Source organism: Ruegeria sp. YKSD179 (genome assembly GCF_059612885.1).
Window position 1 is genome coordinate 1 of sequence record NZ_JBXWRL010000013.1, and the last position, 103,004, is coordinate 103,004.

At 54.0% G+C, this 103,004-nt stretch carries 99 protein-coding genes and 3 pseudogenes; 36 read left to right on the forward strand and 66 right to left on the reverse strand.

The window, feature by feature from the left end:
* Positions 1-19: 19 nt before the first annotated feature.
* Positions 20-187 carry a hemin uptake protein HemP gene (gene hemP / locus AC2FNE_RS09320; protein WP_170477159.1) on the reverse strand — a complete coding sequence of 56 codons (168 nt, stop codon included), beginning with the start codon at positions 185-187 and terminating at the stop codon, positions 20-22.
* A 219-nt stretch (positions 188-406) separates the two neighbouring features.
* On the opposite strand from hemP, the gene gph reads away from it, so the two are divergent.
* Entirely contained in the window at positions 407-1,081 is a 675-nt protein-coding gene (gph, locus tag AC2FNE_RS09325; protein ID WP_496805232.1) for a phosphoglycolate phosphatase, read from the forward strand.
* A 273-nt stretch (positions 1,082-1,354) separates the two neighbouring features.
* On the opposite strand, the gene AC2FNE_RS09330 is transcribed toward gph, so the two are convergent.
* From AC2FNE_RS09330 to AC2FNE_RS09345, 4 genes are read right to left on the reverse strand one after another with little or no spacing between them, the layout of a single operon-like run.
* Positions 1,355-2,113, reverse strand: a complete 759-nt coding sequence (locus AC2FNE_RS09330) for a maleate cis-trans isomerase family protein (protein WP_496805233.1) — start codon at positions 2,111-2,113, stop codon at positions 1,355-1,357.
* Entirely contained in the window at positions 2,110-3,192 is a 1,083-nt protein-coding gene (locus tag AC2FNE_RS09335) for a pyridoxal phosphate-dependent aminotransferase (protein WP_217362349.1), read from the reverse strand. The genes AC2FNE_RS09330 and AC2FNE_RS09335 overlap by 4 nt, the downstream gene beginning before the upstream one ends.
* Positions 3,189-4,838, reverse strand: a complete 1,650-nt coding sequence (locus AC2FNE_RS09340) for a hydantoinase B/oxoprolinase family protein (protein ID WP_170603477.1) — start codon at positions 4,836-4,838, stop codon at positions 3,189-3,191. The genes AC2FNE_RS09335 and AC2FNE_RS09340 overlap by 4 nt, the downstream gene beginning before the upstream one ends.
* Positions 4,835-6,934 (reverse strand): hydantoinase/oxoprolinase family protein, encoded by a 2,100-nt coding sequence (locus tag AC2FNE_RS09345; RefSeq protein WP_170603475.1) that lies wholly within the window; start codon positions 6,932-6,934, stop codon positions 4,835-4,837. Before AC2FNE_RS09345 ends, AC2FNE_RS09340 begins: the two co-directional genes overlap by 4 nt.
* A gap of 330 nt (positions 6,935-7,264) precedes the next feature.
* Between AC2FNE_RS09345 and AC2FNE_RS09350 the strand changes: the two genes are divergently transcribed.
* Genes AC2FNE_RS09350 through AC2FNE_RS09360 form a run of 3 tightly spaced genes read left to right on the forward strand, consistent with a single transcriptional unit; the run spans position 7,265 to position 9,646 of the window.
* Positions 7,265-8,080, forward strand: a complete 816-nt coding sequence (locus AC2FNE_RS09350) for an ABC transporter substrate-binding protein (protein WP_170477147.1) — start codon at positions 7,265-7,267, stop codon at positions 8,078-8,080.
* A 1-nt stretch (position 8,081) separates the two neighbouring features.
* Complete coding sequence (locus AC2FNE_RS09355; RefSeq protein ID WP_170477146.1) at positions 8,082-8,915, forward strand: amino acid ABC transporter permease; 834 nt, start codon at positions 8,082-8,084, stop codon at positions 8,913-8,915.
* Entirely contained in the window at positions 8,915-9,646 is a 732-nt protein-coding gene (locus tag AC2FNE_RS09360; RefSeq protein ID WP_170603473.1) for an amino acid ABC transporter ATP-binding protein, read from the forward strand. Before AC2FNE_RS09355 ends, AC2FNE_RS09360 begins: the two co-directional genes overlap by 1 nt.
* A 108-nt stretch (positions 9,647-9,754) precedes the next feature.
* Here AC2FNE_RS09360 and AC2FNE_RS09365 read toward each other — a convergent pair whose 3' ends face one another.
* Genes AC2FNE_RS09365 through AC2FNE_RS09380 form a run of 4 tightly spaced genes read right to left on the reverse strand, consistent with a single transcriptional unit; the run spans position 9,755 to position 13,666 of the window.
* Positions 9,755-10,489, reverse strand: a complete 735-nt coding sequence (locus tag AC2FNE_RS09365) for a proteasome-type protease (RefSeq protein ID WP_496805234.1) — start codon at positions 10,487-10,489, stop codon at positions 9,755-9,757.
* Between the two features lie 12 nt (positions 10,490-10,501).
* The gene (locus AC2FNE_RS09370; protein ID WP_496805235.1) at positions 10,502-11,299 is read right to left on the reverse strand and encodes a transglutaminase family protein; all 798 of its coding nucleotides are present in this window, start codon (positions 11,297-11,299) and stop codon (positions 10,502-10,504) included.
* A gap of 3 nt (positions 11,300-11,302) precedes the next feature.
* A complete protein-coding gene (locus AC2FNE_RS09375) occupies positions 11,303-12,244 on the reverse strand; it encodes an alpha-E domain-containing protein (RefSeq protein WP_170477142.1) in 942 nt (313 codons plus the stop codon).
* A gap of 3 nt (positions 12,245-12,247) precedes the next feature.
* Complete coding sequence (locus AC2FNE_RS09380; protein ID WP_170603469.1) at positions 12,248-13,666, reverse strand: circularly permuted type 2 ATP-grasp protein; 1,419 nt, start codon at positions 13,664-13,666, stop codon at positions 12,248-12,250.
* A gap of 171 nt (positions 13,667-13,837) precedes the next feature.
* On the opposite strand from AC2FNE_RS09380, the gene AC2FNE_RS09385 reads away from it, so the two are divergent.
* The 4 genes from AC2FNE_RS09385 to AC2FNE_RS09400 all read left to right on the forward strand — a co-directional run bounded on the left by AC2FNE_RS09385 (position 13,838) and on the right by AC2FNE_RS09400 (position 19,177).
* The gene (locus tag AC2FNE_RS09385) at positions 13,838-15,370 is read left to right on the forward strand and encodes a phospholipase D family protein (RefSeq protein WP_170603467.1); all 1,533 of its coding nucleotides are present in this window, start codon (positions 13,838-13,840) and stop codon (positions 15,368-15,370) included.
* Positions 15,371-15,441: 71 nt separating this feature from the next.
* Complete coding sequence (locus tag AC2FNE_RS09390) at positions 15,442-15,603, forward strand: hypothetical protein (RefSeq protein ID WP_496805236.1); 162 nt, start codon at positions 15,442-15,444, stop codon at positions 15,601-15,603.
* Between the two features lie 179 nt (positions 15,604-15,782).
* Positions 15,783-17,174 (forward strand): alpha/beta fold hydrolase, encoded by a 1,392-nt coding sequence (locus tag AC2FNE_RS09395; protein WP_170603462.1) that lies wholly within the window; start codon positions 15,783-15,785, stop codon positions 17,172-17,174.
* Between the two features lie 113 nt (positions 17,175-17,287).
* On the forward strand, positions 17,288-19,177 hold the full coding sequence (locus AC2FNE_RS09400) for an amidohydrolase (RefSeq protein WP_496805237.1): 1,890 nt from the start codon (positions 17,288-17,290) through the stop codon (positions 19,175-19,177).
* Between the two features lie 190 nt (positions 19,178-19,367).
* Here the strand turns inward: AC2FNE_RS09400 and urtE are convergent, their stop codons facing one another.
* From urtE to AC2FNE_RS09475, 15 genes are all read right to left on the reverse strand, one after another.
* Positions 19,368-20,063, reverse strand: coding sequence for an urea ABC transporter ATP-binding subunit UrtE (gene urtE / locus AC2FNE_RS09405; RefSeq protein WP_170603711.1), 696 nt, complete (start codon positions 20,061-20,063; stop codon positions 19,368-19,370).
* Position 20,064: 1 nt separating this feature from the next.
* The gene (gene urtD, locus AC2FNE_RS09410; protein ID WP_496805238.1) at positions 20,065-20,805 is read right to left on the reverse strand and encodes an urea ABC transporter ATP-binding protein UrtD; all 741 of its coding nucleotides are present in this window, start codon (positions 20,803-20,805) and stop codon (positions 20,065-20,067) included.
* A complete protein-coding gene (gene urtC, locus AC2FNE_RS09415) occupies positions 20,802-22,064 on the reverse strand; it encodes an urea ABC transporter permease subunit UrtC (RefSeq protein ID WP_170603456.1) in 1,263 nt (420 codons plus the stop codon). The genes urtD and urtC overlap by 4 nt, the downstream gene beginning before the upstream one ends.
* A 1-nt stretch (position 22,065) precedes the next feature.
* Positions 22,066-24,021: an urea ABC transporter permease subunit UrtB gene (gene urtB / locus AC2FNE_RS09420; RefSeq protein WP_496805239.1), complete on the reverse strand. Its 1,956-nt coding sequence runs from the start codon at positions 24,019-24,021 to the stop codon at positions 22,066-22,068.
* Positions 24,022-24,087: 66 nt separating this feature from the next.
* Entirely contained in the window at positions 24,088-25,359 is a 1,272-nt protein-coding gene (gene urtA, locus AC2FNE_RS09425) for an urea ABC transporter substrate-binding protein (RefSeq protein ID WP_170477123.1), read from the reverse strand.
* 286 nt (positions 25,360-25,645) lie between these two features.
* Positions 25,646-26,089, reverse strand: coding sequence for a hypothetical protein (locus AC2FNE_RS09430; RefSeq protein ID WP_496805240.1), 444 nt, complete (start codon positions 26,087-26,089; stop codon positions 25,646-25,648).
* Between the two features lie 85 nt (positions 26,090-26,174).
* Positions 26,175-26,930: an ABC transporter ATP-binding protein gene (locus AC2FNE_RS09435; RefSeq protein ID WP_170477117.1), complete on the reverse strand. Its 756-nt coding sequence runs from the start codon at positions 26,928-26,930 to the stop codon at positions 26,175-26,177.
* Between the two features lie 9 nt (positions 26,931-26,939).
* Positions 26,940-27,695: an ABC transporter ATP-binding protein gene (locus tag AC2FNE_RS09440; RefSeq protein WP_170477114.1), complete on the reverse strand. Its 756-nt coding sequence runs from the start codon at positions 27,693-27,695 to the stop codon at positions 26,940-26,942.
* 11 nt (positions 27,696-27,706) lie between these two features.
* A complete protein-coding gene (locus tag AC2FNE_RS09445) occupies positions 27,707-28,912 on the reverse strand; it encodes a branched-chain amino acid ABC transporter permease (RefSeq protein ID WP_170603454.1) in 1,206 nt (401 codons plus the stop codon).
* A gap of 3 nt (positions 28,913-28,915) precedes the next feature.
* A complete protein-coding gene (locus AC2FNE_RS09450; protein ID WP_496805241.1) occupies positions 28,916-29,947 on the reverse strand; it encodes a branched-chain amino acid ABC transporter permease in 1,032 nt (343 codons plus the stop codon).
* Between the two features lie 109 nt (positions 29,948-30,056).
* A complete protein-coding gene (locus AC2FNE_RS09455; RefSeq protein WP_170477107.1) occupies positions 30,057-31,403 on the reverse strand; it encodes a substrate-binding protein in 1,347 nt (448 codons plus the stop codon).
* Between the two features lie 427 nt (positions 31,404-31,830).
* A complete protein-coding gene (locus AC2FNE_RS09460) occupies positions 31,831-32,490 on the reverse strand; it encodes a nucleoside triphosphate hydrolase (protein ID WP_174823097.1) in 660 nt (219 codons plus the stop codon).
* Positions 32,487-33,293, reverse strand: coding sequence for an ATP-binding cassette domain-containing protein (locus AC2FNE_RS09465; protein ID WP_170477105.1), 807 nt, complete (start codon positions 33,291-33,293; stop codon positions 32,487-32,489). Before AC2FNE_RS09465 ends, AC2FNE_RS09460 begins: the two co-directional genes overlap by 4 nt.
* A complete protein-coding gene (locus AC2FNE_RS09470) occupies positions 33,269-34,339 on the reverse strand; it encodes an ABC transporter permease (RefSeq protein ID WP_170477103.1) in 1,071 nt (356 codons plus the stop codon). Before AC2FNE_RS09470 ends, AC2FNE_RS09465 begins: the two co-directional genes overlap by 25 nt.
* Before the next feature lie 118 nt (positions 34,340-34,457).
* On the reverse strand, positions 34,458-35,477 hold the full coding sequence (locus AC2FNE_RS09475) for a sugar ABC transporter substrate-binding protein (protein ID WP_170477101.1): 1,020 nt from the start codon (positions 35,475-35,477) through the stop codon (positions 34,458-34,460).
* 186 nt (positions 35,478-35,663) lie between these two features.
* Between AC2FNE_RS09475 and AC2FNE_RS09480 the strand changes: the two genes are divergently transcribed.
* On the forward strand, positions 35,664-36,863 hold the full coding sequence (locus tag AC2FNE_RS09480) for an ROK family transcriptional regulator (protein ID WP_496805289.1): 1,200 nt from the start codon (positions 35,664-35,666) through the stop codon (positions 36,861-36,863).
* Between the two features lie 193 nt (positions 36,864-37,056).
* Positions 37,057-38,229 (forward strand): pyridoxal phosphate-dependent aminotransferase, encoded by a 1,173-nt coding sequence (locus tag AC2FNE_RS09485; RefSeq protein WP_496805242.1) that lies wholly within the window; start codon positions 37,057-37,059, stop codon positions 38,227-38,229.
* Between the two features lie 93 nt (positions 38,230-38,322).
* Here the strand turns inward: AC2FNE_RS09485 and AC2FNE_RS09490 are convergent, their stop codons facing one another.
* On the reverse strand, positions 38,323-38,739 hold the full coding sequence (locus AC2FNE_RS09490; protein WP_496805290.1) for an NAD-binding protein: 417 nt from the start codon (positions 38,737-38,739) through the stop codon (positions 38,323-38,325).
* Positions 38,740-39,222: pseudogene (locus AC2FNE_RS09495) on the reverse strand (NAD(P)-dependent oxidoreductase); the annotation flags it as partial.
* Positions 39,223-39,548: 326 nt separating this feature from the next.
* Between AC2FNE_RS09495 and AC2FNE_RS09500 the strand changes: the two are divergent.
* The gene (locus AC2FNE_RS09500; RefSeq protein ID WP_170603449.1) at positions 39,549-41,081 is read left to right on the forward strand and encodes an arylsulfatase; all 1,533 of its coding nucleotides are present in this window, start codon (positions 39,549-39,551) and stop codon (positions 41,079-41,081) included.
* Between the two features lie 225 nt (positions 41,082-41,306).
* Here the strand turns inward: AC2FNE_RS09500 and AC2FNE_RS09505 are convergent, their stop codons facing one another.
* The 4 genes from AC2FNE_RS09505 to AC2FNE_RS09520 all read right to left on the reverse strand — a co-directional run bounded on the left by AC2FNE_RS09505 (position 41,307) and on the right by AC2FNE_RS09520 (position 45,889).
* Positions 41,307-42,764 carry a pyridoxal phosphate-dependent decarboxylase family protein gene (locus tag AC2FNE_RS09505; protein ID WP_170603447.1) on the reverse strand — a complete coding sequence of 486 codons (1,458 nt, stop codon included), beginning with the start codon at positions 42,762-42,764 and terminating at the stop codon, positions 41,307-41,309.
* Between the two features lie 154 nt (positions 42,765-42,918).
* The gene (locus tag AC2FNE_RS09510; RefSeq protein ID WP_170603445.1) at positions 42,919-43,683 is read right to left on the reverse strand and encodes a hypothetical protein; all 765 of its coding nucleotides are present in this window, start codon (positions 43,681-43,683) and stop codon (positions 42,919-42,921) included.
* Positions 43,680-44,540: a hypothetical protein gene (locus AC2FNE_RS09515; RefSeq protein ID WP_496805243.1), complete on the reverse strand. Its 861-nt coding sequence runs from the start codon at positions 44,538-44,540 to the stop codon at positions 43,680-43,682. Before AC2FNE_RS09515 ends, AC2FNE_RS09510 begins: the two co-directional genes overlap by 4 nt.
* 458 nt (positions 44,541-44,998) lie before the next feature.
* Positions 44,999-45,889, reverse strand: coding sequence for a LysR family transcriptional regulator (locus tag AC2FNE_RS09520; RefSeq protein WP_496805244.1), 891 nt, complete (start codon positions 45,887-45,889; stop codon positions 44,999-45,001).
* 84 nt (positions 45,890-45,973) lie between these two features.
* Between AC2FNE_RS09520 and glyA the strand changes: the two genes are divergently transcribed.
* On the forward strand, positions 45,974-47,281 hold the full coding sequence (gene glyA / locus AC2FNE_RS09525) for a serine hydroxymethyltransferase (RefSeq protein WP_496805245.1): 1,308 nt from the start codon (positions 45,974-45,976) through the stop codon (positions 47,279-47,281).
* Between the two features lie 225 nt (positions 47,282-47,506).
* Here glyA and AC2FNE_RS09530 read toward each other — a convergent pair whose 3' ends face one another.
* The 6 genes from AC2FNE_RS09530 to AC2FNE_RS09555 all read right to left on the reverse strand — a co-directional run bounded on the left by AC2FNE_RS09530 (position 47,507) and on the right by AC2FNE_RS09555 (position 55,817).
* Positions 47,507-49,273 (reverse strand): adenylate/guanylate cyclase domain-containing protein, encoded by a 1,767-nt coding sequence (locus AC2FNE_RS09530; RefSeq protein WP_496805246.1) that lies wholly within the window; start codon positions 49,271-49,273, stop codon positions 47,507-47,509.
* Positions 49,274-49,900: 627 nt separating this feature from the next.
* A complete protein-coding gene (locus tag AC2FNE_RS09535) occupies positions 49,901-50,848 on the reverse strand; it encodes an ABC transporter substrate-binding protein (protein WP_496805247.1) in 948 nt (315 codons plus the stop codon).
* A gap of 37 nt (positions 50,849-50,885) precedes the next feature.
* Positions 50,886-52,082, reverse strand: a complete 1,197-nt coding sequence (locus AC2FNE_RS09540) for an ABC transporter permease (protein ID WP_496805248.1) — start codon at positions 52,080-52,082, stop codon at positions 50,886-50,888.
* Between the two features lie 174 nt (positions 52,083-52,256).
* Positions 52,257-52,430 (reverse strand): hypothetical protein, encoded by a 174-nt coding sequence (locus tag AC2FNE_RS09545; protein WP_496805249.1) that lies wholly within the window; start codon positions 52,428-52,430, stop codon positions 52,257-52,259.
* Between the two features lie 4 nt (positions 52,431-52,434).
* Positions 52,435-53,487 carry a quaternary amine ABC transporter ATP-binding protein gene (locus AC2FNE_RS09550; RefSeq protein ID WP_170603703.1) on the reverse strand — a complete coding sequence of 351 codons (1,053 nt, stop codon included), beginning with the start codon at positions 53,485-53,487 and terminating at the stop codon, positions 52,435-52,437.
* 5 nt (positions 53,488-53,492) lie between these two features.
* Entirely contained in the window at positions 53,493-55,817 is a 2,325-nt protein-coding gene (locus AC2FNE_RS09555; RefSeq protein ID WP_254442552.1) for a DUF1989 domain-containing protein, read from the reverse strand.
* 188 nt (positions 55,818-56,005) lie between these two features.
* On the opposite strand from AC2FNE_RS09555, the gene AC2FNE_RS09560 reads away from it, so the two are divergent.
* Positions 56,006-57,007, forward strand: coding sequence for a LacI family DNA-binding transcriptional regulator (locus AC2FNE_RS09560; RefSeq protein WP_496805250.1), 1,002 nt, complete (start codon positions 56,006-56,008; stop codon positions 57,005-57,007).
* Between the two features lie 386 nt (positions 57,008-57,393).
* Here the strand turns inward: AC2FNE_RS09560 and AC2FNE_RS09565 are convergent, their stop codons facing one another.
* The 8 genes from AC2FNE_RS09565 to AC2FNE_RS09600 form a co-directional block, all read right to left on the reverse strand.
* On the reverse strand, positions 57,394-57,765 hold the full coding sequence (locus AC2FNE_RS09565; protein WP_170477077.1) for a cupin domain-containing protein: 372 nt from the start codon (positions 57,763-57,765) through the stop codon (positions 57,394-57,396).
* The gene (locus AC2FNE_RS09570; protein WP_217362348.1) at positions 57,758-58,252 is read right to left on the reverse strand and encodes a MaoC family dehydratase; all 495 of its coding nucleotides are present in this window, start codon (positions 58,250-58,252) and stop codon (positions 57,758-57,760) included. The genes AC2FNE_RS09565 and AC2FNE_RS09570 overlap by 8 nt, the downstream gene beginning before the upstream one ends.
* Before the next feature lie 773 nt (positions 58,253-59,025).
* Positions 59,026-60,825, reverse strand: coding sequence for a GAF domain-containing protein (locus AC2FNE_RS09575; RefSeq protein WP_170603427.1), 1,800 nt, complete (start codon positions 60,823-60,825; stop codon positions 59,026-59,028).
* A gap of 411 nt (positions 60,826-61,236) precedes the next feature.
* A complete protein-coding gene (locus AC2FNE_RS09580; RefSeq protein WP_170603413.1) occupies positions 61,237-61,503 on the reverse strand; it encodes a hypothetical protein in 267 nt (88 codons plus the stop codon).
* A 275-nt stretch (positions 61,504-61,778) separates the two neighbouring features.
* Complete coding sequence (locus AC2FNE_RS09585; RefSeq protein WP_170603415.1) at positions 61,779-62,291, reverse strand: TetR/AcrR family transcriptional regulator; 513 nt, start codon at positions 62,289-62,291, stop codon at positions 61,779-61,781.
* Positions 62,288-63,283, reverse strand: a complete 996-nt coding sequence (locus AC2FNE_RS09590) for a flavin monoamine oxidase family protein (RefSeq protein WP_170603417.1) — start codon at positions 63,281-63,283, stop codon at positions 62,288-62,290. The genes AC2FNE_RS09585 and AC2FNE_RS09590 overlap by 4 nt, the downstream gene beginning before the upstream one ends.
* Positions 63,280-63,951, reverse strand: a complete 672-nt coding sequence (locus AC2FNE_RS09595; RefSeq protein ID WP_170603419.1) for a cupin domain-containing protein — start codon at positions 63,949-63,951, stop codon at positions 63,280-63,282. The genes AC2FNE_RS09590 and AC2FNE_RS09595 overlap by 4 nt, the downstream gene beginning before the upstream one ends.
* 241 nt (positions 63,952-64,192) lie before the next feature.
* A complete protein-coding gene (locus AC2FNE_RS09600; RefSeq protein WP_496805251.1) occupies positions 64,193-65,377 on the reverse strand; it encodes an amidohydrolase in 1,185 nt (394 codons plus the stop codon).
* Positions 65,378-65,595: 218 nt separating this feature from the next.
* Between AC2FNE_RS09600 and AC2FNE_RS09605 the strand changes: the two genes are divergently transcribed.
* Positions 65,596-66,021 (forward strand): ester cyclase, encoded by a 426-nt coding sequence (locus tag AC2FNE_RS09605; protein WP_496805252.1) that lies wholly within the window; start codon positions 65,596-65,598, stop codon positions 66,019-66,021.
* A 681-nt stretch (positions 66,022-66,702) separates the two neighbouring features.
* Here AC2FNE_RS09605 and parA read toward each other — a convergent pair.
* Positions 66,703-67,341, reverse strand: coding sequence for a ParA family partition ATPase (gene parA / locus AC2FNE_RS09610; protein ID WP_170477067.1), 639 nt, complete (start codon positions 67,339-67,341; stop codon positions 66,703-66,705).
* 165 nt (positions 67,342-67,506) lie between these two features.
* Positions 67,507-68,031: a MarR family winged helix-turn-helix transcriptional regulator gene (locus AC2FNE_RS09615; protein ID WP_217362347.1), complete on the reverse strand. Its 525-nt coding sequence runs from the start codon at positions 68,029-68,031 to the stop codon at positions 67,507-67,509.
* A 74-nt stretch (positions 68,032-68,105) separates the two neighbouring features.
* On the opposite strand from AC2FNE_RS09615, the gene AC2FNE_RS09620 reads away from it, so the two are divergent.
* Positions 68,106-68,558, forward strand: coding sequence for a VOC family protein (locus AC2FNE_RS09620; RefSeq protein WP_170603423.1), 453 nt, complete (start codon positions 68,106-68,108; stop codon positions 68,556-68,558).
* Between the two features lie 35 nt (positions 68,559-68,593).
* Here AC2FNE_RS09620 and AC2FNE_RS09625 read toward each other — a convergent pair whose 3' ends face one another.
* The 10 genes from AC2FNE_RS09625 to nanR form a co-directional block, all read right to left on the reverse strand.
* Positions 68,594-68,848 (reverse strand): DUF3299 domain-containing protein, encoded by a 255-nt coding sequence (locus AC2FNE_RS09625; protein WP_496805253.1) that lies wholly within the window; start codon positions 68,846-68,848, stop codon positions 68,594-68,596.
* A gap of 114 nt (positions 68,849-68,962) precedes the next feature.
* Positions 68,963-69,670, reverse strand: a complete 708-nt coding sequence (locus AC2FNE_RS09630) for an IS6 family transposase (RefSeq protein ID WP_496805254.1) — start codon at positions 69,668-69,670, stop codon at positions 68,963-68,965.
* A 267-nt stretch (positions 69,671-69,937) separates the two neighbouring features.
* Positions 69,938-70,210, reverse strand: a complete 273-nt coding sequence (locus tag AC2FNE_RS09635; protein ID WP_496805255.1) for a hypothetical protein — start codon at positions 70,208-70,210, stop codon at positions 69,938-69,940.
* A 219-nt stretch (positions 70,211-70,429) separates the two neighbouring features.
* Positions 70,430-71,266, reverse strand: coding sequence for a phosphogluconate dehydrogenase C-terminal domain-containing protein (locus AC2FNE_RS09640; protein ID WP_496805256.1), 837 nt, complete (start codon positions 71,264-71,266; stop codon positions 70,430-70,432).
* A gap of 31 nt (positions 71,267-71,297) precedes the next feature.
* The gene (locus AC2FNE_RS09645; RefSeq protein WP_496805257.1) at positions 71,298-72,644 is read right to left on the reverse strand and encodes a four-carbon acid sugar kinase family protein; all 1,347 of its coding nucleotides are present in this window, start codon (positions 72,642-72,644) and stop codon (positions 71,298-71,300) included.
* Positions 72,641-73,903 carry a ribulose-bisphosphate carboxylase large subunit family protein gene (locus AC2FNE_RS09650; protein ID WP_496805258.1) on the reverse strand — a complete coding sequence of 421 codons (1,263 nt, stop codon included), beginning with the start codon at positions 73,901-73,903 and terminating at the stop codon, positions 72,641-72,643. The genes AC2FNE_RS09645 and AC2FNE_RS09650 overlap by 4 nt, the downstream gene beginning before the upstream one ends.
* Complete coding sequence (locus AC2FNE_RS09655; RefSeq protein WP_496805259.1) at positions 73,900-75,480, reverse strand: TRAP transporter large permease; 1,581 nt, start codon at positions 75,478-75,480, stop codon at positions 73,900-73,902. The genes AC2FNE_RS09650 and AC2FNE_RS09655 overlap by 4 nt, the downstream gene beginning before the upstream one ends.
* Positions 75,481-76,134, reverse strand: a complete 654-nt coding sequence (locus AC2FNE_RS09660) for a TRAP transporter small permease subunit (RefSeq protein ID WP_496805260.1) — start codon at positions 76,132-76,134, stop codon at positions 75,481-75,483.
* A gap of 90 nt (positions 76,135-76,224) precedes the next feature.
* Entirely contained in the window at positions 76,225-77,244 is a 1,020-nt protein-coding gene (locus tag AC2FNE_RS09665) for a TRAP transporter substrate-binding protein (RefSeq protein WP_496805261.1), read from the reverse strand.
* A gap of 326 nt (positions 77,245-77,570) precedes the next feature.
* Complete coding sequence (gene nanR / locus AC2FNE_RS09670; RefSeq protein ID WP_496805262.1) at positions 77,571-78,308, reverse strand: transcriptional regulator NanR; 738 nt, start codon at positions 78,306-78,308, stop codon at positions 77,571-77,573.
* A 214-nt stretch (positions 78,309-78,522) separates the two neighbouring features.
* On the opposite strand from nanR, the gene AC2FNE_RS09675 reads away from it, so the two are divergent.
* Positions 78,523-78,681, forward strand: coding sequence for a hypothetical protein (locus AC2FNE_RS09675; RefSeq protein WP_496805263.1), 159 nt, complete (start codon positions 78,523-78,525; stop codon positions 78,679-78,681).
* 132 nt (positions 78,682-78,813) lie between these two features.
* Positions 78,814-79,005: a DUF3489 domain-containing protein gene (locus AC2FNE_RS09680; RefSeq protein ID WP_496805264.1), complete on the forward strand. Its 192-nt coding sequence runs from the start codon at positions 78,814-78,816 to the stop codon at positions 79,003-79,005.
* A 37-nt stretch (positions 79,006-79,042) separates the two neighbouring features.
* Here the strand turns inward: AC2FNE_RS09680 and AC2FNE_RS09685 are convergent, their stop codons facing one another.
* A complete protein-coding gene (locus AC2FNE_RS09685; RefSeq protein ID WP_496805265.1) occupies positions 79,043-79,747 on the reverse strand; it encodes an IS6 family transposase in 705 nt (234 codons plus the stop codon).
* Positions 79,748-80,025: 278 nt separating this feature from the next.
* Here AC2FNE_RS09685 and AC2FNE_RS09690 point away from each other — a divergent pair, with 278 nt between their 5' ends.
* Entirely contained in the window at positions 80,026-80,367 is a 342-nt protein-coding gene (locus AC2FNE_RS09690; protein ID WP_496805266.1) for a DUF5681 domain-containing protein, read from the forward strand.
* Between the two features lie 20 nt (positions 80,368-80,387).
* Here AC2FNE_RS09690 and AC2FNE_RS09695 read toward each other — a convergent pair.
* Positions 80,388-80,507: pseudogene (locus tag AC2FNE_RS09695) on the reverse strand (protein NO VEIN domain-containing protein); the annotation flags it as partial.
* 103 nt (positions 80,508-80,610) lie between these two features.
* Here AC2FNE_RS09695 and AC2FNE_RS09700 point away from each other — a divergent pair.
* Positions 80,611-81,942 (forward strand): dicarboxylate/amino acid:cation symporter, encoded by a 1,332-nt coding sequence (locus AC2FNE_RS09700; protein ID WP_496805267.1) that lies wholly within the window; start codon positions 80,611-80,613, stop codon positions 81,940-81,942.
* A gap of 445 nt (positions 81,943-82,387) precedes the next feature.
* Here AC2FNE_RS09700 and AC2FNE_RS09705 read toward each other — a convergent pair whose 3' ends face one another.
* From AC2FNE_RS09705 to AC2FNE_RS09720, 4 genes are all read right to left on the reverse strand, one after another.
* A complete protein-coding gene (locus AC2FNE_RS09705; RefSeq protein WP_496805268.1) occupies positions 82,388-82,825 on the reverse strand; it encodes a DUF5661 family protein in 438 nt (145 codons plus the stop codon).
* 176 nt (positions 82,826-83,001) lie between these two features.
* Positions 83,002-84,405, reverse strand: coding sequence for a phenylacetate--CoA ligase family protein (locus AC2FNE_RS09710; RefSeq protein ID WP_496805269.1), 1,404 nt, complete (start codon positions 84,403-84,405; stop codon positions 83,002-83,004).
* A gap of 22 nt (positions 84,406-84,427) precedes the next feature.
* Positions 84,428-84,709: a cation:proton antiporter domain-containing protein gene (locus AC2FNE_RS09715; RefSeq protein ID WP_496805270.1), complete on the reverse strand. Its 282-nt coding sequence runs from the start codon at positions 84,707-84,709 to the stop codon at positions 84,428-84,430.
* A gap of 61 nt (positions 84,710-84,770) precedes the next feature.
* Positions 84,771-86,591 (reverse strand): PHA/PHB synthase family protein, encoded by a 1,821-nt coding sequence (locus AC2FNE_RS09720; RefSeq protein ID WP_496805271.1) that lies wholly within the window; start codon positions 86,589-86,591, stop codon positions 84,771-84,773.
* A gap of 329 nt (positions 86,592-86,920) precedes the next feature.
* Here AC2FNE_RS09720 and atpD point away from each other — a divergent pair, with 329 nt between their 5' ends.
* The 10 genes and pseudogenes from atpD to AC2FNE_RS09770 form a co-directional block, all read left to right on the forward strand.
* Positions 86,921-88,381, forward strand: coding sequence for a F0F1 ATP synthase subunit beta (gene atpD, locus AC2FNE_RS09725; protein WP_496805291.1), 1,461 nt, complete (start codon positions 86,921-86,923; stop codon positions 88,379-88,381).
* A complete protein-coding gene (locus AC2FNE_RS09730; protein WP_496805272.1) occupies positions 88,378-88,788 on the forward strand; it encodes a F0F1 ATP synthase subunit epsilon in 411 nt (136 codons plus the stop codon). The genes atpD and AC2FNE_RS09730 overlap by 4 nt, the downstream gene beginning before the upstream one ends.
* On the forward strand, positions 88,785-89,078 hold the full coding sequence (locus AC2FNE_RS09735) for an AtpZ/AtpI family protein (RefSeq protein WP_496805273.1): 294 nt from the start codon (positions 88,785-88,787) through the stop codon (positions 89,076-89,078). Before AC2FNE_RS09730 ends, AC2FNE_RS09735 begins: the two co-directional genes overlap by 4 nt.
* Complete coding sequence (locus AC2FNE_RS09740) at positions 89,075-89,365, forward strand: N-ATPase subunit AtpR (protein ID WP_496805274.1); 291 nt, start codon at positions 89,075-89,077, stop codon at positions 89,363-89,365. Before AC2FNE_RS09735 ends, AC2FNE_RS09740 begins: the two co-directional genes overlap by 4 nt.
* Complete coding sequence (locus AC2FNE_RS09745) at positions 89,362-90,075, forward strand: F0F1 ATP synthase subunit A (protein ID WP_496805275.1); 714 nt, start codon at positions 89,362-89,364, stop codon at positions 90,073-90,075. Before AC2FNE_RS09740 ends, AC2FNE_RS09745 begins: the two co-directional genes overlap by 4 nt.
* Positions 90,075-90,320 (forward strand): F0F1 ATP synthase subunit C, encoded by a 246-nt coding sequence (locus AC2FNE_RS09750; protein ID WP_213633090.1) that lies wholly within the window; start codon positions 90,075-90,077, stop codon positions 90,318-90,320. Before AC2FNE_RS09745 ends, AC2FNE_RS09750 begins: the two co-directional genes overlap by 1 nt.
* Positions 90,321-90,324: 4 nt before the next feature.
* A complete protein-coding gene (locus AC2FNE_RS09755) occupies positions 90,325-91,065 on the forward strand; it encodes a F0F1 ATP synthase subunit delta (protein ID WP_496805276.1) in 741 nt (246 codons plus the stop codon).
* On the forward strand, positions 91,055-92,578 hold the full coding sequence (locus AC2FNE_RS09760) for a F0F1 ATP synthase subunit alpha (RefSeq protein ID WP_496805277.1): 1,524 nt from the start codon (positions 91,055-91,057) through the stop codon (positions 92,576-92,578). The genes AC2FNE_RS09755 and AC2FNE_RS09760 overlap by 11 nt, the downstream gene beginning before the upstream one ends.
* Complete coding sequence (locus AC2FNE_RS09765; RefSeq protein WP_496805278.1) at positions 92,575-93,429, forward strand: F0F1 ATP synthase subunit gamma; 855 nt, start codon at positions 92,575-92,577, stop codon at positions 93,427-93,429. The genes AC2FNE_RS09760 and AC2FNE_RS09765 overlap by 4 nt, the downstream gene beginning before the upstream one ends.
* A gap of 200 nt (positions 93,430-93,629) precedes the next feature.
* Positions 93,630-94,024 (forward strand): annotated as a pseudogene (locus AC2FNE_RS09770) (transposase); the annotation flags it as partial.
* A gap of 189 nt (positions 94,025-94,213) precedes the next feature.
* Here AC2FNE_RS09770 and AC2FNE_RS09775 read toward each other — a convergent pair.
* Together AC2FNE_RS09775 and AC2FNE_RS09780 are read right to left on the reverse strand one after the other, a co-directional pair.
* On the reverse strand, positions 94,214-94,801 hold the full coding sequence (locus AC2FNE_RS09775) for a hypothetical protein (RefSeq protein ID WP_496805279.1): 588 nt from the start codon (positions 94,799-94,801) through the stop codon (positions 94,214-94,216).
* A 130-nt stretch (positions 94,802-94,931) separates the two neighbouring features.
* Positions 94,932-95,399 (reverse strand): MAPEG family protein, encoded by a 468-nt coding sequence (locus tag AC2FNE_RS09780; RefSeq protein WP_496805280.1) that lies wholly within the window; start codon positions 95,397-95,399, stop codon positions 94,932-94,934.
* Positions 95,400-95,505: 106 nt separating this feature from the next.
* Here AC2FNE_RS09780 and AC2FNE_RS09785 point away from each other — a divergent pair, with 106 nt between their 5' ends.
* Positions 95,506-96,096: a TetR/AcrR family transcriptional regulator gene (locus AC2FNE_RS09785; protein WP_496805281.1), complete on the forward strand. Its 591-nt coding sequence runs from the start codon at positions 95,506-95,508 to the stop codon at positions 96,094-96,096.
* A gap of 225 nt (positions 96,097-96,321) precedes the next feature.
* A complete protein-coding gene (locus tag AC2FNE_RS09790; protein ID WP_496805282.1) occupies positions 96,322-97,203 on the forward strand; it encodes an NAD(P)-dependent oxidoreductase in 882 nt (293 codons plus the stop codon).
* A 327-nt stretch (positions 97,204-97,530) separates the two neighbouring features.
* Here AC2FNE_RS09790 and AC2FNE_RS09795 read toward each other — a convergent pair whose 3' ends face one another.
* Complete coding sequence (locus AC2FNE_RS09795) at positions 97,531-98,223, reverse strand: IS6 family transposase (RefSeq protein ID WP_496805283.1); 693 nt, start codon at positions 98,221-98,223, stop codon at positions 97,531-97,533.
* A gap of 48 nt (positions 98,224-98,271) precedes the next feature.
* Between AC2FNE_RS09795 and AC2FNE_RS09800 the strand changes: the two genes are divergently transcribed.
* The 4 genes from AC2FNE_RS09800 (at position 98,272) to AC2FNE_RS09815 (ending at position 100,867) form a co-directional block, all read left to right on the forward strand.
* Positions 98,272-98,403 (forward strand): hypothetical protein, encoded by a 132-nt coding sequence (locus AC2FNE_RS09800; RefSeq protein ID WP_496805284.1) that lies wholly within the window; start codon positions 98,272-98,274, stop codon positions 98,401-98,403.
* A gap of 132 nt (positions 98,404-98,535) precedes the next feature.
* A complete protein-coding gene (locus AC2FNE_RS09805) occupies positions 98,536-98,781 on the forward strand; it encodes a DUF3489 domain-containing protein (protein ID WP_496805285.1) in 246 nt (81 codons plus the stop codon).
* Complete coding sequence (locus tag AC2FNE_RS09810) at positions 98,778-99,182, forward strand: DUF2924 domain-containing protein (protein ID WP_496805286.1); 405 nt, start codon at positions 98,778-98,780, stop codon at positions 99,180-99,182. Before AC2FNE_RS09805 ends, AC2FNE_RS09810 begins: the two co-directional genes overlap by 4 nt.
* 2 nt (positions 99,183-99,184) lie before the next feature.
* Positions 99,185-100,867, forward strand: a complete 1,683-nt coding sequence (locus tag AC2FNE_RS09815) for a recombinase family protein (RefSeq protein WP_496805287.1) — start codon at positions 99,185-99,187, stop codon at positions 100,865-100,867.
* 420 nt (positions 100,868-101,287) lie between these two features.
* Here AC2FNE_RS09815 and AC2FNE_RS09820 read toward each other — a convergent pair whose 3' ends face one another.
* Positions 101,288-101,932 carry an IS6 family transposase gene (locus tag AC2FNE_RS09820; protein ID WP_496805292.1) on the reverse strand — a complete coding sequence of 215 codons (645 nt, stop codon included), beginning with the start codon at positions 101,930-101,932 and terminating at the stop codon, positions 101,288-101,290.
* A 199-nt stretch (positions 101,933-102,131) separates the two neighbouring features.
* Here AC2FNE_RS09820 and AC2FNE_RS09825 point away from each other — a divergent pair.
* Positions 102,132-103,004, forward strand: an 873-nt coding sequence (locus AC2FNE_RS09825; RefSeq protein WP_496805288.1) for a 6TM ABC transporter family protein, incomplete at its 3' end; no start/stop codon positions are given.

Here is a 103,004-nt window from a genome sequence, read left to right on the forward strand (position 1 = left end):
CCGCAGGAGAATTTAGCGCTCACTTTGTAAGGATCAGTTTGCCCGCGCGCGTTATGCGCAAGGTATAAAGCTGTTCGCCTAACTCGATATGGGCCAATTTGCCGCCATTGGTCAATTCTTCGGCTTTGTGGGCTGGCAGCATTGAGACAGCGTAACTTTTTGAAGGGTTTGGGTTTTGCGCGTTCATGGGTGACATCTCCGGATGCATGGTTGGCGAAACGCCGAGTCCAATCTTTTCCCGATCTGGCTAACCCTGAACTGGGCTGGCTAATTGCTTATGATTTATTTCTGATAAAAACAGTAAGATATGTCAAGAGCCCGATTTGTTAAATGTGAATTGCATGGTTGCAACCAGCTTGGTCAGCAAATAGTCAATTTGAGGCTGGTTGTTACAAGGGGGTTTTCTATGTCCGCGCGGGTGGTTTTCGATCTTGATGGAACGCTGGTCGACAGCGTTGCTGACCTAACCGCCGCAGTGAATCAAATGTTGACCGACGAAGGTGTTGATCCCTTGCCGCTGGCAACGGTAAAGCGGTTTGTAGGAAATGGACTACCTAAACTGGTCGAGCGCGCTATGGTCCACCGGGGTTTACCCAGTCAAAAACATCCCGAACTCATCCGAGCTACGTTAACCCATTACAATGCGGCACCAACTCAAAGAACAACAGTTTATCCCGGTGTTACAAAAGCCCTAAGCAGATTGGGCAATATGGGCTGTGCCTTGGGTGTCTGCACCAACAAACCCGAAGCGCCGGCGCGTCACATACTTGAAGCGTTGGAACTGTTACCGCATTTTGACTCGGTGGTTGGCGGAGATACAGTGAACAAGTGCAAACCTGATCCGGAACATCTAAACGCCTGCTTCAAAGCGATGCCAAATATTGGCCCGAGTATCTTTGTGGGCGATAGTGAAGTGGACGCCGAAACCGCAAAACGGGCCGATGTGCCCTTTCTTCTTTTCACACAAGGATACCGTAAGTCCTCAATTGCGGAGCTACCACATCTGTTGGCCTTTGATCATTATGCGGACATGCCGGATTTGTTGTCACAGATCATAAAAGATGGGAAATTTAACCCGTAACTTCAATGTATAAGAGGGGCCGGCCAAGGGGGTTTAGAACCAGCCCCTCATCGGGGAAATCCAGTGAAAGTGGTTAAGCCCACCGGGATTCTTCGATATCTAAGTCATTACTACACCAAAGCGATTTTCGAAATTAGGGAATTCCCGTCGAGGTAGTTATTTGTTTGAACCCAGATATAAGGAAGTGCGGTCGAACGAACGTTATGAATCGACACATCCGGCTATTTTCCGAAAGTGCCCGTTTCACCGCGAGAGCAGTGCGAAAGTGATATTTCAATTATGTTGGTTGCAGGTTCCAACCTGATCCAACAATTGACCAAACCCCTGAATCGGCTCAAAGATTTCCAACATTTGCATCGCTTGAAACACCATCGCCTGGTTCGAACAGATCACCGGTTTTCCCAACTCTTGTTCAAGTTGGGATAGCACTTCGACGCTCCGCATGTCAGTGCACGACAAAACAACTGCATCGGCTTCGGGGTGATCAGCCCGTAGCCCTAACTCAAGTACGCGGCTTGTTCCAAGGGCGCCCTGCCCTTCATTGTCCAAGGTCTCGTCAACCTCGGAACGAGCGATGGTCCGGATTCCTGCATCGTCAAGGAAATTCACGGCCATATCATTGATTGCCTTTACATACGGCGATGCGAACCCGATACGCCGCGTACCTAGCGTTTTCAGGGCATTCACCAGTGCGCCAGCAGCTGTCACCGTTTTAGCCCCGCTGCTGGATCTGATCCGCTCCGCCAAGGCGCTGTCGAATTGCAACCCATGGGTCAAAGTCGCAGAGGTACAACCATAAATAACAACATCCGGTTTGACCCCCATCAAAAGCCGTAGTGGTTCATCCAGGTCAGCGGCTCCCAACCCGTGCATTTGTATTTCATCCGGGATTTTATCCTCGTCGTAGCCGCCCATCCGACCAAAGTGTAGCGATACTCCCTCAGGGCACATCATCGCCATGTCCGGTTCAAGATTGGAGTTTGTAAACGGAACTAAAACGCCAAAACGCGCGCGGCCTCGTGAGCTTTTCATCGGGCGTGTTCCTTTTTGCATTGAGCAAGAATGGAAATGGCCGCTTCGTTGTCCTGTTTGGCCCCAATGGTCATTCGCAACGCATGGGGCAATCCGACGCCGCCTTGTGGCCTGACAAGGATGCCATTGCGTCTCAACGCAGCTTCCGCATTTTGCGCAGATTCCGGATCGCCCATATCGATAAGGACAAAGTTTGTGAAACTCGGAAACAAGTCGAATCCAGCGTCCTTGAGTTTCGTGGTCGCCTCTTCGCGAAGTTGCGTTGTAATCTCGCAGGTTTCACGCATGTACTTTTCGTCTTGGACGGCTGCTATCGCCGCGGCCTGCGAGACGGCGCTTACATTGTTCGGATTCATGACCTTTCGCATTTCGGCTGCGACGGCAGGCGGAAACAGCCCCCACCCGACACGAAAACCGGCCATTCCATAAGCTTTAGAAAATGTACGTAAAATAACCGTATTTTCAGAATTCACCATATCGAAACATGATTCTCTCAGGTGATCGGCAAACTCGCCATAGGCTTCATCGACAACCAACAAAATGTCTGGGCGCAGGCCAGCGCGTAATCGTTCCAACTCCCCACGGGATATCCGGGTTCCCGTTGGATTACCCGGATTCGCGACAAAAACGATACCTGTGTCTGCTACGACCGAGTCAAGAATAGCTTGGACGTTTACCGTCAAGAACGACTCTCTCGCGATGTCAAAACGGGCATTTGCCATTTGCGTTGCAGATCGAAAGAATGGGTAAGCATATTCAGGCGCCAATATAGAACGGTCGGGTCCTGCAAACACGCGCGCGATGCAACCGATCAGGTCCAAGGACCCGTTGCCGCACAAAATATACTCTGCGTTGAGTTCATGATGCTGCGCCAATGCAAGCCGCAACTCCGTCCAATCAGGATCCGGGTAAAGCATTGACCTTGTAAAAACCGACGATGCTGCTTTGACCACTTTTGGGCTTGGTGGGCGCAGGCTTTCGTTCTGAGAAAGCGAGATCAACGTATGATCATCCCCAGCAGGGACTTTTACCAGAGTATATGGCGCCATGCGCGCGACGTGGGGCATAGGTTGGGTCATAGCGTATCACCATAGCTGGATTTGGCCGCATCTGCGCTGACAAGCCCAGCTTCGATATCCCAACCCAACGCGTTACGACACCTGTCTTGCGGCGCCCCATAACCCCCGCCCCCGGGAGTTTCGAAAACCAACGTTTCACCCGCCTTAACCCGCAATTCTCCTTTGCCTGGCAATTCTTCACCACTACGGCCTATCCGAACACGTCCTGCGGCACCATCCTGACCGCCATACCGCCCTTTAGCCGGGTTCAGAATGCGCTCTACCGACAAAAACACCAGAAAGTCCTGATCAGACGACGCGCTAATTTCTATGTGTTGCCCCAAACCGCCACGAAAGCGGCCTGCGCCACCGGAATCCGGCCGAAATTCACGACGATGAAATAACACTGGCGCTACCGCCTCGGTGGTTTCTATCTGGCTTCCCCAGACACCACTGGGAAATGCCGTCGCGGACAGTCCATCCAGTGTGGGTCTTGCCCCAGTACCGCCGTTAAAAACAAGCTCAAGCGCAAACTGCTTATCACCAAGGTCCTGGGCCTCGGGGACATTGCGCAACGGCAGATCATACATGCAGGACGCCCCCTCGGCAGGGACAAGTTCAGGCAACGCCTGTGACAAACATCCAAAAACAAGATCGGGCGTCATCTGACCCAGCGTATGCCGCATAGCAACAGGAGCAGGAGGCTGGGCATTCAGAATACAGCCCTTCGGGCCGGTCACTTGAAAGGGCGCAAGCGAACCTGCGTTGTTCGGGATATCCGGCCCGATGATGCAACGAAGCGCGAACACAGAATAAGCTGCAGCATAATTCAAAGGCACGTTGATACCCTTGTCTGAACACCCTGACGTACCGGAAAAATCAAGCAACAGGTGGTCCTTTGCAATCGTCAGAGAGGCATGCAATTCGATCTCGGCACCGTAACCGTCTACTTTGAGCACGTGTCTCCACGTGCCGCTTGGCAACTCCGAGATGGCTTCGATGGTACCACGGCGCGAAGTTTCGATGACGTAGTCAGACAACTCGTACAGATCCTTCAAACCAAACTCGACCATCATCTGGTGCAGCCGGGCTGCGCCAGCCTCGCAACAAGCTATCAGCGCGTATATATCTCCTTCGTTGGCAATCGGCTCGCGTGAGTTCGCCTTGACGATCTCAAGCAACAGGTTGTTTACCTTGCCCTCATCCACCAATTTGCACGGCGGAATCAGCAGACCTTCGTCATAAATGTCCGAACCTTCCGGCCCCATGCCTAAACCACCCAGATCCACCAGATGCGATGTGCAAGAAGTAAAACCCACAACCTTGTCATCGAAAAATACAGGCATCATGAGCAAGAAATCGTTCAGATGTCCCGACGCGATCCATGGATCGTTCGTCATGTAAATATCGCCGGGTTTCATATCCTGAATCGGGAACCGGGTTCGCAATGTTTTGACCGCTTCGGCCATCGTGTTTATATGCCCTGGCGTCCCGGTCACGGCCTGCGCAACCATTCGCCCGTGAAAGTCAAATATTCCGGCCGAAATATCACCACACTCTCGTACAATAGGGCTGAAGGCGGCACGGACCAACGCCTGTCCTTGTTCTTCCACAACGGCCAGCAACCGGTTCCACATCACCTGCAATCGCGTCTGCGAAGTTCTCATGTGCGTATCTCCTGGATTCCCGTTAGCCAAATGTTTCCGACTGTATCTATCTGCGCCGTAAAATCCGCGCTAACAAAGGTGGTGGTTTGTGGTTCGACAATCAGCGCGGGACCCGAGACAATGTCGTCTGGCTTGAGTGCTGATCGTTCGAAAACACCGGCTTTGCACCAAACCCCGGAAATGTCGCAAAGGATATCGCGCGTTTCCCAAGCGTCGACAGGTTGACCTTCGATCATGTTGGTATGTTTTAAAGGCGCTGGAACCGGAGCGGAAACGGTAAGCCCCCAGTTTAACACCTCTATCGTCATACCCGGTACGATGCGCTTGAATTGCCCAATATATTCTGACTCAAAGTCGCTACGCAGATTTTCTAGGTCGTCAAAGGTCAGCGTCCTGTTTGGCAACTCGACCTCAATTTCGTGACCCTGACCGTGATACCGCATAAACGCCACCCGCCGGGTTCGCAAAGTTGCGTCCGGCGCGCCCGCGCGCACGACCTCTTCTGCTTCGTCATAAAGGTCCGCGAAGAAACTGTTCAGCTTAAATAAATCAAGCGAATCTATAGTTGTGTAAAAAGATCTGACGATTTCAAAGGAAACTGGCGCAAACAAAAATCCCACTGCAGACCCAACCCCGGGGTCACGCGGTATCAAAATGCGCCTAACCTGCGATCGCCTTGCGACACGGGTCGCGTGCAACGGTCCGTTGCCACCAAACGCAATCATCAAACGAGCGCTCAGATCCTTGCCTGACTCTACTGCATGCATACGCCCAGCGCTTGCCATGTTCTCGTCTACAATCTCGCTGATCGCAAAAGCTGCGTCATCTGTTTCCATTGACAGCCTCGAACCTATATGGGCCGACACAGAGCGATCTGAGGCAGCGCGATCAACTTGCAGCCGTCCCTCAGCGAAACGATCCGGATCAATATAACCTTGAGATATATCTGCGTCGGTCACAGTTGGGTTAATGCCCCCTTTGCCAAAACCGGCCGGGCCCGGATCGGAGCCTGCGCTTTGCGGGCCGACGCAAAGCCGGTTCAGCCTGTCCAAACTGGCAATTGACCCACCACCTGCACCGATTTCTATCATTTCGATTGCAGGAATTCGGACTGGCATCCCTGAACCCTTGATAAATCGTTCGGCGCGCGATATTTCGAATTTCCTCGCTGTTTGGGGGCGGAAATCATCAATTAGACAAAGCTTGGCGGTTGTGCCCCCCATATCGAAGGACAGGACTTTTCTCGCGTCGACTTCTTCGGCAATTTGTGATGCAAGGATGGCCCCGCCCGCTGGCCCGGATTCAACCAAACGAATTGGCAGACGAGCCGCCGTTTCGACTGTTGTCATCCCTCCACCCGCAGTCATCATCAAAATTGGGCATTTCAAACCCTCAGCGGCAAAGCGTGCCTTAAAGTCAGCCAAATACTTGCCCATCAACGGCTGAATGTAGGCATTCGCAACAGTCGTGCAGAGCCGTTCGAATTCACGTGCCTCTGGGCTTACTTCATGACTTAGTGAAACCACAAGGTCCGGCACGTTTTCAGTCAACAGCGCGCGCAATCGCAACTCTTGCGCAGGGTTTGCGTAAGAGTGCATGAGGCAAATGGCTACAGCCTTGCAATTCAATCTTTGCAGATCAGCGACCAGCCTTAACACTGCACCTTCGTCAAGTTGCGTCAGTTCCTTTCCATGGGCATCCACGCGTCCTCCGATTGTCAGTGCCCGAGTACGCGGCACAAGCAAATCTGGTTTGACCAAATTGATTGCGTATTGAGAGTAACGTCGCTCGTATCCAATCTCGAGGATGTCCCTGAAGCCCTCGGTCGTAACTGTGGCTACCCTTGCCCCGCGTCGTTCAATTAGCGCGTTGGTTGCCAGCGTCGTGCCGTGGATCATACCGTTGATCTGGCTCCAATCACGACCTGCCTCTTTCAGAACCGAACGCGCACCTTCAATGGCACCCACGGCTGGCTGATCAGGTGTCGTCGGAGTTTTGGTTGTCGCCAAAATCTGCGAGGGTCCTTGAATTAGAACGGTGTCGGTGAACGTTCCACCGATATCGATTGCCAAACGCAATCCGGAATCATTGCTCATTAGAAAGACTGCTAGCTAAAACTGAAAAGCGGCTCAAAGACCGATTGCCCAACGGGTGTCTAAGCCGCCAGGTTAAGTAACAAGGTCGGATCCGGTATCCCGGCGCATCATTGGATGTTGAATAAAGATCATAACGGCCATGATCCTGTTACTTTTTCCGTAACAAGCATTGCACGAGATATGGTTGGATCGTCAACAAAATCCTTCACGCCACGGCGCAATCCGCGATTCGCGTGGAAAATCCGATGCTCCATCAACTTCTAACCCGCTGGACAGCACATGCAGGCAGAATTACCGTAATACAATCAGTCCAACAGGAGGTTTGCGCCCATGTCCAAGATGCTTTCGCTTACCGCGGCTTCGTTCGCATTGTTTTCCACGACCGCATTTGCAGACGGTCATTGCGCGGCGGGTAAAACGCTTACCGACGGCAAATTCACCATAGCAACAGGAAACCCCGCCTACTTCCCCTGGGTTCTGGACGATGCGCCCGAAAGTGGCGAAGGGTTCGAGGCAGCTGTAGCTTATGCCGTAGCCGAAGAAATGGGGTTTGCTGCGGAGGATGTCGTTTGGGTCAGGTCTTCTTTCGACGAGGCAATTCAACCGGGCGCTAAAGAGTTTGATGTGAACATGCAACAATACTCAATCACGCCGGAACGGGATCAAGTCGTCGATTTTTCATCTCCTTATTACACGGCGCCAATGGCCGTGCTGGTTGGTTCCAATGCGACGGACACGGAACCCACGCTGGAGGCCCTGAAAGGATTGCAATGGGGGGCAGTCGGTTCGACGACGGCGGTGCCAAAACTGGCCGCAGTCATCGAACCAGACAATGAGCCGCTGCTTTACGGCGATAACGCTGACGTCAATGCGGCCATGACGGCCAATCAGATAGACGCGGCACTGTTTGACTTGCCGACTGCGTTGTTTCTCAGCGCCGTCATGATCGAAGGCTCCAAAGTCATCGGTCAGTTCCCTGCTGACGAAGGCGACAACCCTGATCATTTCGGGATGCTGATGGAGGAAGGTAATCCGCTGAAGGCCTGTGTTGACGAAGCTATCGCCGCCATCGCCTCAAACGGAAAATTGGCAGAGATCGAGGCAAAATGGCTGCAGGACACCACTGGTGTTCCCCTAATCAAATAAGATGGCAAGATCAAAGGCGGCGGGGATAACTCGCCGTGAACTCTACGAAGCGCAGCAACGACGGCGTTCTATTTTGGTTGCTGCGACAAGCACCATAATCGTCGTCGTTGCCTTAGTCGTTCTGGTTCCGATGGCACCAGGATGGGGAAAGGTACAGCAGAGCTTTTTTAACGGCGAAGTGCTGGCAAAAACTTTTCCCAAACTGCTGGAAGCGTTTCGTATTAATGTAATGATCTTTGCGTGGTCGGCTCCTGCGATTGCTGTACTTGGTTTGTTGATAGCTTTAGCCCGCGACGCGAAATCCCCCGCACTTTTTCCTTTGCGTATATTTGGCGCTGCATTTACGGACATCTTCCGCGGTGTGCCAGTCATTTTGACTGTATATCTCATCGGCTTCGGCATACCGGGCCTTGGCCTGCCAAGGCCGTGGAATTCACCTTACATCTGGGGTTCGTTGGCTCTGATACTCACTTATTCAGCCTACGTGGCAGAGATTTTCAGATCCGGCATTGACAGCGTTCACCACAGTCAGCGCGCAGCTGCTCTGTCGCTGGGCCTTTCCGAGAGGCAGGTTATGCGGGATGTGGTTCTACCGCAGGCCATCCGCAATGTCGTTCCTTCGCAAATGAACATGCTTATCGCATTGCAAAAAGACGTGTCATTGCTTAGTTTCATTGGCCCCGTGGAAATTTTCCGTCAGGCCGGCGTGTTCAAGTCTTTGCTCGCAAACTTCACTCCTTATGTAGGTGCCGCCATCATTTTCCTAATCGTAACGATCCCCGCTACGCGTTACGCCGATCATTTAATGGCACGCCAGATGCGAGAGAGACGCTGATGGCAAAACTTGAGCTACGGGGCGTCGTGAAACGGTTTGGCGACGATACAGTTTGCGATGGGATTGATCTGGATGTGGAAGAGGGACAAATGGTTTGTCTCATCGGTGCATCCGGGGCTGGAAAGTCCACGCTTCTGCGCTGTATAAACCTGTTGGAACCTATCGAAGACGGCGCCATTTTCCTGGATGGCAAAGACATTTCCGTTCCAGGGCTTGACCCTCAGTCGGTACGAGCAAGGATCGGAATTGTTTTTCAGAGTTTCAATCTGTTCCCTCACATGACGGCGATTGAAAATGTTATGCTCGCGCCGCGTCGGGTGCATGGAAAATCACGCGCTGAATTGTTACCCGAAGCCGAGGCGCTTTTTGCCAGATTTGGCCTTGCCGACCGGATGCATAACTACCCGGATCAATTGTCAGGTGGACAACAACAAAGAGTGGCCATTGTTCGGGCCCTGGCCATGCAACCTGAAGTGATGTTGTTTGACGAAATCACCTCGGCCTTGGATCCGCAACTGGTTGGTGAAGTTCTTGACGTGTTGCTAATGCTGAAAAAGCAGGGAATGACAATGGTGATGGCCACCCATGAAATGGGATTTGCCCGCGAAGCGGCGGACAAAGTGTGTTTCTTGCAAAACGGGCGTATTGTTGAAGAGGGCCCGCCAGAAGTGCTATTTGAAGCGCCTCAACAGGAAGCTACCCGCACTTTTCTTGCCCGTGCATTGAAGTGACTACCATTGGCTGAGCCGCTTTAATCTTGCTACTGGGCCGGGGAAAAGCTCTCCGTAAAATCCAGAACAGATATCTTGTGTTCAAACCGCTGTTCAATCGCCGTTCATTTATTCTGTTTTATATGCGGGCAGTTTGGACAACGCTGATTTTAGAGCGTCACCCCACCCGTCCGAAATGGTTCGGAAATATGCGTCATCTGCCTCGAACCTAGTTCGCTTGCCAGCAGCAAAACTGTCTTCGTCGTAGAAGGACAGATCAAGCGGTGCGCCAACGGACAAGTTGGCTTTGATGGTTGAATCAAAACTAACCAGTAATAACTTTACGGTTTCGGCAAAGCTCATTTCCGGATCGAAAGCCCGGACCAAAATCGGTCGACCGTACTTGGTCTCCCCGATTTGGAAAAACGGAGTATCTTCACTTGCTTCTATAAAGTTTCCTTCGGGATAGATCAGAAACAACCGCGATGGTCCGCCTTTGATCTGACCGCCCAAAATCATGGTGGCGTGGAACGCGCTATCGGCCTGCTGGCCCGCGCAGCCGTGCTGTTCAATAACGTCTTTGAGTGTGTCTGCAACCAACTTAGCGACCTGAAACATTGTTTCCGCCTCAAGAATTGACGGCGAACGATCAGCAGGCGCCTTTGTCCTTTCTTCCAGTAGACTTACAGTTGCCTGCGTTGTGGCCAGATTGCCGGCCGTCAACAAAGTAATGAATCGCTCGCCCTCGATCGTCCAGTTGAACATCTTGTTAAAGGTGGAAATGTTATCGACACCAGCATTGGTGCGCGTGTCAGACATGAAAACCAACCCGCGGTTCAGCCGCATCCCCACAGCATAGGTCATTCTTTGTCTCCGTTACTGCTGTGCGACTTGCAGCTGTACCGTCAACTGCTCACCCGCTGCCCCAATTCTACTTCCTATTATCGGTGCAGCCTGTGAGTAGTCTAGCCCCGTTGCAACACGAACATATCTGTTGTCGGGAGATATCCCGTTGGAGACGTCAAATCCAACCCAACCTAGTCCTTCAATATGCACTTCCGCCCAAGCATGGGTCGCATCTTGTAGCTCGGTTTCATTCATCATCAGATAGCCTGACACGTAGCGCGCAGGCAAACCGAGTTGGCGTGCCCCGCTAACAAAAATATGCGCGTGGTCCTGACAAACTCCGCTGCCCTCTTCGATTGCGTCCTCAGCGCTCCAGTCCGGATGTGAACTTCCGACCTTGTATTCAACACGATCCCTGATGGCATCTGACAGTGCATGAAGCTGCTGGACAAGTTCGCCATGCGGTAGCGATCTGACCATTTCAGCGACACCTTTGCCCGGTTTTGTCTGGCGTGTGCTGCGTTTGAAAAGCCAAAGCGGTGTTGACCCTTCGTGAGGCCCAAGAATACCGTGCGTATCTTCAACCTCGACTACACCTTCCGAAATCAAAGACACACTCTTTGTGTTTGGTTCAAAACAAACCAGCTCGACAGTATTTCGATGATAGTCCTCGAAAGTCAGTTCCTTGCGCCCGCCCTTGACGCGGGTATCCCAACTTTGGATAGTTTGATTGCGGAAAGACTTAGGGGTTTTTCTAAGTTGCTGCAGACCAAACGGAACTGGCGCATCAAAGTCATATCTGGTTTCGTGTTTGATATGCAGTTTCATGCTCTACTCATAAAAGCGATAGTCGATTTCAACTTGGCGACTTAACATCGAAAGGTCGTTCAAAAATTCTTGTATGAACTCATGAAGCCCGAACTCAAAAATTTCGGAGATATCCTTGTCCATATACTTTTGGAAAAGCGCATCGGAGCCTTCGCAGGACGGACCAGAAAATCCGTAGTCCTTTTTTAGATAAAAAAGGTTTTCCTGAATTTTGCGGCAACAGAAATGAAGACTGCGTGGCATTCGCTGATCGAGGATCAGAAAAGCGGCTATGTCCGAAGGCGTCGTCTTTTGGCCATGCGTCATCCGGTATCCACCCCCTGCACCGACTGATCGCAGGATGCTTTCCCACTGGATGTTATCCAAAGAGGATCCGACTGAAAATGCTGTGGGCAAAAGGACATAATACTTGACGTCCAGGATGCGCCCTGTGTTGTCGGCGCGTTCCACGAACGTACCCAACCTTGTAAAGTCAAAGATGTCATTGCGCAGCATTGTACCAAGATTCGCTCCTCGGACCAAAGCTGCCTGATGACGAACCAGTTCCAAGACACCGGGCAAATCCCGCTCGTTTACACGGCGTTTCATGACCGCGTCGATCTTCATCCAAGTGGCATTGACCGCGCTCCAAACGTCGTGCGTTAAGGCAGTTCGCACAAGGCGCGCGTTGTCCCTTGCCTGTTTGATGACGGACCGAACCGACGAAGGGTTTTCAGCGTCCCGCAAAACCCAATCAACAGCATTGTCTTTGGTTACCTCGTCATACTTTGAATGATAGCTGTCCAGAACACCCGCGGTTTTCAGAACCGACGCCCACTCTTCGATCGAGTTTTGGGCTCGGGTCAAAGCCATACGTTGCCCGGTTTCAAGTAATCTGGCGGTGTTTTCAGCTCTTTCCAGATAGCGGGACATCCAGAACAACCCGCCTGCGGTTTTTCCCAGCATGGCTTAGTCCTCCAGAACCCAGGTATCTTTGGTGCCGCCACCCTGGGAGGAGTTCACGACCAAAGAACCTTTCTTCAGAGCCACCCTCGTCAACCCACCAGGTGTAATTTTGATGCCTTCGGGTGAAACAAGAACAAACGGGCGTAGATCAACATGTCTGGGTGCCAAACCTGATCTGGCAAAGATTGGGACGGTCGACAACGACAACGTTGGCTGTGCTATGTAGTTGGACGGCCGCGCCCTGAGCTTGTCGCGGAAAGTCGCAATCTCTTTCTTGCTGGCAGTGGGGCCAATCAACATACCATAACCACCAGAACCATGTACTTCCTTGACCACCAGATCTGACAAATTGTCCAAGACATAAGCAAGCGAGTCAGGTTCGCTGCATCTCCACGTTGGAACGTTCTTCAAAACTGGCTTTTCGCCTGTATAAAACTCCACGATTTCAGGCATGTAGGAATAGATCGCCTTATCATCAGAAATTCCGGTTCCCGGCGCATTTGCTATTGTTATTCCCCCAGCGCGATAAACGTCCAAAATACCAGGTACACCCAGAGCACTTTCTGGGTTAAAATTCAAAGGATCAAGAAACTCATCATCTACCCGACGATACAGAACATCTATTGGACGATACCCTCGCGTGGTGCGCATGCAAACGCGCCCTTTAACGACGCGCAGGTCGTGCCCCTCAACCAATTCCACTGCCATCTGGTCTGCAAGAAACGCATGCTCGAAATATGCAGAATTGTAGATACCCGGTGTAAGAACTGCTACAGTCGGCTCCCCTTCGGCGCAATCTGGTGCGCAAGCCGCAAGGGACCGTCGCAAGTTTAGCGGATAATCTGAGACGTTCCGGACATTCGTCGCGCTGAACAACTCGGGGAACATCTTGAGCATCGTTTCCCGGTTTTCGAGCATGTAACTTACGCCAGACGGGGTTCTGGCATTGTCCTCCAATACGAAAAATTCGTCGGGTCCCGTGCGGACCAGATCAATCCCTACAATATGCGTGTATATTTGCCCGGGCGGTGAAACACCCAGCATTTGCGGCAGAAATGCCTCGTTTTCAGCTATCATTGCAGCGGGAACTCGCCCTGCCCGAACAATTTCCTGACGATGGTAGATATCATAAAGAAACGCATTGATGGCTCGAACACGCTGTTCAATACCACGTTCCAACCGCTGCCATTCGCGACCGGAAATTACCCTGGGAACGATATCGAAAGGAATTAAACGCTCTTCAGCTTCTGACTTGCCGTATACGTTAAACGTAATGCCCGTCAGTCTGAAAACCTCTTCCGCTTCGCGTTGTTTTGCCCGCAACCGCGAAACATCTTCGGCATCAAACCAACGGCCTATCTCTTCATATGGTCCGCGGAGTGATCCGTCACTGTTGTACATCTCATCAAAATATTCACTCATTCGAGAAGTTTGACGAACACAACGCAGTTTTCAAGTAAAACGGACTGAAAAACAGAATTGCTTTCTCAGTTGCGTCTATTTTTGAGGCTGTCGGCCAAGGCGTAAAGCGAAGAAAAATCGAGCTGAACTGCAACGCTGTGTATAGTCCTAAAAAACGGCTGGAGGATACGAATGAACTATTGGAAATTACTGGTTCAAATAGTTTGTGCGCTTGCTCTTGTCGCATGTGCCCCAAAAGTTCGCACTTACGAAAAGACAGTGACAAGCTCTGTTCCCACAAATTCGAACAGCGCTTTAAGTCAAGCCGCCAACAGACTTGGGGACCCAAAGGACGGGCGATCCGGAGTAAAGCTGATTAATGATGGAGAACAAGCACTGGTCTCAAGACTTTTGTTGGCCGCCGCTGCAGAACGATCGATCGATGCGCAATACTACCTTTTGCACAATGACCCAACGGGGCACCTTTTTGCGGCCAGCCTTTTGCAGGCGGCTGACCGTGGTGTTCGCATTCGGCTGTTGCTGGATGATATGGATACCTCCAGCTATGACGCTATGACAGCTGCTCTGGACTATCACAAGAATATCGAGATCAGGCTGTTCAACCCCTTTTGGCGGGATCAGAGCCTTCTTGTCGCCGGGCTGACGGACTTCAAACGCATAAACCGCAGGATGCACAACAAGTCGATGACTGCCGACAATGTATTCACCATCGTGGGTGGGCGAAACATAGGTGCCGAGTATTTCCTGGCCCAGGAAGAAATGAACTATGCTGATCTCGATGTATTGGCAGCCGGGCCCGTGGTTGAAGAGGTCTCTAAAAGTTTTGACGCCTATTGGAATAGCGAGTTCGCCGTACCCGCGCGTGTGGTTGTTGGAGAGCCTGAAACATTTGGTCTTAGCGAAGCCCGTGAAAGGCTCCATGCCCTTGTAGAAGAGGCAAAGCAAACCCAATACGGAGAAGCTCTGAGAAAATCCGCAAGGGAAAACTTCGCAGATGGAGCGTTGTCTTTGGATTGGGTTCCAGCGAGGTTATATGCGGACCCGCCTTCCAAGGCTGCGGGCGTTGACAACTCTGACCCAATTCTCGCGTCTCAACTGCTCCCGTATTTTGAAGATGCGCGGGATGAGGTGAATATAGTCTCCGCATATTTCGTGCCCCGCAACAACGGCGTCAGATGGATGACCGAACTGGAAAACCGTGGGGTCGACGTAACGGTCGTAACCAATTCGTTGCGCTCTAACGATGTCGCGCCAGTCTATGCCCATTACGCCAAGAAACGCCGGGCACTGCTGCGCGGTGGGGTGGATTTATATGAATTGAGACCCGATGCTTATCAGGTTCAACGGCGCGGAATTAATTGGGCGCAATCACGCTCGGGTTTGCATTCCAAGGCCTTCGCGATTGATGACCGTTATCTATTCGTAGGATCGTTCAACTGGGACCCACGCTCGGTAAATATCAACACTGAAATGGGCATCCTGATAGACTCGCCTTCATTGACCGCTCAAACCATGGGTGCGCTGAACGAAGTACTGCCTGCTTACACATATCGGGTGACTTTGGAGAATGCCGGTCAGCTTAAGTGGCAAACTCGCGATGAAGACGGCACAATCTTGGAATACGACTCCGAACCGACAGGCTCGGCCTGGGATCACATCGTTTCCGGTTTCCTCGCTATTTTGCCCATCGGATCGCAGCTTTGATCTAGTGCGAAAAGAGAGTTGGACCTTTGTCCACAGCCGCACGTGTGACATTCGGAATTTTGGAAAGGACAATGATTTTGAAGTATTTCAGACTTTATGCCGACGTATCTGGCGAAAGCCGAGAAATACGTGTGGGCGACGTATGGCACATGGAAGACAAAGGTGGGCACGGTCACCATACCAAAGTTACAAGCGAAAGTGACTTTGAGGCCGCCATCATCCAGTGCGAATGACAATTGAAACCCAGTGCAATCTCGATCGGTGTTTTTGTGTAAATAGCCTCTAAATTCTCTCGCTATTTTGCTGTCGTTACTAGCAAGCGATTTCCGGGTATACTGTCCTCGGAATATGCGACCGAACACGATGAAGCCTGACTGAAGTTCTTGAAACAACAGGCGCGGGGGAAACGGATATGGAACAACGACTTTCGGCGATACTGGCAGCCGACATGGTTGGTTACTCGCGCTTGATGGAAGCGGACGAATTGGGTGTCTTGTCCCGACAAAAAAAGTATCGCCGCGAATTGATCGACCCAGAGATATCTCGAAGCCGTGGGAATATCGTCAAGACGACCGGAGACGGTATGCTGGCCACATTTGAATCGGTTCAAGATGCCGTTCAATGCGCGGTTAAAATTCAGCAATCCATGAACCTTAACGAGACAGATCTTGACGACGATCAAAGAATCCGTTTTCGCGTTGGTATCAATTTAGGCGATGTAATTTTCGACGAGGGCGATATTTTTGGCGACGGTGTTAACGTTGCAGCGCGCCTGGAAGGATTGGCTGAACCGGGTGGCGTTTGCGTTTCTGATGTCGTGCACCAGGCTGTTCAAGACAGAGTAGACGCCGCATTCCGCGATATGGGTGGGCAAAGGGTAAAGAATATAAGCCGCCCAATTCGAGTTTGGCATTGGTCCCCGCAAGCAAAACCATTGCGAAAGGCTCCGGATGTATCTCTTCAGCAAAGAGTAAAGTTCTGCAAATCGAGCGACGGCGTGAATCTTGCGTGGGCCTCCACCGGACAGGGCACAGCCGTTTTGAAAGCACCAAACTGGTTGAATCATATTGAATATGAGTGGACTAGTCCGGTTTGGGGGGATTTCCTTTCAGAAATGTCCAAACTTTGCAGGCTGGTTCGATTTGATCAGCGGGGCAATGGTCTTTCAGACTGGGATGTCGACGACATTTCAGAGGACCGAATGATCGACGACATGCTTGCAGTTGCCGACGCCGCAGGTCTTGAACGTTTCGGACTGCTGGGTATCAGCCAAGGTTCGGCCTTTTCCGTCAGATTTGCAGCAAGATTTCCCGAGCGTGTTAAGTTTCTTATTTTGCTGGGCGGTTATGTCCGCGGCCGAATGATGCGCGGCGATGTCGAAGCTGAACAATTCTACAACGCTTCCCGGGCGATGGTATCAGCTGGTTGGGGTTCCCCCAACCCAGTTTATCGCCATTTTTTTACCTCGAGCTATATGCCGGATGCCACGCCGGAAGAGGGTGCCAGTTTTGACGAAATGCAAAGAATCTCTGCAAGTCCGGAAACCGCCCTGCGGATCATGGAAATGAACGCTTACACCGATGCACGCGTGGACGCCCGAAGCCTGAAGGTTCCGACGCTGGTGCTACATGCAAAGGGCGATATGGCAGCACCCATCAGCGAAGGGCGTGAAACCGCGCGGGAAATACCAACCGCCGAGTTTGTTGAGCTACCCGGAGCTAACCACTGCATGATACGCGGGCATTCCGGGTTCGATGAGTTTTTTCATGAGATTGGCCCATTCCTAAAAGACCACTCTGATTAAGCAACAACGTTGCCATTCAGACAAAACAAGGCATTTCTATATTTAGACATTGAACCAGCGGTTATCAGAAAACCGGGACGTGATCAGCGGCCGCACTTTTTAAGGAGAAAACAATGTCATACTTTCCCAGAAGACACTTCTTGAAAATGGCGCTTACCGGTTCGACCGCGATGGTTCTTGCCAATCGCGCAATAGCGCAGGCTACTTCACTTTCGGATGTTGGGGCCGCGATCATCGGCATCGATACGGCTACGATTTTTGTCGCTCGAGAAATTGTCACACTCGATCCTGAACAACCAACTGCGCAGGCCGTTGCGATCGTCAATGATCGTGTTCTTGCCTCAGGTACTCTTGAAGAAGTGCAGGTCTTAATTGGAGATCGGCCGCATGACCTTGACAGAACCTTCGAGGATCATGTCATCGTTCCCGGTTTCATTGCACAGCATGATCACCCCATCTTGGCAGGCTTAACCATGTCATCGTTGATCCTCTCTATTGAAGATTGGGATCTTCCCGACGGGAATACGACCGCCCTAGAAGACAAAGATGATTTTATGACCCGGCTGGCGAAGGCGGAATCTGAACTAAGCGATCCTTCTGAGCCATTACTCACATGGGGGTACCACGCGGCGTTCTACGGTCCGCTCACACGCTCTGACCTCGATAGCATTAGCGGTGAGCGGCCGATTTTTGCTTGGGCCAGGTCTTGTCACGAGTTCGTTCTGAATTCTGCGGCATTGTCCAAGGCTGGTTTGACGAAGGAGCTGGTTGAATCCTGGTCGGAAAGCGAACAGTCGCAATCCAACTTTGAAGACGGCCATTTCTGGGAACAAGGATTGTTTGCAGTCCTTCCGAACATCGCACCTATGATCGCAAACCCGGACAAGTTTCGTTCAGGCTTGCTGACGATGCGTGACTATATGCACGCAAAGGGCGTCACATTCGGAAATGAACCCGGCGGTATATTGGCGAAACCTATTCAAGACGCGGTCAATGCTGTGATGTCCGCCCCGTCGATGCCGTTTAGATGGACGTTTATCCCTGATGGCAAAAGCTTGGTGGCAACCTACGAAAACGACGCTGACGTGATCCAACAAACCAAGGCGCTGGTTGATTGGTATGGTGGCATGACAAGCATGGTTTCAGACAGCGTCAAACTGTTTTCTGACGGAGCAATATACTCTCTCGCGATCCAGCTTCGGGATCCTCCCATCGGCGATTATCACGGAGAGTGGATGATGGACAAAGATGCCTTTGAGCGTGCTTTTCGAGTCTATTGGGACGCAGGTTATCAAATACATGTGCACGTCAACGGAGACGCCGGTCTCGACCGAGTTCTGAACACATTGGAAGACAACCTGTTGCGCAACCCGCGATTTGATCATCGTACAGTGATTGTGCACTTCGCAGTAAGCGCACCGGATCAGGTCGATCGGATTAGAAGACTTGGCGCCATCGTCAGTGCAAACCCTTACTACGTCACAGCACTGTCGGACCGCTATGGTGAAACAGGTCTGGGATCCGACCGCGCCGATCAGATGGTTCGGCTGGGGGATTTGGATAGGGCAGGAGTATCATGGTCCTTACACTCAGACATGCCTATGGCACCGGGCGATCCGCTGTTCTTGATGTGGTGTGCGGTAAACCGGGTCACCAGCTCGGGCCGGGTCGCAGGCGGGAACCAAAAGGTTTCAGCGGAAGAGGCGTTGCGTGGGGTGACAATAAATGCCGCTTATTCGCACCATCTGGAAGATGAGCTTGGCAGTATCGAACCGGGAAAGCTGGCTAACTTCACCATTCTGGAGGAAAATCCGTTGGCCGTGGATCCAATGGCAATAAAAGCTATTGTGGTTTGGGGCACAGTTATGGAAGGGCGTGTACAGAAAGTTGGTGAAGTTTCCGTCGACGAAGCACGCTTGAACAACGGTGTAATTCCCAGCGAATCGGAGTTTGCGAAACAAGCGCTAAACCACGCCCTTTCCGTGGTTCATAATCATCTTTGATGTGAAGCAGTGTTTTCGCCAGAATTGAGACTTTCAGTGGGTGGTGCTGTTTGGACGCCCCGGATAACTCAACGGACTAGACCCGCGATGGTCAAGTCAACCTCGGAAGCTAGGCGTTTTCTAAGCTGCCACAAAATCCAGAGCATTTTTGAACTCATCGGCGATATCCAAACTAGGCAAAAGCCTGAGTCTACACCGAAACGCCCAATCTAAGCTGCTTTTCACTCACTTCCGATTTTGTCCCCTGGAGAATTGGGCTTCCACGCTCTAAGACAAGAAAGCTGTCGCCTAGCGCGTACGCGAAGTCAAAATATTGCTCGACCAGAACGATTGCCATTTCCCCACGGTCGCGAAGCAGGCGGATAACCTCACCGATCTGCTTGATAATATTTGGCTGTATCCCTTCGGTCGGCTCGTCCAGCAATAAAAGCTTGGGCTTGGTAATAAGTGCTCGTGCAATTGCTAGTTGCTGTTGTTGTCCGCCAGATAAATCGCCGCCTCGACGCGCTAGAAAATCCTTTAGGATCGGAAATAGCTCGAAAACAAAATCCGGGAGTCGACGATCGCTGCGCGGCAAACACGCAAACCCGGTTTCCAGATTTTCTTGTACCGTCAGAAATGGAAATATCTCGCGCCCCTGAGGAACATAGGCCACGCCTTTCTTTGCAAGGTCATAGGCGGTCGTCTTTTCTACGGGTTCACCGTCAAGAGAATAGGTGCCGCCACTTCGCGGGTGCGTTCCAGATACGGCTTTCAGCAAGCTGGTTTTACCAACGCCATTGGTGCCCATGACACAGGTCACTTGCCCTCGGCGCGCAACTAAGTCTACGCCATTTAGGATTTGGCTACCCCCATAGTGAAGAGACAGATCCGAAACATTCAACAAATCAGCGCCCAAGGTACACCTCAATAACTTTTTCGTTGCGGGTTACATGATCCAGTGAACCTTCGGCCAGAACCGAACCCTCATGGAGCACGGTGACTTTACAATTTAGCCTGCGCACGAACTCCATGTCATGTTCAACGACTACGACCGCTCGGGATTTCGCCGCCTCGACCAAAATTTCAGTCGTGTGCTCCCTTTCCGCTGGTGTCATTCCCGCAGCTGGTTCATCCACCAAAAGCAGCCTAGGGTCTTGCGCAAGCAACATCCCGATTTCCAACCACTGCTTTTGCCCATGGCTCAGCTCGCCTGCCTTACGGCTCATTACCTTTGCCAAACCGATTTCATCGGCCAGTTTAGCAACTTGTTCGTGATCTCTTCGGCTCGGATGAAACCGCAGAACGGCAAGCGGCCCGCGATTGTTCTTGAGCGCCAGCATCAAGTTTTCCTGAACGCTCTGATCTTCAAAAACAGTTGGGCGTTGAAACTTGCGCCCAACACCGGCCCGGGCGATCTGACTTTCGCTCATCGACAATAAAGAGACGGGTTTGTCACCCCAATAAACATGCCCCTCATCCGGCTTTGTTTTGCCGGTTATGATGTCCATGAAAGTTGTCTTTCCAGCACCGTTAGGGCCAATAACGGCGCGCATTTCCGTCGAGCCAATCTGGAACGTGAGATTGTTGATGGCCTTAAAACCATCAAATGAAACGGAAACACCCGACACTTCAAGAAGGTTGCTCATTCCAACGCCTCCTTTTCCCGCAAAGCACCTGCGTCCGGACCCAAATCGGCCCCATGGCGTTCCGGCGACCGGTGTTCAGTGAATCTGTCTATCAACCCACCTATGCCCTTTGGCGCAAAAAGTGTGACTGCGACAAACGATAAGCCCAGAAGGATAGTCCACCAATCGACCCATTGGATCGTGAAGAAACCAAGGGAAACATCCGGCGCCTGGCCGCCTGTGAACCACGTCGAAAGAAGCGAGACGAATGCAGCCCCGATCACGGCGCCGTAAAGCCGCCCGCGCCCGCCTATAGCAACCCAGACAGCGAGGTATATAGATGCGATCGGCGCGACCTCGGCCGGATTAATAATCCCGGCCTGTGGGTAATACAGCGCCCCGGCAATGCCACAAATCACGGCAGTGAACGAAAAAACAAACAGCTTGTACGCTTCGACTGAATACCCAAGAAAACGCACACGGCTTTCGTCGTCTCTGATCGCGCGCATGACTGAACCGAACTTACCCGACACGACCCATGCACAAAGCAGATATCCAAGGCCAAGAGCAAGCGCAGAAGCCCAAAAGAACAGAATTGAGATTTTCGATTGGGGAACCGCCTCCAGCCCTGGTAAATTCTGTAAACCGGAAAGACCGTTATTGCCCCGCAATCCGCTGTCGTTCTGGAACAAGTACAGGGACAGCGCCAAAGTCATCGCTTGGGTCAAAATAGACAGGTACACGCCAGTCACTCGACTGCGGAAAGCCAGCCAGCCAAATACCAGCGCCAAAAGCCCGGGTACGATCACGATTGCTGCCATCTGCAAGGGTAGTGAGTGCGCAAGGGCCCAAACGGGCGGAAACTCGGACGCACCAACTACACCAAATATTTGGGTGGCTATACCATCTGAAATCTCCTGCGGCGTCGGAGGTAACGCCGCTGCTGAAAGACTTTCGCGCACAATAACTTCGGTGCGCGCATACATCAGCCACATTCCGATCGCATAGCCGCCGATGCCGAAAAACGCCATATGACCAAGAGAAAGGATACCCGTGTATCCCCAAACAAGATCCATTGCTAATGCAGCTAGACACAGGCAAAGGGTTTTGCCCAGGGTTTTTATGAAACTAGTCGAAACGACACCAATGCCAAATCCTTCACCAAGAACTGTCACGCAAATCGTGAATAAGGAAAGGATCGCCAAAAAAATCGCAACCGAGGGATATCGCATCACGAATGGTTTTCGGGTTGGGGCGCCAGCGGAGGTGATGTCTACCATGTTACACCTCCGCCGCCCGACCCTTGAGCGCGATGATACCGCGAGGTCGGAACTGTATGAACAGTATTATGAACAGGATCATGTATGTCTGAGCCGCCAAAGTGTTCGAAGGATTCAACCACTCGATCCCCTTCTGCAATGTGCCAACCATAGTCGCGCCTAATAGTGTGCCCCAAATGTTGCCTACCCCGCCTACGACCACAGTCATGAAGCTTTGCACAATGTAGTCCGACCCCATTTCCGAGGTGACTTTTGCGTAAAGTCCGATTGCCACCCCAGCGATACCTGCGATCCCGGATCCAAACCCAAAGGTAAGCATGTTGATTTTGTCAGGGTTGATACCCATCGAAGCTGCCATCCTTGGGTTTTGTGTGACCGCGCGAACTTCCAGCCCCATACGGGTGCGGTTCATCACAAACAGGAACAACGCCAGAAAGATTAGAGCCAGCACGAAAATCGCAATCCGGATATAACTGATTGAAACAATGTCATTGATGACAAATGACCCATCCAGCCACGCGGGCGCAGTAAGCGGACGGGCCTGAGTTCCAAAGATGTTTTTTGCCAATTGCTGCAGCGCTATCGATACACCAAATGTTGCCAACAAGGTTTCTAACGGGCGATGATACAGCCAGCGGATTACCAGCCGTTCCATTGCAACTCCCGCTGAAAACGTCACCAGGAATGCACAGGGAATGGCCACAAGAATAGATATCGTAAAATCCGGTATGAATAGCTGAACGACATAGCCAGTGTAAGCACCCATCATTATGAATTCGCCATGGGCCATGTTGATAACTCCCATGACGCCAAAGGTGATAGCCAGGCCGATTGCGGCAAGAAAGTAAATCGATCCGAGTGAAAGAGCGTCAAGGATCAGGTCGGCCGTTCTATTCAGGGCCACTTGTGTTTCGATATTGTCCAATGCCGCTTGCGCGGCCAACGCCACGGGAAGACTTGCACCCACATAGGTTCTAAAGAATTGGTGCTTTTCTATCTCGGCTGCCCTCTGCGCATTTGTCACCAAAGGATCGGCGAGCCCTTGCTGGGCCAGTAGCTTATAAGCGGTTTCCCTTGCTGCAACGTCATCCAAAGAGGCGACCTGAATACCTGCAACAGCAGTGCCTTCAATATTTGCAATCAGCGTTTCCTTGACAGCTTGTGGGCTGACTGTTGCAGGGGCCAGTTCGTTTTCCACCAGAAAAGAATAAGCTTGTGATTCTGTCAGTTCATCCGAACCAACTTCAACAGGAATGCTGCCTTCGGGAACAACTTCCCCAACTTGTATTTCAGTCGCGATTAAAGGGTTTAGCGCTGCGCGGACTTCGACACTTAGGTCGCCATCAAAACCTTCGATCGCTGAAATTCGCGCTGCTTCTTCCTCGTCGAAACGGATCGTCAACAAACGTTCCAGCCGCGTTTTACGCAGTCTTATTGCTGGATCTTCTTCGCCTTCCAATGACCCGCGCAATGCGATCAAGTGGCTTGGTTGAGCATCACGTTCAATCGCGGTCAAAGCAGTTTGCCGGTTTTCCGGGATTGGGTCATTCAACTGAAACTGAACCAAGGCCGCGGCGATCATACTGCGAATGCCGGAGTTCGGCTTTAGCTGCTTGAAAGTTTTCTTGTCTGCTATCCCAGTTTCTGAATTGTCAGAGACATCAAAGGTCTGCAGCCCACCGTTTGCCTTAACCGCAAAAACAAACAGACCACTCTCTTTGTTGACCCACATTTCTTTCGCTTGCCAACGTTCAAGAACCACCTGAGCTTCGGGAAGTCCGCTTTGGGCCAATGCATCAATTGCGGGGCCGATCGTTTTGCGCGAAGACTTCACGATCGCCTCGGAGTGGGACTGAAGAATAAGCTGAACCGGGGCGTCTGCGGATTGGGCCGACACCAGGGTCGGAGCCATCAAAATGATTAGCAGAAGCAAAGCCCGCTGGATCATAAACAGCATGGAAAGTGCCCTCAGAGTGGTGCCCCAAGGCGCAATGCAAACGCCTTGAGGAATAGGTTTCAGATCTTAGTAGTTGGACTTGATCTGCACGCAGCTCTCAGTTTCTGTGTTGTACATTCCGCAGCCCAATTCTTTCCAATCGGACTTTAGAACGGCGGATTCCGGCAGGTAATCGGTCCACGCGTCGCCAGGCACCTCTTCGGTCTGGCTAATGATATCGAACTGGCCGTCTTCCTGAATTTCACCGATCAACACCGGTTTGGCCAAGTGATGGTTCGGCAGCATTACGGCAGTACCTCCGGTAAGGTTCGGAAATTCCTGACCATACATCGCCTCGCGCACGGCATCGACCTCGGTCGTTCCGGCCTCGGTTGCCGCGTTCACCCACATGTTGAATCCAATGAAATGGGCCTCCATCGGGTCATTTGTCACGCGGTCCTCACCCATACGCGCTTTCCAAGCTTCGACCCACGCTTCATTTGCTTCGCTGTCCGCCGACTGAAAGTAGTTCCACGCCGCCAAGTGACCGACTAGGTTTGTTGTATCAAGTCCTGCCAGTTCTTCTTCGCCAACCGAGAATGCAACGACAGGAATGTCGTCAGCCGAGATACCTGCGGCCGCAAGCTCCTTATAAAAGCCGACGTTTGCATCGCCGTTAATTGTCGAAATAACACCAACTTTCTTTCCGTCTGCGCCCAGCGCAACCACATCAGCCACAATCTTGGACCAGTCAGAATGTCCGAACGGAGTGTAGTTCACAAAGATATCTTCAGCGGCAATACCTTTTTGCTGAAGATAACTTTCAAGAATGTTGTTTGTGGTTCGCGGGTACACGTAGTCGGTACCCAAAAGCGCAAATTTTTCAACTTCGAGCTCTTCTAAAAAGTAATCAGTCGCCGGAATGGCCTGCTGGTTCGGTGCCGCGCCGGTATAAAAGACGTTCTTCGAGCTTTCTTCACCTTCATATTGAACCGGATAGAAAAGAAGGCCGTTCAATTCTTCGATGACTGGCAACACAGATTTGCGCGAAACGGAAGTCCAGTTGCCAAAGATTACGTCCACTTCGTGAACAGTAAGCAATTCACGTGCCTTTTCAGCGAACAGTGGCCAATCCGAAGCTGGATCGACAACAACCGCTTCCAATTCGCATTCCAAAAGCCCACCCGCTTCGTTTTGCTGTTCAACCAGCATCTCCATCGTGTCTTTCAGCGTTGTTTCCGAGATCGCCATCGTACCCGACAATGAATGCAGAACGCCGACCTTGATCGGACAATCCGCCAAAGCTGGCAAAGCAGAGGCCAACAGAACGGCAGCGGTGGTTTTAAGAGTATTGTGCATCAGCATTTCCTTGTTTGCGATGCGCAGCAGGGTTGCTCGGAACGCGAAAACACCCCATATACCCCCTACGCATATTTGCGGAGTGCGAGGGTGTCATCAGGTTCCTAGGCCGGGCACCTTCGCACAATTCCAAAGCCGAATTTCGGCGCAACTCTGTCGTATTCACTTACGCGACTACGAGTAAGCCACGTAAGCGAGGATTTCCGGAAGTTTCAGGTGATCGCTTAATTTTACAGCATTGCCGCAACGCAGGCCTAATAATGCGGCATCGCAGCAACGGTTTGGTTCAGGTTCCACCAAGCAGCAACAAATTGCACTGATACAAGAGACGAGCCGCAGTTCTCCGCGCCGCTGTCGACGTTGCCGCATCCGAACCAAAGGTCCCAGTTTGTAAAAGAGCCGAATGCGCATGTTTCGCATTCACGCGTTGGCTCAAAACGTGTTGCGCATTATCGGACTCGATTGTTGCATTCAGCAGGGAAACAAATCCCTTTCTTTTCATTTCATACTGTTTTGCGTTGGGATCATCCAAAAGCCAGGCGTGCTCAATTTCCGCTGAATACCTGCCAGCGCAGCTTGCAAAGGATTTCACCAGCTCATCGTCAGCATAAAGATTTGCAGCTGACACGCAGAGGAACACCGACGACGCAATCAAAGTTTTCAAAACGCCCATGAATTCAGCATTGCGCCTGAAAATCTGATCGTCAAGAAGGCATTTGTGAAACCGCATGGCTGGATGACCGCCCATTGCAGAGCGTGATCAGTCCCCCAGTGGTGCTCAACGAAAGCCGTGAGTTTCGACGGCCCTTGTCCGTTTAAATCGCCAAGTACTCTTCTCGAAGCTGACTGTTTTCCAGAACTTCATTCGCGGTTCCATCAAACACGATGCTGCCTGTATCCAGAATTATCGCACGATCGGCCAGTTCCAGTGCACGGATGGCGTTTTGTTCGACAATAATGGTTGTCATCCCCTGCTGCTTCACGTGAATGAGCGTCTTTTCGATCTCGTCGACGATCACCGGCGCCAAACCTTCATACGGTTCATCCAAGAGCAAAACCTTAATATCTCTTGCCAATGCCCTTGCAATCGAAAGCATCTGCTGTTCACCGCCTGACAGCGTTATTCCCTCTTGCTTTCGGCGTTCGCCAAGACGGGGGAACAGTTCGTAAAGTCGCTCCAGCGACCATCCGACAGGAGGCGCTATTTGCGCAAGTTGCAAGTTTTCTTCCACGGTCAAACCGGGAATAATCCGTCTGTCTTCTGGCACCAGACCAAGACCAGCCGCCGCTGCTTCATAGCTGGTCATTTTGTGCAATGGCTGGTGATCCAGCCAGATTTCCCCGTGCTTGACCTCTGGTTCACCGACCCGCGCAATCGAGCGAAGCGTCGATGTCTTTCCAGCACCATTTCGCCCCAACAACGCAAGTATTTCGCCTTCGTGCACGTTAAAGTTCACACCCTGAACGATGTAGCTCTCACCGTAGTAAGAGTGCATGTCCCACACTGAAAGAAACGCGGGCGCGGTGCTGGCCATGTTGGCGTCTTTTGAAAAGTCAGGTTTTTCGTTCATTGCTTTTCCTCACGCTGCTTCGCCCAGGTAAGCTTCTCGAACTTTCGGGTTTCCGCGGATATTTTCAGGAGTGTCTTCGACCAGCGGCGTTCCCTGCGCTAGAACGGTGATCCGTTCAGCGAGGCTGAAAACCACGTGCATGTCGTGTTCAATAATCGCGATTGTTATGTCACGTTCATCTTTGATCTGCTTTAGCAAATCAATTGTATTGTTGGTGTCTGCCCGAGCCATACCTGCCGTGGGTTCATCCAACAAAAGCAAGCGGGGGTTTTGGCTCAGGCACATGCCGATTTCCAAACGCCTCTTGTCCCCACGCGACAGTGCAGCGGCGTGCATCTGCCGCTTGTCCGCCATATTCATTTCTTCAAGAACAGATTCAGCTTGTTCTACAATGGTTTTCTCGTTGGCGATTGTCTCATAAGCGTGCATCCGAAACGCGCCATCCCGCATCGCAAAGATTGGAATAAGCATGTTTTCCATAACAGTGAGTTCACCGAAAATCTCAGGCGTCTGAAACACGCGGCTGATGCCCATTTGGTTAATCTGATACGGCTCAAGTCCAAGGACGGAAGCATTGTCAAACAAAACTGTCCCGGTATCGGGCATCAGCTTGCCCACGAGGCAATTCAGCAAGGTGGATTTACCTGCTCCGTTCGGGCCGATAATCGCGTGAACTGAGTTTTCTTCGACGCTCAGGTTCACGTCCGTCAAGGCTTTTAACCCACCGAAACGTTTGCTGACGTCTTTGACTCTTAAGATTGCCATTGTCGTACCCCTTATTCCGCTGGTTCGGTTTTGCCCGACTTAGTGTCGTCGGTTGCAGTTTTTTTGTTTTTGAACCAGTTGAGCATGCGCTGGCCGCCTTCCACGAGACCGCCGGGTAGATAAATGACCACCAGCATGAACAGGATGCCAAGGGTCAAGTGCCACCCCTTACCGATAAACGGATGGATGAGGAAAACAACCGCATCCTCCAATCCATCAGGTAAGAACGCGAACCAGCTGTGCAGGACGTTGTCGTTGATTTTCGAGAAAATGTTCTCGAAATACTTAATAAAACCTGCACCCAAAATCGGGCCTATCAAAGTGCCGGTGCCGCCCAGAATGGTCATGAGCACAACCTCACCCGAGGCAGTCCACTGCATCCGTTCTGCACCAGCCAACGGGTCCATCGCCGCCATAAGACCACCGGCCAAACCCGCGTACATTCCCGAAATCACAAAAGCCGCAAGCGTATAGGGTTTGGAATTCAAACCGGTGTAGTTCATCCGCTGTTGGTTCGATTTCACCGCACGCAGCATCATTCCAAATGGCGACCGGAAGATACGGATGGCCAGATAAAACACCACCATCATGACAACTGCGCACAGGTAGTAACCCGCGTTAAAGTCAAAGCTCCAAGCGCCAACATCCATAGTGTAGGTGGCACGCATAGGCAGACCGAACAAATGCGGCAGGTCGGGTGAATTGGTCCCCTGCAAGATTTGCGGATCGTCCGCGTAAACCTGCAAACCGGTTTCGCCGTTTGTCAGATTAAACTTAGGGTTCGACAGGACTGAATATGCCAGAGCAAAGCTCATTTGCGCAAAGGCCAGAGTCAGGATCGAAAAGTAAATCCCCGACCGGCGAAGGCTGACAAAGCCGATCAGCAAAGAAAACAGCCCAGCGACGACAACGCTAAGCGCGATAGCCGGAATAACGTTGTAGCTGAGCAGCTTGAACATCCAAACTGCCGAATATGAGCCGACCCCCAAAAAGGCCGCGTGACCGAAGGACAAGTAGCCAGTCAGACCAAAAAGGATGTTGAAGCCAATTGCAAAGATTCCGAAGATCACAAATCTCTGCATCAGGTCCGGATAGCCCGCGTTGAACTGCGCCATCGCGCTGCCCTCTGGGAACGGGTTCAGGATGAAAGGGGCCAGCAATGTCAGGAGGCCGACTATAATCAGGAGGCTTGTGTCTTTTTTGTTTAGTCCCAACATATCTTATTCCTCCATCACGCCTTTGCGGCCCATCAGCCCGCGCGGCCGCGTGAGCAACACGATGATGGCAACAAGGTAGATGATGATCTGGTTGATGCCTGGGATTGTAGTTGTAGCCCACGTAGTCGATGCAAAACTTTCCAGGATGCCCAGCAGAAATCCGGCGAGAACCGCTCCGGGCAGCGATCCCATGCCGCCAACAACAACAACGACAAAGCTAAGAACCAGAAAATCCATACCCATGTGATAATTTGGCGGATTAAGAGGTCCGTACATGACCCCCGCCAGCCCTGCGACGGCAGCGGCAATCCCGAACATGATTGTGAAACGACGGTCGATATTGATCCCCAGCAATCCTACTGTTTCACGGTCCGCCATCCCGGCCCGCACCACCATCCCAAAGGTTGTAAATTGAAGGAAAGAGAATACCGCGCCAATAATCGCAACGGCAAAGCCAAAATAAACGAGTCGCCATATTGGGTATATTATCGCGTTCGGGTCAAAACCTACCATAACGCCAAGGTCGATCGACCCACTCAGCGCATCTGGCGGAGGTGTCTGAATTGGGTTTGCGCCAAAGAAGTACTTCACGATTTCCTGCAACACGATCGCCAAGCCGAAAGTCACAAGAATTTGGTCCGCATGAGGACGTTTGTAGAAATACTTAATCAGGCCCCTTTCCATTGCGTAGCCGACCAACAGCATGATGGGAATCGCAAAAAGGATGGCCAACGGAACGGACCAATCAATGATTGCAGCGCCGACTTCTGGTCCGAACCAAGCTTCAACATAGGGCGTTTCCACTTTCAGCGGATTACCAAGAAAATCCTGCTGAGATTCATCAACGACTTCGAAACTCAGGTTCATAAGCTTTTGCAAGGTCACTGCGCAGAACGCACCGATCATAAACAAGGCCCCGTGGGCAAAGTTCACGACCCCAAGCGTGCCGAAAATCAGTGTCAGACCCAACGCGATAAGCGCATAAGCCGAACCCTTGTCCAGCCCGTTCAGAATTTGCAATAGGATGGCGTCCATTGCCCCACCTCAAGGTTGGTCAGCGTTATTTGAGTGGTCAGCACGAGGAAAAGTCACCCGGCTGAGAGTGTCTGGCCGCCTATCAGCGACCAGACGAAGGCCAAAGACCTTATGCACCCGGGTTGCACTCGCCGAGATCGCCACCGGCGAACATCGGATGCTCCGGATCGTACTCAACCTGTGCACGCGGAGTGATCTCAACGATTTCCAGTGTGTCGTACTCGTTTGTTGGGTTCTGGTTGCCCCGCACCACAAGAACGTCCTTGAAGCACTGGTGATCCGCACCACGGTACCATGTGGGTCCGTTGCCCAGCCCGTCGAATTCAAAGTCTTCCAATGCTTCGACAACACCGCACGGGTTGAAAGTACCTGCGCGTTCAACCGCATCTGCATAAAGCAGCGTCTGTGCATAGCAGGTCTGAGCCGAGTTCGACGGAGGCTTACCATATTTCTCGCCGAAGGATTTTACAAAGGCCTTGGTACCCTCATCCTGCAGCTGCCAGTTCCAGTTCATCGAACCCAGCACACCCTTGATGTTTTCGCCTGCACCAGCAGCCATCAATTCAGAGTAAAGCGGCACAACGATTTTGAAGTCTTTTCCGTTGGCCACCTTGTCCAGCAGACCGAACTGGATCGCGTTGGTCAGCGAATTCACCATGTTGCCGCCGTAGTGGTTCAAAACCAAAACATCCGCACCCGAGTTCAGAACCGGCGCAATGTAGGACGAGAAATCCGTTGATGCGAGTGGTGTCTTAACCGTGTTGACCGTTTCCCATCCCAAAGCTTCGGTCGAAGCAACAATCGACTCTTCCTGGGTCCATCCCCAGTTGTAGTCTGCCGTTAAGTGGTAAGCGCGACGCTCATTGCCCATTTCTGCCGCCAGAACCGGCGCCAGTGCGGCACCCGACATATAAGCGTTAAAGAAATGGCGGAAGCCATTTGCCTTCTTGTCCTTGCCAGTGGTGTCGTTGGCATGGGTCAGGCCGGCCATAAAGATCACGCCCGCCTCTTGGCATAGGCCCTGCACAGCAACGGCCACACCCGAGGATGAACCACCGTTGATCATAATTGCGCCGTCTTTTTCGATCATCGACTTGGCGGATGCACGCGCGGCGTCTGATTTGGTTTGAGTGTCTCCGGTTACGAACTCAACTTTCTTTCCAAGGATTCCGTTGCCCTGAAGGACCTTGGACGAGAACGTGTTCAGGCACCCACCGTCGCCTTCACCGTTCAAGTGCTCAACGGCCAACTGCTGCGCAAGCAATTCATCGTTGCCTTCTTCGGCATATGGGCCGGTCTGCGGGACGTTGAAGCCCAGTACAACCGACGATCCGGTTGGCTCGTTCGTGAAGGCTGCCGCTGATGAGGCGGTAAAAATTGTTGGCAGGGCCAATCCGGTACTTGCGACCGCACCAGATTTCAACACGCCGCGGCGTGTGACATTTTTGTTAGTCATAAATTCCTCCCATTTCCATTCCCCACCTTCTGGCTCCTCTTCCAGCTGGTGAGAGCGCACACTTGTGCAAGCCGATTATGGAAACGGGTCAGAAAATTTCACAATAACTGATTAGTTTTGATGGAAAGTTTTGTAAACGAATAAACAAAAATTCTGATATTTTGTAAATTTTTTTGGAGTTTGCCGCTCAATGCACTGAAAAGCATTCGTTTACTTGCTAACCACTGTTGTTGAGATATGGCACCCTGGACAATCAAGTACGCGTAAGCAGTCTCGCGCGAACTCGGAGGACATACGATTTTCAATCTTCCCACCGACGAGCAGCCTGCCATCCCTCCACGGGGAACTAAAACGTTTTGAACTTTTCCTGCTATCTCAGGCAACCGCAAAGCCCAAGAGAAGGCCAGCAATCCTAAATCTGATCGGTTTATTGAACGTATTCGTCGTAGTCTTGTTTCAATAAGATATCGGCTTCTTCGCTTGCGCTAAGAACGAGCTCTGCATTAGGCAAATCGTTCTTTAATGTCTTTTTCAAAGCCGTTTCAGCGTCCAGTCCATGATTTATCCACCGTTGCACGAGTCGCTCCTGTAGAACCTCCATTGTCGGCCCAACAAAAACGCTTGCACTAAACCGGTCTTTCATGGACCTCCATGGCTCGGCCTTTAACAAAAGATAATTCCCTTCGACGACTACAATTGGAGTATCCGGCGAGATTGCAACGGCATTTGCAATTGAAAGGTCCATTTGACGATCAAATTTAGGATGGAACGTTTCTCGGTCAGCCGCCTCAAGTCTCCGAACGGTTTCGGCGAAACCGGCTGCATCAAATGTCTCGGGCGAACCTTTTCTTGCCAATAGCCCACGCGACTCAAGCAGCCGATTGTCTAAATGATATCCATCCATCTCTAACAAGGCGGCGAAAGGCGCACTCTCATTGCGCTCGCAATTGAGCGCCCGAACCACCGCTTGGGCCAAGGTCGATTTACCGGAGGCTGGAGGACCAGCGATCGCGACGACGGTTCTTGTTCCGGTTCGCAGCTTACTCTTGACTAAATCGCAGACTATTTTCGTATCACGTTCAATCAAGCTGCATCCTCGCTTGGCGGCTCTTTAGCACCTGTCATGAACGCAACTGCGTCAGACATCGTATAGTCCTTTGGATCAATGGTGCAGAGCCGCTTGCCCAGCCGATGCACATGAATACGGTCTGCAACCTCAAAAACATGTGGCATGTTGTGGCTTATAAGGATAATCGGAATTCCCCGCGCTCTTACATCTTGAATCAGTTCAAGAACTTTCCGGCTTTCCTTAACTCCGAGAGCAGCAGTCGGTTCATCCATGATTATGAACTTGGAAGCAAAAGCCGCGGCGCGTGCGACGGCAACACCTTGGCGTTGCCCGCCAGATAGGGTTTCGACCGCCTGATTGATAGACTGCACGGTCATCAACCCTAGTTCGGTCAACTTTTCCCGGGCAAACTTTTCCATCGCGGGGCGATCCAACTGCCGCAGAAATTTACCCATGAAACCGGTTTTTCGGATTTCCCGACCCATAAACATGTTGTCAGAGATTGATAACGCCGGCGACATCGCGAGCTGTTGATAGACGATTTCGATCCCCATATTTCGGGCGTCAATCGGAGAGGTGAAGTTGACTTTTTTACCCTCGATCAGGATTTCCCCCTCGTCTGGGATAGTAGCACCGCAAATCGCCTTTACGATTGACGATTTGCCAGCGCCGTTATCCCCGATGACAGCCAGAATTTCGCCTTGTCTCAATTCGAAATCAGAGTGGTCTATTGCGGTCACGTGGCCATAACGCTTGACGATTCCGCGGCCCTGTACGACAGGAGTATTGTCCGACATCAGCCCGATACCTTTCTGATCCATTGGTCCACCGCGACTGCGGAAATGATGAGAAGCCCGATTAGCAGGTAGGTCCACTGCGCGTCTGCGCCAAGAAGCCTGAGCCCCAGAGTGAACACTCCGACAATGAGTGCGCCAAACAATGAGCCGAGAATTGAACCACGCCCGCCGAATAGTGAAATACCACCAATCACAACCGCAGTGATGCTTTCGATGTTGGCTAACTGCCCGGATGTTGGAGAGACCGAACCGATCCTCCCGATCAGTGCCCAACCTGCAAACGCGCAGATCAACCCGGAAAGCATATATACAGACATCAAAGTTTTGTGGACGTTAACACCCGAAAGTTCTGCCGCCTCTGGGTCGTCGCCAACCGCGTAAACATGGCGCCCCCAAGCCGTGTGCCTTAGCGCATAGGCGAGCACAGCAATCAAAACGAGCATAAAAATCACACCGACGGTGAATGTCGCTCCGCCAATGCTGAACTTGGTTCCAAAGAATTGCAGGAATGGCGCGCTAGCCTCGATGTCCTGACTGCGGATCGTTTCGTTCGCTGAATACAGAAAATTTGTAGCCAAAACGATCTGCCACATTCCGAGTGTGACAATAAACGGGGGCAGCTTTACGCGGCTTACAAGCCAGCCATTTATTGCGCCTATTGCCGTGCCAATTGCAAGCCCGCACAGCACGGCAACCGGAACCGGAATACCGTAGCGGAAAGAAAACTGACCCATAATTACTGAAGAGAAGACCATTATCGCGCCGACGCTGAGATCAATTCCTGCGGTCAGAATAACAAGGCTTTGTGCGGCGGCAACAATGCCTACGATTTGAACCTGCTGCAGGATCAATGTCATCGCGAACGGAGAGAAGAACTTCGACCCTAGAAGCACGCCGAAAATCACAATTGCACCAACCAGGACAATCAACGGAACAAAGGATGGATTGACGTGGAGGATGTGCTGCAACTTCCCGACGAAGCCTACACGATGGCTCTCAAACTCTGCGATCGCTTCTTTACCGCTGGCAGCAGATTCAAATTCCTGGGCGCCTTGGTTTGCTTCTGACATATCTCCCCCTTTTCGCGGCGGGCTTTGCGGCCGACGAACTCATCTTACAGGAAGTTTCAATTATTGTGTGATGGGAATAGCGGGGTGCTGTTAGGCACCCCACCCAAAGACTGGGCAATTAACCCCAGCAGAGGTCCAAACCTTCGGATACAGAGATAGACTCCACACCATCAACCGGTTGATCGGTGATGAGGGCTACTCCGGTATCATAAAAGTCTTTTCCAGGAGTATTTTCCGGCTTAACGCCTTCCTCAGCCCATTTTTTGACCGCTTCAACGCCCAATGAAGCCATCAACAACGGGTATTGCTGGCTGGTGGCACCAATTACGCCTGCTTCTACGTTCTGAACGCCGGGACAACCGCCATCAACAGATACGATCAACACATCGTTTTCACGGCCAATGGATTTCAGAGCCTCATAAGCACCTGCAGCCGCAGGTTCATTAATTGTGTGAACAACGTTGATTGTCGGGTCCTTTGCAAGGAGGTTCTCCATAGCGCGGCGGCCACCTTCTTCGTTGCCATCGGTCACGTCACTGCCAACCAGTCGTGGGTCTGTTTCATCGCCAATAACATTCGGGTCAGCCAAGTCTACGCCAAAACCATCCAGGAACCCTTGGTTGCGTAAAACATCCACGGTCGGCTGGCTGACGTTCAGATCCAAGGTCGCGATTTTCGCGTCCGCTGCCGCGTCGCCCATTTTGGCCTTTGCCCACTGTCCGATCAACAAACCAGCCTTGTAGTTGTCAGTCGCGAAGGTCGCGTCAGCAGAGTCAATTGGGCTCAGAGGTGTATCAAGCGCAATAACAAGCAAACCTGCATCTCTGGCTTGTTGTACTGCAGGGACAATTGAGCTGGTGTCTGAAGCAGTCAAAAGGATACCCTTGGCCCCATCAAGAATACAGGTTTCGATGGCCTGCACCTGAGTTTCATGGTCACCGTCAATTTTTCCTGCGAACGCCTTCAGAGTCATTCCAAGCTCTTCAGCTTTGGCAGTGGCACCTTCCTTCATTTTCACAAAGAATGGGTTAGTGTCAGTTTTCGTAATCAGGCAAACAGTTTCACCCGCAGCCTGAACGGATGACGTTCCAATCGCAAGAGCAGCAGCTGACGCGGCAAAATAAAGTAGCTTTTTCATGGTTTCCTCCCGGGTAATGTCCTTGAATGCACCGAAGTCTCCGGCAATGACCCACTTTTATACGTTACGCGGGTCTGAGCATAGGAAAGGTGATTCTGACGCGCCTGTCAATAAATAAATAAACTTGATTTATTAATTAGAGGTGTCATCTTTCCAAAGGGATAGGAGCTGATTATGGTCGGTTTCATGGAGAAAGAGACGCTTGTAAAATTAACTGGTGGGGTGAACCAAAGCGGTGTTCGCGACCACAACGAGCGTCTGATTCTCACAGTTTTACAAAGGCATGGACCCACCCCGGGCGCTGACGTTGCGCGTCTGACCGGCCTGTCCCCTCAGACCGTTTCCATAATTCTACGAAAGTTGGAGAAAGACGAGATTCTCAGGCGCGGCACGCCAATCCGAGGAAAAGTAGGCAAACCATCGATACCCATGGAGCTTAATCCAGATGGTGTTTTGTCTGTTGGAATGAAGATCGGACGGCGGAGTGCTGATCTTCTTTTAATCGATTTTGCTGGCAATCCGCGTCGGCAGTTCTCGATTTCCTACGACTACCCCTTTCCCGAAACAGTGTTCGGATTTCTTAAAAGCGGGCTAACTGATTTGCTGGCGGATGAATCTGACAGGCTCCGCCGCCGCGTTTGTGGTATCGGGATAGGGACACCATTTGAACTTTGGCGGTGGCATGACTTAACAGGCATCGCGGCTGAAAAGTTCCGGTCTTGGAAAGACGTCAATTTCTTTTCAGAAGTCGCCAAGTTCAGCGATCTTCCGGTGTTCGTGGTCAATGACGCAACGGCCGCTTGTCACGCGGAACATCTTTACGGACGTGGAGGCGAATACCGTGACTACTTTTATTTCTTTATTGGATCGATGATCGGTGGAGGTGTTGCGCTGAACGGTACAGTATTCGAGGGAAATCAGGGAAACGCTGGCGCATTAGGAGCTATGCGCACGACGAGCCCGTTGGGTGAAAGCCAACAACTCATTGATGTCGCATCGCTGCACCTACTTGAAGATCGCCTGATCCAAGCGAATGTCGACCCCGCAATCCTTTGGGTCAAACCTCAAGACTGGAGCAGCATAGCACGATACGTGGACCCCTGGATCGGTAGCACTGCACAGGAGCTTGCAAAGGCTGCGCTTTCGATCTGCGCAGTCATAGATTTCGAGGCCATTTTTATAGATGGCGCCTTCCCAACGGATGTTCGCGAGGAACTGGTTGCAAGGGTTAAGCGTTATTTGGTCAACCAAGACAAACGAGGGCTGATACCTCCGCGTGTGGAGGCCGGTTCAGTCGGCGAAAACGCTCGGGGCATTGGCGCTGCAAGCAGTCCAATTTTCCGCCAATTCTTGCTGAACACAAATGCTGGCTTATCAGTGTCCTGAACCACAATACGGTCATCACTGCTGTTTGCAAATTCGCACTCATCCGCCTGAACGTGAAAAAGAATTAACCCTTCACGTCAGCGAAATACGCCTTTACGTATTAACCGTACAAAAGAATAACTACCGTTTGGGCAACGGTGGGAGTCATCCCGCCGCAGGGTTCTTTGAATTTCGGTTTTTTTAGGGAGCGACCATGCTAAAAACTGTCGACGGGTTTGACCGTATCGGAGAAGAGAATGCGTTTGCAGTACTTGCCCGAGCAGGCGCGCTTGCAGCTTCCGGAAAGGACGTTATTAACCTCGGCATCGGTCAGCCAGATTTCCCCACTCCGCCAAATATTGTCGACGCTGCCATCAAAGCGCTTCGCGATGGGCACCACGGGTATACCGACGCAACTGGTATTCTCCCGTTACGTGAGGCTGTTGCTGCTGATCTGCATCGCCGTTTTTCCGTCGGCGTAAACCCTGGAAATGTTTTGATCGTACCTGGTGGAAAAGTAACCATGTTCTCTGCCATTTTGATGTTCGGAGAGCCAGGCGTTGACATTTTGTACCCAGACCCCGGTTTTCCGATTTACCGATCGATGATTGAGTTTACTGGCGCGCGTCCTATCCCGGTGCCCATACGCGAGGAAAACGGTTTCGCATTCTCAGCAGAGGAGACGCTTTCCCTTATCACGCCCCAAACGCGGTTAATTGTCCTCAATTCGCCAGCAAACCCCTGCGGTGGTGTCACGCCCAAGGCAGAGGTGGACAACCTGGTCGCTGGGTTGATGGATCGACCGGATATCGCGATCTTGAGTGACGAAATATATGACCAAATGCTTTATGACGGCGAAGAACACGTAACCCTGCTTAGCTATCCGGAAATCCGGGACAGGGTAATTTTGCTAAACGGGTGGTCCAAGACCTATGCGATGACCGGATGGCGTTTGGGTTATTCGGTTTGGCCGGACGAGCTTTACCAAAAAGCCAGAAAACTTGCAGTGAACGCATGGTCTTGCGTCAACACTCCAGCTCAGTTTGCGGCCCTCGAAGCGTTGACGGGCCCTCAAGACGCTGTGGGCGAGATGTTGTCTGAGTTTGATGCGCGGAGAAAGCTGGTTGTCAGACTTTTGAACGATATTCCAGGTGTCAGTTGCATCACGCCGAAGGGCGCGTTTTACGCGTTTCCCAATATCTCTTCGACCGGTTTCAAAGCCAAGGAATTGGCTTCGGCACTTTTGGAGGGGCCCGGGGTTGCAACTATCGGCGGACCAGATTTTGGTATTCTTGGCGAAGGTTACATCCGCTTGAGTTACGCAAACAGCCAAGAGAATATTCGCGAGGCTCTGAACAGGATGAAAACTTTCATATCGAGCGCATAGACGCTGGTTTCCTTGCCTTTAAATGTTTGTACTTTGAGAATTCCAAGGGTTGCGTTCGATTCAAACCGTTTTCCAAACGCCCAAATTCCAAGGCTATTTATTTACCCCATTACGTTGTGCAACAAAGTCAACCAGATGCGGCACGTAATCCTCAGCTCCATCTCCGCCAGCAGAGCACGCCATCGCAAAACTGTTCTTGATTGCATTGCCGATTGGGTTTGCGATTGCAGCCTCATCCGCCATCGCCTCAAGATATCGCAAATCTTTTAGCGCGTTTTTCATCGTGAACTTGTGCGAGTCTCTGTTGCCCTCTACAGCGTAACCCATGAAAGTCTGATAAAATCCGCAATCCATACGGCTGCCGCGAATAACCGAGTCGAATTGCTCTGTCGAAATCCCAACTTTCTCTGAAAGAGCCAGCGCTTCTGAATACAATGCCGCATAGCCCAACGACAGGAAGTTGTTGAGCAGTTTCATTTTGTGACCTGAACCGATCTGACCCAAATGCACGACTGACTTGGCCCAAGTCTGAAAAACAGGCAGCAATCGTTCAAATACATCTTCGTCAGCCCCAACCATGGTTGCAAGTTCCCCGGCTTCGGCTTGCACCGGAGTGCCACCCAATGGCGCGTCTGCCATATGGCAACCCCTGGTCTTTAATTGCTTAGCTAAAGCGACCGTTGAATTTGGGTTTGATGTCGAACAATCGACCACCACCGCTTCTTCACTAAGAGTTGGGAGCAGCTCTTCCACGATCGCTTCAACCTGCGGTGAGCCGGGCGCGCAAATGTGAATTACGGTGGATTGTATTGCGAGGTCGGAGAGCGATTTTGCCTCTTGTGCGCCTTGCGCTAACAAGTCTTCCATGGGTGCGCGGTTTTTGTGCGCGATCAACGTCAACGGGTAGCCGTTTTTTAACAAGTTTTTTGCGATGCCGTGCCCCATTAAACCGACACCGACAAAACCTATCCGCTCTTTGCTCATACTATTCTCCCCCCGAGACTTGTGTTTTTTACTTTAAGCTCACGCCCCACTTTCACAATAACCGAAGAAACAGCTGTACGGATTTTCGCGACGCATTTTTTCACTGAATGGATGAAATCCACACCAAAAACACTTTGACTTCCTCGTTCGCCCAAGGAAGCTCCAAAAATCTGCTTCAGGGTTGAGACGTTAATCCGCAAATCCGGAATAGCGACCGATATTACCACGTGACGCTCTAAGCCAAATGAGGCGCTTTGACCTTATAGCTTCGGTTTTTCGCGGAATCATGCGATCCTGACCGCACTATTCAAATAATTTTTCAGGGAGTGAAAGATATGCAGTTTCTGCGTTCCATTGCAGTACTTTCCTCATTTGCTATTGGCGCCTCAGGCGCCAGTGCACAGGAGAAACCACTGAATTTTCTCATGATATGGGGCGACGACATCGGATATTGGAATGTCAGCGCCTACAACCAAGGCATGATGGGTTACGAAACACCCAACATTGACCGCATTGCCAAAGATGGAATGCTGTTCACGCATTCCTATGGCGAACAGTCATGTACTGCAGGCCGTGCGTCTTTCATCACCGGGCAGTCTGGTTTTCGGACTGGTTTATTGAAGGTTGGCCTTCCCGGGGCAGCCGAAGGCATGGATGCGCGAGATCCGACTATCGCCGAGTACCTGAAATCCAAGGGCTATATGACAGGTCAGTTCGGTAAGAACCACCTTGGTGATCGGGACGAACATCTACCAACAGCACATGGTTTCGACGAGTTTTTTGGGAACCTCTATCACCTCAATGCAGAGGAAGAACCAGAGAACCCGGATTACCCCAAAAACCCGGAATTCCGGGAACGCTTTGGTCCGCGTGGGGTTTTGAAAGCCACGGCAGACGGGCAAATCGAGGACACAGGACCTCTGACGCGTAGGCGAATGGAGACCATCGACGAAGAAGTCACCGCTGGCGCGCTAGACTTCATGGACCGGGCTGTTGAACAAGACACCCCATTCTTTCTTTGGTGGAACTCAACTCGAATGCATGTCTGGACCCATCTCAAAGAAGAAAGTGAGGGAGTTACCGGTCTTGGAATTTACCCTGACGGGATGGTTGAACACGACGGTATGGTCGGGCAATTGCTCGACAAGCTGGATGAGTTGGGCATCGCTGACAACACGGTCGTGATGTATACAACCGACAACGGCGCAGAGGTGTTTACTTGGCCCGATGGGGGCACGACGCCGTTCCGCGGTGAAAAAAACGATAACTGGGAAGGCGGTTTCCGGGTGCCATTGATTATCAAATGGCCGGGCGTGATCGAACCTGGACGCAGATCCAGTGACATCATCAGCCATCTCGACTGGTTCCCAACAATAATGGCAGCATTGGGCGATGCCGATATGAAGGATCGAATGCTGACTGAAGCGCCGTTTGGCGATGGGAACGAGCCGGTCCACCTCGATGGCTACAACTTTTTGCCTTATCTCAGCGGCGAAGTCGAAGATGGTCCGCGGAAGGAATTTTTCTACTTCTCGGACGGAGGCGATTTAATGAATCTGAGATACAACCGCTTCAAAGTTGTTTTTGCCGAACAGCGCGCGCATGGATTTGATGTTTGGCAGGACCCACTTGTTCAGCTGCGGTTTCCAAAATTGATTGATCTTTATGCGGACCCGTTTGAGAGGGCAGAGCACGAGTCAATCGGTTACGGTCGTTGGCGTGCAGAGCGAATGTTTGCGTTGGCTCCGGCACAAGCATTTGTGGCGCAATTCCTTCAGACCTTTGAGGACTACCCACCACGTCAAGAACCAGCCAGCTTCTCAATCGATCAAGTTTTGCAAAGCCTTCAGCGAAACCAAGGCGGTTAAATTGACCATGCAAAAACATAGTGGGCGGCGGCATTTTGCTGTCGCCCGTCAATTATGACAATCCTATGCGGCTAGGGGGCACTCCATGTATAGAGATCACCAAGTGTCAGCGTATGCGCGAAACAAGATGGTCGAAATTAAACCAAGGTCAGACCAACCCCGGAAATCAACCACGAGATCAAGATAAAATTGGATTGCGTGCCAATCCTGATTTTGCAGGGTAAATTAAGCGTTTTCTTCCGAAATAATTTCGTCAGCAACACGAAGTACATCGTTCAAAAAGTCGTCGATGTCCTCGCGTTTTGTGCGGTGGTTGTTGAAAGCGCAACGAAGGCCATGCTTGCCGTTTACCGTTGTGTCAGAGGGTACTGCAAGTCCGCGCTCTTGAAGGCGTAGCATGATTTCCGTGTTCAGGGTCTTTGCCGCTCCTTCGTCGGCTGCAACGTGTCTGAAACACACAATGTTTAAATTCACCGGAGCGACCAATTCCAGCTGAACATGCTGCTCAACGCGGTTGGCCATATACCGCGCATGGGAAATATCCTGCGATATGATTCTTCCGAACTTCGCGGCGCCTTGTTCCTTGAATGCCATCCAGATTTTCAGCGCACGGAAGCCGCGACTAAGTTCTAAGCCATAATCTGCAAGGAATTTTCCGGCAATCATACCCCGCTCTTGAAGTTGCAGGTAAGGACCGTGCATTTCAAATGTGGCAAAATGGGCTTTGGGCTCTTTGATCAGTACGGCCCCTGCCTCGAACGGAGTATGAAGCCACTTATGAGGGTCGATGGCAACAGAGCTCGCCCGCTCGATCCCGGCTACCAGATCGGCATACTCTGGGGCCAGTCTCAGAACGCCCCCAATGCAACCATCCACGTGAAACCAAAGGCCTTCGTGATCGCACAGATCCGCGATTGAAGTCAGATCATCTATTGCTCCGGTATTTGTAGTACCAGCCGTCCCGATCACACAAGCTGGCTGCAATCCCTTCGCCCTGTCTTCGACAATCGCGGCTTGCAGCGCGTCGATCTGCAGCCTCTGATGCGCATCTGTCGGAACTTCCACCAGCGCTTTTGACCCAAGGCCCAAAATCTCCAAGGCTTTCTGATGGCAACTGTGTACTTGATCCGAAGCATAAAAACGCAAAGGTCTACTCAATTCGGCGACGCCTTCTTTGCGGACATCGTAACCGGCAGAGAGATTCCGGATTACCGTATGCGCGACGAGGTTCGCCACCGACCCACCGCTGGTTAAAGTGCCGCTGGCGCTTTTGGGAAAACCCGCAATCTCTTTTAGCCAATCTAAGACTTGCTGCTCAACCTGGGCGGCGCCGGTATTTCCGCCTCCAAGATTGGTGCCCTCAACAGCCGCAAGAAAATCACCTAAAGCCCCTGTGAAGTTGCTGGACCCCATGTACCAACCCCAAAAACGAGGGTGAATATTGCCCATTGGGTAAGAGCGCACAGTCTCCTTATATTCCTTGTAAACAGTTTCCAAAGGGCTGGGGTTGAGCGGCAACTCATCTTGGAAAGTGGCCCTGACTTCTTCCGGCATGGCCTGCCATACAGGGCGTTCTCGGACACGCGCTAAGTGGTCGATGGCCTCGTCCACCATTTTGTGGGCAAGAGCACGGCTAAACTCCCATTCATCCGGATCGAGACTTTCTTCTTTGTTATCCCGCATATGCCGCCGCTCCCTAACTGAATTTGAACGTGCTGGAAGAACGTGCTCAGTGCAAGAAAATCGTTGTCTGACAAACATCCTGCCGAAGGCCAATTTTGGCCCTAATACTTGAAAGCAGCTTTTAGTCGGACACCCCAGCGTACATTAAAAGCCGCTAAGGTGCCGGCGGAATCAACTCCTGACGTTGAAGAACCGTAAGAATGTCCAGAATTGTTGAAGGGCTCACATCCACGGATCCTTCAAGAACAACACCAAGGCCACCATCACCGATCTCTCGCGGGCCACCTTTGTCGTAAGTCGGATCCAACGACGCAAGTTTTGGTGGAAGCTCCGGGCAAAGCGGGCTTTCATTCAAAACAAGATCAACGGCTGCCAACATCAGTTCCTTAACCGACTCAAGCGTATCCTCCTCCAGAACCTGCTCGCGATTTAACTCGGGGGCCGCGAGAGTAAGATCAAGAAGCTTGAAATAGGCGCAGTTATCCCGCAATTCGACGGTTGCGGCAGTGGACATGTTTGCTGACAATGCGTTTTTCTCTTCGCCTCGCTGAAAGTCTCGGTCACCGGTGCGGCTGCATTCGAAGATTGTTATGGTGACGTCCCCATCTAAATCAATTGCATCGCCTTCAGCCAAAAAGCTCAGACCATCCAGCCTTACCTGCAGGCCGCAATTGTCGATTATTGCGTTATCGGCCAAGCGCTCCGGTACAATCTTTTGGATTTCACGAAGATCGAGAAGAGCATCCACCCCTACCCTTGTCGGGCCTACCGCACTTAAGCCCAGATCAAGTTTATATGGCAGTTCCGTTTCCCGCACTGGAACTGAAGCATCAAAGACAAAATTCACCTGCTGCGCGCTCGATGCGCCTGCACCAAATACGAGAGTCACCAAGACCGGAACGACAAACCAAAGTCTCATTCAGCAAACTCCAATACACCAAGCTCTTTGAGCTCTCCAAGCAACTTAACTATCGTATCGGCACTGACATCGGCAGATCCAACAATAGCTGCGCCCATCCCGCCAGGAGCAATTTCGCGAGTACCGCCCGACTCGTAATTCGGATCGAGAACCGAAAATTCTTCGGGTAACGGCGGACAGACAGGGTTTTCGGCCAAAAACTCGCCACCCTTTTCCAGGACCGCGTTATTTATACGTTCAGTCAAACCGAAAAGATTGGAAATACCGCCGATCAAGCCGCGCGGATCAAGGTCAATATCTTCGATGCTGAATGTCAGGCATTGGCCTTTAACCTCTGCCTTGCCGATCGCGACTGCATCCACGGTTGCACCGAAATAGCGCCATCCCGGTTCCTCGCGACGGTTGCACGTTGAAAATTGGGCGCGGGCAGAACCTTTGACCTGCACAGTGTCACCCTTGGCGGTGACATCTTGAATTTCGAGGTAAATTTGGCGTTTACAGGTCTCTTCCAATGGGCCCGTCAGCATTTCGGGTGCCTTGTCCTGCAATCCACGCAAATCCATGAAGGCCTTCAAACGCAATCTGGTAGGACTGGATTCTTCAAGACCACCATAGACAGTGAAGGGCACTGGAATGTCACGCAGAGGTACCTCTTTGCTCAGCTTTATCTGGAAATCGCCAGCGTAGGTGGCAGGATCGATCCCAGCCAAAGCATTCGCAGAGTTCCTTGTAGTAGCGTTGGTTTGCGAACTGGTTTCAGCCAAGTTGCTCTGATCTTGGGCCTTGCTACTGCACCCCGGTAACAAGGCGAACAGAGCAACAATAAGCAACCCTCTGTTCAGTCGAGACGATGCCATCTGCGTTCCCCCTATCCCGATCATGCAGCCCCCAATTGCCTCAGGTCGTGCCGGACGCACGGCATGAATCTCTGTCGAAATTAACCGCTTGACTAACGAAGGCCAACACTGGACTTCGATTCAACTCCAATTTTCATCGGTTTAGCGTCGCATTTTATTCAAATTTCCAGTAGCGGACACAGCGCACTGAGCCGCCAAACTGTTCCCAAACGCCTCCTACTTGGTTTTTAAGTTGGCAATGCCGCCTAAGCAGAGAATCTGAAAGTCTGGTTGGGTAGCTCTCTTCTCGCAGCGGTCGGGTGGGCAAGTCTACTTGGTTTAGCGGAACTGAATTGACTTAAGTATCGATTTTCATGGGGTCGATCTTCTAAACGGCATTGGGCTGGACTGATCTTGTCATCGCACCTGAAAGAACGGAAATGCCAAGTACTGGCCGATAGGCTGTATCGTTCTCTCGCTCAACTTGATAACAGAGAAACGACCCGATCAGTTTCGGGCCTTCGTCGTGACTGCCGCGGCAACTGGATTACAAGAGAAAGACCTGTTGGGCAGGATTGCGTATTTACCGCTGTCAGTGACCCTGATGCAATGTCATCTTCGATCAAACACAAGTGCCCCATCAAAATGCCGGCGCCCGCCTTTGCCTCTTCGACCGCGAGGCTATAGAGCGAAAACTGAGGGCCGCTATTTTCGTCGCGCATATGAAAACCATTGCTTTGCAACCACTTGGGCCAATCACCTTTCCAAGTCTGATCGTGTAGCAGTGGAACATCTTGAAAACCATTTGGGCGTTGCGCGCGCAACAAAACTGTAGGCGCGCAAACTGGGGTAATCTCATCTTCACAGACGACAATTTGATTTGGTGACCCGTCAGGCAAAGCAAAGAATATCGACAGGTCGAAAAGTTCGCGCGAGAGGCCTGGTGGTGTTTCCAATGCGGTGACAGAAAAATTGATGTTCGGAAGTTGCGCTCTTATCCGGCGAAGCCGTTTGGGAAGCCAAAGTTGAGCAACTGCGGGCAGAGCTGCGATGTGAAATTCCGCCTTGGGCTGGAGGTTCCGCAAAGCTCGTGCGGCATCGGCCAAGCGATCAAACGCCTCGTTAAAGTCAGCAATAAGCAACTGCCCTTCTCGTGTGAGTTCAACTCCTTGGGCATTACGGCGGAATAGCGGCGTTCCAGCCCAACCCTCCAAGGCTTTGACATGTTGAGAGATCGCCCCTGGTGTGACGTTCAACTCTTCGGCCGCTGCAACAAAGCTGACATGACGCGCCGCTGACTCAAAGGCGCGCATTGCGTTCAGAGGAGGCCCCTTGGGGCGTTTCGGAGCAACGCTCATCTTACTAGCCATAGTTTTTCTACGCCAAGAAATAGCAAATCTGCTTTGCGATGTCACGCGACAGCCGTCAATGTTGGAAAAACAGGAGAACGTCAGATGACACTTGCACAAAGAGATTGGGTGCCTGCCGCAAGCGAAACCTTGATTCAGGACATCGCTACAAAGTCCGCGTCGACAACGTCGGGCGATCTTTTGGCCCGGCTTGAGCATCTGGCAGAAGAAAACCTCCGCATTCACGAACAAGAGTGCTTTAACCTCAACCCGGCAACGAATGTGATGAACCCCAAGGCCGAGGCGCTTTTGTCATCGGGAATTGGGTCACGGCCTTCGTTGGGCTACCCCGGTGACAAATATGAAATGGGTTTGGAAGCGATTGAAGAAATCGAAGTCATCGCAGCAGAGCTTTGCGCCGAGGTTTTTGATGCCCAGTTTGCCGAAGTTCGGGTGCCCTCAGGTGCAATTGCCAACTTGTATGGCTTTATGGCGACTTGCCAACCCGGCGACACTATTATTGCTCCGCCCGCATCAATCGGCGGGCATGTGACCCATCATTCGTCCGGCTGTGCTGGGTTATTTGGTTTGCGCACCGTCGAGGCTCCGGTCAACGCTGATGGCTACACCGTTGATCTGGACCATTTGCGTGACCTGGCCAGAGCCGAGCGACCCAAATTGATCACGATTGGCGGTAGTTTGAACCTTTTTGAACATCCCGTAGCCGAAGTACGCGCAATTGCGGATGACACCGGCGCCAAGGTCATGTTCGACGCCGCCCATCAGTGCGGCATCATTGCTGGGCGCGCGTGGTCCAACCCATTGAACGAAGGTGCCCACTTCATGACGATGAGCACCTACAAGAGCCTTGGTGGTCCGGCTGGAGGATTGATCGTATCCAATGACGCCGAAATAGCGAAAGCGCTGGATGCCATTGCCTTCCCGGGTATGACAGCCAATTTCGATGCCGCCAAAACAGCCGCGCTTGCGGTAACCATGCTGGATTGGAAAGACTTTGGGCAGGCCTACGCAAACGAGATGATCGCTATGTCTAAATCACTTGCCAAAGCACTTGATGCGCATGGCGTGCCAGTCTTCGCCGGGACAAATGGCTTTACCAACTCGCACCAATTTGCAGTTTTGGCATCACCTTTCGGCGGCGGTCAGACGGCATCCAAACAGTTGCGAAAAAGCGGATTCCTCGCATGCGGTATCGGATTGCCCACGAAACCCGTTGAGGGCGATATGAACGGTCTTCGGATCGGTACACCCGAATTGGTTCGCTGGGGTATGACTTCGGATGATGCAGAGCGTTTGGCTTATTTGATCAAGCGAGGCCTGAACGCAGAGCAAATTCTGCCTGAGGTCTCCGCCTGGCGTGGTGAGTTTAACAGGCTGCACTTCGTGAACTGATCAGAACGCAACCACATGAAGCGTGCCTCCGTATGACTGCGCTTTCTGCAAGCCGATAAGTCAAATGTATTCGGTCGGTGGTTGCTGTGACTCAGAGCGAATAAGTTAACTAGGGTAATTGGACGAACGCTGCCAATGCGTAGCGACACTGGGTATTTCGTTCGGAAACCCAGTTGCGCGGACTGCCGACCCACTGACTAGGACCCAAAACACGAGGCCATTCGCTTAGTCCGGAAGCCCGGCATCTCGAAGCACGTTCATCACACGGTCGAGCGCTGCCGGATCCTTATACGGCTGGCTCTTGGCATAGTCGGACAAACGAAACGTAGGATCAATCGTGATGACTTCATCGGCAATTCGCCGTGCTGCGTCCCGTTCCGATGCTAGCCCATAATCACTGCAGAGAATGACGCGAGCGTCATTGTTCCTAGGATTTATCCTCAATGACTCTTTTGCCGCCGGAATCGAAAGCGCAACATCCCCGCAGTCCCGGTAAGCGGCAGCGAGAATGTCAATCAGCCATGCAGGATACACTTTCTCAAGATTAAGGGCTTCTTTCACACTCTGAACCGCTGAATGCGCGTCACCGCAGTAGTTCAACACAAGCCCATGCAAAGCGTGAGCCAAAGGGCAGCTGGCCCGAAGCCTTGCTCCGGTTTTACACAGCGCCAAAGCCTCTTCATACCTGCCTTCAAGCAGCAGCAGATGTCCAAATACGGCATGGCCAATACCATTATTGTCTTCGTATTCCATTGCTTTTTGCGCCCAACTGGCCGCCAATTTCATGGATCTGGCCCCGGGGTCGGTCCAGAAAAAGAAACCGTCAATCCAGTGTGTAACCGAAACGTAGCTCGGACCGACGACCGAGTCCGGCTGAACGCGGTATAGTTCTTCAAACAAACCACGAGCAATTGCATTGTCTTCCGGGTTCAATTCATAGAAGTGGCTTGCGCCTCGGTAATAGTACTCCACCGCTTCCGGACTGTTGAGTTTCCCGAACCAAATTCGGTTCCGTTCGTTTGTCGCCAGTTCAATGTTAAGCGCAGAGATAATCTGACGGGTGATTTCATCCTGAACCTGAAAAATGTCATCAAGAACGTGATCATAGCGTTGTGCGAAAATCGTTTGCCCTATTTCGACATCAGTGAGTTGAACCGTGACCCGAATACGGTTCCCTGCCTGCTGAACAGCACCCTCTAGGATGTAGCGTGCCCCAAACTCGGCGCCCACCGTTGGCGCAGACACGTCCTTTCCACGATAAGAATTCAGGGCCGGCGCGTGAACCAGAAAGAGCCCCGAAAGCTGCGTCAATGTAGCCGAAATACCGAATCTGAGGCCATCCGCCAGATAGTCTTTGTTTGGTTCGGACCCCATGAATTTGAAAGGGATAATCGCGATGCAAGGTCGCTCTGGCGGGTCAAATTCAAGGCCGGTTGAATTTCTCTGAGACGTTTCCCCATTCGTCTCTTCGACGGACACGCGGTAGGTACGTATGTAGCCTTCGATATTCTTAAGAGTTTTCTCCCCGTCAAACTCCACTGTATTCGTAATTTTTCCGGCAACCTGGTCGTATATCGTCCCGGAGATCAAAATACCCCCGGCATCAGCTAATGCTTCGAGCCGCGACGCGATGTTTACGGCATCGCCTAAAAGGTTTTCACCTTCCACCATCACGTCACCCAGATTTATGCCAATACGAAAACGCATGACGCGTTCTTCCGGAAAGCCGGAGTTGCTCTTCTGTATGCCGCTTTGGATTTCAACAGCGCAGCGTACTGCCTCTACCGGACTTGGGAACTCAACTATCACGCTGTCGCCAGCCGATCCAAACACGCGCCCATTGTGGCTAGAAACTAAAAAATCGATAATCTCGCGGTGATCCCTAAGCGTTCGAAGGGTCGCTTCCTCGTCCGCATCCATTAGACGGCTGAAACCAACTGCGTCAGCTGCAAGTATTGTCGTGAGCCTTCGTTGAACTTGGTCGTCTGTCATCTTCCGGATTCCCCCGGACAAGATCCTGTATCGCCATTTTATGTTTCGACGGCCTGTGAGTCCATTGATGTGGGGCCGAACCGGTTTCTGCCTTCGTATGAAGCGCTCAACGAGGAAACGTCGGTGAAACCGCGTTCTGCAGACGTGATTGGGTTAACAATGCGCCGTTTGCCGCTGCGAATGTACACTGTAGTTGTTCAATAAAGCGAATTTGTCATGAAAACTGCGATAAAATTATGCAGCTTGGGTGATGGATGATAATTTTAGCCAGTTGTTATTTTTTACGAGTTGAAGATGGTAAGTCTAGGCAAATGGAAACAGTTCCCATCAGAATGGCTTCTCGCGAAGCCTTTCTCGATTGGGCTTTTATCTCCGATATCTTTCAAAGCTGTTGTTGAAATAGTGGGACCAATATGCGTCCTGGCAGTTTTGCTTGCCTATGGCCTTCAAAGAGCGTCTGCCGCTAACTACGCATCTGTTCTTATGTGAAACTGACCAGTTTCATTATTTACACGAAATCAAATAGGCCACCGAGCCGGAGATGACGCCGTCTAGCTTCAACATAGAATGTTGTTGTAAAGTAAACTCGACGCAGAAACGCAACTGCGCCGAGCCTGTTTAACACTATTAATTGATCCAGCCGTTCACGACATCCATATTTTCGGCCACCCAGTTTTCGGCGACATCCCTTGGATCTTCTTCATCACGACCGATTTGCAGGATCCACTGGTTTACGACAGCGGGATCAAGCTGCATTTGACTGAGGAACTTTGCGACCGGTGGGTTCCGGTCTTCAAGCGACTTGGAATACGCAACATAGATCATCGCGTCTGAACTCGCGCAGTCAAACTTTGACGTCTCCAGCCAGTCTTCGGCATCGAGATTGTGGTCTTCGCAGCCCTCGTAGCGCTCGGGTTCTCCGATAGGTGAAATTTCGTAAGCCGCGTGCACCCATTCTGGGTTCCAGTAGTAAAACAGGATCGGCTGTTCGCGTTGGATTGCGGTCTTTAACTGAGCCTTGAAAGTCGCATCAGGCAAGATTTCCGGCTCCCACAGCTCGTCAAGGCCATAGTCCTTAAACTTCACCTGCCACATGCGGGTGGATTTCCAACCGGCATCTCCGGCCCAGTACTCGCCCTTCCCGTTACCATCCTTATCGAACATCGCGGCAATCTCGGGCTTTTTGAGGTCATCGACCGTAGCAACCTGGTCAGCAAGGTACGACGGCACACACATCATCTGCGTTCCAAGGTAGGGTTGGTTTACACCAACTGTTTTCGCGCCGTCGACGTACTGGTCCCAGATACCCTGACGGTTTGGCATCCATAGATCAGTATAAACGTCAACCGAGCCGTCGCCCTTGTCCATACCAGCAGCGATGACCGAGCCGTCACTCAGACCTTCGACAATCTCGGCCTCGCTGCCAAGAGGCCCCTCGATTACGGCTTGGATGACATGGCCGATTGCGGTTGCACCAGTCCAGGTTAAATCGCCAATCTTGACTGTCTCTTGCGCCGAGGCTCCTCCGGCTGTGCAGAGCGCCACGGCGGCGACAAGGTTTGTCATTGGTTTCATGCTTCTCCCTTTCGATATGTCGCGCATTGGGCGCGGTTTACTGGCGAGTTGTATTCGCCTTTTGCACCACCCGGTCGATCATCATCGCGAGTAGGGCAATTCCAACGCCAGCCAGAATGCCCCGGCCGGTTTCAGTGTTCTCAAGCGCCTCGGTAACGATGTAGCCCATGCCGCCCGCACCAATCAGAGCAGCGACCACCACCATTGACAGAGACATCATCACCACTTGGTTGATGCCGGTCATGATAGAGGGCAATGCCAGCGGCAACTCGACTTTCGTTAAAAGCTGTCTGGGGTTAGCCCCAAAGGCCAGCGCGGCCTCCTTCGTGCTTTCGCCAACTTGCCGGATGCCAAGCGCAGTCAGGCGCACCATGGGTGGCATCGCGAATATGACAGTTGCTAGAATTCCAGGAGGCTTGCCAATGGAAAAGAATGCGATGGCCGGAAGCAAATAGACGAAGGATGGAATTGTTTGCATCACATCAAGTATGGGCGTCATGATCGCGTGGCCTCTTTGAGATTTGCCGACCCAAATACCAAGCGGCAGACCCACGACGACGCAGATGATCGATGCCGCAAGAACCAGTGACAGTGTATCCATCGCCGTCTGCCAGAACCCAAATAAAGCCAGATAGACAAGTGATGCAGCCACGAAAATTGTTACCCGCAGACCGGCCATCTTGTAAGCCATCCAAAGGAGCACACCCATGGTGATCGGCCAGGGCGTACCGACAGTGACCGAAGAAATCGCGCTGAGCATACCGCGCAGAAACTTGGTGATACCGTCAAAAAGGAAACCGTAAAAAACGGTCAAATATGCAATGCCGTCGTCGATTATCTGACTGACATAGGTGTTCAGGTTGATCGGTGGTGCGTCTTCGCGTGCTGGTTCGCGCAGAACGATACGATCTCCGTTTTCGTCGCGTGGAAAGGTGATCTTGTCTGGTCGTTCTATCCAAAGAAGCGTCGGGAATTCGCCAATCACAGCGCAATCGAATTTGTTCTTGAAGCTAACCTCTTCTCCCCCAGCGATGGCGCGGGTTTGCTTGATACAGGTCCGTTCATCCGGCGCGAACTGGGTTGAACGATAGAGCATTAGCGGCACGACCAGCAGCACGATCAGGCCAGCAAGGACAAGGCGGCTTTTTTCAACGCCATTGTTGACAGTGTGATCGACCCGCCAGCGCTCATACTGCCGTGCATAGAAACGGTCAGCTATCCAACCAAATAGCAACCGGCCTAGGAAAAAGACCAGAATTGCGCCGATCAGGCTGGATTGGCTCCAGCCTTCGTAACGTTCAACCAGAAAGTCCTTGTCTGCGTTGTCTGCGGCGGCTTTGGAATATTTAAAGACAAGCGCCAGGTTAACCGCGACGATCAGGTCGATTACGAAACCGATGACGAAAAGCTACCAATTGCCACGCAAAGCGGCCCAGACAAAGCTTCCAAGCGTTGCGGCTTTGTTGACGTGCCAGCGGCCCAGCACGTTTTTTTGGATTTTCAAAAAGGTGTCGGCATAGTACGCGCCGTTTGGGCCGGCAAATTCCAGGAAGGGTTTGCGAAGCTCCTGTTCGGTTGCCATAATCTCAGACCTCTCCCTTAATTCCGTGCAAAAGCGAGTCCTTCGTGACAACGCCTACTGGCTTGCTATCGTCCATGATGATGATTGGGTTTTCCTGATCGACGGCCAGCGACACCAAAATATCAAGGTTGTCTTCGGGCCCGGCTGTTGGACAATCCGATACGGGTGGCAGTTCCCGCCCATTCGTCTCGTATGCTGCGACCGGTTGCATCACTGTATGGGCGAAAACCAACTTCAATTTTGAGATTCCAGCCACGAAGTCAGCGACATAGTCATCCGCTGGTTTGGTCACGATCTCTTCAGGAGATCCGGTCTGTACAATCTCGCCATCTTTCATGATGGCAATACGGCTGCCCATGCGGATCGCTTCGTCCAGATCGTGAGTGATAAAAAGCGTGGTCTTTTTCATCGTCTTTGACAGTTCGAGGAATTCGTCCTGCAGACCGCGCCGGATCAGCGGGTCCAGCGCGCTGAACGGCTCATCCATTAAAAGGATATCCGGGTCCGCAGCCATGGCGCGGGCTAACCCTACTCGTTGCTGCATTCCGCCTGACAGCTCGCTTGGAAGGCGATCGCCGTAGCCTTCGAGATGCACAAGCTCGATGACCCGTTCAGCATGCTGTGCGCGGGTGAAGGCATCAACATTTCGCAGCTCAAGCGCAAAAGCCACGTTGTCGCGCACGGTGCGATGCGGCAGAAGCGCCATGTTCTGGAATACCATTCCGATCTTGTCGGCACGCAGGATTCGAAGCTGTTCTGCGTCAAGCTCACCGACGTTCACACCGTTTATCAGTATCTCGCCGCCGGTTGGTTCGATAAGCCGGTTTATGTGCCGGACTAGAGTCGATTTGCCCGAACCCGAAAGACCCATGATGCAGAAAATCTCTCCTTCTCCAACCGAGATTGAGACATCTTTAACCCCGACTACCGCCTGATAGCGCTCCAGCACCTCAGCTTTCGAAAGGTTTTCCCGGCGCACCGCTTCCATAGCCTCTGCTGCCCGGTCGCCAAAGATTTTCCAGACATTCCGCGTGACGACCACGCCTTCATTTTTCATGTTGTTCACGCGCGCGCCTTTTCTCGTTTGGGATCAAGAAACGGGATGTCGACGACCTGCGCCGGTAGCCGTTTCATGTGACCGTCAAGCTTCCCGACCTCCAACTCCGTTCCGATGTCGGCAGTTTCAACAGCCACCCGTGCCATCGCGATGGCATGCCCTAACTGGGGAGAGAAACAACCACTGGTTATTATGCCAACCTGCTCTCGCCCGATGAAAACTGCATCGCCATGCAAAGGTGGTTCATTACCCGTAAGGTGAAGTCCGACAAGCTTTCGCCGCACGGCGCCGGCATTCCGTTCCAGCGCAGCGCGACCTATAAATTCGGGCTTCTTGAAGTCCACCGCAAAGCCTAGCCCGGATTCCATCGCGTCAGCATCGGGCCCAAACTCGGCACCCGCGATCATCAGGCCGGCTTCTATGCGGAGCATTTCAAGGGCCTGCCCGCCCATCGGGACCAACCCGTGCGGCGAACCGGCTTCCATTAATCCGTCCCAAATCTCTACAGCGTCGTTTCGGTCGCAAAACAGCTCATAGCCAAGCTCTCCGGTGAACCCCGTCCGGCAAAGCATGAACATCGGCCCGTCACGGTCACGAAGCCGCGCTACCGTGAAACCGAACCATTTGAGATTCTCGAGCGAAGGGCGTGATGGTTGGGTAAAGACGATATCCTTTAGGATATCGCGGGATTTCGGCCCCTGAATGGCAAGATTCACCATGCGATCACCGGGTGAGAGAACGCGCGCATTCAAACCCAGGTGTTTTGCTTTCTCCCGCAGGTGCAAAGCAGAATTGTCCGACCCACAGCACCAGCGAAAGGCGGTGTCCTCAAGCCGGAAAAGTGTACCGTCATCCAATACTGATCCGCGCTCGTCGCACATCAGGGCATAGCATCCGCGATGAACCGACAGCTTTGATACATCTCGCGTCAGGCATGCTTGCAAAAGGTCAAGTGCGTCCGGCCCTACTATGTCGAACTTGCGCAAACCTGACATATCCTGAAGAGTCGCTGCGCGTTTGCAGGCCCAGTATTCTTCAACTGCGCCGGTGGCGTCGTATTGCGTTGGCATCCAAAGATCGCGAGAGACGTGAAAAGACGACGTCAGCTTCGACGTCCGTGGATGAAACGCGGAATGTGCTGTCATTTTCACTGCGTCCTCGGGGTTGGCACGCCAAGCAACAGAGTGCGTGATCGTGCTGTTTTTCTCATAAACTCGAACGTGCACGTCGGTTGGGTTCCACCCGTTGATGGGGTCGACATCGTCTGGACACGCCGTCGAAACGCAGACGAGATCAGTCAGGGCTTGCATCGCAACGTAGTCGCCGGGGCGTGACCATGCTTCGTCACTGGCGATCGCGTTATCTGCCCAGTCAATCCACGAGTTGAAGAAGAAGTTTATTGCCGGCCATGCTCGTCTGCGGCCTATACCGAAGGGCTCGAAGGCGTCGCTAATGTTGTCTGAACAATTCAGGTGTCCGGGAAAACCACGCTCTTCGTACCCGCGCGCAGTACACGCAAGCGCAAACGTGTCATGCCGCCCGACGGTGTCCTGCCTAACCGCCAGAAGTGGCTTGATATCCTGATCGAAGAATTTGTCGTGCAAACCCGGAAGCGGATAAGCGCTGCGGGCCATGGTTCGAGAGACTGTCGAGTCGATATATCGTTCTATACCGGCATCAAGCGTATCAGCTCTCATCGCCATAAAGTCGGAACATTGCTGGCCCTCAACATCGATCACCTGTATGAACTGCCCTTTATTGACAGAATACGCTCTTGCCGTACCTCGTGTGACCCGCCATTCATCGACGATTTTACCAAGTGGTTCCGGCAGAGATGCTCTTTCAATTTGGTTTTCGGGCAGTTTGACCTCGACACGAAATGCGCCACCACCACCGGTTTCAATAAAACCCGGCGTCACCGGAGCTATTATGAAGACTCTGGCAGACTGCCGCATCCTGAAGATGTAATTTTCACCTGCTTCCGTCGAAGATTCGAAGATTTGGATGCCGCGCGACGTGTCAAGGCTTCCGCCCCGTGAAGTGACGAGCTCACTCATCATTCGATTGTCATAGTTCGCGGTTTCCAATGGTTCCGACAATTCGCCCGGCACATCCAACGACGAAATGCCAAAGATCGGCTCGTCATCAGAAAGTGCGGTCAACCATGCCCGAGCGCCACCATCGACTTGAGTGATCGACACAACGGCGTCTTTTGGAACACGCAGTGTCCCGGCCTCACCAAAACCAACGTCCAGCCGCATAGTGCCTGGCTGCTTAAGCCCGGAATATCGGCGTCTTAGGACTTGCTGATCCGCTGGAACATTCAGCATGTTTCTTGCAGTGTTGGAGACATATCTCTTTGTACCTTCACTAGAGCTCCGCTTTGTAACCGGTTACATTTTTGGGTAAAACTTTAACACGAGCATCTTGAATTCTTTAGAAATTGACATGTAACCGGTTTCAATGAACATAATTTGAAAGGATTCGTCAAATTAATTTGGAGCTGGGCATTAGCAAGATGAGAAAACCGCCGGGCAGGATCAGAGACGTAGCCAAAGAAACAGGTCTTTCGATTGCCACGATCTCTCGGGTGATGAACGGTTCGAAAAGCGTAAGTCCTAAAACCCGAAAGCGTGTACTTGAAGCATGCGAGCGGCTGGATTACCTCCCGAATCCCGCAGCTCGCGCACTTTCAACAAACAAGTCCAATACGATCGCAGCCATTATCCCAACAATTGAGCATTCCGTCTTTGCGAAGTTTATAGCCGGAATCGAACAAGCGCTTGGTACACGGGGCTATTCACTGGTCCTAGCCATATCAAACGGCGAAGACGAAGAAGAGTTGAAGGCAGCCCGCAAGCTTCTCGGCATGGGTGCCGAGGCATTTATCCTAAGCGGTGCAGCTCACAGCAAAGAGTTGCTGGATATGTTCCTAAGAAGGCAGGTGCCGATCGCGTTCACCTCGATTTGGGACCCGAACCTCAAAATTCCAACTATTGGCTACGACAACAGCAAACTTGCCGCCGAGGCGGTCCGCTATCTGGCATCTCTAGGTCACCAAAGGATTGCAATTTTTCATGGCCCGCTGAAAACCAGCGACCGAACGTTGGCGCGGCGTCAAGGAGCAGAAACAGTAAATACACCTTTAGTCGAGCTGGAGTTCCACGAGACCGAACTCAGCGTATCGGGTGGCCGCGTAGCGGTACGCGAGGTGTTACATGGCAAGGTAAGGCCTACAGCCGTATTGTGTTTCTCTGATGTTTTGGCGCTCGGAGTTTATTTTGGGTTGAGAGAAGCCGGGCTAGAGGTTCCTGACGATATGTCAGTCATGGGGTTCGACAATCTGGACTGGGCAAAGGAAACACACCCCCCGTTGACCACCATCAACCTTCCCGCAGCCGAAATGGGTAAGGCAGTTGCCACGCAGATCATGGACCACCTTGAGACAGGCGTTCCGCTGCATCGAGAAAATCTGGATGCAGAAATTGTCAGACGGTCTTCGGTGAAAGAAATAAAATGACCTATTTCGACAGCGCGAATTGAGCGCCTAAAGCCTCGAATGACTGCCGTTGAGGCGTAGAAGCGTTATTTGAAGTTGAGGGATCACATCCGGTGACGCGTCCTCACAGAAATGAGGGGCACTACTAAGAGGCCTTTTTCTTCCTTTCCCGCGCAATCGAGCCGCTCGATTTTTTCAGCTCTGAAAACTACATGGGGTATCAGCGCGATGCCCACTTGATCGACGTCTGCAATCAACGCTCACATCTCGAGATTTGGTCATACCCAGTTTGCCAAAATCTCGGGGAACCGTCGGACGATGGCGACGGCAGTTTCACCACCAAAATCTTTATGACACTACGGCAACTTTAGGTGATTTCCTTTCCCAGTTTGGATAATTCAAAGAAATCAATAGCCATCCACTTTGTGACCAAAAAAAACCTTGGTCACTTCCTCGATTATATCCCATTCCAACCGCGTTCCGTCACGTACGAACAAACTTTCTCCTGCTCGCAGGACACATACTTCGCCGCTAATTTTGTTCGTCAACTGGCATCGTCCAGATAATATCGTCATAAGCTCATCGCCCTGCTCTGTGCATTCGAACACGCCCCTGGAGCAGCGCCAGATACCGGCCCGTGTCGTATCTCCGGGCCCACCAGCGTCAAGCCGACCTGACGCATATGGATTGCCAGAAACGATACGGTAGGCACTTTTAGGGTTGTCAAACGGCCAAGGTTCAAGAGCGCCAACATTATCGCCAAGTATGTATTTAATCATTTGTCTTCCGCCGAGCCATCACGTGGTGCATGACAAGATTAAGCACCTCGACGTCGTTCTGGTTGTACGTCTGATAGCGGAACCGGACAGTTCCCCGATCTGGCTTTGAGCGAGATGGAGTGAGCAACTCGACCGTGATACGCGCGCGAAGCGTGTCGCCCGGAAATACGGGTGCGAGCCACCGCACCTCGTCCATGCCGTGGCCTCCCAGGTTGGTGCCGGTTAGCACACCAGTGTCACGAAACAGTCGGAAGGTGAGAGCTATTGTTTGAAAGCCACTTGCAACGACGCCACCGAAAATCGAATCCGTCGCCGCTACTTTGTTCACGTGGAATGGTTGAGGGTCATACGTGAGTGCGAAGTCGATTATAGAGCCTTCGGTAAGCGTAATCCCACCGGTATCAAAAACATCACCAACTGATAGATCGTCAAAGTATTTGCCGCTAATCATCTCGAAATAATAGGTAAATAGCAACTTGCTCGTCAATGCGGAACCTTATGAGTCGTCCGAGGGCCAGACGATGTAACAACCGCAGCGAACGTTTGGTCCGCGCCAAAATCAGACAGTAGACGAAAATAGGGTCGATTATTCGTGGTGGGTGCTGCAAACGAAACCGGGTGTAACGATAACGCGGCTGGTATTTAGCAAAGCCCAATACCCACTTTCGACCAGGCTGCCGTCTGGAAACATTCGAAAAACTATAACGCTGCTGCCGCTTTCCCCAAAGCGCTCTGATCTGTGACACGTTGCGGAGCCTTCTTTATGCTCGTTGCACTCTAGCCTCCATGATCGTTCGACCTCGTGGCCATCCCAAGTGTAGACACCTTGGTCACCAGCAACCGAGTATGTTTGGTTAGGACGGTCAGGGTGGATGCAACTCATTTCTAAAGCTTTTGCAGGAGCATACGGCGGCACCATCAGGGTTAATGCAAAAATCCAATTTCCCGTCTTTGTCATGTCGACAGAATGTGCCGATCATTCCAAGTACTGCAAGCCCATTAGGGCGTGATAAAGTTAATATTCTTTAGTCTTTCTATTCGATTGGCCGCTTTCAAGATAACAACAGGAGATTTGGAAGTCGCTTATTCCTAAAGTTTTTGCGTACTTGGGGGTTGTTGCTTGCGTCAATCAAGATACCAGCCTTTCGCCAAGCATGCCCCGCAAGTGCGCTTCAAAGAAAAGAAGCAATATGGCTGTTCGCAATGAAGATGACATTCCTTGGCCCGAAAATTCTCGGGCATTGGTTGTCTAATTCAAATCTAGTCAGCAACAACCGCAAAAACTTCTACAGGCTCCCTGATACCCTTCATTTCCACCTCTCCCCGGCTTTCCGCTTGGATAGCGCCCTCAACTGCGGCCCAAGTGCGTGGAGAGATCAGAATCTCATCGTTCGCAGCCATGTCGCATAGCCGGGCAGCAGTATTGATAGATGTTCCGGAAGCGGTGTAGTCATAGCGCCCGGCCGAACCTACGATGCCGACCGTGGCATAGCCAAAGGAAATACCGACACCAAAGCCCAATCGATGGCCCAGTTTTCTCCATTTGGCGCAGAGCTCTCGCATTTTGGCACGCATTGCCAGCGCGAGCTGCACTGCGCAGCCCGCGGGATCATCACAAGGGATAGGGTCATTGAAAATAATCATGATGCCGTCGCCGGCCCGCTGATCGACGCCGCCGCCATACTGGTCGATCAACTCACTCATTTCCTGATGATAGGTTTGGAGGATTTCGATGGTTTCCTCGGGTTCTGCGGCCTCACAGAACGCCGTGAAGCCGCGCATATCGCAAAACAAGGTCGCGATCAGAGCACGATGAGAGGACAGCATGCTATCGTCGCCCGCGCTCACTACAGCGTCAGCGACAGCAGAAGGTAGAAAACGTTTAAGGCGTCCCAAGCGTTCAAGTTCACCGACTTGGGATTTAACGCGGTCGCCCAATTCAGCGTTCAGGTTCTCGAGTTCTTTGAACTGCCTCACATTGTCAATCGCGATCACTGCTTGGGCAGCGAAAAGCTTTAGAATCTCAATATCGTCGTTGCTGAATTCTTCGACATGAAGTCGATAAAGAGCGATTACACCAATTGCGCGGTCGCCCTTGATCAGCGGCACGTATAGCAATGTGCGCATACGCTCCAGTTTCCAAGTGTTCTTCAGTTGATTTGAAATCGCCGTGCCTTCCGCCAACGCTTCGATATCTGGATACTGGCGTACCTCCATGGAGCGAACTGCTTCTACCGAAAGCGAGGTTTCATCCTTCATCGAATGTGGATTCGCCCGAAGAAAGTCCACATACCCAGACTGCTCGACATTAGCGGCCGCTAAAATAAGGTGCCGGTCGTCAGCATCACGAAGCAGCAGTCCCGCATGCGGTGCACGACAGAGTTTGGCAGCGCGATTGATGATCGCATCGAAGACTGGTTGCTCATTGTCAGGGTTAAGGCTGATAACCTCCAATATCTCGCGGTTGGCCTTTTCCCGCATGAGCCGCTCTTGCACTTCGCGGAACTGGCGCACATTTTCAACGGCGATGACCGCCTGAGCGGCAAAGGTTACCACCAATTCAATTTCATCTTGTGTAAAGGCCTTCACCTCGCGTCGGAATAATGTGATGCACCCTATTGCTTCACCATCGAGCAGAAGTGGAACACCCAGGATGGTCCGCATGCCTTCGACTTCAACCATTGCGACCCGACCGGGATCACCTTGGCGGTAAAGGTCGGTATCCACCAAGTCTTCAACCTGTACGATTGAGGCTGTCCGCATTGAAACAGCGGGTACAAGTTTACTGTCCAAAAGACGCGTGGTCTTTCCCACGGTTAAATGACGCAATCCCTCTCCAAAATGTGCTTCCAGCGTCCAATGACTGCGCATGTCGTTCAGGATGACGAGATTGGCCAAGGGCGCTCCTGAAAGACGTGCTGCATTTTTCAGTATCGTTTCGAAAACAGGCCCGGAATCTGTTCGCGACGCGCTGATCGCTTGCAGTATTTCGCGCATTGCCGCTTCCCTTTCACGCAAGATCGCGACTTCGGCATTCACGCTTTCCAAATCTGTAGTCACCCTAACCTCTGCTCAAAACCCGACCGGTTCGTTTCCAATGGGTACCACACTAACAAACGGCAGCATTGTCAGCATCGAGCCCTAAGCAGATAATCAATCCATTGATGTTACCGCCTGTTTCGATAACCCGACAGTTGTCGTCCGGTCACGACCGACCAAGAACGAAAATACTATGGACAAAAATGCCGCGCGGGATGAAGGGAAAGTCTGTTTTTCTGAAGTTTCGAGAATTGCAGGCAAGCTTTGGTTTTAAGCAGTAAATTTTGCAAAATAGCAACAATGATGTCCGTTCGAACCCTTTGGTTCTACATCAATTGGCAAAAGCTGACCTGACCTAAACTTTTTTTGAATACGTGCCAAACTGTGTCAGCATTTGTTAATAGGTAAAGTTAAAGGTTAGGACACGTTATGTCACCAAGACTGATCGAAGATGTCGCTGGCCGTCCGTTTCTGATCAGCAAAATCGAGAAACCGGAATTTAGCCGACGTTTTGCCATCTATTGCCTCGGTAGTGCCACGCGCAACGGGGTAAACTTCGCTCGTATCTCGAGTTAATACTATGGCAGATATCTCACCGGAGGGAGCCATCGCACGCGTACGCGCAGCCAAGTCAATCGGCGCGCGCGTAACTATTCGCTGTACATCGACTTCCGAGTTCAAAGCTATACAGACAGCCATTCGCGAACTCGACAGGCCGAAAAACGTTGGCGTCCGCCTGGAGCTTGAAAGGCCGAAAGCAGGAAGCCTGCAACCACGCGTATTGTTCAGGTCTTAACGCAGTTTGTTCCAACCTGAAGTATAAGCTTCGACGAATAGTGCGAAAGTACTCAATCATAAGGTGCCAGTTGGCCACTCCAAAGGCCTTTGAGTACCGCACTGTAACTAGCGGCTGGATCGTCCACAAATCAGACCAGGACATTCCTGCGGCCAACTTCCAGTCATCGCAAAAGGTCTCATCGAAGGGTCAAAGCGGAAGTTGCTTTCTCGAAAATGTCAGGATCATCCTGCACAGTCGCGAGCAATGCGGCACCTTCCAACTTAGCGAGCACCGCTAATGCGTCAGAATGCGGATCGTCGCTTTCCGGAAATGCCCCGGTAAGTCGATCGGCCAATGCCTGAAAGAACCTTTTGGCCGCCTCCGTGACCGGCTCAGGCAGACCTCCGCTTTCGGCTGCAAGCAAACCACAAAGGCACATCTTTCCGTCCTGCCGCAGGCTTTCCGCGAATAGCGCGCGCAGGCGTCCGACCCGTGTATCCAACGGGCATTCATCCAGCGTTTCAAGGAAACGGGACGTGTAATCCCTGGCAAGTCGAGCGACCAGGTCCGCCTTGGTAGGGAAGTAATGATGTATACCTGCGCTGGTCAGCCCGGTGTCGCGTGCAACGTCTCGGAACGAAAAGCCGTTGTAGCCGCCGGTGCGGACCCGCGCCTCGGCGGCGGCAAGGATCTTCTCTTCTGATGTCATGCCATCGCCCTCGATAATTCCCTGTGCGCTGTATCCACCGCTTCAAGGGCGCCTTCGAGGAACCCTCCGTGCGACGGCGCCGTTTCAGTTCCCGCAAAGATCACCCTATGGGAAGGAGTGAGTGCACCATACTCTGGATGGGAGGTTGCCGGTTTGAGGTCGGCAGAAGTGGCGGTTGCCGTGTCGGCGCTCCAATCCTTGAAGAATACGGCGCGAGGATCGGCTGCTTCGGGGCCAAACAGGCGACCCAGTTGCGTCACCGCGAGCGCTTCGAACCCGGATTGCCGAGCCGCGCCGGGCGAGGCAAAGCCGAACAGAGCGCCCTCGGTTCCGTCCAGGGGTGAAGCGTCATGTATTTCCGCCAGCGGACCTTGATGCGAGATTGCGTCGCCATTCAGGCCCGCACCCCGCCAGAATGGGGTGTTGTAGACGGCAACGAATTTGGCATGCCCGGCCATCCAAGTTGGCACATCTGGAACGACCACCCCCATCTGCGCAGCAAGACGCGGCGGCAATGCCAAAACCACGCGGTCGGCGCGCAATGAAAACCCGTCTCCGCTCAGGGTGACGCATCCGTCTTCTTCGATCACACGCCGAACCGGGTGTTCAAGGCGCAGCTTGTCGCCAAGCCTCTGGGCGAGCGCGTCGGTTATCTGGGCGAGCCCGCCGGCAACGCGCAGCGCGCCACCCATCGTGGCCAAGTCGAGATCGCGGCGCACATTCCCCTGCGCATCTTCGAAGACCAATCGACCATCGCTATGTTGCGGAAATACCCGTAGCCCAAGCTTGTTAAGCAGGGCCAGCATTCGGTGGTTGTGTGGCCAGATCCACGAAGGGCCAAGATCATAACCGTCCTGTGAGAGAACGCGACCGCCCGCGCGGTCGCGCGTTTCCAGCAATAGCACGTCGCGTCCTTCAGGCTTCAGCATGTGCGCCAGCGCGAGGCCCGACAACCCCGCGCCGACGATGGCAATTTCTACATCTGGCTTCATGCCACGCGCTCGGCGACGTGACTTAGGTGGCCTGTCTTAACCCAAACGCGCGCCCCTTCTGCACCTGTGGTCGCCTCGAAGCTCGCCCCGACGGGCAGGCGCAACCAATCCCAGCGGGACAGGGTATCGCCACCCTCGTTCAGGCTTCCATCGATCACAAAAATCTCGAGCCCGCCAGAGGCATCAAGCGTGCGTACCGTACCAGCATCCCAGTGTTCCATTGCAACAGTTTCACGCACATCTGTGTGAAGGGGCAACTTGGAAACACCTTCTTCCGTTTCAATCCAGCCCGCATTACCGGTGTCGATCTGCACCTGAGTACGGTCGGTCGGATCGAATTGGTGGAGTTTTACCAAGATCGTCGCGCCGTCCTGTGCTGCGGGTGTATGAGACGAAGTCGGCGGGTTCCGCACGTAGGAGCCAGCCGGAAAATCTCCGTCCTCGTCCTGAAAGGTGCCGTCAAGCACCAAGTATTCTTCGCCTCCGTCATGCGTATGGGCAGAGAAGGCGCTGCCTGGCGCGAAACGGACTATGGTGGTAGCGCGAGCGACTTCCTCTCCAATCCGGTCAAGCATCTTGCGCTCAACTCCGGGCATAGGGGAAGCAACCCATTCGTTCTCGTTGAAGCGCACAAGGGTACGTTTGTTGAAGTCAGCATTCACGCGCATGGTTTGGTCTCCTTTTAGTGTCGCTGTGTACGAGCAGTTTGGTTTTGCTTACCAACTGATAGGTAAGTTGTTTGTATACGTCGCCATTGCAACAGGGATCGCGCGTTCGTGAAGCTTTGACAAAAATCCAACGACTGGCAGCTTGTTGCGCAAAGCGGTCATTGAAGAAGTTTTACGGTTGGCATCATCGAGTCCAAAGCGGATATGACCCGTTGTCTTCCTTCCTCGCAGTTTCTACGGTTTAATTTCGGGATGACGTGACGGGCAGGCGTTGTCGTACCAACTCGACAAACCATTTGACGCCCTGCGCTAACGCATCGTCGTTGAAGTCGTACTCGGGGTTGTGCAAGGGGGCGCTATCCCCGTTTCCAATATTGACAAACGCGCCTGGAGCTATCCGCAAAGCCCGGGCAAAATCCTCGGAGGCTCCCATTCGTGGGGCATCCGGGTTTGTTTTAGCGGAACCGAATACCGCTTCTGCAGCTTTCAAGGCATGCTCAGTCGCACGATCGTCGTTAACTAAGGGGATGAACACACGGTCGTACTTGATCTCAACAGAGCAGCCATGAGCATTAGCAATTCCTTCAGCGATGCGGCTCATGGTTTCTTCTATCCGCAAACTGACATTGTCATCGAAATGCCGGCAATCGCCTTCGACGATGGCTTCACTGGCGATAGCGTTCTTGATATTGTCACCCTGTATCGACGTCACTGAAACTACAGCGAGTTCAGCAGGATCAATCGCCCGAGCTACGATTGTCTGAAGCTCGCTCACAATCGAACACGCACATAAGATCGCATCCCTGCAATCGTGGGGACGCGACGCGTGCCCACCATTTCCGCGCACAACAATCCGAAAACCATCTTCCGCACCCATGAACGGTCCGGGTCGGACTTCGAACGATCCCACTGGCAAACCGGGTTTGTTGTGCAACCCGTAAATCTCGTCAAACGGTATACGCGACCCAAGTCCATCACGGATCATCGCCTTCATTCCCTGACCCCATTCCTCGGCAGGTTGAAAAACAAACTTTACCGTACCGTCGAAACCACCTTCACTTGCCAGAATTGCTGCTGTCCCCAACAATATGGTGGTATGCCCATCATGACCACATGCGTGCATCAGCCCCGGTTTTTCCGAAGAATAGCTTAGGTTAGTCGTTTCGTGGATTTTCAAGCAGTCCATGTCAGCGCGAAGTGCGACTGTACGGTCGCCGTTCCCAAAACGCAGCGTTGCTACAATGCCTGTGTTTCCAACGGCTGTCTCAATGTCCTCGATTCCAAACTCTCGTAGCCTCTGGGCCACGAAGCGCGCAGTTTCTTTTTCCTCGAAGCCAAACTCTGGGTTCCGATGCAAATGGTGCCGCCATTGGCGCATCGTCTTGTCGAGTTCAGTAAGAACCAAATTACTATCCATACGACCCATATTTTGTCACCTTGTGCGGGACATCAAGAGCTTTCGTACAAAGGCGGCTCTGTCCGAAAGGCAGAGTTGGACACCTCGCAACGTTGGGTTTGCCATCCGTCTCAAATCAGCCATCTTACGCAATCTTCTGATGAATGTGGCGAGCCCAAAGCGGACCATATAAATTGGCGGTGTTGAGGGTTAGATTTGAGGCAGTAAATCAAAAAGGGGCCTAAGCGATGCATCCTACCGAAAAGGTTGTCCGGCAGTTCCACGAGTCATGGGACATGCGTGACCCTGATCGTGGTGCGGAGGTTATCGCCGAAGATTGTGCGTTCGAAGATGTCGCCCGCGGCGAAATGCTTCCAGGAAAAGATGCATACAAAGCCGACTACTATCGCTGGCGTGAAGCTTTCCCAGATGGGCTTTGCAAAGTGGAAAACGTCATCGTCAGCGATGATGGACAATGGGCCACGGTTGAGTTTCGCAATACGGGCACCCACACAGGAATTCTTCGATCAAGCCTAGGAGATTTTCAGCCGACAGGTAAACGAGCCGAAGTTCGATACTGTTCGGTTATGCGCGTTAAAGACGGGAAAGTTGTTGAGGGTCGCGACTATTATGACAGCGCAACTATAGTCCGACAGCTTGGGTTGGTTCGTTAACTAAAAAATAAGGCTATTGGAAAGTATGCGAAATGTGGGCTGGCATGCGATGCATTGGCTCACTTCAACCGAAGGATCGACGCTTTGACTTTCACGTGCATGTAGTCGACGCTCGACCGGAATGCTCAAAAATCAGTTTCTAGCCCCAAGCAGATATCGATTGTCAGGACAACTCGGTTGCCCTGCTAACATCTAGGCTAAGGTAGAATGTGGATGACATTTTAGGGTTCACGAATTGCAATTTTTATGGTGGCCAGCATCGTAGGCTATTCGGAAATGATGTCTCGCAACCGGAGTAAAAACATAGACGCAGTTTGTCAGTTAAACTCACAAAAACATGAACCGACCTTCGAATTGCTGGATTGTCGCCTCGCTAGGTGTGTTCGCTGAATTTCTTTGGTTGTCGGCGGAGTCGAAGCCGAGCCGTGACCCGAAAATGCAAATTCATGCGCGTTTAGGCCGTTTTTACCCCGAAGCAGCAACTACTATGCAAAAGACGGGTTTGTTCGCGTAACGGGTGATCACGAAAAATCCGTGAATGGTTGCATTGAGCCAGTACCGGAAGTGTATTGTAATTGACACTCGTCAACGTTGTTCTCAATCTACCTAGGTTGTCTTCGAGTTTTCTACCAAGCGCCGAAGTGCTGACCCGCCAACAATATGTGTCATTTTAACTCAAATTTACAATTCCAGAATTTCTGACACCTCACGAGCGAGCGAACGTATTTCGTCCGAGGCAGCTCCGGTTTTCTTAACTTCGATTGCACCCAAACCGCGGCCCAGAGCTTCTGCATAGATCACTCTGTTTGCCAGTGATGACTTTAGCTGCATTGCCTCAAGCTCGGCAACTGATTTGGCGACATGTTCACCTACCCGGGTACCAACACGTGTTCGGTTCATCACGATATGCGTTGGTTTCCCAGTCCGGTCGGCCAAATCTAAGATATCATGGGTTGCCCAGACATCAGCCTGGCTGGCTGAGACGGGCACCAGCACCAAATCCGAATCTCGCAACACCCAACGAACGTCACTGTCAGCCTTGGGCGGGGTATCAATCAAAATAACATCGACTTCGCTACCAACTCCACGAATGGCGCGTGAAATCCCGTATGATGTCGCGGTTGCGAACTGGAGGTTTGTATTTTCCCCCAGCGTCTCTTCGCGAATATCCATCCATTTCCCAAGACTGCCTTGGGGATCAGTGTCCAATAGAGCCACGCTTTTGCCTTCGGACAGATACGTGATTGCCAAGTTGGTCACTAGCGTCGTCTTGCCTGCGCCCCCCTTCTGCTGTGCTACACAGATGATACGACCGTTCATATGCTAAGCCTCCAAAGAGTTTTTCTGCGGTGCAGCATATCGTTTAGTGAATGAAAAGGCGATAGGGTCGTCGCATGAAAATTTCTGGCAGAGATTCGAAAACCGGTTGGAACGAAAGTTTACGGCAAACACTAGTTTCGTAGGCAAACAACACTCTCGATCCGCCTAAATTTCATCGGTCTCATTGTCCGCGGCTGTAATGGCAGCAAGGGCGTTTTTCAATTCGATGCGCAGCTGCTTGAAGCGATCATTCCCCATTCGTTTTGATAGTTCACGATCTATCTCTGCAAAGGCATCCATCGCCACTTTGTGCGCCCTTAGTCCCTTTTGGGACCGAACGATGATCTTTGCCCGGCGATCGCTGGGGTCCGGGAATCGGGCCAAATAGCCCAAAGCGATCATTTCATCGACGATTTCGGCCATAGCCTGTTTCGTCATATTGGCCATGCGGGCCAGTTCGGTCAGTCGACACCCGTCCGCTGGCAAGTGAATGAAAACCGGGTTGAACGTGCGGCGGCCATCGGGAAAGGTCTCTTGGATCTTGGCTATGTGCCGATAGTCAATCCACTCGGCCATGTGAAACAGCAAAAATTGAAGAGGTGGATCGCCGGGTCTGCCTTGGCGGAGCATCGCGATACCATCGGCCTGCAGCTCGGTGAGCTGTTCTTCGGAACCAGAAAAATCGGACAAGTCGCTTCCCCTTGACATATCGTCAGGTTGCTTGATTATATTTAGTCAGGCAACCTGACCAAAGGAGATTCGCGATGACACTTTCAAACGGATGCAATCACGTCACAATCGTAACAAAAGACGTAGATCGATTTATCGAGTTCTACACAACCATCTTTGAAGCCGAAGTGCGTTTGGATCTGGACGAAGGCATGCTGCGACATGCTTTGATTGATATGGGTTGCGACTTTTGCCTGCACCCGTTTCAGGTGAATTGGCAAAGCGAACATGAAGAAGGGCTTTCCGAGATTTTTGCCCGTGGGCATGTCGATCATTTTGCCCTAAACATCTCAGATGAGAGTTCGTTCGACTTGCTTCGTAAACGTCTCGTTGAATGCGGCGCCAGCGAAGGGCGCGTCCGGGATTTTGGGATAGTACAAGTTTTGTCTTTCCAAGACCCTGACGGAATGGAGTGCGAGTTGGCTCTTTGGAAGGAGGGCGAACCACTGACAATGGCCGAAAGCAAATCCGAAGCTTATGCAGCTTGAATAAGCGAAATTTTACTGACGCAGACCATCCATTTTCACAATGGATCAACAGAAACGGCCTGCATCTGATACCCAATATCGAGTGACGAAACGCCATCGGAAAACCCAACAGATCGCGTTGCGTCACCCCTGGTCAGTAGTCCGGAAATAACCACAGCCTCGAACAATCCATTTATCGAAAATCCTTCCGGGTAGTTGACTACTATCATCTGGTTTCGGGGCGGAGGCGGTGTGTGAACACAAGCTCCTGCAAATGGAACCAAAACAAACTCGGTAACCGACTTGCGCAACGGCAGGCCCCTTGGTGAGATTGCCGCGGCGACGGGTCATGCAGAATCCTACATTCGCACCGGTGCTGTCAGACGAATTCGAACTCGTCTCCGTTAGGCCAGTGACACTGTCCTTTATCCCGCACAAAGTTCGCGCCACTCGGCAAGAGCAGCGGCGCGTGTCAGCTTAAAGGTGTCTCGGCTGGTGAGCGATCTTTCCTGGTTAAAATGATTGTAGACGGAAGAATGGACGGAGGCGAATTTCTGCAAACTTCGCATCCGCCTAAAGCGTTGCATGGCGCGTTCTCTTCGTCGGAACGGCAGGTGCGAATTCTCAACGCGATTGTTGAGCCACCTTCCAGTACGTTGCTTTTCCAGCGCTCCTATTTCTCGGAGCGCCGCCTTGTAGGAAGCGAAGCGGTCCGTGACTATCTCTTCAGCGCAACCATGGCGCTTCATCAATTTCTTGAGGAATTTCAGTGCTGCGGCTTTGTTTCGACGTTTAGTGACAACAGCTTCCAACACCTCGCCCTCATGATCTACGGCGCGCCAAAGGTAGTGACGCTTGCCATTCACCTTCACGAAAACCTCGTCCACATGCCACTTCCATTTCGAGAATGCACGAAGTTGTTGGACGCGTTTTCTTCGGATCTCCGCAGCAAACACCGGGCCGAACCTGTTCCACCAGTAACGGACTGTTTCGTGACTCACGTCAATGCCTCGCTCGTGCAGCAGGTCTTCGACATTCCGAAGCGAAAGCGGAAAACGGATGTAAAGCATCACCGCCAGGCGGATGATCTCGGGACTGGTTTTGAAGTATTTGAAGGAGGCAGGTTTGGTCATTCCCACACGCTATGCAACCACCCTGCCCCGCTCAAGCCAAGTTATTCTGACAAGACCAATCCGATAATCAGCGTAATTATTGTTTTTCCCATTTGAAAGTCCCTCTTTGTGCATTCAATTAGCGTCGCCGATTTCAAAAAGGCGGCCGACAGTTTGGGCATCGCGAATGTGACCGAAGTTTTTCAACCTAAATGCAGTCCTAGCGAGCTTGTTCTCCGACACCGTATCTTAAGCGGTATCGGAGTGCCGTGTGGCGATTGCAGAACGTTAGCGGTTTGCAGCCCAGCATGCTTCATAGCCCTGTCGGAAATAAGGTTCAAAGCGTGAGTCGTATCCGTCATGCCGTTCATACGCCATGCTCATGCTCGCCTTGGCATCGCCCGTACCAGCGACACAACCATCATCATAATAGGCCTGCTCATTGGAGCCCGGTGTCAGGCCGCTGGAGGGTGTTGGGTTCGTATATCCCGTGTCTTCGACGCATCCAGCGAGTGATGCAGCAGCCAACATTGCTGTTACCAGCGCAATTCGTGTCTTCATTGGTGGTTTCCTCTATTCTGGCGCACCAATCGTTCCACCATTCCTATGGCAGATCTTGATTGCGCCTGTTAAACCTAGCGACCGCGGGTCGCAACATCCTTGACCTGTATCAACTACTTGTACGGTCCGCAGGCGATCGTAAGAGTAAGTGCTGCACCTCTTTTCTTGATTATGATCTTCGACCAAAATTTCTGTTTGGCTTAGTGAGAAACATCCTCTTCAATCACAAATGGATTTTACCGAAGCCTTCACCGCCTCTGCCGAAAAGATCTTGTCCATCCACCCATGCTTGAAGATAACCGGTTCGGCCTCCTCGATGGCCTTCATACAGCCATCAGAAAGTTTGCCACCTGGCTGGACGCCAAATGCAACGGCCAAGAGGATCGTCAGGTGGCCAAGCAGGAAGTCCTCGGCTGCCTGATAGGGGATACCCCGCCGCGCGGCCTCATCCGTGGCGTCTTTCAAGACCTTGGCAAAAGTTGCCCCAACGGATTCCGACAAGGCCGGTTCCAGAAGAGCCATCTGCTCGACTGTCACACGGTGAGACCGCATGACAGGGCCGTAAAAGACCCGGGCGATTTCCTCGCATTTGGCATAATGTTCTTCCGGGCCTTGGGCCAGGGCACATACGATGTGTTGCTTGGCCGCGATGCCACCGAAGTAGTCGGTCTTGGCATCCATGTCAGTCTCGTCATTGAAAAGCGGCGGGTGACAAGGATGCGCTACGAAATAGGTGATGTCATCGCGTGTCGGCAGGGTGTCGGCGTGTGGCGCTGCGGCATCCAGCATGATCACGGCGGTGCCCGGCTTCAGATCGTCCACAAAGCCCGCGAGCACCTTACCGATGGCCCGATCCGGCACAGCGAGGATCACGGTGTCCGCAGCACTCAAGGCTTGCCCTTGTTCTACACAGGTCAAACCCGTTTCAGCCTTGAGCCGGGCCTGACCCTCAGGATTCACTTCGACGGGAAGCAGGTCATATGGCGCTTCCTTGAGGTTCGTGGCCAGACGTACGCCCATTTTGCCACCTGCGCCGAAGAGAGCGATGCTTGTCATGCTGTTGTTCCTTTTATGTATGGGGATTGCATCAAGCATCCCCTGTTTTTGCGTGAATGAAGAAGCCGGTGGCACCCATCTGGCCACCCTTCAAAGTGACTTCGAGGCCATCGATCTTTGGCGCGCGAGCGCTGTGGATACGGCAGAGAGGTGCGCCCGGTGCGAGGGGCGCTACTGCCGACAAGGCCTCGGCCTGCAACGCCGTCAGCGCGTGGCCTGACGTATCCCCACCGCCAATTGCTGCGCGTGGCAGGCCAGTCGCAAGTCGGATTTCAGCAACCAGATTGCCCAATGCTCGTCCCAAATCCTCATTGGCTTCGGCGTTGCTGGTCCGGGCGCGATTTATTGCCTCGGACATGCGCGCGAGGGAAGGATCGTTTGGCCCACGGGCAGAGGTCACCAGAACATCTCGGCCTTCGGACAGAAGCTGCAATGATGTTTGTCGCACGCGATCCGTCTCGGCTTGTAGCGCGTTCGGGTCGACCGCCTGCGCGGCGTCAAAGTCGAGTATCTCGAACCCTTTGGCCTGAGCAAAGTCAATTTGTGCTGCAGTTGTCGGCGCGCAGGACCCGGAGACGGCAAAAAGCTGACCAACCGGAGTGAGACGTGGCGTAGTGTGTTCCTGCGCAAGCTGGCCCGAGGCGCGCCAATGGGCGACAAGTGCGTATTCCACCCCTTGAGACCCGATGGCAAACGATGTGTCGCCCTCCGCGATCATCCTTCCGGCTTCCTGCAATGTCGCGTCGTCCATCGCATCCAGAGCAATGATCGCAGCGCCGCTAGAGATTGCTGTCTTTAACGCCGCGTCCGACTGGCCGGTTGTCATGGCGCGAAAGTCGACACATCCTGTTCGCAAATCGCTCTGGCGCGACAGATGTCGCCCCAAATCGGCTTCATCCATGGGCGTTACGGGATGGCGGGACATCACCGGGTGGCGGTCGAGGCGATACACTCCATCACCCGCTGCCGCGAACAAGTTCCCAAAGACCTGATAGCGCCCGATTGCAGGAGCGCCGACCACAAGAGGTACCCACACGGGGCTGAAGATCTGTTTGCCAAGTTCTGCGGCCACACCAACAGAGCCTGTTTCCGGCGCACTGTCGAAGGTAGAACAAACCTTGTAATGCACCAAAGGCGCGCCAAGCTTTTTCAAACCTTCGAATACGGCCGGAAGATTTGCCCGCATCCAATCCGGGTCTTTAGAACGTGCCACCCCTGCCACCCCGATAGCCTGCAACTCAGGAAAGCGGGCCAAAACATCCTCGTCCGGAGCCTCCAGAAACAGCATCGTTGGAATTCCCGCGAAACTTAGCACCTCCATCACCGCTGAAGAGCCAGTGAAATCGTCGCCATAGAATGTGAGCAGCGGGGCAGTCATGATTGATAGGCCCTCAACGCTGCGGCAAGGGCTGGGTGATCTTTGGCATAGTCCTGCACATCAATCCCGGACAGGGCCGCGTCATAAGCCTCTCGCATCGCCCTCACACCAGCAGCAACGCCATCCGGGTGCGCGACTACACCGCCACCTGCCGTCACGAGCAAATCGGGCGATCCGGCTGCTGCCAATGTGGCTTGTGCCTGATGCACGGTCTGGCCGGAAGAAAAGACTGGTACGGCCCGCATGGGGTTGGCCTCAAACATTGGATCAGACAAGGACCGAGCCGAAGCGATGACGCTGTCATTGTCTTCTGTGAACTTGTTGTCGATCCCGTTGACGTGCATGTGGTCTGCCCCGGCCAAACGCCAAAGCTTGGACCATGCGGGGTAGGCCCAACCAAGTACAGGGGACCGCGTGAGCGCGCCCCAACCACAACGATGTGCGTGGATCGGCAGCTCTGTATGACGGCCAAGTGCGATCATGCCGGACATACCGACCCCGGTGACGCTCGCCATGACGCAGGTGCCGCCTTCGGCCAGAACCAGATCGTGACGGCGGCGCATCTCGTCGATTTCGCCAGTCAGGTTAAAGGCCACCATGGTCTTCTTGCCTGTCCGGTCCGCAGCCGCGTTGACCGCAGCCATCACCGCACGAACCCGATCATCGAAGGGACACGCGGGGCTATCAGCCTGCAATTCGTCATCCTTGATAAAATCGATGCCCCCCTCGCAGAGTTCGGCAGCCAATGCGCCGGTCTGTTCAGCACTTAATCCAACGCTGGGCTTGATGATCGTCCCGATCAACGGTCGACCTTCGACACCGGCAAGTCTGCGTGTACCCTCCATCCCGAACTTCGGCCCCGGATAGGCCGCCGCAAAAGCCGATGGCAGACGAACATCCAGCAAGCGGAGGCCGGAGAACGGCTTCAGTTCGAAAAGGTTGCCCGCGATCGTTGCGATCAGGTTCGGCAAGGATGGTCCGAGATTATCCAAGGGCCATGACAGGGTGACGTGTGCCTGGTGGTAGACCTGACCTTCCCTCGGCAATCCAGCCCCTGGCAAAGATGGCGCTTCAACCGTGCCCAACAACGTCAACTGCTCAACCCGTGCTGCAGCGCGTTCCTTTAGTTCGGGCGTCTCCCCCGGAACCGGACGGAACGTGCCGGAAGACTGCTCGCCCGCCATGATTTCTGCGGCTTGTTCGGGGGGATATGCCGTCTCGATCAGGTAATCGGCTTCAATACGGATCTGATCGGTCATAGGAACAACGTCGTGATTTGAGGCACAAACAAGATCAGCATCAAGACGACAATCTGAATGCCAATGAAGGGCAGGAAACTTCGGAAAATCTGGGGCAGTGTGATGTGTGGCGGGGCGACGGATTTCAGGTAAAACGCAGCACCGCCAAATGGCGGCGACAGGAAACTTACCTGCATGTTCACGCAGAACAGCACGCCGAACCAAACCTGCACCGCGAGCTGGCTGTCGAGACCACCAAAGAGGCCAAGCTCATCACGCGGCAGTTTCAGAACAATCGGCAAAAAGACCGGCATGACCAACAGCACAATGCCCGTCCAGTCCATGAAGGCCCCCATGAACAGAAAAACCAGCATCATGATCAGCAGAACGCTGAGCGTCGAGATGTCCATCCCAACAATGAGATTGGCAACATATGTCGGACCGCCGGAAAGCGTGTAGGCACCTGCGAGAGCTGTGGCTCCGATGGTGACCCACATGATCGTGCCTGTGGATTTGAACGTGCGCATCGAGGCTTCTTGCAGAATACGCCAAGAAAACTCGCCGCGAATGATGATCAACAGCAAAACGGCAACCGATCCGATCCCGGCGGCTTCCGTAATGCCAGTGACGCCGCCGTAAATAGACCCGAGTACGACAAACACGACCAAAAGCGGGGCTACCATGCCCTTACCGCTATCCCACGAGGCTTTGGCGGTTTTCAGGCCGATGCCGAAGACCAGCAATCCGACCAATCCCACCGACATCGCGCCTGCTTTCATGAGATAGCTCGCGCTTACATAGCTTGTGTCTTCGTCAACAAGCCCGGCGGCATTGAAGTACAGCCCCCGTGCCACCATGATCGCTGCGGCTGCAGCGACAATAATCAGGATCAGAGACAGGCCATAAATGCGCTTTTGCGGGCCAGTCAGGTCGCCTTCGCGCGGTGCTGGCAACGGGGCGAGATGCGGCTGCAGGTTGGTGCGGATCAGGATGTAGGCGATGTAACATCCAGCCAGAATGAAACCCGGCACAAAGGCCGCCTGAAAGAGCGCGTGGATCGAGGTATCGGTGATCAGCCCGTAAAAAATCAGAACGATGGATGGCGGGATCATTGTACCAAGACTGCCCGAGGCGCAGATCGTACCAATGGCAAGGTTCTGATCATAACCCAACCGTAGCATTTGTGGCAGCGCGATCAGGCCCAGCAAAACGACTTCGCCGCCGATGATGCCTGACATCGCCGCCATGACAACAGCCATCAATGCGGTCACCACAGCGATTCCGCCACGGGTGCGGCTCATCCATTTCTCAAGCGTGTCATACATGTCCCGCGCGATGCCGGAGCGTTCGAGCAGATTGGCCATGAATATGAAAAGCGGCACGGAAACCAGCACATAGCTTGTGGTGATCCCGTAGATCCGTTGACCGAGAAGATTCAACGGGCCGGTGCCGAAGTTCCCGAACAGAAGGTCTGGCCCGAACTTCATTACCATGACCACGACGGCTAAGAAGCCAGAGGCAAAACCCAAGGGCATACCAATCGCCAGAAGGACGAGCATGCCGGTCAGGACGACCAGCGATATCGTTCCAATGTCCATTTATTCCGTCCCCTGGCGCGGTTTTGCCTGATGTTGGTTTAGGTCGGGTTTCTGGTCGGAATGACCCTCTGCGTCACCGGCTGGCCGGGCTCCCAAGTGGTCTTCTCCCAGGTCTTCAAGAAGATCCTCAATCCCTTCAACGAATTGCCGCTCACCTTGGTCCTTGTTCCAATCGAAGATCAGGTTTGAGATCGCCTGCAGCGCCAGAAGCGCCATTGTCACAAGGATCAAAGGCTTGATAGTGGCGGGAATGGGAGGGTTGAATTTGGTGCCAAAACGCTCCCAAGTCATCAGCTTTTCAAGTGCCTCATCGAAGCTGCCCCAGATGAGTGCAAAGGCAAAAACACAAATGCAGATAGTTGAAATCACATCGAAGCTGCGCCGCAGCCAACGCGGAGCCAGATCATAAAGGATGAAAATGCGAATGTGGCTACGTTGCTGCATCGAATAGAGACCAGCAAACATATAAACCGCGCCTGCTACCCAAAGTGACGACTCGTTGACCCAAAGTGTCGGGCGCTGGAATACGTAACGAAGGACGACTTCATACAGAATGATTGCTACGATGAAGGCCGGCAGCCACATGGTGACCCGGCTGATCGCCCAGATGAGCTTGTCCAGCGGACCCGTTGTTTCGTGTTCAACCACGGTCATTACCCCCAATCAGCCAGTTCAAAGCTAAGCACGCGATGGCTGCATTGGCGACAGTTTGCCGCCAATGCCAAGCTTTTTCGAAAGCTTAGATTATTCGACCAAGCCGATCCGACGCAGGAAGGCCTCGTGACTCTGAACCAGTTTGGTAGCTTCAGGCGACTTCGCGCCCCACTCCTGCCACGCAGCCTGTGCCGCAGCGCGGAAGGTCGCACGATCTTCTGCAGACCAGTCATAAGTTGTGACGCCCATCTTGGGCATCTTGGCCAGGGCTTCCCCGTTGAGAACCAGCGTCGAGATCATCAAGTCCATCGCGACGTTCTTATAGGCCACTTCGATGATACGACGCTGCTGGTCGGTCAGACCCTCCCAAACGTCAGTACGGCAGGCCAATTGGTCCGATGACATGGAGTGGAACCCAGGGAAAGTGGTGTGCTTTGCGACGTCATAAACACCAATATTCAGGTTCGTCGCCAAGGTGGAGGCGTCTGCTCCGTCAATGATGCCCGATTCAAGAGCGGTTATGACCTCGGTGAAATCCATCACAATCGGCGATGCGCCAAGCGATGCAAAGATGTCAGATTCCATGCCGGGAGGAGAGCGGAACTTGAAGTCTTTCAAATCTGCCACACCACGAAGAGGGCGGGTCGAGTTCAACGATTCCTGTCCGCCGACATGCGCACCAATAAAGGTCATGCCATGGGTTGCATAGAGCTCGTTGATTGCCTCGCGACCACCGCCTTGTTCAACCCAAGCTTGATACTGTAGCGGCGTATCGTAACCGCCCATCGTATCTGCCACGAATTGAAACGCTGCGTTCTTGCCTGTCTGGTAAGAACCATTCGTCATGTCACAATCAAGGATTCCGTTCTTCGCCGCGTCGAAAGTCTCGGCTGATGGAACAACAGACGAAGAATAGAACATCTCGATCTGAAGATCACCGCCGGACATCATCGAGACATCGTCAACAAATTTCTGGATTGCCACGCCATATGGCGAAGATTGGCTTTGGTGGTTCTGAATCCGCAGTGTGGTTTGTGCGGACGCCACCGTGGTCAACAATGCTGTTGCTGCAACCCCAGCGAATAGGGTCTTGGTCACGGTCTTGAGCATAATAGTCCTCCCTAGTGCTCTTATGTTCGGGCCCGGTCGGCCTTTGACCGATCCAAGATTTCAATGGTTCCGGTTCCCGAGTCGAAAGGAGCCTTGATGATGATCCCAAAAGCAAAGCTTCTCAACTGGTATGATCAGTATATCATCATGCGATTCTGTCAAGGCCAGGGAGTGTTTAAGTTGGAACCACACCTCGCCTTTGGCGGTTTCTATTTTATTTCATAGCCTTAACGTCAAATCGAAGCCACTTGCCAACTGATCAAGCAGCGAAATAGCCAGCATCAAAGCCAAAGGAGTTGTGCGGTTTGACTACGAATCCCTGGAAATCAGGTCTCAGAGTTCGTGTAGAGCGGATCAGATCGGTCCAGATGCTCACGCATCAAAGCTGCCGCGGCATCCGCATCACGGGCCTCAAGATGATCGACCAGCTTCTCGTGTTCCAACAGTGTCGTGTTCTCGCGGCCAGACCAGTGAAGCAGTGGCTTGTAGTACTCAAAAAGCCAAGTCAGCATCGGGCGTGTCACAGCCTGCAAAAGTGGATTCCGCGAGGCATTGGCGATTGCGGTGTGAAACGCGATGTCTGTCTCAATAAACCCTTTGGGGTTGTTCAACTGGCTTTTTTGTAGGTCAACCAGCGCCCGCAGGTGACTTATATCTTCATCGTTGCAACTTTCAGCTGCAATACGCACGGTGCCCGCCTCAAGGATCTTCCTGACTTGCTTGAGGTGCTCCAGATTGGAAGGCTCAGCCAACAAAAGCAATTTCGCAACATCATCCACCTGGTCCAGCGCAATATTGGCGCTTAGCTCATTCACGCGGCTCCGTTCGCCATGTGAAATCGTGATGACACCCTTATTCGCAAGTGCTTGCAAAGCTTCGCGGACAGCGGGGCGACCGACGGCAAATCTCTCCATCAGCTTTCGCTCCGACGGAATTGTATCGCCCGGCTTGAGTTCTCCGGATACGATCATCTCCCAAAGCCGATCAAACACTTGATCCGAGAGCTTTTGACGCGTGATGGGCTCGACATCAAATTCCGTTTGTTGTGAACCGTTGCGTGCCATGATTTCGCTGAATTCCTCTGAGTTACATCCTTGCGACCCTACATCCCCTCAACTGGTATGACAAGCTAACCTGGGAGCCGCATGAGGCTTTGCGACTTCCTGACGGCACCACCAAGCTGCAGATCATCCTCGATCTACTCGCGCACGACAGCGGCGCCGCTCTTGACGATCTCTGCGCGGCCAGCCTGACGCTAGAGACGGGTGGTGGGGGTTGGTGAAGGGGCACAAAACGTCACTGCTTTGGGCCATCCACATTAAGCTGGAGGTTGGAACTGCCATCGAAGCCCAGGAAGCATCCAGGGCGGCTGAACAGCAGGAAATGATCGAAACGTTGGAAAGGCTGGGCGTTAAAGTCCCAAAAGATAGTAAGTAAGGCGGTGCGCGCCAGTATTGACTGGACTTCCCGCCTGACACGAGCGTCACTGTTCCCAAGCCCGGTCGGACCCCGGGCACATCTCGGTACCAGGGTCGGCATCCCGCCGACCCTAAAACCCGAGGAACAAAAATGTCCAAACCCAAATCGACACCCGAGCGTGAGACCAAAACCGCGATCCTGCGCAAGCTACTGAGCCGCAAGGCCGGCGCGGATCTCGCTGCCTTGCAATCCGCCACAGGCTGGCAGCCGCATTCGGTCCGAGCGGCTCTAAGCGGGCTCAGGAAGGCCGGGTATAGCATTGATCGGGTGCTGCCAGACTAATTCGAACCAGTCTCTACAAGGACAGTGACACTGTCCATTAACTCGCGCCAAGACCACGCCACTCAGCCAGAGCGGCGGTGCGATTGAGCTTGAAATTTGGTCTCGTTGAAAGGCTGCGTTCCTGATTAAAGTGATTGTAGACGGAAGCGTGGACGGAGGCGAATTTCTGCAAACTTCGCATACGCCTGAAACGCAACATCGCCCGCTCTCGTCGTCGGAACGGCAGATGCGAGTTCTCGGCCCTGTTGTTCAACCAGCGACCGGTTTCCTGTCTGTCTGCAGCGCCGATCTCCTTCAAAGCCGCGCCATACGATGCCAGCCCGTCCGTCACGATCATGTCGGGACTGCCGTGCTTACGCATTGCTTTCTTTAAGAATTTCAACACAGCCTTCTTATCACGTGCCTTTGTGACGAAGCTTTCCAGGATTTCGCCTTCATGATCGACGGCCCGCCAGAGATAGTGCTGCTCGCCGTTGATCTTCACGAACATCTCGTCCAGGTGCCACCGCCAGCGACTGGATTTCATACCTTCGATCCGGCGCTTACGGATCTCGGAAGCAAACATCGGCCCGAACCGATGCCACCAATATCTGACGGCTTCATGGCTGACATCGATGCCCCGTTCATGGAGCAAATCTTCAACATTGCGAAGGGACAGAGGAAACCGGACGTACAGCATCACCGCCAGGCGGATAATCTCACGACTTGTTTTGAAATAGCGAAATGGGTCAGATTTTGTCATCTTCAGACGCTACGAAACCGCCCTGCCCGGCTCAAGTCAGTTTCTTCTGACAGAGCCTCGACAGGCAGGCCGTCGCCTCGTCGCGATCCAGCTCTTGCCATACACCTACCAGCCAGGCGGACATCGGGTGCTGACGCAGGTTAGGGGCACGGAAATTAAGTGGGTGTGTCTTGCTCAGAAGCTGACAGAAACCGACCTCGGTGGTCCAGGTGTAATTGACGTGGTTCCGCCATGATCATGGCTGTCAGCCTTCGTTGGAGACTCCCTATGTCGGCTACATGAACCCGCCTCAGCATGCGCGGTTCAAAAAAGGCAAGTCCGGCAATCCTCGTGGGCGTCCCCGGAAACGGGACGGCCTGAACACTGTTCTGCACCGGGTGCTGGATCGCAAGGTCAGCATCAAGAACGAAGATCGCAAAATCCCGATCCGGGAAGCCTTGATCCGAAAGCTCCGCGAACTGGCTCTGCAGGGGGACAAGCAGGCGCTGGCCCTGCAACGACAGATCCTCACCGATGCCGGCTACGATGAGCCAACGGAAACGTCGCAGGACGAGAGGGATACTCGCCGTCCTCGTAATCGCGACGAGCTTGTTGACCGGTTGCGCGACGGCGGGTTTTGAACCTGGCGGCGTAGCAGCATGCGCTCCCATCCGTTCGTCGTCTTCACCTCGATCAGACGCGGGCGTCCGTCCAGCGCGAAGCTGGCGATATCGTAGCCGGCACCATCGCCATCCTCTTCCGACACCCACCGGACATTGCGGTAAAAACAAGTGACGTCCGCTTTCAAGAAGAGCCGACGGTACTGTTTGACTGTATTACGATGCCGGTTCAATTCGCCTGGCGGCCCGTGATAGGTATTCTTTATGGTCAGCGAAACATCACCCGGATCGACACATATCGCGCAGCAGCGATTCAAACTGCGTGCTTGGATCTCATCGAGACTTTGGGCGCAGGTGATGGCTGGGATGGTTCTCGGGTTTGGGCTGGGCCTTTTTCTCAACCATTCCTCTGGCTTAGTATCACAGGAGACCGCGGAAATCATTGGCGTCTGGCTGGCTTTACCTGGAAATATCTTTCTCTCACTGATTGCGATTGTTCTGATACCGCTGGTCTTTTCCTCGATTGTCGGCGGCTTGTCCGGAGCAAGATCGGGCGATGAATTGAAATCGGTAGGCGTCAGACTGGGGGCGTTCATCCTGGTGACAACAAGCATCGCTGCAGCCATTGGCGTTGCGCTTGCGCAATGGTTGCAGCCGGGGTTGGCTCTCTCCGGTTTGGCCTTAACGCAAAGTAACGACCTGCCCGAACCGGTTGTAGTGCCCGAGATTGCTCAGAACACAGACAGCACTTCGACCCTGCCCGATCTGATCGTCAACATCCTACCAACCAATCCGACGGCCTCAATCGCGCAGGGCGACATGCTGGCGGTTGTCGTCCTCGCTCTGCTCGTCGGGGTGTCAGTGACGCAGGTTCAGGACAGAAGGGCCGAACCGTTCCTATTGCTGATGGAAGCCTTGTTGTCCATTTCGATGAATATAGTGAAATGGGCGATGTTTCTGGCACCACTGGCGGTCTTCGGTCTGATGGCGCAGCTTGTGATGCGCGTAGGTGTTGACACGCTGCTCGGGGTAGCGGGCTATGTCGGGACGGTTCTACTAGGTTTGGCTGGATTGCTAATTTTCTACATGATCGTTGCGGGTGTCTTCGGGCAAGTTGGCCCACTACGTTTCCTGAAAACTGCAGGCAGTAATCTGTTGCTGGCCTTTTCGACCTCGAGTTCGAGTGCCGTTATGCCGATCACGATCCAGACGGCTCGTGAATTTGGCGTTCCGCCAAATATCGCAAATCTCGTGGTGCCCCTTGGCGCGACAATGAACATGGCCGGGACTGCACTCTATCAGGCAGTCGCCATTCTGTTCCTTGCGCAATTGTCCGGCGTAGAATTAACGGGTGGTAAGATTGCGGTCGTGGTCGGAACCCTTGTCTTTTCGAGCATTGGTGCGCCGGGCACGCCCGGAGTCAGCATCGCGATCCTGATCAACGTGGCAACAAGTATGGGAATTCCAGTCGAAGGCATGGTCATTATCTTCGGCGTTGACCGATTGCTCGACATGTGCAGGACCGTGGTGAACGTAACAGGTGATCTGGTCGCCTCTATGCTGCTGCGCAATACCGCGCAGGATGAGGCTGTATGATATGCGTGGGAACAGCGTACTATTTAAGCAGTTATCACGTTGATCTGGATCATCTATTTAAATAGTGGCGCAATAAACGGGCGCGGGCGACTATTTAAATGGTGGTCTCCGCACCCAAATCTACGGCAGCTTTGTCCGGAGGGTGTTTGAAAACTCGAAATTCGCGCCCTTTTGGTGCCGTTCGTTTTCCCGAAGCGAGGTGTTTGTGGCTCAGCTCAACGAGAGAGGCTGCAAATCTGGCTATTTTTGTCGTTTTGCCGCCGCGCAAATAGTTTTCACACAGCCTCTCCGCTCAAGAGACCTTGGTGCAGCGCGCAGCGGATGGCCGGAACGAGCCCAGATTGTCAAATGCTGCGCGATGGGCGAATGGCGGCAATTCCCTTCGGTTTCAACGGGTCGGCGCAACTCTTTAGTCTTTTAGCAAAAATCGATTGGGCACCATGCCTTATCGCGATGAAGCGATTATTCTCGATTCCAGTTCGACCCGCGCTTCGGCAAGAGCCTGGCGTTTTTCTGCCGCACGTTCTGCATTCCGGTTTTCCAGTGCGCCAGTCAGCTCCATTTCCAGTTCCATGCATTTCAGCCGCAAATAATAATCAAGACCTTCCTTCAGATGCGCCAGGACGATACGACCTGTTAAAACGGGATGATTGTTACTGACATTTGCGTCAGAGAACATGGTCCCATGTTCCAGCTCCACCTCGAGACCCAGTCTGAAATCAGACAGAGAGATTTCAAGTGCCTCACCGCCAACTATCTTGCGAATGATTTCCGCCTCGTTGCCTTCAACGGTTGCATCGGTCCGGTTTGACCAATCGCTGATGCCAATATCGGCGCATACCCGCGTTACTTCTTCGGAGGTGATATAGGTGTATTCTGGCATGGTCTCTCCTTATGTTGTGGACACGTCTGATGGCACTCCCTGCCAGCTAGGACGTGGAGTGAACTGTCGTAACAGCCGCTGGTTTTTTCATCTCATCCTTCTTGTGGCCCTCCCTAGATGCGCGGAGTTGTGACGCACCCATCTACTCACTCGGGCGCCGGCTGGCGAATGCCCCATTATGTCATGTTTCGTTCGTCGGTGCTTCGCAAAGGCACAACTTCGTGGAATTTGCCGCTTGCGGTAAATTCGGGAAGTCCTTCAGCTGCTCGCACTGTGACATCATCCAGGCCGTTGTTGCGAAATACTTTCTTCAACGACCCGATGACGTCCTCGAAAACAAGCCCCGCCTCCGCACCCTCTGCCAGTTGCACGCGCAGTTCAAATTCTAATTCGCCGGTCTGGACCAGTTGGATACGCTTGGCTTGGTCGTGCTCAAGATCGAAAACCAGTGGCGACAGTGTCACCTTGCCTACGCGAACAAGCGTCGCTTGGCGTCCCTCGACCTGAAAACTGCGAAACGGAGATCCGCAGAGGCAAGCATCCTGGTCAAATCGAATACAGTCACCCAAGTCATAGCGGATGAAGGGCTGAACCTCGTTTGCGAGTACGGTCAGAAGAACAGTCGCTGACAACGTGCCGTCGGGGACGGGCTGCAGCGCCTCGTCGACCGCTTCCAGGACGACCCAGTCTTCGTTCACGTGTTTCCGGCCATGGCTGCACTCGAACGAAAGTGCCAGACACTCGGTGCACCCATAGGGATCAGCAATGGCGTATTTCAGCGAAGGGAAGGCGCGCCCGACCCGTTCGCGCAGATCGTCCGTGAGTGTCTCGCCTCCCGTAGTAATGAACGCCGGTTCGATCTGCAGCCGCCCGGCCTCCTTTTCCTTGACCAGGATGGCCAGCATGCTGGGGTACGTCACGATCCAAGCGATTTTCCCAATCGCATTCAGCCTTTTGACAAGCTGACCAATCGGCTGCTCGGCCTCCACGAAGGTGACACCAAAGCCCTTGGCGAGCCGCGGATTCAACCGTTGCACCAGTTTGTTGAATCCGTTTCCAGCAAAATGGCCGTTCCCGCCTGTTATCGTCACTCTGTCGCCAAGCTTTCGGACGTCTCGCACAAGCTTTCGATGATATCGCTCGAAGCGTGCCAGCATGATGCCATAGGTATATTCTACGAACGATTCAGACATAACGATAACGGCAGGCTCACCCGATGTCCCAGATGTCTGAAAGACTGCGACATCGTCGATCGGCACACCAACCTTGCGCAGGTCCCGCAGATGTTCTTGGGCCTTGTCGAGTGGAAGGGACCGGATTGTCAGCCAGTCGTCGAACTCAGCCATGAGCTCGGGTTTACGGGTCACCGGTAAGTCGTGCAGTTCGATCTCGGCTGTTGATGGCAGCTCTGCGTAAAGTCGGCAAAAGAGCGGTGAGTCATGGCGCGCTTTGTCCACGAGCCGCCTCAGGTTGCGGAGTTGCCTCGCTTCTATTCGCCTGCGTCCACCCCAACCCGTCCAGAGCCCGCCTGCCAAATATCCCAGTGCTCTAGGAAGGCTGAAATGCATCTTCTTTGCCAATTTCCATTCTTAGCGTCACGTTTCAAAGAGTTCGTTTAAGCGCGTGTTCCAAAGCCTCGCTGAAGGCATGCAGCCGTTTGTGAAAATGATGCTTTCTCTGGACATGCCGACACATGAGCCCGGCGGTGAACGCACCGATGAATCCATTACCTTCTGCCAGTTCGACGAGACCGTAGCACAGCAGCACCGCCCCGAGGGCCAGAACGCCGGGACCGCCGTTCTCGATTGTGGTACTACCCCAGCCGGAAAACAGGCGCTGGCCAAGACCTGCCCGTCTTAAGTCGGTTTCTTCTGAAAACGCCATTTAATGCCCCGATGACGCGGCCACTCGCTGCGGCCTACCACCGCCAAAAGCGGGCTTGGGATCAGATTTGGTGAACGTAGCTGCCAGGCGCCGGTACGATCGGCACGAAGCCCTTGTCTGGCGCACCTATGGAGGGCGCCTGCACGTCACCGCTGCTATTTTCTTTGAGCCAGGTCGTCCATGCGGGCCACCAGGAGCCCGGTTGGGGCATATTTTGCGCAACCCAAGCTTCAGGACCCACATAAAGCGCCCCAGCTGAGCGATGCGAGATCCGATAGTGACCGCGCGCCAACTTTGGCTCATTGATAATGCCGCTGTTGTGGCCGCCGCTTGTGAGGACAAATACCATATCGTTGTCGGTAAAAAGTTGGGTTTTGTAGACGGATTTCCACGGCGCGATGTGATCGGTTTCAGTGCCCACCGCGAATATCGGGGCCGAGATGTCCTTGAGCGCGATGACCCGTCCCTTTACGGCAAATCGACCTGCGGTAATACGGTTTTCAAGAAACAGGCCGCGCAGATACTCTGAATGCATTCTGGCAGGCATCCGCGTCGTGTCGGAAACCCAGACACCCATATCGGTTGGCAGCTCCTCTTTCCCAAGGTAATAACGCCGCACTGCACGGGAATAGATAAGGTCTTCCGACCTGATGGCCGAAAAGGCGCGCGCCATTTGTGGACGATCAAGACAGCCCTTCTCCCACATCATGTCTTCAAGGAATGCGATCTGGCTTTCATCCAGAAACAACAGCAATTCGCCCGCCTCGGCAAAGTCGACCTGTGCCGCCATGAGCGAGATCGACGCCAACCGTTCGTCATCTTCACGCGCCATCGTAGCCGCCGCGATCGCGAGGATTGTGCCACCCAAGCAATAGCCGACCGCATGAACCTTGCGCTCCGGCACAATGGCATTCACCGCATCGAGAGCCGCGATGACGCCGCGTTCGCGGTAGTCCTCCAGCGACAGGTCAGCTTGATCAGCGGTCGGGTTGCACCACGAAATCATGAAGACGGTAAATCCCTGATCCACAAGGTGTTTGACCATTGAATTATGCGGCGAGAGATCAAGTATATAATACTTCATGATCCAGGCCGGAACGATCAGGATCGGCTCGGACTGCACCTTATCGGTCTGAGGCGCATACTGGATCAACTCGAAAAGATCATTGCTGAACACCACCTCGCCGGGTGTACAGGCCAGATCCTTGCCGATCTGAAAGCCCTCTGGTGCGGGTTCATGGACCTGAGCAACGGTGTTTACAAAATCATGCATGAAGTTGCACGCACCCTCCACCAAATTCTTGCCGCTGCTCTTGCGCGTTTCCTCGATGATCTCGGGATTAAGGGCGGGGAAATTGGACGGCGACAACAGGTCCAGCATCTGACGCGCCATGAAACGGGTCCTGTCTGCGTCCTCGGGGCGCAATCCGCGCAGATGGTCGGTTGCATAATCCCACCAATCCTGCACCGCGAGAAACCCCTGCTGCATGTTTTTGAACGGTGGCTTTTCCCATCCGGGATGCCGGAAACGATGATCGTAGGCCTTTGGCACAAAGGCCGGTTCCGCGTCGATGTTTGGCAAAAGCGACTGCCCCAACAGCCTTGTCATGTTTTCCTGCGCGCGCTCGGCCAATTCAAGTTGGCGACCCGGAGCCTGGGCCAGATGCTGTGCCCAATCGCTCCAGGCTTCGATGAACGCATGGGGCGACACGCCTGCCGACATATACGCGACCGCCGCACGGGACGCGCGATCCAGGTTTTCGTGCGGATGCGCCGCGCTCGGCCCGGCATTGGGCTGCGACGCGGGGACGATCTTGGCGGGAAGCTGGACCTGCTGCGCGTCTTTTGCAGGTGTCTTGGGCTGCGCCGTGCGCTTGGTCATCTGAACCTATCCTATGCCGATGTGCCTTTTTGCTGAATGCCGGTCTCGGGGTCGCTGTGATCGCGCTAGCACAAGCCGCATCAGGGCATGTGCCCTGTGTGGCAGAAACCTGTGGCGATCGCATTGATCCAGATCAGCGTCCAGCTTTGCTAAGCTTTCTATGCTTCTTCCAAGTCTTCCCCGCAGGCAGTGCTTTCTGACTGGCTGCCGCCGCCATACGAACAATGAGGCCCCGTTTGACATCCACACGCGTAGATCAACCATGGAGCAACGGCTCTATCCGTGCCGGGACGGGCGCGGATGTGGGTGACCCTGATCTGCCCGGTAGGATGCGGACTCATATCCCGAACGACCCTGGCGCCCCGCTTGGTGGCGTCGTACATGCCGTCCGGGGGGCGGTGGTGGATGTCGTCTTTGCCGGATCCGACCTGCCGCCGATCAATTCTGCGCTGTTGGTGAAATGGGACCGCCCGACCGTCCTCACTCTCGAAGTCCACAGCCACCTCGATCAGAAAACCGTCCGTGCGGTGGCGTTCCAATCTACCGCGGGGCTTGCCCGAGGCGTGCCGGTGCAGGCCAGCGGCGCGCCGGTGACCGTGCCTGTGGGCGAAGCCGTTCTCGGCAGGCTTCTGGATGTGGTGGGCAGTCCGCAGGACGACGGGCCTGCCTTGCCTGAGGATACACCACGTCGCTCGATCCATGCCCTGCCGCCGCTTCTGAAATCCCAGACTGGCGCCACCGACGTATTTGAGACGGGGATCAAGGTGATCGACCTGCTGACGCCGATGGCTCAGGGCGGCAAGGCCGCGATGTTCGGCGGCGCCGGCGTGGGCAAGACCGTTCTGGTGATGGAATTGATCCGCGCCATGGTCGAGAAATATGAAGGTATCTCCGTCTTCGCGGGCGTCGGTGAGAGATCACGCGAGGGGCATGAGCTGCTGACTGAAATGCAGGTCTCGGGCGTTCTGGAGCGCACCGTGCTGGTCTACGGTCAGATGAACGAGCCGCCCGGCGCGCGCTGGCGGGCTCCGCTCACAGCCTTGACGATTTCGGAATTTTTCCGCGACCAGAAGCACAAGAATGTCCTTCTTCTGATGGATAACGTGTTCCGCTTTGTTCAGGCCGGGGCCGAGGTATCCAGCTTGCTGGGCCGCCTTCCCTCGCGCGTGGGCTACCAGCCGACGCTCGCGACCGAAGTGGCGGGCCTGCAGGAGCGTATTGCCTCTGTGGCAGGCTCTGCCGTGACCGCCATTCAGGCGGTCTATGTGCCAGCCGACGATTTTACCGACCCCGCGGTGACCACGATTTCCGGGCACATGGATTGCGTCATCATGTTGTCCCGCGCCCAGGCCTCCGAGGGGTTTTATCCGGCGATTGACCCGCTGGGCTCGTCATCGATGCTGCTCGATCCGCTGGTTGTCGGTGACGGGCATTACCAGACCGCCGAGGCGGTCCGGCAGGCGCTGGCAAGGTTCCGCGAGTTAACTGACATCATTTCGCTGCTGGGAGTCGAGGAACTGGGCACCGCCGACCGCTTGATCGTCAAACGCGCACGCCGGTTGCAACGGTTCCTGACCCAGCCCTTCATGGTGACCGAGGCCTTTACCGGCACACCGGGCGCCAGCGTGCCCCTCACCGAGACCCTCTCTGGGTGCCGCGCCATTCTGGACGGCGAAGCCGACGCGTGGTCCGAAAGCTCGCTCTACATGATTGGAACGCTGGAGGACGCAAGACAGAAAGAGGCCGCCGCAAATGCCTCGGACACCACCAACGCCGAGGCCGCTGCATGAGATTGCGGATCGTGACTCCCCTGTCCGTCGTTGTGGACGAGGATGCTGAAAGCTTGCGGGCTCAGGACGCCAGCGGCAGCTTCGGCATTCGCCCCGGCCACGCCCCATTCCTGACCGCGCTCTCGGTTTCCATCCTCAGTTGGAAGACCACCGGGCTTGAGCGGTTCTGCGCATTGCGCGGCGGGGTGCTGACCGTGACCGGCGGTAACAGTGTCGCAATCGCCACCCGCGAGGCCGTGGCGGGCGACGATCTGGCCACGCTGGACGCGGAGGTTCTGACCCGGTTTCAGTCGGACGCTGACGAAGAACGGGTTGAACATGTCGAGACGATGCGCCTGCAGATGGACGCCGTCCGCCAGATGATCAGCAGGTTGCGGCAGGGCGCAGACAAGGGACAGTTCCGGTGACCGAAAACCAATCTGAGCCCTCAGAGACCGATCCTCTGGTCGAGGAAATCCGCAAGCATCGCAGCCGTCACGAGAAGTGGCTGCGCGAAGGCGACATGTCCGTCGGTCGACGTTTGGCGCAGATCGGCGTGCTGGGCTGGATCTTCGTGGTGCCGACTCTGGCGGGCCTGTTATTCGGACGCTGGCTCGATACGCTATTTGAGACGGGCATCTTCTGGAGCGCCCCGATGATGCTGCTCGGGCTTTGCATAGGCGGTTGGACCGCTTGGAAATGGATGAACGCACGATGACAGATCCCTCCACTCTCCCGCTAATCGTCCTTCTTCCGATCTGCTTTCTGGGTGGGTTATTCATCGGATGGGGCTATTTCCGCGCGCTTCGCGAGACTGCCAACCTGATCGTGGGTGGGGGCAAACCGCTCAGGGCGATCGTCCTGACCCTCGCGCGCATCTCGCTTCTGGCTACCGGGTTCTTCATCGCCGTTCTGGCAGGCGGCCTTGCCCTGTTGGCGGCCCTTGCGGGAGTCCTCTGCGCCAAGTGGATCATGCTCCGCAGGATGCAGGAGATCCAAACATGAACTCTCCGCTCGACTCCACCGTTCTGTTCCAGATTGGACCGGTTCCGATCACGCAAGCCATCGTCACGACATGGGCGATCATGGCGATACTGGTGATCGGGGCTTTTGCCCTGACCCGCCGCTCAGACCTCAGACCAACCCGGCGGCAGGCCGCGCTGGAACTGATGGTCGCCACGGTCGACACCCAGATTACCGAGACAACGGGCGCGGCGCCCGCACCCTATCGAGGGTTCATCGGCACGCTCTTTCTGTTCATCCTCGTGGCGAATTGGTCCTCGCTTGTCCCGGGGGTCGACCCTCCGACCGCACAGCTTGAAACCGACGCCGCCCTCGCCGTTTTGGTGTTCCTGTCCGTGATCTGGTTCGGCATACGCGCGGGCGGCGTTGGCGGCTGGCTGAAAACTTTCGCCGCGCCCAATCCGGTGATGATCCCGCTGAACATCCTGCAAAGCCTGACGCGGGTCTTTTCCATGTTCGTCCGACTGTTCGGCAATGTGATGAGCGGCGTATTCGTCATTGGCATCGTCGCCTCGCTGGCGGGCCTGCTGGTACCGATCCCATTGATGGCGCTCGATCTGCTGACCGGGCTGGTGCAGGCCTACATCTTTGCGGTGCTGGCGATGGTGTTCATCACCTCCGCAGTCGAGGCCGGCGCACCCAGCCCTCCGAACAGCGACACGGCCCCTACCCCAACGAAAAAGGATAAATGATGGACTATGCTCCGCTTGCCAGTATCTTCTGCGCCGCCTTCGCGGTGGCCTTTGGCGCTATCGGCCCTGCCCTTGCCGAGGGGCGCGCCGTTGCCGCGGCGATGGATGCCATCGCGCGTCAGCCCGATGCGGCAAACACGATTTCGCGCACGCTGTTCGTCGGGCTCGCGATGATCGAGACGACGGCAATCTATTGTCTGGTTATTGCGCTCCTGCTGCTCTTCGCCAACCCGCTACTGGCATGAGCGCATGACCCTCGATTGGTGGGGACTGGGTCTTCAGGCCATCAACGTCCTGATCCTCGTCTGGCTGCTCAGCCGCGTGTTCTGGCGGCCGATAGCCGGGGCCATCACCCGGCGACAGGACGCGGCGCAGGCCATGCTGGAGGAAGGCAAGACAGCACAAGCGAAGGCCGATGCTGCGCTTGCAGAGGTCGCTGAGACTCGCGCAGGCATCGCGGCCGAACGCGAGGCCATACTTGCTGAGGCCAAAGCGACAGCAGACACAGTAGCGAAAGCCGCGCTGAAGGATGCTCAAACCAAGGCAGACTCCCTGATCGCTGCCGCGCGCACCGCCATTGACCGCGACAGAAACACAGCGCGGAAAGAGAACGCAACGAGGGCCGCCGAATTGTCGGTCGAGATTGCAGCCCGGCTTCTGGGCCGGTTCAACACGCCTGCGGTTCAGGCGACGTTCCTTGCGCAACTTGTCGAGGCGATCGCGGGCATGTCCGCCTCCGACCGAACGGCGCTGATAGCCTCGGCAGACGACATCGAGATCATCACCGCGACAAACCCGGAGGACGCGGAAAGGGCCAAGATCGAACAAGCGGTAAAGGATGCGTTGGACGGCACGCCCAGCGTTCGTCTTGTCACCGATCCCGACCTGATCGCCGGACTGGAACTCCGCAGCGGGCATTTCGTGCTTCACAACAGCTGGCGGGCCGATCTGGAGAATATCCTGAAGGAGGTCGAGAATAATGCCGCCTGACGCGCCAGACTGGTTCGCCTCGGCGCAAGGCGCAGTGCGTCGCGCGGCACTGGGTCCGCGACCCGAACACAGGGGCCGTGTCGAGGAGATCGGGGACGGTGTGGCGATGATCTCGGGCTTGCGCGACGTGCGGTTGGACGAGGTTCTGCGGTTCGAGGGCGGCCAGTTCGGGTTCGCCCGGGTTCTGGACCCCGATCTGATTGGCTGCGTGTTCGTTGACGCCGCGACCAAGGTCGAGGCGGGCGATGCCGTTTTCGGCACCGGCGAAGTGGTAAGCGTGCCTGTCGGAGAGGCGCTGCTCGGGCGCATCGTCGACCCGCTCGGCCGCCCGCTGGACGGAAAGGGGGCAATTGAGGCCGAAGAGCGGTGGCCGATCGAGCGCCCGGCGCCGTCGATCATCGAACGAGATCTCGTGACCCAGCCGGTGCAAACCGGGATACTCGTGATGGACACACTGTTCGCGCTTGGCCGGGGCCAGCGCGAGTTGATCGTCGGCGACCATTCCACCGGAAAGACGACACTGGCCACCGACACGATGATCGCGCAGCGCGACAGCGACATGATCTGCGTCTATGTCGCGGTGGGGCAAAAGACATCCAGCGTACGCCGCGCCATCGACGCGCTGCAGGCGCATGGGAATTTCGCGCGCTGCATCGTGATTGTCGCGGGCTCCGCCTCGGCGCCGGGGCTGCAATGGATAGCACCCTATGCGGGCGTCACGATGGCGGAATATTTCCGCGAAAAGGGCGGTCACGCCCTCGTTGTGATCGACGATCTGTCCAAACACGCCGCCACCCACCGAGAGATTGCCCTTCTGACCCGGCAATCTCCGGGGCGCGAGGCCTATCCGGGGGATGTTTTCTACATCCATGCCCGCTTATTGGAACGGGCTGCTAAGCTGTCCAAGGCGCGTGGCGGGGGGTCTTTGACGGCTCTGCCGATTGCAGAAACTGATGCCGGGAACCTGTCGGCCTATATCCCGACCAACCTGATCTCGATCACCGACGGGCAGATCGTGCTGGATTCGAGCCTGTTTCATCAGGGGCAGAAACCTGCGGTGGATGTGGGGCTGAGCGTCAGCCGTGTCGGCGGCAAGACCCAGGCGCCCGTGCTGCGCAAGGCGGCCGGCACGCTGCGGCTCGACTATGCGCAGTTTCTGGAGCTCGAGGTCTTCACCCGGTTCGGAGGCATGCCCGAAGGTCGGGTCCGCGACCAACTCAAACGTGGGGAGCGGATCAGGGCGATACTGCGCCAACCGCAGAATGCACCGCTTCGCCTGGCCGATGAGGTGGCGCTCCTGCTCGCTGTGCAGTCGGGACTGCTTGACCCCCTGTCACTCGATTCTGTTGCCACCTTTCGGGACAAACTACCGGAAAATCTTGATCAGGACGCCGGCGATGCCCTGCGTGCCATTTCCGAGACCGGGGAGCTGCATGACACGGCACGGACCGCCCTGATGGCCGCGATGACCCACCTTGCGACGCAGCTTGGCGATAGAGAGCCAGCGACATGACCGAACGATTGGCCGATGTCAGCGCGCGGATCGACGGCATTCGCCAGTTGGGGGCCGTGGTAAACGCGATGAAGGGCATCGCCGCCGCGCGCGCCAGCACCGCCCGCGCCGAGATTAAAGCCGTCGACAGCTATGCCGCGACGATTGCCGCCGCCATATCAGATGCACTTGGCCCCGCGAGTCCCGTATCATCGGTCAAGACCTCCGGAGGTCAAGCCGATGGCATCACCGGTCTTTTAGTGTTCTGCGCAGAACAGGGTTTTGCCGGTGCCTTCAGCGAACGCATTCTGGACAGCATCCAAGACGACCTGTCGGCCACCAGCCTGTTTCTGATCGGCACCCGTGGTCAGTCGATCGCAGCGGCGAGTGGCCTCCATCCGGTCTGGTCCGCGCCAATGTCCTCGCACACGCCCGGCATCCCGAAACTGGCCGATCAGATTACCAAGGCGATCTACCGCGCCCTGGGCGAGGGTAGCTTCGAAAGTATGGATATGATCCATGCCGGATGGGCGTCCGGGCAACCTCAAGTCGTTCGGCAGGGTTTGCTGCCGATCAATCTGTCGGCCCTGCCGCCGCCCGGGGCGACACGTCCACTTACCCAGCTACCTACCGACGCCCTGATCAATAGTCTCAGCGGAGACTATCTCCATGCCCTGGTGTGCAAGGCGGCGCTTCATGCCTTTGCCGCAGAGAACGAGGCAAGAATGGAGGCCATGTCCGCCGCGGGCAGCCAGATCACGCGCGAGCTGGGCGAATTCGAGGCGACTCTGCGTCAGGTACGACAGGAAGCGATCACAGCCGAAATCATCGAACTGGGGACCGGCACGGCGTCCGCGCGCGACGCAAGGTGAGCGCTACGGGGCTACGCCAACCAAACATCCAGAAAGAGCATCGGTGGTGTCAGACGGATTCGAACCAGTCTCAGTTTGCCGCTGATAGCGTGAACCTATGCGGAACAAAGTTGACGCCACTCGGCGAGAGCGGCGGTGCGGTTCTGGCATGCCCCATCTGAATTGGTCCACCGTTATGTTCAGGAAACGGAGGACAGAGAATGGCAAACAAACGGCACAAGCCCGAGGAAATAGTTCAGAAGTTGAGACAGGTTGATGTACTTGTCGGCCAGGGGATGCAGCGGGCGGATGCGATCCGCGAGGTTCGCATTACCGAGCAGACCTATTACCGCTGGCGTAAGCAGTATGGTGGTATGGGAACGGACCAACTGAAGGAACTCAAACGGCTTCAGAAGGAGAATGAACGGCTGCGAAAGGCGGTGTCGGATCTGACGTTGGACAAGCTTATTTTGAAGGAAGCCGCCCGGGGAAACTTCTGAGCCCCGCCCGACGGCGCGCCTGCATTGATCTGATCCGAAGTCAGGTGAAGGTATCGGAACGCCGGGTCTGCCGGGCACTGGGGCAACACCGATCAACGCAAAGGTACTGTACCGTTGGATGTGCAACAATGGGCTGCCCGCGCCAACGCCATGGCCCGCAGCAAACCGAGTAAGTACTAAACGCCAGGGCAACCCCACCCCACTAATGGCTTCAGGTTGCATGGGAATTCTTGACGGACGGAGATGGGTAGTGCGTTTACGCGCCTTCGGCGAATGCGCGGTTTAAGCCGCGCACTCGCAAGGCCTCACCCGTGATGGTGCTCGCAGGTAACCATCGGGTTGAATGGCATCAAATCGCCAGTGGGGTTGTCGCGAAACAGCCATACGTGCTGGTCGAAATGCGGCATAAACCCATGCGCTTCGTCGCCGGGTGTGTTGGGATCGTCGCTCATGTGGTCCCATTCGCGGTTATTCAGCACCGGTGGGCCATCGTGACCGTCGGCCAACCATGCGGCCTTAAAGACCAGGTTCTCAACGCCAACCAATTCAAGCGACCCATCAGCCTGCGGCTCATAGAGCAGGATCGCTGGCGCCATGAAGTCCGTATGGGTGCTTGCCCCGTCGACTCTGTCGCCCGGAGGCGCGAGCTTTAAGAGATCAGACCGAAGGTAGTGAATGCCCATCCCGCCCCATTCCGCAGGCAAGCCTTCCGCTGCTGCATCAACGCAATGACCCGAAGGATCAGGAATGAATCCCTCGGAGAGCGCGACTTCAACGTTTTTGTATTTCTCGGTGGCTGTTCGCATCGCGTCGAGGTCGTAATCGTCGGCGACAACGGGCCCTGCAAGCGCTGATGCAACAGCCACCAAAATGGCGCCATTAACAAGTTTCACTGCATTTTCTCCCCTATTTGAAAGATCTTTCCAGGACCATTCTGATCTTCAGTTTACCATATTTCATCGAATGCGATGGGTAACATTTATGGGGTGCGGAACTGCACCGGAACGATCCGGTTTTCCGAGCTCAGTGCCCCAGGGCAACCCAGAGCACGTAGACCGCCATGAAGATCACCGCGAAGGACCCGAATGTGTAAAGTGTAGCGCGGATCTCGTGGCTTTGTTGGGTGATGTAGGCCAGCGTATGCAGCAGCCGGGCGCCGACGAAGCCGTACATCAGCACGCCCGCCAGCAGGGTCGAGGGCCCAGCGATCACGAAGAGCAGGCCCACGGCGAGGAACGCCGGGATGTTCTCCAAATCGTTGCGGTGGATGCGGCGCGACCGGTCGACGTAGTCGTTGATCTCAAGTTGCGACGGGTTCGGATTGCGGTTGATGAGTCCGGGGCGCAGGTCCTCGGCCGACGCCCACCCTGACCCGACTTTCAGCATCCGGTAGACTGTCACCCATCCCTGGCCCATCACCTTCAGTACCATCAGGGCTGCGGCGATCATGTAGATGACAAAGACGGGGTTCTGCATGTTGAGTGTGGACATCGCTGTGTCTCCTTGCCGACGGTTGTCCGTAATTCATGAAACGGTGTATTTCACGAAATTAGGAATACCGCGATAGAAGAAAGCTTGTCAAGCTTCGTGAAATATCGTGTATCATCAAATCATGGCCAGGAAGTACCAACAGACAAAACGCGCCGCAGCGCAGGAGGAGACCCGGCAGCGGATCGTCGAGGCGGCGATCAAGCTGCACCAGACGAGGGGTCCCGCCGCCACCTCGATGCGCGACGTGGCGCAGGAGGCGGGCGTCGGCACGGTCACTGTCTACCGCCACTTCGCCGATGACATGGAACTCCTCGGCGCCTGCAGCGGCACCTACTTCGAACGCCATCCCCTTCCCGATCTTGAGGAATGGGCGACAGTGGAAGGCAGCGAAGAACGCTTCCGCCACGGGCTTGCCGCGGCATACGCCTTCCACCGCGAGACTGAGCCGATGATCTCCTCGGTGATCGACGACCTGCGCGACAGTCCGATCATGGCGCCTTATGACGCCTACTGGCAGGCCGCGGGGGAAATCCTTCTCGCCGCCTTCCCCGAGCCGGAGCGGCAGGACCCGTTTCTGAAGGCCACGATCGCCCTAGCGCTGAACTTCGAGACCTGGCGCCTGCTGGCATTACACCAAGCGCTGTCGGACAAGCAGGTCATCAATCTCATGACGCGGCTTCTGCGCAACTGCGGGTGACACCCCACAATCTGTCATGGGCTAAGGTAGCCCGCAATCTCCGTGCCGATCCCCGACGCGCCGCCGGTGACAAATACCGTTTGACCGGCAAGGCTTGGATAGTTTGCGAATTTAGCAGGCATGTGACGTCGTCCCGATGTATATGGTTTAACAGCTATGGCGCGTCTGAGCCTTCTGTCGGTATCGACAGGCTTGGTGCCGGGTCAACACCTAAGGGAGATGAGAATGAAAGAAACGATTGGTTTTATCGGCCTGGGCTATATGGGGCACGGGATGGCCAAGAACATCCTAGCCAAAGGTTATGGTCTGACAGTGCTCGGGCATCGAAACCGCGGACCAGTCGAAGATCTGGTGTCGCGCGGGGCAAGCGAGGCCGTAACCGAAAAAGAGCTTGCCGAGGCGTCCGACATTGTCTTTTTGTGCCTTCCCGGTTCACCTCAGGTGGAGGCGGTTGTCGATAAGCTGACCGCCGGGCTGTCGACTGGCGCGATCATCGTGGATTGCTCTACCTCCGATCCGGTATCGACGGCACAAATCTCTCAATCCTTGCTGGATCGCGGCATATATCTTGTGGACGCACCCTTGGGCGGCACGCCCGTTCAGGCCGAGGAAGGCACATTGTCCGCCATGGTCGGAGCAGAGGATACTGCCTATGAACGGGTGAAGCCGGTGATTGAGACCTGGGCAAGTTCGGCTGTGCATATCGGCAAACCGGGTGATGGGCATCGTATGAAACTGCTGAACAACTTCCTGTCACTCGGGTACGCCGCACTTTATTCCGAGGCACTGGCACTTGGGCGTAAGGTCGGAATTTCGGTGGAAACTTTCGACAGTGTGATCCGCGGCAGTCGCATGGATTGCGGTTTCTACCAAACCTTCATGGGGTATGCGCTGGAGGGCAATCGCGAAGCCCACAAGTTCACCCTGACCAACGCCCTGAAAGACCTGACTTATCTGGAGAGCATGGCAGATGCGGCGGGGATCGCAAATCCGACCGGCAATGCGGCAAAAAACAGTTTCGCCATGGCACTTGCCGCCGGCGGGGACGGCCCCGAGGATTATGTCCCGCATCTCGCCGATTTTGTCGCCCGGCGAAACGGTAATTGATGCAGGCCCTATTTCTCTGATCGCTTTAATCTTTTGAGATCGGCTAAGCTCTCTACTTCCCGCAGTTGCACCGTTAAAGATTCGACGCTGCTGCAGGCGGCAGCTTCGTCCATGCAGCGGCCTCACCAAAGGAGCCACCCAAACCCGCATTTGCAAATGCCAGAATGATTACCGGATTGCAGAAAGCTCGACCGTCCAACTTTTCCCGATTAGTAAAGCGTCGACCCGGCAAGCCGCACCGATCACATCTGAGCATAGGTCTGCCACGGTGCGAATGGCTTTGTCACGTTAACTCAGTTGAACCAACATAGCGGACGCTACCCCAGATCAAGCAGCCACAATTTCGAACCATTCAGCGAATGACCTGGCGCGAGTTTGATGGAGAGCTTGGCGAGAAATCAGATGACGTTGCACATTGAAATGGTTGTAGATGGCATCGTGGACGGACAGAAAACGTTGCATCGATCCGGGCGACTTGAACCGGCCCATACGGCGTTCTCGTCGGCGCGTCGGTTGATGTGAAACCTCTGCCCGATTGTTCAATCGACCACCCGTGACATGAAGGTGTTCCAGGCCAAGCTCTCGAAGCGCTGCGGAATATGACCCCAGCTTGTCGGTGACAATCTCATCCGGAATGTAACCCTGCTTTTTCAGGAGTTTCCGCATAAGTTTAAGGGCTGCACGTTTGTTTCGGCGAGATTGGGCCAGGACTTCAAGAACCTCGCCCTCATCGTCAACCGCTCGCCACAGATATGTCCGCTTGCCACCAATTCGGACAAAAACCTCATCAAGATGCCAGGTTCCCGAAGGTTGAACTCTGCGGGTTCTGACGTTGGCGGCGATTGCCGGACCGAACTTCAAGATCCAGCGGCGGATCGTTTCATAGCTGACATCGATCCCGCGTTCGGACAGCATTTCCTCGACGTCGCGAAAGCTCAGCGGAAAGCGAAAGTAGAGCCAGACGGCTCGTTGGATTATCGATGGCGGAAATCGGTAGCGTGCGTAGGAAATCTTTCTCATTCAACAACAAATACCGGCCGTCAGGCCGATCGTCGAATTAATGTGACAATGCCCATCCACATTATGCTGGAGGTTGGAACTGCCGTCGAAGCTGAGGAAGCGTCAAAAGCAGCCGAAAAACAGGAAATGATCGAAACGTTGGAAAGGCTGGGCGTTAAAGTCCCAAAAGATAGTAAGTAAGGCGGTGCGCGCCAGTATTGACTGGACTTCCCGCCTGACACGAGCGTCACTGTTCCCAAGCCCGGTCGGACCCCGGGCGCATCTCGGTACCAGGGTCGGCATCCCGCCGACCCTAAAACCCGAGGAACAAAAATGTCCAAACCCAAATCGACACCCGAGCGTGAGACCAAAACCGCGATCCTGCGCAAGCTGCTGAGCCGCAAGGCCGGCGCGGATCTCGCTGCCTTGCAATCCGCCACAGGCTGGCAGCCGCATTCGGTCCGAGCGGCTCTGAGCGGGCTCAGGAAGGCCGGGTATAGTATTGATCGCGCTAATCCCGCCAAACTAGCCAACGGGCCAATCTACCGCATCACCGGCACCCCGGAGGGCGCCCGGTGAGCCTCTCCGTGGCTGTGATCGAAACCATGGACCGGGCGGCACTGATCGCCGCCTGGAACGCGGTCTTCGGCACGCCCGTTCCAAAACGCCTGAGCAGCCCATTTCTGCGCCGGTATCTGGCCTTCGAAATACAGGCAAAAGAATGCGGCGGATTGCCCAAGGGGTTTGTCAGCAAACTACAAAAGGCGGCAAGTATAGACCAAGGAACGAGCAACCCTGCCCTGAAGCCCGGCGGCCGCCTGATCCGGGAATGGAATGGCGTGACCCATGTGGTCGATGTCGTCGAGGGCGGGTTCCTCTGGAATGGTCAGCAACATACGTCGCTTTCGCCAATCGCCCGCGCCATTACCGGGGCCCGGTGGTCTGGACCGCGGTTCTTTGGGATAAAACGGTCGGCCTGACAATGAACAAATCCCGGATCCGCTGCGCCATTTACACCCGCAAATCCTCTGACGAGGGTCTCGACCAGGACTTCAACTCGCTCGACGCCCAGCACGAGGCATGTGCCGCCTATATCGCCAGCCAACGGCACGAGGGCTGGGTCGCGGGAAAAAAGCGATACGATGATGGTGGCATCTCCGGTGGCACACTCGACCGGCCCGCTCTGCAACGCCTCCTTACGGACATTGACGCAGGTCTCGTCCAGATGGTGGTGGTCTACAAGATCGACCGTCTGACCAGATCCCTTGCCGACTTTGCCAAGATGGTCGAGCGCTTCGATGCCGCCGGCTGTTCCTTCGTCTCGGTCACCCAGGCCTTCAACACCGCGTCGTCCATGGGGCGGCTGACGCTCAACGTACTTTTGTCCTTTGCCCAATTCGAGCGGGAAGTCACAGCCGAACGGATCCGGGACAAGATTGCAGCCTCAAAAAAGAAGGGCCTCTGGATGGGCGGGGTATCACCGCTCGGATACGATCCGCATCCTGATCCCAAAACCCGAAGCCTTGTTGTCAATGCAAATGAGGCAGAAACCGTTCGAGCGATCTTCGCGCTCTACGATGACATCGGCTGCCTGAACCCCGTCATGCGCCGTGCCAATGAGATGGGCCTGCGCTCCAAGCTGCACCACTTCAGGTCCGGGCGGGTTCAGGGCGGCAATGCGTTCTCCCGTGGCCAGATTTATACACTGCTGCGCAACCCGATCTATCTCGGCAAGATCCGCCATAAGACCCGGGTTTGGGACGGGCAGCATGAGCCCATCATAGACAAGTTGATCTGGGAACGGGTCCAGTCAAAGCTACAGGCTGCCAGTGCACGACCAAGGGGCCGGAAGGCAGCATCCCCGCAGTTTGGTGCAACGCCCGTCGCACCGCTCACCGGAAAACTGCGCGACGAGACCGGAGATCGGCTGACCCCGACACACACCCGGCGTCATGGACGGCAGATCCGCTACTACGTCTCGAACCGGTTGATCTCGGGCGGGACGGATCCGCGTGGATGGCGATTGCCCGCGCCCGCGCTGGAGCTAGAGGTTGCGAATGCCATCACGCGGCACATCGAGAAGCATGCCCGCGACCATCAGATCTGCGCAGAACCAGATCTGAGGCGCAACGATGATATCCAATTAACAGCGCGACGCCTTGTCCGTCGGCTGTCACTAGGCGCGCCGGATCTTCTGAGGAAAATCCTGGATGAAGGGCAAATTAAGAAGCGGAGCATTGCCTTGAAGCTGAAAGCGGATGCTCTGGCCGAGTCTTTGGAAATGCAGAGCGACGAGATCGACCGCTCGGTGCTGACGATCGAAGCTCCCTTCGAACTGCGCCGGCGCGGTGTCGAAGGAAAGATTGTCATCGGCGACCGTAAGCCCCAACCAGATCGTACGCTGCTTCGCGCTCTTTGCCTTGCGCATATCTGGGTCGCTGAGTTGAGAGGCGGCAGGCCCCTCAGTGAGATCGCCGCTGCGACAGGGCATGCAGAATCCTACATTCGCACCCGATCACAGCTGGCGTTCTTGTCGCCCGCGATCCAAAGCGCGATCCTTGATGGGCGTCAGCCGACGCACCTCACCCTCGAACGGATCATCCGAAAACCAATGCCGCTCGGCTGGGACGCCCAGGCCATGTTTTACAGCCTCGAGGCCGGTTAACGGCATCCCTGATCTGAGCACAGCGTTCCCTGTTCCTACGAAAAAGTTCCCTGATAATCGCGAAAATGTTCCCTGTTATTTTGCGTAGGGAATTCTTGCGCAACGCACTGATTACACAAGTGAAATTAGTGCGAAAAATCGCCCAAAAGGCCGAAATTTGAAGAATTACCCTGTTAATTCCCTGTTAGCAGGGAAATTTGGCGCAAACCGAAGCGCGTGATGGTGCCTCCGGAGACAGTACGCAGAAGTCGCGCTAGCTCAGGAGATCACGCTCGTCTCTGTGGCAGATGGCGTAGCCCAAGCGCCCGGAAAAACGGCAGAAAACAGGAAAAGAAGGACTGTGCTGACAGAGATTGGGGTGGGTGGCGGTGCTGTCAGACGGATTCGAACCAGTCTCAATTTGCCGCCAAGGGCTTGAACTTATCCGGAACAAAGTTGCCGCCACTCGATGAGAGCGGCGCTTCGGTTCAGCTTGAAGTTTTGTCGTGAGTAGAGGTGGCGTTCCTGATTGAAATGGTTGTGCACTGAGAGATGAACGGAGGCGAATTTCTGCAAACTTCGCATGCGCCGAAAGCGAAGCATCGCTCGCTCTCTTCGTCGGAACGGCAGGTGAGAATTTTCCGCTCGGTTGTTCACCCAGCGTCCCGTTTCCTGCCTTCGCGCGTTGCCAATATCTTTCAAAGCGGCGCCATAAGAGCGAAGTTTGTCCGTCACGATCACTTCCGGCCGGCCATACCTCTTCATTGATTTTCTAAGGAATTTCAACGCAGCTTTGCGGTCCCGGCGCTTAGTAACATAGCTTTCCAGCACTTCGCCTTCGTGGTCCACAGCACGCCACAGGTAATGCGTCTCGCCGTTGATCTTCACAAAAACCTCGTCGAGGTGCCACCGCCAGTTCGAATAGGATTGCATCCGACTGATCCTGTTTCTGCGGATCTCAGCCGCGAACATCGGGCCAAATCTATTCCACCAGAACCGAACCGTCTCATGGCTGACTTCGATGCCGCGCTCATGCAGAAGATCTTCCACGTTCCGCAACGATAGCGGGAACCGGACATACAGCATCACCGCCAGGCGGATGATCTCAGGGCTGGTTTTGAAGTAGCGAAATGGGTTGGTTTTGTCATCCGACAAGGCTACAAACCCGCCCTGCCCGCCTCAACCGAAATCTTTCTGACAAAACCTCTCGGTTTGATTTCGCCTTGTTGGGACTTAGTCTTTCAACTTAATATATGTGTTCGCTCAGGTCAGACGAAAGAATCGAATGGATACTGTCGCACCAAAACATGAGCATTTTAGTCGCGCTCAAGATTCAGAGCCGGGGTCGCGCGTTCTTGTGGGTTTTCTCTCCGTGGGAATCAACGCGCTGACGTTGGCGCTTCCTCTGGCTCTCCTTCAAGTCTACGACCGGATTTTGCCGAACCAGTCGACCGGGTCGGCCATCGTCATATTCTCGGCGGTTGTCGTCGCGTTGGTGTTTTCAGGATTGCTCCGATACGTCAGGTCCGGCATCTTTGCGCGGTGGTCGGCACTGGAAGAGTATAGGCTTTGGTCTCGAACCGCCCGACAACTGCTTAAAGGTTATCACAGCCGCGAGGACGCACTTCTCCTCGCCGCCGCGCCCGCAAAGGCGCGGGATGTGAATGTCGGTCAAACGATGCTGGCCCGGTTCGATGCGCCTTTCTCAATCATCTTCCTTGCACTCATTGCGTATCTCGGCGGAATCGTTGTCGCCGCGCCCTTACTGGTCGCTGCCGTCTCAGTGATCGCATTCCTCGTGGTCGCGTCGCGGAATCGATCCGCCCTAGAGCAGGAACTGCTAGCGGGCGCGCGGTACGAGGCGGGTGTCACCGCGCTAGCGAACACATCCTCGAACACTACGACCCTGGCCAGTCTCGGCTCTGCATTTGCCCGTTTGACCCACACTCGCAGCGCTCAGTCAAAGGCAAACAGAACGACGCAGAACATCAGCAGCTTCCAGTTGGACCTTTTGCAGAGTGGCGCGCTGATCTCGACCGTCGGTGTTGTCTGGTTGGGCGCCGGAGAGGTGCTCGCAGGACAGATGACGACTGGCGGCCTTGCAGCCTGCACGTTGCTGGGCTCCCGGGCGGCATCCCAGCTTGTCGGCGTTGCGGCG

Bases quoted from the DNA above. Each gene is read 5' to 3' on its own strand.
- hemP (WP_170477159.1), bottom strand. From the start codon at position 187: ATGAACGCGCAAAACCCAAACCCTTCAAAAAGTTACGCTGTCTCAATG.
- gph (WP_496805232.1), top strand. From the start codon at position 407: ATGTCCGCGCGGGTGGTTTTCGATCTTGATGGAACGCTGGTCGACAGC.
- AC2FNE_RS09330 (WP_496805233.1), bottom strand. From the start codon at position 2,113: ATGAAAAGCTCACGAGGCCGCGCGCGTTTTGGCGTTTTAGTTCCGTTT.
- AC2FNE_RS09335 (WP_217362349.1), bottom strand. From the start codon at position 3,192: ATGACCCAACCTATGCCCCACGTCGCGCGCATGGCGCCATATACTCTG.
- AC2FNE_RS09340 (WP_170603477.1), bottom strand. From the start codon at position 4,838: ATGAGAACTTCGCAGACGCGATTGCAGGTGATGTGGAACCGGTTGCTG.
- AC2FNE_RS09345 (WP_170603475.1), bottom strand. From the start codon at position 6,934: ATGAGCAATGATTCCGGATTGCGTTTGGCAATCGATATCGGTGGAACG.
- AC2FNE_RS09350 (WP_170477147.1), top strand. From the start codon at position 7,265: ATGTCCAAGATGCTTTCGCTTACCGCGGCTTCGTTCGCATTGTTTTCC.
- AC2FNE_RS09355 (WP_170477146.1), top strand. From the start codon at position 8,082: ATGGCAAGATCAAAGGCGGCGGGGATAACTCGCCGTGAACTCTACGAA.
- AC2FNE_RS09360 (WP_170603473.1), top strand. From the start codon at position 8,915: ATGGCAAAACTTGAGCTACGGGGCGTCGTGAAACGGTTTGGCGACGAT.
- AC2FNE_RS09365 (WP_496805234.1), bottom strand. From the start codon at position 10,489: ATGACCTATGCTGTGGGGATGCGGCTGAACCGCGGGTTGGTTTTCATG.
- AC2FNE_RS09370 (WP_496805235.1), bottom strand. From the start codon at position 11,299: ATGAAACTGCATATCAAACACGAAACCAGATATGACTTTGATGCGCCA.
- AC2FNE_RS09375 (WP_170477142.1), bottom strand. From the start codon at position 12,244: ATGCTGGGAAAAACCGCAGGCGGGTTGTTCTGGATGTCCCGCTATCTG.
- AC2FNE_RS09380 (WP_170603469.1), bottom strand. From the start codon at position 13,666: ATGAGTGAATATTTTGATGAGATGTACAACAGTGACGGATCACTCCGC.
- AC2FNE_RS09385 (WP_170603467.1), top strand. From the start codon at position 13,838: ATGAACTATTGGAAATTACTGGTTCAAATAGTTTGTGCGCTTGCTCTT.
- AC2FNE_RS09390 (WP_496805236.1), top strand. From the start codon at position 15,442: ATGATTTTGAAGTATTTCAGACTTTATGCCGACGTATCTGGCGAAAGC.
- AC2FNE_RS09395 (WP_170603462.1), top strand. From the start codon at position 15,783: ATGGAACAACGACTTTCGGCGATACTGGCAGCCGACATGGTTGGTTAC.
- AC2FNE_RS09400 (WP_496805237.1), top strand. From the start codon at position 17,288: ATGTCATACTTTCCCAGAAGACACTTCTTGAAAATGGCGCTTACCGGT.
- urtD (WP_496805238.1), bottom strand. From the start codon at position 20,805: ATGAGCAACCTTCTTGAAGTGTCGGGTGTTTCCGTTTCATTTGATGGT.
- urtC (WP_170603456.1), bottom strand. From the start codon at position 22,064: ATGGTAGACATCACCTCCGCTGGCGCCCCAACCCGAAAACCATTCGTG.
- urtB (WP_496805239.1), bottom strand. From the start codon at position 24,021: ATGCTGTTTATGATCCAGCGGGCTTTGCTTCTGCTAATCATTTTGATG.
- urtA (WP_170477123.1), bottom strand. From the start codon at position 25,359: ATGCACAATACTCTTAAAACCACCGCTGCCGTTCTGTTGGCCTCTGCT.
- AC2FNE_RS09430 (WP_496805240.1), bottom strand. From the start codon at position 26,089: ATGCGGTTTCACAAATGCCTTCTTGACGATCAGATTTTCAGGCGCAAT.
- AC2FNE_RS09435 (WP_170477117.1), bottom strand. From the start codon at position 26,930: ATGAACGAAAAACCTGACTTTTCAAAAGACGCCAACATGGCCAGCACC.
- AC2FNE_RS09440 (WP_170477114.1), bottom strand. From the start codon at position 27,695: ATGGCAATCTTAAGAGTCAAAGACGTCAGCAAACGTTTCGGTGGGTTA.
- AC2FNE_RS09445 (WP_170603454.1), bottom strand. From the start codon at position 28,912: ATGTTGGGACTAAACAAAAAAGACACAAGCCTCCTGATTATAGTCGGC.
- AC2FNE_RS09450 (WP_496805241.1), bottom strand. From the start codon at position 29,947: ATGGACGCCATCCTATTGCAAATTCTGAACGGGCTGGACAAGGGTTCG.
- AC2FNE_RS09455 (WP_170477107.1), bottom strand. From the start codon at position 31,403: ATGACTAACAAAAATGTCACACGCCGCGGCGTGTTGAAATCTGGTGCG.
- AC2FNE_RS09465 (WP_170477105.1), bottom strand. From the start codon at position 33,293: ATGGATCAGAAAGGTATCGGGCTGATGTCGGACAATACTCCTGTCGTA.
- AC2FNE_RS09470 (WP_170477103.1), bottom strand. From the start codon at position 34,339: ATGTCAGAAGCAAACCAAGGCGCCCAGGAATTTGAATCTGCTGCCAGC.
- AC2FNE_RS09475 (WP_170477101.1), bottom strand. From the start codon at position 35,477: ATGAAAAAGCTACTTTATTTTGCCGCGTCAGCTGCTGCTCTTGCGATT.
- AC2FNE_RS09480 (WP_496805289.1), top strand. From the start codon at position 35,664: ATGGAGAAAGAGACGCTTGTAAAATTAACTGGTGGGGTGAACCAAAGC.
- AC2FNE_RS09485 (WP_496805242.1), top strand. From the start codon at position 37,057: ATGCTAAAAACTGTCGACGGGTTTGACCGTATCGGAGAAGAGAATGCG.
- AC2FNE_RS09500 (WP_170603449.1), top strand. From the start codon at position 39,549: ATGCAGTTTCTGCGTTCCATTGCAGTACTTTCCTCATTTGCTATTGGC.
- AC2FNE_RS09505 (WP_170603447.1), bottom strand. From the start codon at position 42,764: ATGCGGGATAACAAAGAAGAAAGTCTCGATCCGGATGAATGGGAGTTT.
- AC2FNE_RS09510 (WP_170603445.1), bottom strand. From the start codon at position 43,683: ATGAGACTTTGGTTTGTCGTTCCGGTCTTGGTGACTCTCGTATTTGGT.
- AC2FNE_RS09515 (WP_496805243.1), bottom strand. From the start codon at position 44,540: ATGGCATCGTCTCGACTGAACAGAGGGTTGCTTATTGTTGCTCTGTTC.
- AC2FNE_RS09520 (WP_496805244.1), bottom strand. From the start codon at position 45,889: ATGGCTAGTAAGATGAGCGTTGCTCCGAAACGCCCCAAGGGGCCTCCT.
- glyA (WP_496805245.1), top strand. From the start codon at position 45,974: ATGACACTTGCACAAAGAGATTGGGTGCCTGCCGCAAGCGAAACCTTG.
- AC2FNE_RS09530 (WP_496805246.1), bottom strand. From the start codon at position 49,273: ATGACAGACGACCAAGTTCAACGAAGGCTCACGACAATACTTGCAGCT.
- AC2FNE_RS09535 (WP_496805247.1), bottom strand. From the start codon at position 50,848: ATGAAACCAATGACAAACCTTGTCGCCGCCGTGGCGCTCTGCACAGCC.
- AC2FNE_RS09545 (WP_496805249.1), bottom strand. From the start codon at position 52,430: ATGGCAACCGAACAGGAGCTTCGCAAACCCTTCCTGGAATTTGCCGGC.
- AC2FNE_RS09550 (WP_170603703.1), bottom strand. From the start codon at position 53,487: ATGAAAAATGAAGGCGTGGTCGTCACGCGGAATGTCTGGAAAATCTTT.
- AC2FNE_RS09555 (WP_254442552.1), bottom strand. From the start codon at position 55,817: ATGCTGAATGTTCCAGCGGATCAGCAAGTCCTAAGACGCCGATATTCC.
- AC2FNE_RS09560 (WP_496805250.1), top strand. From the start codon at position 56,006: ATGAGAAAACCGCCGGGCAGGATCAGAGACGTAGCCAAAGAAACAGGT.
- AC2FNE_RS09565 (WP_170477077.1), bottom strand. From the start codon at position 57,765: ATGATTAAATACATACTTGGCGATAATGTTGGCGCTCTTGAACCTTGG.
- AC2FNE_RS09580 (WP_170603413.1), bottom strand. From the start codon at position 61,503: ATGGCTGTCTGTATAGCTTTGAACTCGGAAGTCGATGTACAGCGAATA.
- AC2FNE_RS09585 (WP_170603415.1), bottom strand. From the start codon at position 62,291: ATGACATCAGAAGAGAAGATCCTTGCCGCCGCCGAGGCGCGGGTCCGC.
- AC2FNE_RS09590 (WP_170603417.1), bottom strand. From the start codon at position 63,283: ATGAAGCCAGATGTAGAAATTGCCATCGTCGGCGCGGGGTTGTCGGGC.
- AC2FNE_RS09595 (WP_170603419.1), bottom strand. From the start codon at position 63,951: ATGCGCGTGAATGCTGACTTCAACAAACGTACCCTTGTGCGCTTCAAC.
- AC2FNE_RS09600 (WP_496805251.1), bottom strand. From the start codon at position 65,377: ATGGGTCGTATGGATAGTAATTTGGTTCTTACTGAACTCGACAAGACG.
- AC2FNE_RS09605 (WP_496805252.1), top strand. From the start codon at position 65,596: ATGCATCCTACCGAAAAGGTTGTCCGGCAGTTCCACGAGTCATGGGAC.
- parA (WP_170477067.1), bottom strand. From the start codon at position 67,341: ATGAACGGTCGTATCATCTGTGTAGCACAGCAGAAGGGGGGCGCAGGC.
- AC2FNE_RS09620 (WP_170603423.1), top strand. From the start codon at position 68,106: ATGACACTTTCAAACGGATGCAATCACGTCACAATCGTAACAAAAGAC.
- AC2FNE_RS09630 (WP_496805254.1), bottom strand. From the start codon at position 69,670: ATGACCAAACCTGCCTCCTTCAAATACTTCAAAACCAGTCCCGAGATC.
- AC2FNE_RS09635 (WP_496805255.1), bottom strand. From the start codon at position 70,210: ATGAAGACACGAATTGCGCTGGTAACAGCAATGTTGGCTGCTGCATCA.
- AC2FNE_RS09640 (WP_496805256.1), bottom strand. From the start codon at position 71,266: ATGACAAGCATCGCTCTCTTCGGCGCAGGTGGCAAAATGGGCGTACGT.
- AC2FNE_RS09645 (WP_496805257.1), bottom strand. From the start codon at position 72,644: ATGACTGCCCCGCTGCTCACATTCTATGGCGACGATTTCACTGGCTCT.
- AC2FNE_RS09650 (WP_496805258.1), bottom strand. From the start codon at position 73,903: ATGACCGATCAGATCCGTATTGAAGCCGATTACCTGATCGAGACGGCA.
- AC2FNE_RS09655 (WP_496805259.1), bottom strand. From the start codon at position 75,480: ATGGACATTGGAACGATATCGCTGGTCGTCCTGACCGGCATGCTCGTC.
- AC2FNE_RS09660 (WP_496805260.1), bottom strand. From the start codon at position 76,134: ATGACCGTGGTTGAACACGAAACAACGGGTCCGCTGGACAAGCTCATC.
- AC2FNE_RS09665 (WP_496805261.1), bottom strand. From the start codon at position 77,244: ATGCTCAAGACCGTGACCAAGACCCTATTCGCTGGGGTTGCAGCAACA.
- nanR (WP_496805262.1), bottom strand. From the start codon at position 78,308: ATGGCACGCAACGGTTCACAACAAACGGAATTTGATGTCGAGCCCATC.
- AC2FNE_RS09680 (WP_496805264.1), top strand. From the start codon at position 78,814: ATGTCCAAACCCAAATCGACACCCGAGCGTGAGACCAAAACCGCGATC.
- AC2FNE_RS09685 (WP_496805265.1), bottom strand. From the start codon at position 79,747: ATGACAAAATCTGACCCATTTCGCTATTTCAAAACAAGTCGTGAGATT.
- AC2FNE_RS09690 (WP_496805266.1), top strand. From the start codon at position 80,026: ATGAACCCGCCTCAGCATGCGCGGTTCAAAAAAGGCAAGTCCGGCAAT.
- AC2FNE_RS09700 (WP_496805267.1), top strand. From the start codon at position 80,611: ATGGTCAGCGAAACATCACCCGGATCGACACATATCGCGCAGCAGCGA.
- AC2FNE_RS09705 (WP_496805268.1), bottom strand. From the start codon at position 82,825: ATGCCAGAATACACCTATATCACCTCCGAAGAAGTAACGCGGGTATGC.
- AC2FNE_RS09715 (WP_496805270.1), bottom strand. From the start codon at position 84,709: ATGGCGTTTTCAGAAGAAACCGACTTAAGACGGGCAGGTCTTGGCCAG.
- AC2FNE_RS09720 (WP_496805271.1), bottom strand. From the start codon at position 86,591: ATGACCAAGCGCACGGCGCAGCCCAAGACACCTGCAAAAGACGCGCAG.
- atpD (WP_496805291.1), top strand. From the start codon at position 86,921: ATGCGGACTCATATCCCGAACGACCCTGGCGCCCCGCTTGGTGGCGTC.
- AC2FNE_RS09730 (WP_496805272.1), top strand. From the start codon at position 88,378: ATGAGATTGCGGATCGTGACTCCCCTGTCCGTCGTTGTGGACGAGGAT.
- AC2FNE_RS09740 (WP_496805274.1), top strand. From the start codon at position 89,075: ATGACAGATCCCTCCACTCTCCCGCTAATCGTCCTTCTTCCGATCTGC.
- AC2FNE_RS09745 (WP_496805275.1), top strand. From the start codon at position 89,362: ATGAACTCTCCGCTCGACTCCACCGTTCTGTTCCAGATTGGACCGGTT.
- AC2FNE_RS09750 (WP_213633090.1), top strand. From the start codon at position 90,075: ATGGACTATGCTCCGCTTGCCAGTATCTTCTGCGCCGCCTTCGCGGTG.
- AC2FNE_RS09755 (WP_496805276.1), top strand. From the start codon at position 90,325: ATGACCCTCGATTGGTGGGGACTGGGTCTTCAGGCCATCAACGTCCTG.
- AC2FNE_RS09760 (WP_496805277.1), top strand. From the start codon at position 91,055: ATGCCGCCTGACGCGCCAGACTGGTTCGCCTCGGCGCAAGGCGCAGTG.
- AC2FNE_RS09765 (WP_496805278.1), top strand. From the start codon at position 92,575: ATGACCGAACGATTGGCCGATGTCAGCGCGCGGATCGACGGCATTCGC.
- AC2FNE_RS09780 (WP_496805280.1), bottom strand. From the start codon at position 95,399: ATGTCCACACTCAACATGCAGAACCCCGTCTTTGTCATCTACATGATC.
- AC2FNE_RS09790 (WP_496805282.1), top strand. From the start codon at position 96,322: ATGAAAGAAACGATTGGTTTTATCGGCCTGGGCTATATGGGGCACGGG.
- AC2FNE_RS09795 (WP_496805283.1), bottom strand. From the start codon at position 98,223: ATGAGAAAGATTTCCTACGCACGCTACCGATTTCCGCCATCGATAATC.
- AC2FNE_RS09800 (WP_496805284.1), top strand. From the start codon at position 98,272: ATGCCCATCCACATTATGCTGGAGGTTGGAACTGCCGTCGAAGCTGAG.
- AC2FNE_RS09805 (WP_496805285.1), top strand. From the start codon at position 98,536: ATGTCCAAACCCAAATCGACACCCGAGCGTGAGACCAAAACCGCGATC.
- AC2FNE_RS09815 (WP_496805287.1), top strand. From the start codon at position 99,185: ATGAACAAATCCCGGATCCGCTGCGCCATTTACACCCGCAAATCCTCT.
- AC2FNE_RS09820 (WP_496805292.1), bottom strand. From the start codon at position 101,932: ATGCTGTATGTCCGGTTCCCGCTATCGTTGCGGAACGTGGAAGATCTT.